Here is a 115,343-nt window from a genome sequence, read left to right as displayed (position 1 = left end):
CTGAATCGCTTTCCCCCGGCCTGATGTCCGACGCCAGTTCCTGTGTCAATGTTTCGACGCTTGGCAGACTTTCCTGCAACTCAGCCGGAAGTTCGGCAACGAATTGGTACTGGGCCACGCCGATAGGTTTGCCCATGCCGCGCAATGCATATTCGACCACCAGCCGATTGTGCTCCTGGCACAGCAGAAGACCAATGGTTGGATGGTCGTCGTCGGTTCTCATTTGCGCATCGACTGCCGATAGATAGAAGCTGATTTGACCAGCATACTCAGGCCTAAAAGCGCCCGTCTTCAGCTCAATGACGATATAGCAGCGTAGCTTGAGATGATAGAACAGCAGATCTAGATAGAAATCATCGCCTCCAACTTCGAGGTGAACTTGCCTGCCGACATAAGCGAAGCCGGCTCCCAGTTCGAGAAGGAAGCGAGTTATATGATCGACGAGGGCCGCTTCCAGGTCTCGTTCGCTCGCGTCGGCACGCAAACTCAAAAAATCGAAAACGTAAGGGTCCTTGAGCGTGGCGCGCGCCAGGTCCGATTGCAGGGAAGGCAACTGAGCAGCGAAGTTATTCGGTGCTTGCGCGGCACGGTCGATCAGCTTCGTCTCAATCTGCGCGAGCAGTACTGCCCGGGACCAGCCATGTGTTAGCGCCTGCCATGCATACCATTCACGCTGCTCGACCGACTTTAGTTTCTGCAACAGCACTTGGTTGTGTCCCCAGGGCAATTGTCCAACAAGCTGTTGGACAATTGCCCCATCCGGCCACGCCTCGGCAAAGGACCGCATCGCCATCAGGTTGGAGCGCGACAGCCCGCTCATGTCGGGGAACGCCTTTCGCAGATCTTGCGCCAGCCGTTCGATGACTTTGGCGCCCCACCCTTGCCTCGCCTGCCGCTCGAGAATCTCATTTCCGATCTCCCAGTAAAGGGCAATCAAGGCGTGATTGACGGCACTCGCCGCACGTTGCTGTGCGCGTCCGATACGAGACTTGAGCGAGGCTAGCCAATCGACGTAGTCGGGAGGCAGAGGTAACGAAGCCATGACGGGGCTATAAGGAAGCTGATCGAGCAGTATAGGGCACGTGCCCACAAGGCGCGGAAAGTAAGACAGTTTCGCTTCGGGCTGGCAGGTTGGCCCTTTGATACGTTCAGATTCCTGTCACGGCGGGCGACTCGCCCAACCCCTCAAACCACCCCCTCCACCCGCAACCGCTCCAACTCTTCCCCCCCAATCCCCACCTCCCCATAAACCTCCGCATTGTGCTCCCCCACCCCCGGCCCGGTCCGCGGTAACACCGGCGCATAACCCGAAAACCGCGGCACCACACAAGGCGCCGGCACCGTCCCCAGGTCCGCATCGGGTAGCCGCACGATGGCCTGGCGCGCCACCATCTGCGGGTCGTCGACGATATCGGCAATGCTGAACACCTTGCTGAAGGGCACCTGGCACTGCTCCAGCCGGGCCGCCACGGTGGCATAGGGCTGCGCGGCGAACCACTCCGCAATGCTGCCGTCCAGCGCTTCGATGTTGCGCACGCGCCCGGCGTTGGTGGCGTACTCGGGTGCCTGCGCCAGTTGCGGCGCATCCATGGCTTCGGCCAGCCGGCGGAAGGTGGCGTCGGACGAGGCCACCACCGTGACCCAGGTATCGTCCGCGGTGCGGTACATGTTGGACGGCGCGGCGTAGGTGGTGCGGTTGCCGGCGCGCTGGCGTACCTGGCCGAGCTGTTCGTACTCGATGGCGAGCGGGTCCAGCAGGCGGAACAACGCCTCGGTAGCGGCGAGGTCGATCTCGCGGCCGGGCTGGCCTGGTTTGGCGCGCTGCTCCGCCACCGCGGTGGCGATGGCGAAGGCGCCGAACAGGCCGGCGATCATGTCTCCGACGGGGTAGTTCATATGCATGGGTCCGCTCTGCGCCGTGCCGGCCAGGTTGGTGAAGCCGCTGCGGGCTTCGAAGATGCGGGCGAATCCCGGCCGCGCGGCATCGGGCCCGGTCTGGCCGAAGCCGGTCAGGCGCAGCACGATCAGCTTCGGATTGGCCGCGTGGAGCGTGTCGAGATCCAGCCCCCAGCGCGCCAGCGTGCCGGTGCGGAAGTTCTCCACCAGCACGTCGAAGCGCGGCAGCAGGCGCAGGAAGATCTCGCGGCCGCGCGGCGTGCGCACGTCGAGCGAGATGCCGCGCTTGCCGCGGTTGGTCACTTTCCAGTACAGGGCGTGGTCGGCGGTGACCGGCTCCAGGCCGCGCAGCGGATCGCTGCCGTCGGGCAGTTCCAGCTTGACCACTTCGGCGCCCATGTCGGCGCACAGCGTGGCGGAGAACGGCGCCGCCACCACGGTGGCCATGTCGAGGATGCGCAATCCGGCCAGCGGGCCGGCGCCGGGTGATTCGGCCGATACAGGCGATGCGGGGTGGGCGTGTTGGTCTGGCATACGGGTCTCCGGCGAGCAGGGTTGTCCGCTGCAAGGTGGCAGGCGGCCCGGCTGCGCGCAAGTACGGTTTCGCTCTGCGGAACGGTCGTGCTACAACGTTGACGCCCCCTTTTACGGATCCCAGCATGGAACCCAAGCAACCACCGCACAGCATGGACCGCAACCCGGAACTCCTGCCCCTGCCAGGCCTGGCCAGCGAGGACGCGCTGGCCACCGACCGCCAGTTCGCCACCAACCTGGCGCGCGGGCTGGAGGTGCTGCGCGCGTTCACGCCGTCCAGCCCGGTGCTGGGCAACCAGGACATCGTGGCGCGCACCGGGCTGCCCAAGGCGACGGTGTCGCGGCTGACCTACACGCTGGGGCTGCTCGGCTTCCTGAGCCGCGTGCCCGGCAACCAGAAGTACCGGCTGGGGGCCGGCGTGCTGGCGCTGGCCTACCCGATGCTGGCCGGGCTGGCGATCCGCCAGGTGGCCCGGCCCTACATGGAGGCGATCGCGCGGGAAACCGGCTGCACGGTGAACCTGGGCATGCGCGAGCGGTTGTCGGTGGTGTACGTCGACAGTTGCCGGCTGGACCCCGGCAACCTCTACCAGCCGGACATCGGCAGCACGCGCCCGCTGCTGGCCAGCGCGATCGGCCGCGCGGTGCTGCTGGCGTGCAGCGCGGACGAGCGCACGGCGCTGCTGAACCGGCTGCGCGTGGACGATCCGGAGCGCTTCAATGTTGAACGCCAGATGTGGGCGGACGACCAGAAACACTTCCGCGCGCACGGCTATTGCCTGAGCCGCGGCGAGTGGCGGCCAGAAATCCACGCGATCGCGGCACCGTTGCGCCAGTCGCTGCACGAAGATCCGTTCGCGCTGAACTGCACCATCGCCGCATCGCGCAACCGCGACAACGTGCTGGAGCGCGAGGTGGCGCCCAGGCTGCGCGAAGCGGTGCGGCAGATCGAACTGAGCTGCGCGCGCTGATGACAGCGCGGCGGCGCAGCCTGCCGGCGATGGCGTCGGCAGGGCCATGGCCAGCGGCCCGCAAGAGGCCTGCATGAGACCGACCTTGCGCCCGGCAACGCTCCGGCGCAGGCAACCAAGGAGACAAGATGGATGCCTACCAACCCCTGCGCCGGCTCGCTGCCGGCATGCTGGCCTGCGCCGCGCTGACGCCCGCGGCTGCGCTGGCGGGCGCCGGCGACGCGGCGCGCTTCCCCGACCGCCCGGTGCGGATCATCGTGCCGTTCTCGGCGGGCGGCGTGGTCGACTCGGTCACCCGCATCACCGCCGAGAACATGGCCAAGGTGCTGCAGCAGCCGGTCATCGTCGAAAACAAGACCGGCGCCGGCGGCGCCATCGGCGCGGATCTGGTCGCGCGCTCGCCTGCCGACGGCTATACGCTGCTGGCGGTCAGCCCCAGCTACGTGATCGGGCCGCTGCTCAACCCGTCGATCCAGGGCAAGAGCGGCAAGGACTTCCGCGCGGTGGCGGGCATCGGTGCCGTACCCAACGTGATCGTGGTGCCGGCGGCGTCGCCGCTGCGCACGCTGCCTGAATTGCTCGACGCCGCGCGCAGCAAGCCCGGCACGCTGACCTACGCCAGCGCGGGCGTCGGCACCTCGAACCATCTGTCGGGCGAACTGCTGGCGCAGATGACGCAGGTGAAGCTGACCCACGTGCCCTACAAGGGCCAGCCCGAGGCCATGAGCGACCTGCTGGGCGGGCGCGTGTCGATGATGGCGCTGACCTCGGCCATTGCCCGTCAGCAGGTGCAGAGCGGCAAGCTGCGCGCGCTGGCGGTGACTACGGCAAAGCGCTCGGCCGTGATGCCCGACGTGCCCACCGTGGCCGAGGCCGCGCGCCTGCCCGGCTATGAAGTGGGCGGCTGGTTCGGCCTGGTCGCGCCGCAGGGCACGCCGGACGCGGTGGTGCGCAAGCTGGCCGACGCCGCCGTGCGCGCCACCGCCGACCCGGCCACGGGGCGCCGCCTGGCCGAACTCGGCATGGAACTGGCGCCGCAACCCGCCGCCGCGTTCCAGCAATTCCTGGATACCGAAACCAAAAAATGGACCGGCGTGCTGAAGACCGCCGGCATCACGGCACAGTAAGCGCCGCGCACGCCCCGACCTCGTTCAAACCACCACCGGAACCCTTCCATGATCCGCGACTCCGCCCGCCAGCAAGCGCTGCTTGCCGAACTCCGCCGCTTCGTGCTGGAAACCTGCATTCCGCTCGAAGCGCAGATCGACCGCACCGATGTCATCCCCGAGCCCGTGGTCGAACAGATGCGCCGCCTCGGCCTGTTCGGCCACAGCATTCCGGAAGCCTATGGCGGCGCCGGGCTGACCACCGAAGAGCTGGCGCAGGTGAACATCGAAGTGTCGCAGGCGGCCACGGTGTTCCGCGCCCGCTTCGGCGGCAATACCGGCATCGCGTCCGAGTCGCTGGTGGCGGACGGTACCGAAGCGCAGCGCCAGCGCTACCTGCCGCTGCTGGCTTCCGGCAAGGTCACCGGCTGCTTCGCGCTGACCGAGCCGGAGGCCGGCTCCGATGCCACCGCGCTGCAGACCACGGCCAGGCAGGACGGCGACCACTACGTGCTGAACGGCAGCAAGTGCTTTATCACCAATGCGCCGATTGCCGACCTGTTCACCGTGTTCGCCCGCACCGATCCCGATACACCGGGCGCCCATGGCATCAGCGCCTTCCTGATAGAGCGCGGCACGCCGGGCCTGAGCACCAGCGAGCCGGAGCGCAAGATGGGCCAGCACGGCTCGCCGGTGGGCGATGTCTACCTGAAGGACTGCCGCGTGCCGGCCAGCGCCATCGTCGGCGGCAAACCCAATGTCGGCTTCAAGACGGCGATGAAGGCGCTGAACAAGCAGCGCATCAACCTGGCGGGACTGTGCGTGGGCCCGGCCATCCGGCTGGTCGACGAGATGGTCCGCTACGCGGCGCAGCGCCGGCAGTTCGGCAAGCCGATTGCCGACTACCAGCTGGTGCAGCAGATGATTGCCGACAGCAACACGGAACTGCACGCGGCCCGCGCGCTGGTGCTCGACACCGCGCGCAAGCGCGATGCCGGCGAGGACGTGACCATGGAAGCGTCGATGTGCAAGCTGTTCGCCTCCGAGATGGCCGGCCGCGTGGCGGACCGCGCGGTGCAGGTGTTCGGCGGCAGCGGGTATATGGCCCGCACCGTGGCGGAGCGCTTCTATCGCGATGTGCGGCTGTTCAGGCTGTATGAAGGCACCACGCAGATCCACCAGCTGAATATCGCCCGCCGCACGCTGGAAGCGCGCGGCACGGCGCTGGAGGGTGCCGGCGCGGGCTGATAGCCACAGCCTTGCACTACGGCGGGGCGGCATGTGCGTGGGCACGCCGCCGGTCGCACCATGCGGTCACCAGCGCCCTGCTGGCCACCCGCCATACCCTCCCTACGTTCGCGCCCCGGGCCATCCAGCGCCCGGCTTTCGCGCACCCTGGCACACGTGCTTTATCTAGCACAATTTTGTGCCAAATTCCCTCCTGAATACCGGCAACCCTGCGTTGCCCCTGATCTTCCTTTCCACACAACCTAGTCTCCAAGCAGACGTTGGGATTGGTGGAAGTCCCGTCACAATCGCCAGATAACACTGGCACAGTGGTCGCTACATGAATTGCGTACCACGGCATGCCGGCACACGGTGCGCCACGGGGAACGTTGCGCGCGGCACCCCCCACGCATGGGCGGCTGGCTTTGGCGCAAGCGCCATGCAAGCCTAGCCAGTTCCCTCCGATTTTCATCCGACCTGTTGAAGGACTACCGATGTTCTCCGAAGCCCCGCTTGCGCACGCCAGACACCATGCCCCACGCACCAAGGCCCCGACGCTACCGCCCTGGATCACCACGCGCATGGCACAGCATTTTGAAGAGCGCATGGGCAAGCTCTGGGGCGGGGACCACCTGCTGCACGGCCTCACGCCGGGGCCGGACGCGCTGCACCTGGGCAGCAACGACTATCTGTGCCTGCTGGGCGAAGCTTCGCTGGCGCAGGCGCAGGCGCGGGCTTTTCTCGATGACGCGCCGGAGTTGCTGATGTCGTCGGTGTTCATGCACGGCGATACCCCGCAGCGGCGGGTCGAGCGCAAGATCGCCGACCTGATGCAGGCCGAGGACGGGCTGATCGCCCAGTCCGGCTGGGCCGCCAACGTCGGGCTGGTGCAGTGCATCGCCGGACCCGGCATTCCGGTCTATATCGACATGAACGGGCATGCCTCGCTCTGGGAAGGCATCATCGCCGCCGGCGCGCAGGCGGTGCCGGTGCGCCATAACGATTGCGATCACGTGCGCCGCCAGCTGGAGCGCTTCGGCCCGGGCGTGATCATGGTGGATTCGGTCTACAGCACCACCGGCAGCGTGGCGCCGCTGGTGGACTATGTCGAACTGGCGGAAGCGTCAGGCTGCGTGCTGGTGGTGGACGAATCGCACTCGCTGGGCACGCATGGGCCGCGCGGCGGCGGCCTGGTGCCGGCGCTGGGGCTGTCGGAGCGCGTGCACTTTCGCACCGCGTCGCTGGCCAAGGCGTTTGCCGGACGCGCCGGCTATGTCGCCTGCTCCACGGCCTTCAAGGATTTCTTCGCGGTGGAATCGCGGCCGGCGATTTTCAGTTCCGGGCTGCTGCGCCACGAGATTGCCTGGTTCGACGCGGTGACGGACTTCATTGCCGCGGCGGACCAGCGCCGGGCGCGCCTGCATGCCATTACCCGCGAGACCCGCGCCGCGATCGCCGAACTGGGCTACAACATCAGCGAGGGCTCGGAGCAGATCATCGGGCTGGAGGCGGGCACCGAGCCGCAGGTGAAGGTGCTGCGCGATGCGCTGCAGCGGCGCGGCATCTTCGGCGCGGTATTCTGTGCGCCGGCGACGCCGAAGAACCGGGCATTGATGCGGCTTACGCTGCATGCGAAACTTGGCGCCACCGAAATCGACCGCCTGGTCGGCGTGCTCGCCAGCATCCGCGATGAAGTCCGGCTGCAAGAGTGGTCCTCGACGCGCCGGGCCCGGCGCAAGCACTGAAAATCCCACAAGCGGGCCGATCGCAGGCATCCGCGAGGAGTAGTCCTGGAGATGGATGCAAAGGTAGCGCAAGCGGAGGACGGCCGCGGCACCCTGGCCGGGCTTGCCCGCCAGGCGTGGCAAGCCGTGTTCGAGACCGCCGCGCGGGCCACGCTGCTGGACGAGGAGAGCGTCATCCGCCTGCGCCGGATCCAGATGGTGGGCGCGCTGGGCGTGGTGGGGCACCCGCTCTACTACGTGATCTGGTCCTATGTGTTCCCGCAGCCTTATGAAAACCTGTGGCTGCGCCTGGTCTGCACCGCGCTGTTCGTGCCGCTGCTGTTCGCTTCGGCGTTCTCGGACCGGCGCTGGCTGCCGCCGTATGCGCTCTTTGCCATCACGGTAGGGCTGCCATTCGCCTTTATCTTCTTCTACCTGGAGAACGGCGGTTCGATGGTGTGGGCGGAATCGGTGATCATCGCGGTGGTGATCCTGTATCACTTCAACACCGCCTTCGCCACCATTGCCCTGTTCGCGGGCGGCGCGGCCGCGATTGCCCTGTTCGTGCTGGCCGGCAATTCCATGGGCGGCATCCCGTGGCAGCCGGTGCTGCTGCAGCTGCCGGTGATCGGCTTCGTGATCGCGGTGCTGGTGGTCATCAAGATGGACCGCCAGCTGCTGGCCGAGCAGAAGCGGCGCGGCATGGCCGCCGCGCTGGCCACCGTCGCGCATGAGCTGCGCACGCCGCTGACCAGCCTGGCCATGACCGCCAGGGGACTGAAGGCGCGGCTGCCCGCGGCGCTGGACCAGGACACGCCGCAGCGCGACGGCCTGATGCAGGCGGTGGCGCGGATGGAATCCGACCTGGCCCATATCAGCAACAGCATCGAGCTGCTGGTGGCCAACTCCAAAAACCCGGAAAACGCCACGCAGGCGCTGTTCGACGTGGGCGCGGCGATCCGCGACGCGGTCGGCCGCTTTCCGTTCGAGCCCGGCGATAGCGAGCGCGTCACGCTCGACCTGCCCGGCCGCGCCTACGTGATGGGCAACGCGCAACTATTCGGCCTGGTCACGACCAACCTGCTGAAGAACGCGCTGGAAGCGATCCGACGCGCTGGCAAGGGCACCATCCATATCCGCTGCGAAGTCCGGCCCGACGCCGTCCACGTGATGTTCCGCGACACCGCCACCGGCGTGCCGCCGCAGGTGCTGGCGCGGATGTTCCAGCCCTTCTTCTCCTACCCTGCGCACCGCGGCACCGGCATCGGCCTGGCGTTCTGCCACAAAGTGCTCGACAGCTGGGGCGCGAGCATCAGCTGCCGCTCCGAGGAACACGTCTTCACCGAGTTCGACATGCGCTTTCCGCGCAAGGGGAAATGGCCGGAGCCGCAGCAGGCTGAGGCATCGTAGCCCGCGCCGGCCTGGCACCGGCGCGGCTTGCGCCGGTCCTTACACTACGCCGGCCGCCTTCAGCGCGGCCACCTGCGCGGCATCCATGCCGAGCAGGCCGCCCAGCACACGCTCCGTGTCCTGCGACAGCAGCGGCGGCGCGGCGCGCACCGGCAGGCGCTGGCCATCGAGCCGGTACGGCGGCGCCAGCACCTCGACGCGGCCGGTTTCCGGGTTGGGCAGCTCGGCCAGCAGGCCGGCTTCGGCAGAGCGCCTGGAGCGCAGCGCCTCGAACAGCCCCAGCACCTCGCCGCACGGGATGCCGGCGGCGCTCAGGCGCGCCAGCAGCAGCTCGCGCGGACGGCGCGCCAGTTCGGCGCGCAGTTCCGGCAGCAAGGCCTGGCGGTTGGCCGAGCGGCCGGTGTTGGTGGCGAAGCGCTCGTCGGCAGCCAGGTCCGGACGCTCGATCACCTCGGTGCAGAAGCGCTGGAACTGCGCGTTGTTGCCGACCGTGATCACCAGCGGGCCATCGGCCGCGTCGAACACGCCGTAAGGCACGATCGACGGATGGGCGTTGCCGTACTTGGGCGGGTCCTCGCCCATCAGCAGCGCCTCCAGCCCATAGTAAGCGGTGATCATCAGGCCGCAGTCATACAGCGCCATTTCCACGTGGCGGCCCTGGCCGGTGCGCTGGCGGTCGTACAACGCCGCCAGCACGGCCTGCGCCGAATACATGCCGGTGAACATGTCCACCACCGCCGTGCCGAACTTCAGCGGCCCCTGCCCTTCCTCGCCATTCAGCGCCATCAGGCCGGCCTCGCCCTGCACCACCAGGTCGTAGCCGGGGCGGGTCGCCTCCGGGCCATTGCTGCGGTAGCCGGTGATGGAGCAATACACCAGCCCCGGGTTGACCGCCTTCAGCGCCTCGTAGCCCAGCCCCATCTTGTCGATGCCGCCGAACTTGAAGTTCTGCACCAGCACGTCGCACTTCGCCGCCAGCTCGCGCACGATGCGCTGGCCCTCGGGCTGCTGCAGGTCGATGCCGATGGACTGCTTGTTGCGGTTGGCACTGTTGAAGTAGGCGGTGTTGCGCGTACCCACGCGCAGGCCCCAGTCGCGCGTATCGTCGCCGCGGCCGGGGTGCTCGACCTTGATCACCTCCGCACCCAGGTCGCCCAGCGCCTGCGTGCACATCGGTCCGGCCAGCACGCGGGACAGGTCCAGCACGCGCACGCCGGCCAGCGGCAGGCGTGGGGATTGGTTGGTATCAGGCATGCGGCGATCTCCTTGTGTGTTCGTTCGCGGGCGCGAAGGGTCGGCCCGGGCTTCGCCCGGATTTTGCACTGTCAAGGCTTGATCGACAATTCCATGGATCGTTGACACGGTGTCAATCGAAAGTTGACACGTCGGGATGAGCGAGGACGAGGCAGTCCACGTGCCGGTCCCTATAGTATCCTCGCGGCTTCCCCGAGACCCGTACCACGAGATTGATGCCACACACCGAAGACGCGCCGCCCGGGCACGATTCCCCTGCCATCCACGAACCCCGCCTGTGGCGCGACAAGGGCTGGACCGCCCGCGTCATCAAGAACGAGGATGGCGAAGGCTGGGCGGTCGAGATGATCCGCGACGGCAGCGCCGAGCCGGCGCTGGTCGGGCCCTGGACCATGGGGCGCAACAAGGTCGATCCCAAGCCGCTCGATGCCACGGCCCACCAGACCCTGGTCAAGACCGCGTCGGAAGTGATCCGGCGCCATGAGCAGCAGCTGCATGCGCAGTTGAACAAGCAGCTCAGCATCGAAGCCGAAGCGGGCAGCGTGACCGTGAAGCTGGCGATCACGCCCGATGAGTTCGAGCCCTTCGGCACGCTGAGCGCCGAAGATGCTTTCGGCGAGGTGCTGGCGACCATCAAGGTGCGGCCCGATTTTCGCCTGACGCGCGACAGCGCCGAGCGCTGGGCCGCGAGCGGCTTCGACCGGATCCGTTAGGCGCGCTTGCGCAGGCGCAGCAGTTCGGCGTAAGAGACCAGCTTGCTTTTCTCCTGCGCCAGCATTTTCCCTTTGGACGCCGGGCGCTTCGCCTGGCCGCGCTCGAACTTGGCGGCGGCGCGTTTGTCTTCGCGCGCGTGCGTGCGCGCGGACCTGGCTTCCGCCTTCAGGCGTTCGGCCTCCAGCCGCGCGGCGCTGCGCTCCTCGCGGGCAATATCCTGCGCGGCCGACAGGATCTCGGCGCGCAGCAGGTTGCGCCGTTGCCTGGCCGCGGCACGGGCCGCCTGCAATTCTTCCTTGCGCTGCCGCAGCCAGTCCCTGCGGTTGACCGGCGCGGGCCTGGCTTCCGCCGGCACGCTCAGCCGCAAGGCCCGGCTGGTGGAGACCTGATCGGTCCGCCGTGCGCGCCGCGGCGCTTCCTTGCCATTACTCACGCTGCTTTACTCTCCTGACACCGCATGGGCCGCTTGCGCCGCGCCCATGGCTGTCCCTGCAAACCATTCGTCCACCTTACCACAGCGATAAACGCCGCTTGCCCGGTTTCGATGTTTCGAATACAGTCGAACAATGGAAACCGATAACGCCCTGGCTGCGCTTGCCGCGCTGGCCCATTCGATCCGCCTTGCCGTGTTCAGGCTGCTGGTGCAGGCAGGCCCGGCCGGCTTGCCCGCGGGGCGGATCGCCGAAGTGATGGAGATTCCCGCGTCCTCGCTGTCGTTCCACCTGAAGGAACTGCATCGCGCCGGCTTGCTGACCAGCCGCCAGGACGGCCGCTCGATCATCTACATGGCGCATTTCGACACCATGAACGGCCTGCTGGCTTACCTGACGCAGAACTGCTGCGGCGGCAATCCGTGTTCGCCGGTGTCGCCCTGTCCTGCCGCCTCGGAATCCTGACGCTGCGCAATGCGGTCCGGCGCGCCGGCACGCGCAGGCGCGGCTTCCTCAGACTTCCCTCAATCTTGCCCCGGCTCCATGACCACCAACGTACTGATCCTATGTACCCATAACTCCGCGCGCAGCGTGCTGGGCGAAGGGATGCTGAACCACCTGGCCAGGCGCGCAGGCCGCGACGTGCGCGCCTATAGCGCGGGCAGCGCGCCCAGCGGAAGGGTCAACCCCTTCGCCATCGAAGCGCTCGGCAACGCCGGCGTCGATGTCAGCGATATCCGCAGCAAGAGCTGGGATGAATTCGCCGGCGAGGACGCCCCGCCCATGCGTATCGTGATCACCGTGTGCGACAGCGCGGCGCAGGAAGCCTGCCCGTACTGGCCCGGCAGCCCGGTGAAAGTGCACTGGGGCTATCCCGATCCGTCCCGCACGCAAGGCAGCGACGACGACAAGCGCCAGGCCTTCGAGCTGACCCGGCAGGCCATCGCCTACCGCATGCTGCAGCTGTTGCTGCTGCCGCTCGACGACATGAGCGACGCTGAACTTGAAACAGCGCTGCGGCGCCTGGCGCGGAGCTGAGCCATGACCAGCCAGAACGTCGCCGCATCGACCCCGCCCGCCGCCGCGCCAGCCATCAGCTTCTTCGAGCGCTACCTGACCGTCTGGGTGGCGCTGTGCATCGTCGCCGGCATCGCGCTGGGGCAGGTGCTGCCCGGCGCATTCCAGGCGATCGGGCGCATGGAGTACGCGCAGGTCAACCTGCCGGTCGGCTTGCTGATCTGGGTGATGATCATCCCGATGCTGGTCAAGATCGATTTCGGCGCGCTGGCGCAGGTGAAGTCGCACTGGCGCGGCATCGGCGTGACGCTGTTCATCAACTGGGCGGTCAAGCCGTTTTCGATGGCGCTGCTGGGCTGGATCTTCGTGCGCCATCTGTTCGCGCCGCTGCTGCCGGCGGAGCAGATCGACAGCTATGTGGCCGGCCTGATCCTGCTGGCCGCCGCGCCCTGCACGGCAATGGTGTTCGTCTGGAGCCAGCTGTGCAAGGGCGACCCGTACTTCACGCTGTCGCAGGTGGCGCTGAACGATGCCATCATGGTGGTCGCCTTCGCGCCGGTGGTGGCGCTGCTGCTGGGCCTGTCGGCGATCACGGTGCCGTGGGATACGCTGCTCACCTCGGTGGCGCTCTACATCGTGGTGCCGGTGATGCTTGCGCAAGCGCTGCGCAAGCTGATGCTGCGCCGCGGCGTGGCGCATTTCCAGCGCGTGGTGCGGCGCCTGGGCCCTTGCTCCATCGCCGCGCTGCTGCTGACGCTAGTCTTGCTGTTCGCGTTCCAGGGCCGGGCCATCCTCGAGCAGCCGCTGGTGATTGCGCTGCTGGCGGTGCCGATCCTGATCCAGGTCTTTTTCAACTCGGGGCTGGCGTACCTGCTGAACCGCAGGCTCGGCGTGGCGCATTGCGTCGCCGGTCCGTCCAGCCTGATCGGCGCCAGCAACTTCTTTGAACTGGCGGTGGCCACCGCCATCAGCCTGTTCGGCTTCGAGTCCGGCGCGGCGCTGGCCACCGTGGTGGGCGTGCTGATCGAGGTGCCGGTGATGCTGCTGGTCGTCGCCATCGTCAACCGCTCGCAGCATTGGTATGAGGCGGGGGCCCGATAAGCCTCAAATGGCGCGCCAGGCGCCCAATGCCGTTCAGTTAAGGTATCAAACACTACCGTCATTCCCGCGCAGGCGGGAATCCAGCGTCTTTCACGTCCCCTTCGGGGATAAAGTCACTGGGTTCCCGCCTGCGCGGGAACGACGGTCGTTAACTGAACGGCAGTAGCGCCAGACGCCGGCTTTTCCACACCAGTCTGCCGGTCATGCGTGCGATGACGCACAGACCAGAATCTGCCAGCGACTAATCTCGATCCCATGAACACGCCGTCAATTCGAACGGCGTGCACCGGTCTCTCAGGAGCATCGGATGGATAGATTTTATTTGTTGGACGCCTCGTTCTGCCCGAGCGTCAACCAGGGTCGCAATCCTATCTTCAGCAGCTCGCCCGAGCGCGCCGTGGCGTCGCAGATGACCGCGTTTACCGCGGCCCTGCAGACGTGCGCCGGACGATCCTTCCATCGCTACGACGCGCTGCATGATTTCTCGGTACGCGAGTACCGGACCTTCTGGCGCTGCTTCCTGCAGTGGTCGCAGGGGCTGGCGTGGTCGGGCAGCCCCGATCCCGTCTGCGTTGGCGACGATTGCGAGCATGCGCGCTTCTTCCCGAACCTGCTGCTGAACTACGCAGACAACCTGCTGGGGCTTGAGGTCGCCGGGCCCGACGCCCCTGCGCTGACCGCCTGCCACGCCGATGGCCGGCCTGAACACCTGACTCGCGGCGAACTGCGCGAGCGCGTGGCGCGCACGGCCCACGCCTTGTCGCAACTGGGGCTGCGCGAAGGGGACCGCGTGGTCGCCGTGATGCGCAACGATGCGGAGGCCATCGTCGCCGCGCTGGCCGTGACCGCGCTCGGCGCGACGCTGTCGACCGCCGCAGCCGAGATGAGCGTCGAAACGCTGCTCGACCGCTTCGCGCCGCTGGCGCCGCGGCTGCTGCTCGCGCACACCACGCAGCGCGCCTTCGACACCGGCATCCCGCTGGCGGACAACGTCGCAAAGCTGGCCGCCGCGCTGCCGTCGCTGCAGGGCATCATCCAGCTCGACGACGGCGGCTTGCCCGCCTCGGTCAGCCAGCCGGTCCATACGCTGGCGGACCTGATCGGCCGTGGCGATGCGCAGCAATTCTCTTTCCAGCGTTTTCCGTTCAACCATCCACTCTTCATCATGTTTTCGTCGGGCACCACCGGCAAGCCCAAGTGCATCGTGCACGGCGCCGGCGGCACCCTGCTGGAGCACCTGAAGGAGCACCGCCTGCACAGCGACCTGCGCCCCGGCGACCGCATGTATTTCCACACCACCTGCGCGTGGATGATGTGGAACTGGCAGCTGTCGGCGCTTGCGTCCGGGACCGAGATCGTGACCTATGACGGCCCGATCGCCACGGTCGACGCATTGTGGCGACTGGTCGCCGACGAGCGCGTCACGGTGTTCGGCACCAGCCCCGCCTACCTGAAGATGTGCGAAGACGCCGGCCTGGTGCCCGGGCAGCAGTTCGACCTGGGCGCACTGCGCGCGATGATGTCGACCGGATCGGTGCTGTTCGACGCGCAGTTCGAATGGGTGCGCGACCACGTCAAGGCGCTGCCGCTGCAGTCGATCTCCGGCGGCACCGACATCCTGGGCTGCTTCGTGCTGGGCAACCCCAACCTGCCGGTCTATGCGGGCGAAGCGCAGTGCAAGAGCCTGGCGCTCGGGGTGCAGGCGTGGGAACACGGCGCGCCGACCAGCGGCATCGGCGACCTGGTGTGCACGAATCCGTTCCCGTCGCGTCCGCTGGGCTTCTATGGCGACGCGAACGGCGAGGCGTTCCACAAGGCCTACTTTTCCGCCAACGCGGGGGTCTGGACCCACGGCGACCGCATCGAGTTTCCGCCCGAAGGCACGGCGCGGCTGCATGGCCGCTCCGACGGCGTGCTCAATGTGCGCGGCATCAATGTCGGTCCGGGCGAGATCTACCGCGTGCTGCGCGATATCCCCGAGATCCGCGAGGCGATGGTGGTCGAGCAGCGCGCGCGCACGGCACCGCCCGACCGCACCCATGCGGAACGGTACGAGCAGCGCATGGTGCTGCTGCTGGTGCTGCAGGACGGGGTCGCGCTCACTGGCGCGCTGGCCGCGCGCGTGCGCCGCGACCTGGCGCGGCGCGCCTCGCCCACGCATGTGCCGGACCGTATCCTCGCCGTGCCGGCGCTGCCGGCCACGCATAACGGCAAGCTCTCCGAAGCGGCGGCGCGCAATGCGGTCAACGGCCTGCCGGTGGGCAATGCCGCGGCGTTGCGCAACCCGGAATGCCTCGACGCCATCCGCAATCATCCGGCCCTGAACCTGGCCGCGCGCGAACTGCCGGCCCCCGGCTCGTCGCGCGAGCAGCTGGAGCGCCATTTGCAGGCGCTGTGGGAGCGATTGTTCGACTTCGCCCCGATCGGGCGCGACGACAACTTCTTCGACCTCGGCGGGCATTCGCTGCTGGCCGCGCGGCTGCTGGCCGACGTGCACCAGTCGACCGGACGCACGATTCCGCTCGCCACGCTGCTGTTCACACCGACCATTGCCGGCCTGGCCGCGGCGATCGACGAGGCTGCCTCGCCGCGGCTGGCGCCCAACCTGGTGCCCGTGCGCGGCGGCACCGGCGCGCCGCTGTTCCTGGTGCACGGGGCCAGCGGCTCGGTGATGGAGTGCTGGGGCATGGTCAACGCGCTGCGGACCACGCGCCCGGTCTACGGGCTGCAGGCGCGCGGCCTCGACGGCGAGCAGCCGACGCAGCGGCGCGTCGAGGATATGGCGGCCAGCTACATCGAACAGATACGCACCTTGCAGCCGGGCGGCCCGTACGCGCTGGCCGGCTACTCGTTCGGCGGGCTGGTCGTGTTCGAGATGGCGCAACAGCTGACCCGCGCCGGCGAGCAGGTCGAGCTGCTGTGCCTGCTCGACACCTATGTCGGCGAGCAGTTCCTGCCGTGGCGCACCTGGATGCACTATTGCTGGAACTATCCGGGCTGGCAGTGGCGCAAGCTGCGCGCGGTGCCGGCGGCACAGCGCCTGCGCTACCTAAGGTACGCGCTGAGCCGCGCCGCCGAAGGCGTCGGCATGCGCCGCGGCCGGCTCACGTGCCGGCCCGACGCGTTCACCGAATCGCTGCCGCCGGCGCTGCGGCAGGTGCGCGAAACCATCGGACGCGCCATGACGACCTATCACCCGCGGCCGTACCACGGCGGCCCGGTGCTCTATCTGCGCGCCGCGGTCAGGCAGCAGCGCGGCGACCCGCTGACGCTGTGGCGGCGCGTGGCACTGCGCGGCCTGACCATAGCCGAGGTGCCGTGCAGCCATTTCGACCTGGTGCAGGAACCGAACCTGCAGGCGGTGGCGGCGATCCTGGACGAAGGGCTCGCGGGCACGTGACGCCGTTCGTGCTGCCGGAACCGGCGCGCCTGGCCTTGCCGGACGGCACCGTCCAGCTATGGGTGCTGGACGACGGGCAGGTCGGCCCGGCCTGCGCGCAGCTGGGCCATACGCTGGCGCCAGGCGAGCGCGCGCGCGCGCTGGCCTACCGTCACGCCAGGCACTGCCAGGGCTATATCGCGCGGCGCGGGCTGCTGCGCTGGCTGATCGGCGGCTATCTGCACTGCCAGCCCGAAGCGCTGCGCCTTACCGCTTCGGCATTCGGCAAGCCGGTCCTGCAATGGCCGCAGGCAGCGCTGGCTTTCAGCGTGTCGCACACCGACGGCATGGCGCTGCTGGCCTTCGCCCGGGATTGCCGGCTCGGCGTGGACGTGGAGCGGCGTGCCGGCGGGCTGGACGTGCCGGGACTGGGTCGCGGCATATTTTCCGCGCGGGAGATGCAGGCGCTCGCGCACGCGCGGCACGGTTCGGCCGATACGCTGCTACGCCTCTGGACGCGCAAGGAAGCGCTGCTGAAGGCGCTCGGCACGGGCCTGTCGGGCGATCCCACCGTGTACACGACGGAAGACGACCGGCAGCGCGGCGCGGGTCACTGGCGGGCCTGGCACCATGGCACCGCCATGGCGGGCTGGACCTGCATCGACCTGGCCTTCGGGGAGGAGATACGGGGTGCGCTGGCGGTATCGCGCGCGGACGCCTGCATCAGCTGCCATCCCCTTGCCAAGCCCCCCGCCCGGCAACGTAACACGTTACGTGACACGTAACGCCCCCCAGCGCAGATACCAGCCCTCCGCGCAGGCCTGCAGGCGTGTGCCGCCCTGCCGAAACCCGCGCCCCGCCAAGCTCCGGCGCCCGCAGCACGGTGGCACGGCAGCGCATGCCCCAAGCTGGCATCCCCCTTGCTGATTCCGGCCAGAAGCATTGGTCATGGAGCCAATGCCGGACAAACGGAGGAAGGGATGAACTGGACTCACCATGGAGCGCCGGCCCCGGCGCAGGTTGCGGGGATCGGCCGCGAGGCACATGCCGTGGTCATCGACGACCTGCCGATGTACCGGCACGGCATCACGCGCCTGCTTGGCGAGATGCCGGGCATCGGCCGGGTGGAACCGGTGGAAACGGATGCCCTGGCGGCGCGCAACCTGCGCCTGCCCGCGCCGGCACTGCTGGTGTTCGGCATGCCCGCGGACCTTGCCCAGGGCTGGAACCAGCTGCGCCTGGCCAGCCTGGTGCTGCGGCCGCGGCGCCTGCTGCTGATCTCGGACAACATGTGGCTGCGCCTGCCGCCCGGCCTGGATGCACGCTTCGCCCGCACGCTGTGCCGGTCCGCCTCGGTCGCCACCATCGAACGCGACGTGCGCGCGCTGCTGGATCTGCCGCTCGCGGCGCAAACCCGGCCTGAGCCGGAGGCAGCAACGGACGGGTTCCGGCGGCCGTTTCACGCGTTTGCTTAGCAGCAATCCGACTTCGAACCACGACAGCTCCTAACGCCGCGCAGTTGCCGCACCCGCCGCAGCGCCAAAACACCGATTTTTCTAAGCTCGCCGCCAAAAAGTTTCACTTCCGCGATAAATCGCAAGCTGTAACCATGCACCCAACTCTGTCCCCGGCCCGCATGGATGGGGAGCGCGCGCGGCGGTGGCACTGCCGTTTCCCAACATGACGCGAGCGACGGATGACCATGGTGTACTTGCTGATGCGGCGGCTTTTCGCGCTGGCCGTCCTGCTGTGGCTCGGTGTCGCCGCGGTCCAGGCCGCGCCGGATCCCGATGCCGAAGCGCAGGCCGCGCCGGTCGAAGTCCGCCTGATGAACCGCCCGATCGTGGTGCTGCGCACAACGCTGGCCGGCGTCACGCCTGAAGCGCGCGCCCGCCGCGTGCGGGACCGTTTCGAAGCACTGACGCCGTCCGACCTGCTGCAACCCGTCCGAACCAGCCCCGGCGAGCTCGCCGGCCAGCATGGGGAAGCAATCTATGTCGGCGAGCGCCTGCTGATGGCCGTGGCCGAAGGCGACCGCGATCCCGAGGACAAGGCCCCGCTCGAGACACTGGTCCGGCAGACCGTTGCCAACGTCAGCCAGGCCGTGGCCGCCCGCCGCCAGCAGCAGCACTGGCCCACGCTGATTCGCGGCGCATTGCGCGCGGGGGGCACGCTGGTCGTCGCGGTATTGCTCTGCTGGGGGTTGACCAAGACCCGGCGCTTGCTGGGGCGCGTGGTGGACGTCTCATTGCAGCGGCACCTGAAGGCGCGCACCGCCAACGGCTTCGACTGGACCGCCGCGCTCTACCAGCTGACCGACCGCATCGTACGCATCCTGGCGGTGGCGCTGTTCGCGCTGGTCGCCTTTGTCTGGCTGGAATTCGCTCTGCTGCAGTTTCCGCTGACGCATCCGCTCGGCGAGCGCATGGGCGTGTACCTGTGGCGCCTGCTGGAAGGGATCGGCGCCGCCGTGGTCGGCGCGATCCCGGGCTTGCTGGTGGTCGGCATCATCGTGTTCATTACGCGCGGCGTGCAGGCCGTGGTCTCGAGCGTGTTCGCAGCCACCGAGCGCGGCAAGCTCACGGTGCCAGGACTGCATCCGGAGACGGTGCCGGCAACGCGGCGCCTGGCCACGGTGCTGGTGTGGGCGCTTGGCTTCACCTTTGCCTACCCCTACATCCCCGGCTCGCAGAGCGACGTGTTCAAGGGCGTCTCCGTGCTGCTCGGCTTCATGCTGACGCTGGGCTCGGCCAATGTCGTGAACCAGCTGATGAGCGGCATGGTGCTGGTGTACTCGCGCGCCTTGCGCGTGGGCGACATGGTCAGCATCGGCGATACCGTGGGATGGGTCGAAAGCCTGGGCCCGCTGTCGGTCAGGCTGGTCAACCTGCGCCAGGAGCAGGTCACGCTGCCGAACGCCGTGGTGGTCGGCAGCGCCGTGCACAACTATTCCCGCTCAGGCGACATCAACCAGGGCAGCGCGGCCCTGCTGTCGTCGGCGGTGACGATCGGCTATGACACGCCCTGGCGCCAGGTCCATGCGATGCTGCTCAATGCCGCGCGCCAGGTACCCGGACTGAACCAGGAGACGGCGCCCTTCGTGCTGCAGCGCGGGCTGTCGGACTTCTACGTCGAATACGAGCTGTTCTTCGCCATCGAAGACCCGCGGCGCCGCTTCTTCGCGCTGTCCACCCTGCACGCCGCGATCCAGGACGAGTTCAATCGCCACAACGTGCAGATCATGTCGCCGCATTTCGTGCTGCAGCCGAAAGAACCGGTGACGGTGCCGACCGAGCAATGGCATGCGCCGCCCGCCACGCCCCCCGCGCAGCAGCGCAGCGCCGGCTGAAGCGCCCGCGCGCCGCGGCGAACACGCATCGGTGCGGGCCATGCCCGCAATCACCAAGGAGCGGTCATGAACCGGGCATACCGCAATGCAGAGGATGCTGGCATCGGCCGCGAGACCCATGCCGAGGGCTTCTCGCTGGTGCGCGACGACGTGCTGTACCGGCTGCAACGGCGCCTCGGGCTGATCCCCGCCGGCGGCCTTGGCGTGGCCAGGCGCGCGCTGTGCTACAGCATGGTCGCGTGGCTGCCGCTGGTGGTCTGGGCCGTCGTCCATGGCCGCGTTACCGGGCAGGGGGGCGAATCCCTGTTCGGCCATTACGCCATCCATGTGCGCTGCCTCATCGGCATTCCGCTGCTGATCCTCGCCGAGGGCATCGCACACGGTGTGGTGCCGCTGTGCCTGCGGCAGTTCACGCGCAGCGGGCTGGTCGACGAGGCGCTGGCCCCGCGCTTCCGCGAAATCGTCGAGGGGGCCGCCAAGCTGCGCGATCGCACCTACCCGTGGGTCATCATCGGCGGGCTGGTGCTCGGCTGGACCCTGGCGGTATCGGTAGCGCCCAATCGCGACGAGATCGGCTGGGGCGACCTTGGCGGCGCCACGGGCTTTGCGACGTGGTGGTTCCTGCTGGTGTCGCGGCCGCTCTTCAACGTGCTGCTGCTGGCATGGCTGTGGCGGCTGCTGCTGACCGCCATCGTGCTGACGCGCATTGCCCGGCTGCCGCTGCGCCTGGTCCCCACCCATCCCGACCGGGTCGGCGGCCTGTCGTTCCTGAACCGGGTCCAGTTCATCTTCGCGCCGTTCTCGTTTGCGGTGTCCGCGGTGATGGCCGCGGCCTGGGCGCACGAGGTGATGTACCACGGCGTCGCCATTCCGTCGCTCTACCCGCAGATGGGCACGCTGGTGCTGGTGCTGACGCTGGTCACGCTGCTGCCCATGTTCGGCTTCGTGCCGCTGCTGGCCAGGACGCGCAAATGGGCCTTGCTGGACTACGGCGCGCTGCTGGCCGAGCACAACCGCAAGGTGGACCGCCGCTGGATCCACGGCGAACCCGGGCAGGCCGACGATCCGCTGCTGGATGCGCCGGAACTGGGGCCGGTCGCGGACACGCATGCCATCTACGCTGCCGTGGCCGGCATGCGCAGCTCGCTGGTCGACAAGCGCGCGCTACTGGCCACCGCGCTGCCCGCGGCGCTGCCGATGCTGATGCTGGCGTCGTCGCAACTGCCGCTGAAGTCCACGCTGGGCAAGCTGCTGATGACGTTGCTGTAGACGGGGACCCGCCATCATGACCCAACGGTTCCCGACGCTGCATCGCTGGTCCGGCCAGGCCTGGCGGCTGCTTGCCAGGCGGCCGCACCGCTTCGTGCTGGTGTCGTTCTCGCTGTCCGTCATGCTGCTGTTGCTGCTGCTCTGGCGCGGGCTTCAGCTGTCGCAGGGCCGCGAGATCGAATCGCTGCGGCATATGCAGGCGGTGCGCGCGCAAAGCATCGATGCGTTGCTGCAACGCGAGGCCGAGCGCCTGCTCGGCGTGCGAAACGTCGCCGAGCACCTGCTGCAAATCCAGGCGACGGCGCCTGGCAAGCCGGATGCAGGCCTGCGTGCCGCGCTGGCGCGCCGCGACGAGCCGGTGTGGCCGGTGCCCGCGCATGACGCGGCCGCGGTCTACGGCGTCAGCGCCGCGGCGCTGCGCGGCCTGGACGGCTTCGCCCGGAACCCAGCGCGGCTCGAGGCCGACGTGGTCGTGGCGCGCGCGCTCAGCCATCTGCTAAGCGCGGCGCCGCAGGATTCCGGGATACGGCGGCGCATGGCCTATGTCTCGCGCAACGGCGTGCTGGCGGCCTACCCTTCGATCCCGGAAGCGAACGTCGTGTCCGCCGTGCAGCGCCTGGCGGCCGCGCCCTACTTCCATGACAGCCTGCCCTCGCGCAATCCCGGCCGGCGCGTGCAATGGCGCATCGCCCCGGCCAGTGCCGAGCGCAACCAGGTCTCTCTGTTCCTGAGCGTGCCGGTCTATGCCGACGGGGATGTCCGGGGCGTAGCGATACTCGAGCTGCCCCAGCGCACGCTCGACGACCAGCTCAGCAGCGCGCCCTTCCACGAGGCCAGCAGCTACCTGGTCGATCGCGAAGGCCGGCTGATCGGCGCCAGCGCGCGCAACGTGCGTGCCGGCGAAACCATGCAGGCGGCGCTCTCCGGGCCCTGGCCCGCCGCCACGCTGGACGCGGTCTTCCACGCCGAAGCCGGCCTGCTGAACGACGCGGGCGGCAGCGACCTGATGTTCCGCCGCCTGCGCGAGGGCGGCCTCGCGATGGTCGACGAGATTCCGGTGAACCAGTTGTGGCTGGCCAGCGCGGCACGGCTGAGCGGGGTCATTGGCGCGGGCGCGGCGGCGCTGGGCATTCTGCTCTGTGCCACGCTTGCCGTGGTCCACAGCCTGTTCCGGCACTATCTGGCGCGTGGCGAGGCGCTGCGCACGCTCGCCGAGACCGACGCACTGACCGGCCTGGCCAACCGCCGCGTCTTTGCCGCGCGGTTCGCGGCGGAGTCCGCGCGCTGCACCGCGGAGCCACGGCCGATCGCCGTGGTCATGCTGGACATCGACCACTTCAAGTCCATCAACGATCGCTGGGGCCATGCCAGCGGCGACGTGGTGCTGCGCGCGGTGGCTGCCGCGCTGCGCAGCGGCGTGCGCAAGGACGACCTGCCCGCGCGGCTCGGCGGCGAGGAGTTCGCGGTATTGCTGCCTGGCACCGGCGTCGACGATGCCGCCGCGGTGGCCGAGCACCTGCGGCAGCGGCTGGAAACCCTGAGTTGCGAACCGGCGCCCGATGCGGGCAGTAACGAGCCGATTCGCTTTACCGCCTCGTTCGGCGTGGCCGGAATCGAACCAGGTGCTCCGGGCAACCTCGATGCATTGCTGAGGGCCGCTGACCAGCGCCTGTATGAAGCCAAAGCCAACGGCCGCAACCGGGTGGTGGCGCATCAGCAGGACAGCGCCGGCGCATCACGCGGGCAAGCTTAATGGGCTTATAAGCTGCACTAATCAATCAGGCACGGCAAACTTGACGACAATGATGGCCTTATGACCCGCGCCGCGAATGCGCGCGCATTGGCATGCGCCCCGTGCCATGGTCTTCACAAGGAGTCCCCCATGACAAAATTCCAGCTCAATGGCCAGCCCAGGGACGTCGACGTTCCCGACGAGATGCCGCTGCTGTGGGCATTGCGCGATGAACTCGGCATGACCGGCACCAAGTTCGGCTGCGGCATGGCGCTGTGCGGCGCCTGCACGGTACATGTCGACGGCACCGCGATCCGCGCCTGCGTGACACCGGTGTCCGCCGTCACGGGGCGCTCCGTCGCAACCATCGAAGGCATGGAAGCTGACCGCGTGGGCCAGGCGGTGCAGCAGGCGTGGATCCAGCATAACGTGGCCCAGTGCGGCTACTGCCAGGCCGGGCAGATCATGGCGGCGGTCAGCCTGCTCAAGACCACGCCGGCGCCGAGCGAGCGGCAGATCGATGAAGCCATGAGCGGCAACATCTGCCGCTGCGGCACCTATCCGCGCATCCGCGCCGCGATCCGGCAGGCGGCCAGCCGCCTGGCGCAGGGAGGCAAGTAAATGACCGGGATCGCTCAGCTTTCGCGCCGCGGCTTCCTGCGCGGCAGCCTTGGCCTGATGACACTGGCCGTGACCAGCGGTGGCCTGGTGACCATGGCCCGGGCCGCCGATCCGACGCCAAAAAAATTCGGCGCCGACTCCATGCCAGGCGGGACCGTCGACGATCCGCTGGCATTCGTCTCGATCGCCGCCGACGGTACCGTCACCATCGTCGCCCATCGCGCCGAGATGGGCACCGGCGTGCGCACCAGCCTGCCGATGGTGGTGGCCGACGAGATGGAGGCGCGCTGGGAGCGCGTCAAGGTGGTTCAGGCCGAGGCCGACGAGACCCGCTACGGCAACCAGAACGTCGACGGCTCGCGCAGCGTGCGGCATTTCCTGATGCCGATGCGGCGCGTCGGAGCGGCGGCCCGCCAGATGCTGGAGGCCGCTGCCGCGGCGCGCTGGTCGGTGCCCGTGTCCGAAGTCAGGGCCATCGATCACGCAGTGGTGCACCAGCCCAGCGGGCGCCGCCTGGGCTATGGCGAACTGGCGGCCGACGCGGCCCGGCAGCCGGTACCCAAGGGCGAAGCACTGAAGCTCAAGCCCCGCAGCGGCTTCCGCTATATCGGCAAGAACGCGGTGCGGCCGGTCGACCAGCAAGCCATCGGCACCGGCCGCGCCGTCTACGGCATGGACCTGCGCCTGCCGGGCATGGTCTACGCCGTGGTGGCGCGCCCGCCCGTGGTAGGCGGCAAGCTGCGCCGGCTGGACAGCCGCAAGGCGCTGGCGCTGCCGGGTGTTTTGAAGGTGGTGGAGATTCCCGCCTTCCAGGGCGCGCCGGCATTCCAGCCGCTGGGCGGCGTCGCGGTGGTCGCGCGCAATACCTGGGCGGCCATGCAGGGCCGCGCCGCGCTGGAGATCGAATGGGACGACGGCCCCAACGGCAGCTACGATTCCGCGGCGTATCGCCAAACGCTCGAGGCGGCTTCGCGCGTGCCGGGCAAAATGATGCGCAACCACGGTGATGCGCAGCAGGCCTGGGACAAGGCGCCGCCGGCCGAGCGCCTTGCCGCCGACTACTACGTGCCGCACCTGGCCCATGCATCGATGGAGCCGCCGGTGGCGACCGTGCGCATCCGTGGCGGCAGCGCCGAAGTCTGGACCTCGATCCAGAACCCGGTTGCCGCGCAGACCGCCGTGGCCAGGCGCCTGGAACTCAAACCCGGCAACGTCAGGGTCAACGTGCTGCTGCTCGGCGGCGGCTTTGGCCGCAAGTCCAAGCCGGACTTTGTCGACGAGGCCGCCATCGTCGCGCAGGCAATGCCCGAGGGCACGCCGGTCAAGCTGGTATGGACGCGCGACGACGACATTCACCACGACTACCTGCACACCGTCTCGGCCGAGCGGCTCGAGGCCGTCATCGACAAGCAGGGACAGGTCAGGTCCTGGCTGCACCGCAGCGCCGCGCCGACCATCGCCTCGCTGTTCACCGAGGGCGCGAAGGGCCAGCAGATGTTCGAGTCGGCCATGTCGGCAATCAACATGCCCTACCGCATCGACAACGTGCGCGTGGAAACCGCCGAAGTGCCGGCGCATGCGCGCATCGGCTGGTTCCGCTCGGTGGCCAATATCCCGCACGCGTTCGCGGCGCAGTGCTTTATCGCCGAGCTGGCGCACCGCGCCGGCAAGGACCACCGGCAGTTTGCGCTGGACCTGATCGGACCCGCGCGCAAGATCGACCCCGGCACGCTGGCCGATACCTGGAACTACACCGAATCGCCCGAACGCTATCCGTATGACACCGGCCGCCTGCGCGGCGTGATCGAGGCCGCCACGCGCGGCGCGGGCTGGGGCCGCAAACTGCCCAAGGGGCACGGGCTGGGGCTGGCGTTCTGCTACAGCTTCATGAGCTACACCGCCACGGTGGTCGAGGTGGCCGTCGATGCGAAGGGCGAGGTGCGCGTGGTGTCAGTGGACATGGCGATGGACTGCGGCCCGCAGATCCACCCCGACCGCATCCGCGCGCAGATGGAAGGCGGCGCCGTCATGGGCCTGAGCCTGGCGCTGGCGAGCGAGATCGCCTTCGACAAGGGCCGCGTGGTGCAGAGCAACTTCCACGACTACGAAGTGCTGCGCCACCATGCCTCACCGCGCGTGATCCGCACCCACCTGGTCAACGACAACCACGATTTGCCGCCGGGCGGCGTGGGCGAGCCGCCGGTGCCGCCCGTCGCACCCGCGTTGTGCAACGCGATCTTCGCCGCCACCGGCAAGCGCGTGCGCAGCCTGCCGGTGCGCAAGGTGGCATAGGGAAGGCGCCGCGGCCAGGGTCGCGGCGCCTTTGCGCACAGCGCGTCAGGGTGCCCGCGTCGCCGCGGCGCGCGCAGTGAGCCACGTCAGCCATGCCGCGATCGCCAGCAGCGCCGCGCTGGCGACGAAGGTGCTTTGGTAACCGCTGTGGTCGAACAGCAGGCCACCCACGGTAGAACCCAGCGCGATGGCAAGCTGGACCACCGCCACCAGCAGTCCGCCGCCGGCCTCGGCGTCATCCGGGAAGGTCCGGGCGATCCACGCCCACCAGCCCACGGGAGCGGCGGTGGCAACCAGGCCCCACATCCCCAGCAGCGCGACCGCCGCGGCAGCCTGGCCGCCGAAGGCAACCAGCGCCAGCGCAATCCCGGCCATCAACACCGGTATGGCGATCATGGTCGCGTAGAAACCGCGCCTGAGCGCCGCGCCGATGGCCATGGTGCCGATAAAGCCCGTGACCCCGATCAGCAGCAGGATCAGCGACAGCGCCGACACATCCACCCGCGTCACCGTCTCGAGAAACGGCCGCACATAGGTGAACAGCGTGAACTGCCCCATGAAGAACACGCTGGCACCCAGCATGCCCAGCACCACCAGCGGCTGGCGCAACAGCCGCAAGCCGTTGCCCGAACCGCTGCGGCGCGCAGCCACCGGCATCGCCGGCAGGCTGACCCACTGCCACGCGAAGGCGACCAGCGCCACCGGCACCAGGCAGAAGAACGCGCCGCGCCAGCCGATCACCGCGCCGAGATAACTGCCCAACGGTGCCGCCACCACCGTCGCCAGCGCGTTGCCGCCGTTGAAGATCGCCAGCGCGCGCGGCACCTGGCCGGCCGGCACCAGCCGCATCGCCGTTGCCGCCGACATCGACCAGAAGCCGCCGACCACCACGCCGATCAGCGCACGGCCCGCCATGTAGGTCAGGTAGTTGGGCGCCAGCGCGATCACCGCACCGGAGACCGCCATCAGCGCCGTCAGCGCCAGCAGCAGCGTCTTGCGGTTCATGCCGCCGGCCAGCGTGGCGACAAACAGGCTGGTCACCACGGCAAAGGCGCCGGAGATCGCGATGCCCTGGCCGGCCATGCCTTCTGATACATGCAGGTCGGCGGCCATGGGCGTCAGCAGGCTGACCGGCATGAATTCCGAGGCGATCAGCGCGAACACGCACAGCGTCATCGCAAAGACGCCGCCCCAGCGGGCGGGCTGGCGTTCGGCGTCGTGTGAAGGGATGGTCGCGCCCATGGGGGCGTCACAGAGTCGGGTTGTCATGCAGTGCGGGAAGGTCGGAATGCGCCAGCCACACCGCGCCGGTATCGTCCGGAGCGGCGTGTCGCAGGCGCAGTGAGCAATGAAAATGTGCCGGAGTCGGCGATGGCGAGGCCCGGTCCCGGCCTCTTCGTCCCTGCCATCATCGCGCGTGGCGGCGCGCGAGACTAGCTAATGAGTACTTAAAGAGGATATAAGTAGCGCTAATCAATGTGCCGATGGAGACCGACCCATGGTCCGACGCAATCTCAACGACCTGCTCGCCTTCGTGACGGTGGCGCGCGAAGGCAGCTTCACGCGCGCCGCCGCCTCGCTGGGCGTGACGCAGTCAGCGCTGAGCCAGGCCGTGCGCGGCCTCGAGGAACGGCTGCGGATCCGGCTGCTGACGCGCACCACGCGCAGCGTCTCGCCCACCGCGGCCGGCGAACGGCTGATGCAGGCCATCGGCCACCGCTTCGACGAAATCGAGGCCGAGCTCGATGCCCTGACCGCCTTGCGCGACAAACCCGCCGGCACGGTGCGCATCACCTGCGGCGACAACGTGCTGCACACCATCCTGCTGCCCAAGCTCGCACCGCTGCTGCACGAATATCCGGACATCAAGCTCGAGTTCGACGTCAACTACGGCTTCCGCGACATCGTCGCCGACCGCTTCGACGCCGGCGTGCGCCTGGGCAACACCATCGACAAGGACATGATCGCCGTGCCCATCGGCCCGCCGCTGCGCATGGCCGTGGTGGCATCGCCCACCTACTTCGCCGCCCACCCGCCGCCGAAGACCCCGCAAGACCTGATGGCGCACCGCTGCATCAACCAGCGCATGCCCACCTCGGGCGGGCTGTACGTGTGGAACTTCGAGCGGCGCGGCCGCCAGGTGAACGTGCGCGTGGACGGGCCGCTGATCTTCAACACCACGCAGCCGCAGGTGGACGCCGCACTGGCCGGGCTGGGCATCGCACTGCTGCCCGAGGATGAGCTGCTGCCGCATATCGAAGCCGGCCGGCTGGTGCGCGTGCTGGAGGACTGGTGCCCGAAGTTCAATGGCTACCATTTGTACTATCCGAGCAGGCGGCAGCCGTCGCCAGCGTTTGCGCTGGTGGTGCGGATGTTGCGGGGGTAGGGGTGGGGAGGAGGGATGGTTTGCTTGCGGGGGCACCGCCATGACCACGCCTGATCAAACGGCGAAGCGGGACATGGCGGTGCGTACTTGACGATCGTCATGCTTCGGCAAGGGTTCTTCCTGGTGCTGACTGGCTGTCGATGGCCACGAACCGCCCCAGGTGGAACGTCATGTCGCCGAGCAGGACATCGTTGGCGACCAGGCGACGCGCATAGTGGCTGATCGCGGTTTCATCCTGGAGACCCACCGCGCCATGCAACTGCAGGGCATCCAGCGCGATGGCGCGGCCCGCGCGGCCAGCCATCCACTTCGCGGCGCTGATGCGCTTGCCGCGCTCCGCCGGCGATGCCGTAAGCCAGCCAGCGGCAGCCTGCTGAACCAATGCGCGGGCATGGATCCAGTTGCGGAAATGCTCCACCACACGGTGCTGCAACGCCTGGTTGTCGGCCAGGCTACGTCCGAACTGCTTGCGGGTACGCATGTAGTCCACGGTAAGTGCCAGCGCCTTGCGCATCGCGCCCGTGCTTTCCGCGCACAGGCCGATCGTGACGCAGGCCAGCGCCTGCTCGATGATCGAGCTTGCCCGCTCCGGGCCAGCCACGCGCGCCGCGTGCGGCAGGCGCACATCCTGCAGCAACAGGTCCGCGGCACCGCGCCCGTCGTGCAGGCGATAGCGTTGCACGGTGACGCCTTGATCGCCGACGGCACAATCGAACAGGGCGATGCCGCCGGCCTCCAGACGCGCGCTCACCAGCGCGCGGTCGGCGCTGTCGCCGCCCAGCACAAGCATCTTGTTGCCGCGCAGGCGCCAGCCATCGCCGTCGCGGACCGCCGTTGCCGGTGCCCCGCGATCCGTGCCGGCAAAGGCAATGCGCGCCCCTTGCGCCAGCGCCTCGAGCGTGCGGGAGCGGCCTTCGAAGCCGGTGGCATCGAGCAGCAGCTGCATTGGCAGCACCGACGCCCACAACACCGGGTCCAGCACCAGCGCCTCGCCCAGCGCGCTCATTACCGGCAGCAGGTCATGCAGCGTGCCGCCGAAACCGCCATCGCGCTCGGGCAGCAGTAGCCGGCGCAACCCCATCTCGCCAAAGCCGCGCCAGAACGCGTCATCGGTGCCGCCAGGCGCGGCGAGGATCTCGCGGCGCCGCTCGAAGCCGTAGCATTGCGCGAGCAGCCGGCGCAGGCCATCGTCGAGCATGACCTGCTGCGCATCGAGGCACGCGGACTGCGGCAGTTCCAGCTCGGTCTGTCCGCCAAAGATGGCCTTGGCGACGATGCCACGCTGCACTTCCGAGGTGCCGCCGCCGAGCGTAATGCCCCGGTAGCGCCAGACTTGCATGGCAAGATTGCCGGCGTGCCCGGGCGCCAGTGGCGGGTCGCTGGGGATGCCTTGCACCGCTTGCGGGTCGAACACCAGCGCGTCGCTCCCCAACAGGTCCAGCTGCAGCTGGTGCAGGTCCTGCAGGACCTCATTGCCCTGGAGCTTCAGCAACGAGGACTCCAGCGCCGGCTCCTGTCCCTGCTCCACCGCATGCACGGCGGGCCACCACGCCGCTTCCAGCGCGCGGACGCGGATGTCGAGCTCGGCCAGCCGGCGAGCGTAGACGTCCTGCGTAGGCAACGACGTAACTGCCCGCTCCCTGCCGTCGACCATCTGGCGTGTCTGCTCCAGTTCGGCCCGGCATTCCGCCACGCGCGCCACGAACAGGCGCTCCGTGACGAGCAGGCCCTTGGCCACTGACCAGCCCGCGTTTTCCGCGCCCACCAGGTTGGCCACCGGCACCCACACCTCGTCGAAGAACATCTGCACGTGCAGCACGCCACCATGCATGAAGCGGATCGGCCGCACCGTGACGCCGGGCGATGCCAGCTCGACAAGCAGCACGGAAATGCCGTCCTGCTTGCGCTGGGTGTTCGATTCCGTGCGCGCCAGCACCAGCACCCAGTTGGCCCAATGGCCGTAGCTCTGCCAGATCTTGGTGCCGCTCAGCACGAAGCAGTCGCCGTCGCGGTACGCCGTGGTACGCAACGACGCGAGGTCCGAGCCGGCGTCCGGCTCGGAGTAGCCCTGGGCCCAGAAGTCGTCAAAGGACAGCATGCGCGGCAGGAAGCGGGCCTGCTGCTCGGCCGTGCCGTGGCGCATGATCGTCGGCCCGATGGTGTCGATGCCCAGGTTTTCGAAGCGCGGGGCATCGCACGCCGCGAGTTCTTCACGGAACACCGCCTGCTGCGCCAGAGTCCAGCCGGGGCCACCGTGCTCTCGCGGCCAGCCGGGTGCGGCCCAGCCCTGCTCGTGCAGGATGCGCTGCCAGCGCATGGCCTGTTCGCGCGTGACCAGGCAGTGGGCGCGCACCGCGGCCTGGATGTCTTCGGGCACGGCTCGTCCGAGGAACTGACGCACCTCGGCGCGAAAGGATTCGAGTTCGGTAGAGGAAAGATGTCTGGACATGGATGCGTTCCGAAATTCAGATCATTGGCCGCTGGCCGGCTTGCCCCAGTCGCAGGCGGGCGGCTCGCCCCTGGCAAAGCGCGCGGCGGCCTCGGTGTGACAGGGGGTCGAACCCGGCGACCGGCCCATCGATGCGCAGCGACGACTCGTCGAAATGGATGGCTTCAGCCACTATCGCCCTCCGGTCTTCAGCACGACCTTCAGTTCGCGCGCCAGCCGTTCCACGCGCTCGCGCTGCTGCGTGAAGTACGCCAGCGCCTCGGCCGCGGTACCGCCTTCGGTCTCGATGCCCAGTTCCAGCAGGGACTGCTTCACATCCGGCGCCTTCAGCGCTTCGTTGACCTGCTTGTTGAGCAGCGCAACCACCGCCGGCGGCGTCCCCGCCGGCGCCACCAGCATGAACCAGGGCGTCAGGCCGTCGATCTCGCGCGTCAGGCCCTGCTCCCCGCCGGTGGGTACGTCAGGCATCAGCGCCATGCGCTTTGGCTCGATCACCGCCAGCAAGCGCACATTGCCCCGCTCCACCAGCGGGCGGACCGAGGGGTATTCGAGCATCGCAAAATCGATCTCCCCGGCGGCCAATGCCACCGCCGTGGGCGCGTTGCCCTTGTAGGGCACGTCCACAGCCTGAACGCCAAGCGAGCGCATCAGGGCCAGCGCCGACAGGTGCGGATTGCTGCCGGTGCTGCCCTGGCCGAAACTCAGTTTGCCGCTGTTCGCCCTGGCATAAGCCACGAACTCCTGCACGTTCTTCACGGGAAGCGTGGCGCGCACCGCCAGATAGGAAGGCGCGCGCCCCAATACGGCGATCGGCACAAAGTCCTGGCCCGGCACGAATCCGAAGTTGTCGAACATCATTGGAAAGGCAGCCGTCACGGCGTTGGCGACGCCCAGCGTGTAGCCGTCGGCAGGCGCACGGATCACCGCTTCCATCGCGATCCGCGTGCCCGCACCAGGCCTGTTCTCGACGACGAAAGGCTTGCCCAGGCGCTCGCCCAGCCTGCTGGCGAGCTTTCGGGCCAGAATGTCAGTGCTGGCGCCGGCTTGCAAGCCAACCATCATCCTTACCGGACGCTCCGGATACCCGGCGAATGCAGGGGCGCTGGCCAGCGGCGCGAGCGCCAGCAACAAGGCGCAGGCGCGCATGGCGCAGGCGAGGGTCAAGCGGGGCAGGTTCATGGGCCGTCTCCTGGAGTTGTCCACGCATCCTGCACCCACCCGACCGTGCCGCCCCCAGGAACACTACGCGTGGCCAGCGCGCATTGCAGGTTCTGCGGGGCGTACTCCAGCAGCAATTGCAGGCCCTTCAGCACCCCAGCGCGCCAGAGATGATGCGCGTCATCCAGGATGATCACCATCTCCCTCGGGTGCGCGGCAAGCGCACGCACCAGGGAAATCACCAGCGCCTCGACCATCCCTTCCTGGCCGCTACGGCTGGCGAGCACAGCGGCGTCCTTCACCAGCACGGGATCCACCTTCTTCAGCGCGGTCAGCAGGACATCAAAGAAGTGCGTCGGATGGTCGTCCTCCGCGGCCAGCTGCAGCAAGCGCGGGCGCGCAACGACAGGCGCTGGGGTCTTCGCGCGGGCGCCAGGTCTGTCTTGCATCGATCGATCTGTCGCGGGATCAGACCTCACCGGAAGCGGACCGCTCAGGCGGCCTTGCTGCAAGCCCTGGCCAGCGACTCGATGACCATCGCCGTGTGCTCGCCGAGCGCCGGCAGCGCGCCGCCCGGCCTTGGCATCTGATCGATGCTGATCGGCAACGCGGGAAAGCACAGTTCGTGGCCGCCGGGCGTTGTCGCGGTGACGAGGCGCTCGGGCATATTGGTGCGGGCGTACTCCACCGCACCGTCGACGCTGCGCACCACGCCGCAAACCACGCCCGCGCTGGTCAGCTTCGCGCAAGCGGCGTCGGCACTCATGCCGGCGAGCGCCTCGGTCAGCGCCTCGCGCAGCGCCCCCCGGTTGGCCACGCGCGCGGCGTTGTCGCAAAAGCGCGGGTCGCTCGGCATGTCGGGGCGGTCCAGGCAATGGCAGAGCCGCGCAAAGTGGTCCTGGACATAGGCCGAGATGACGAGCTTGCCTTCGCCGGTATCGAGCACATCCGCGGCCGGTGCCATCGTGGCCTGCCCGTTGCCGCAGCGCGACGGCGCCTCTGCCGTGAGCTGGTATTCGGCCCAGGGGTGGGCGAGCATGTCCATGGCGACGTCGATCAGCGAGATGCGGATGTGCGCACCGTTGCCGCTGATCCCGCGCTGCACGAGCGCGGCAAGCACGGCCGTGGTCAGCGTGCGCGCCGCCATCAGATCGACCACCGTAAACCCGACCCGCGTCGGATCTGCGTGCGCGTCGCCGTTCAGTGCCATGATTCCGCTCTCGGCCTGCGCCGCGACGTCCAGCCCGGGGCGCGTGGCGTCCGCGCCGGCATCGCCGAATCCATTGACGGACGCATAGATCAGACGTGGCTGCACCGCGCGCAACTGCTCGGCGCCCAGGCCGAACTTCTCCATGACACCGGGACGCGCGTTCTGCAGCACGATGTCGGCCAACAGCGACAGTTCGCGCGCCGCGGCCAGGTCGGCCGGATTGCGCAGGTCGAGCACGACGGATTGCTTGCCGCGGTTGAACGCGCAGAACATCGGGCCGCAGTCGTCGGCAGACCAGCCCGCATGACGACTTGCGTCGCCGCCTGGCGGCTCGATCTTGACCACGCTGGCGCCCAGGTCGGCGAGCGTTTGGGCAGCCGCGGGAGCCGCGATGTACTGCCCGAACTCGATGACGCGCAATCCTTGCAGGGGGAGAGAGATGGACATGTTCACTGGAAGATGAGGTGTGCCGCGAAGAACGGCTGGCTCGAAATCGTCGTCATTCGGTCACTGACAAACCGGCCGTCTGCACCAGTTGCTTCTCCACCAGCGTGCGCGCCTGCGCCCACTGGCGGTAGTCCGCCGCTGACCTGTACAGTGCATACATCCCGAGACGGGTCGTCAGCGCGTCATACTCTGTGCTCTGCATCACCTTGCGGAAGGCGCTCTGGACGCGCTCGACTACTGCGGGGTCCATACCCTTTGGCCCGACGATGCCGATGTAGGACGGCGCGGTGACCTGGTATCCGGCCTCGATGGCGGTCGGCACGCCCGGATCGAGCTTCATGCGCTGCGCGCTGAGTACGCTCAGGATGCGCGCCTTGCCGTCGAGCTTGGCGACTTCCGAATACGGCAGGCAGGCAGCGTCGATGCCGCCCGTGTTGAGCAGGCTGACGGTAGCATCCGGCGCGCCCTTGAACGGCACGTGCACCATCCGCACGCCGGCCTGGCGGGTGAGTTCGGTCATCGCCAGATGCGGCGTGCCGCCCATTCCGGTCGTCCCGTACGACACCGTGCCCGGCCTGGCTCGCGCCGCGTCGATCATGTCCTTGAGCGAGTGCCATGGCGACCCGGCCGGCACCGCGACCACATGCTCCGCGTCCGCCAATCCGATCACGTAGGTGAAATCGCCCACCGGATCGATCTTGCCTTTCATCAGATACGGTACGCGCAACAGGTTCTGGCTCGCCTGGAGCAGGGTGTAGCCGTCCGGCGCAGCATTCGCCACCGCCCGCGCACCGATCATCGACATGCCGCCGGGCCGGTTGTCGATGACGACCGACTGCCCGAGTTCCTTCTCTGCCAGCCGCGCGGTGCCGCGCATGTGCGCGTCGAGCAAGCCGCCAGCCTGGAAGGTCACGACGATGGTGATGGGCCGCGACGGATACGCGGCCTCAGCCTGCGCACCAAGCGCCGCAAGGGCCAGCGTCATGCCGGCCGCGAGCTTTCCTGCCACGATTCCAAACATCCCTGGTCTCCTCCGTTGTGTTTTTTCTGCCGGGGGTCGTGCCCCGGCCAGAGCACGACGACTTGCGGGTGCCATCCAACAGTGGCTGCGTCGAACGCATCGGTCAACTTTGGTTTCGCACAGCGGAACCGCTTGGCGATGGCATTGACATTTCTGGCTGCCGGGCAATAGCGGCCATCAGGATCAGGAATGTGGCAATGCAGTCCTCCGGAATGCTTCGAAGCGCGAAAAAAAACCGCTCCAAGGAGCGGTCTCTGTTCACGCAAGCGGGCACGCAGCCCGCCCCCGGTCAGTCGTCCAGCAGCGACAGGTCACGCACCGCGCCCTTGTCCGCCGACATCACCAGCTTCGCATACGCCTTCAGCGCCGCCGACACCTTGCGCGGCCGCGGCTTCGCGGGCTTCCAGCCCTTGGCGTTCTGCAACTCGCGGCGGCGCGCCAGTTCTTCATCGGACACCAGCACATTGATCGTGCGGTTGGGAATGTCGATGCGGATCTTGTCGCCGTCCTGCACCAGGCCGATGGCGCCGCCGGCCGCGGCTTCGGGCGAGCAGTGGCCGATGGACAGGCCCGAGGTGCCGCCGGAGAAGCGGCCGTCGGTCAGCAGCGCGCAGGCCTTGCCCAGGCCCTTGGACTTGATGTAGCTGGTGGGGTAGAGCATTTCCTGCATGCCCGGGCCGCCCTTCGGGCCTTCGTAGCGCACGATCACCACGTCGCCGGCCTTGACCCTGTCGCTGAGGATGTTCTCGACCGCTTCGTCCTGCGATTCGGTGACGTGGGCGGTGCCCTCGAACACCAGGATGCTCTCGTCCACGCCGGCGGTCTTCACCACGCAGCCGTCGAGCGCGATGTTGCCGGTCAGCACCGCCAGGCCGCCTTCCTTGGAGAAGGCGTGCTCGTAGGAGCGGATGCAGCCCTCGGCGCGGTCCAGGTCCAGGCTGGGCCAGCGCGTGTTCTGGCTGAACGCGACCTGCGTGGGAACGCCGGCCGGGCCGGCCAGGTAGAACTGCTTGACGGCTTCGTCCTGGGTGCGGCTGATGTCCCACTGCTCCAGCGCGTCCTTGAGCGTGGGGGCATGCACCGTGGGCACGTCGGTGTGCAGCTTGCCGGCGCGCTCCAGCTCGCCCAGGATGGCCATGATGCCGCCGGCGCGGTGGACATCCTCGATGTGGTACTTGTTGGTGTTGGGCGCGACCTTGCACAGCTGCGGCACGACCCGCGACAGGCGGTCGATGTCGGTCATGTCGAAGTCGATCTCCGCCTCGCGCGCGATCGCCAGCAGGTGCAGGATGGTGTTGGTCGAGCCGCCCATGGCGATGTCCAGCGTCATGGCGTTCTCGAACGCCTTGAAGCCCACCGCGCGCGGCAGCACGCTGGCGTCTTCCTGCTCGTAGTACTGGCGCGCCAGTTCCACGATGCGGCGGCCGGCCCGCTTGAACAGCTGCTCGCGGTCCGCGTGCGTGGCCACCACGGTGCCGTTGCCCGGCAGCGACAGGCCCAGCGCCTCGGTCAGGCAGTTCATGGAATTGGCGGTGAACATGCCGGAGCACGAGCCGCAGGTCGGGCAGGCGGAACGCTCCACCTCGGCCACGTCGGCGTCGGAGTATGCGCTGTCGGCGGCAATCACCATGGCGTCGACCAGGTCCAGCTTCTTGAACTCCATGGCCTTGGTGACGGGGTTGGCCAGGCGCGTCTTGCCGGCTTCCATCGGCCCGCCCGAGACGAAGATCACCGGGATGTTCAGGCGCATCGCGGCCATCAGCATGCCCGGGGTGATCTTGTCGCAGTTGGAGATGCACACCATGGCGTCGGCGCAGTGCGCGTTGACCATGTATTCGACCGAGTCGGCGATGATGTCGCGGCTGGGCAGCGAATACAGCATGCCGTCATGGCCCATGGCGATGCCGTCGTCGACCGCGATGGTGTTGAACTCCTTGGCCACGCCGCCCGCGGCCTCGATCTCGCGCGCGACCAGCTGGCCCAGGTCCTTCAGGTGCACGTGCCCCGGCACGAACTGCGTGAAGGAATTGACCACGGCAATGATGGGCTTGGAGAAATCTTCGTCTTTCATGCCGGTGGCGCGCCACAGCGAGCGCGCCCCCGCCATGTTGCGGCCGGCGGTGGAGGTTTTGGAACGGTATGTGGGCATGGTCTTGCTTTAGAAGTATCGCGGTAGGAAGCGGGCCGCGGGAATAAGGGCCCTGGCATGCCCGTGCGAACAACCTCTTGAGCTGCGCCGTGGGCAAAGCCGCAATTATCCCACACCCGGACGGACGGGATCTTCCCCCGGCGCGGCGCCCGCGCAGGCCGCCGCAATGTTCGGGCGGCCACCATGCGCGCGCGCCGCCGGCCCCCGATGCCCTTGCGCGATTGCCGATTCGGGGAAATGCTTGCGCTTATGTCACCTGCGCGGAGCTACGTCATGGACACATCAAGCGAACTGCAAGCCACCGTGGACGCCCTGGCACAGCCGGGCAAGGGCCTGTTGGCCGCCGACGAGAGCGGCCCGACCATCGCCAAGCGCTTCGAGCGCATCGGCGTGGAATCGAGCGAAGAAAACCGACGCGCGTGGCGCAACCTGCTCTTGAGTACGCCGGGCCTGGGCGACTACATCAGCGGCGTGATCCTTTACGAAGAAACCCTGGGGCAGCGCGCAGACGACGGCACGCCCCTGCCGGAACTGGCCGCGCGCCAGGGCATCGTGCCGGGGATCAAGGTCGACAAGGGCAAGCTTGCGCTGGCGCTCGCCCCCGGCGATGAAATCACAGAGGGCCTCGACGGGCTGGCCAAGCGGCTGGCCGGTTACCGGCAACAGGGCGCGCGCTTTGCCAAGTGGCGTGCGGTCTACAACGTGTCGGACACGCTGCCCGGACGCGCCGCCGTGCAGGCCAATGCCGAAGCGCTGGCCCGCTACGCGGCCATCTGCCAGCAGGCCGGCGTGGTGCCCATCGTCGAGCCCGAAGTGCTGATGGACGGCGCCCACACCATGGCCCGCTGCGCCCAGGTGACCGAAGCCGTGCTGCATGAAGTCTTCCACGCCCTGCACCGCCACGCGGTGGTGCTGGAACACATGCTGCTCAAGCCCAGCATGGTGCTGCCCGGCAAGGATGCCGGCCACGCGCCGCCGTCGGAAGTCGCCATGCAGACCGTGCAGGTGCTCAGGCGCACCGTGCCGGCGGCGGTGCCGGGCATCTTCTTCCTGTCCGGCGGACAAACCCCGGCCGAGGCCACCGCCAACCTCGACGCCATGAACCGCCTGGCGCCGCTGCCGTGGCGGCTGTCCTTCTCGTACGGGCGCGCGCTGCAGGAGCCGCCGCTGCTGGCCTGGCGCGGCGAGCCAGGCAACACCGCGGCGGCGCAGCAGGCGCTGCTGCTGCGGTCGCGGCTGAACGGGCTGGCTTGCCTGGGGGAATATGACGCGGCGCTGGAGAGTGGCGCGGGCTAGGCCATCACTGGATTGGCGGCACGGCGCCCAGTTTCTCGGCCAGCATCCGCTCGTAAACGCCGAAGTGCCGGTCGACGTCGTACTGACTGACCACGACGACATCCATGCGGACCTGCTCGGGCGCCAGGCCGAACATCGTGGCCAATGCCACTTCCAGGTGGGGGGCGGCCGCCTTGTCCTTCTCGAAGGTCGTGCCGACGCTGATCACATAGGCTTTTTCGCCTTGCGCCGTGACCTCGACCAGGCGCGCGCCCGCGCTGAGGTTGTTCTCAATGGCAATCCTGGACAGCTCCGCGACACTGCGGGTGCGTTCGGTGGGAAAACCGCGCGCGCACTTCAGCTTTACCCGGTGTTTTCCCAGCGTCAACCACTCAGAATCGAACTCCATCGATGCCTCCATTCCGGCTTACGTTGCCGCGAAAATAGGGGCCGCGTCCGGGGATTTCAAGAAGGCCTTGCGCAACCGATTTGCCGCGGCATGCGCGTGTGCTGGCACGTGCGCGGACTGGTTTTTTATTGCTAACCGCGCGGCACCGGCGTCGATTTCAACGTCGCGACTGCCGGAGCAAAAATAAAATAGTATGCGGGCACGCGGATTTCAAGGGGGGTCCGGCGCCGGTCAAAGGCAGCTTTGCGCCCAGTGTGTGCGTCCACCCCGATCGCGATTAGCATGCGCCAATATCCACGCCATCGCTGCGCTGGCAGAACCAGGACCTATTGATGATCACCGCACACGTTTTCATTGCCACCAGCCTTGACGGCTTCATCGCCCGGCCCGATGGCGACATCGGCTGGCTGCTGGAGCGCGATGACCCCGCAGAAGACCATGGCTACACGGACTTCATCGCCGACAAGGATGCGATCGTGATGGGCCGTGGCAGCTATGAAAAAGTCGTCACGATGGGCGATTGGCCCTACGACCGTCCGGTGCTGGTGCTGTCCCGGCAACTGGCCGGCACGCCGGTGCCCGACATATTGCGGGGCAAGGTGCGCTTCTCCGACGCCACGCCACAGGACGCGCTGGCGCAACTAGAGGCGGAAGGCGTGCGGCGCGTTTATGTCGATGGCGGGCAGGTGGTGCAGTCGTTCCTTCGCGAAGGATGGATTGCCGACATGGTGGTCACGACGGTGCCGGTGCTGATTGGTGCGGGCCGTCCTCTGTTCGGTGCGCTCCCGCGCGACGTGAGCCTGAAGCTTGAATCCAGCCGGCACTTTCCGTCGGGGCTGGTGCAGTCGGCTTATCGGGTGCTGCGCTGAGCGGGGCCGGGCTTGGTCGAGATCGGGCGGCAATCAGGCCGCCTGGCAGATGCTGTTCGCGGGAGCGCCCGTAAGCCGAAGAATCAGTCCCCGGCTTCCGCCCTCACCCCCCTTACAGATACTTAAACAGATTCATCCCCTGAATCTGCATAAACGACTGCTGCGCCCCCTGCAGCGCCATCTGCCGCTGGTAATACTCGGTGATCGCCTTCGCGTAATCCAGGTCCTGCAGCCCCGACAACGTCTGCGAATACGTCAGGTCCCGGTTCGTCCCCACGTCATCCAGCGCATCCAGCTCATTCATGCGCGAACCCACCGACGCGCGCACGGTCAGCACGTTGTCGAGCGAGTTGGAGAACTGGCGCACCGCGGTCGACAGCACGTTGCCCAGGTTGGCGCGGTCGTTCTCGGTCGCGGCGGGCTTGCGCAGCGTGTCGATCACGGTCTGCAGGTTGGCGAACATGTCGGTGCCGGCCTCGCTGGCGGGCTGCATGGTCAGGGTGTCGCCGGCCTTGGGGGCGCCGGTGACGTTGAAGGTGATGCCCGCGACTTCGATCTGCGCCGGCGAGGTGTAGGGCAACGGGCCGGTCACCACCGGTGCGGGGGTGACCGAGGTGTCGGTGATGGTGTATTCGATCTGGCCGCCGGCGTTGGCGGTGAACGACATCTGCAGCGCGTGGCCGAACAGCGGGTCGCTCGGGTCGGTGGTGGAGACCGTGCCGAAGGTGGCGGTGCCGGTATTGGCGGGGTTGCCCTTGATCACATAGCCGGCGCCGCCGGTCACGCTCATGAAGACCTCGCGGCCGGTGTTGCCGGCGGGCATCTGGCGCGCCACGTCGACCTGCAGCAGTTGCTGGCCGTTGTCGCCGATGTAGTTGCCGGCGCCGGCGCTCTGCGTGAACGGGGCGCTGCCCGAGCGGGTGCCGCCGAACAGGAACTGGCCGTTGCCGTCGTCGGAGTTGGCCAGGCTCAGCAGCTGGTTGTACAGGCCTTCCAGCGCGGTTGCCAGCGAGCCGCGGTCGGCGTCGCTCATGGTGCCGTTGCCGGCCTGCACCAGCATGGTCTGGATGTTCTGCGTGATGGTGGTGACTGACTGCAGCGCGTTCTCTTCCGCGGCCAGCGCGATATTGGCCTGGTTGCGGGAGGTGGCGTACTGCCCGTTGACGGCCTGCGCCTGGCTCACGCCCAGCGCGCGGGTGGCGCCGACGGGGTCGTCCGACGGGGTCAGGATGGAGCGGCCGGTGCCGAGCTGCTGCTGGATATGCATCAGCGCGCCCTGCTGGTAGTTCATCGAAGCCAGGCCTTGCTGGTACAGGGTGGAGCTTGCAACGCGCATATTGGTTTACCTCTTCTGACGCGGTTGGCTGCGGCGCTTAGCGGCCGATGCCGATGATGGTGTCGAACAGCGTGCCGGCGGTCTGGATCACGCGCGCATTGGCCTGGTACAGCTGCTGGAAGCGCAGCATCGACACGGTTTCCTCGTCCATGTTGACGCCGGACACCGACTGCTGCGCGGTCTTGATCTGCGTGGTGATGCTGTCCTGCGACGCCGACGCGATCTTGACCGACTTGGCGCGCGTGCCGACATCGTTGACCAGCTGTGCGTAGGCTTCGCTGAAGCTGGACACGCCACCGATGGTCTTGGCGTTCTGCAGCTTGGCCAGCGCCAGCATGTTGCCGTTGTCCTTGACCGCGCCGGCGTTGCTGCCCAGCGTGAAGCTGTCGCCGGCAGCGGGCGTGCCGCCGAAGCTGAAGGTCAGGCCGTTCAGGGTGAAGTCGGTGTTGCTGCCGTTGGGCACGCCCACCGGCGGCGGCGCCATGGCCACGCCGCCGACCTTGAAGACGTAGCTGGTGCCGTCGAACTCTGCGGTGATCTTGCCGGCCGGCGGCGAGAACCCGGGCGCGACCTTGCTCAGCGACGCGGTGGCGCTGCCCTTGTTGCCGGTGCTCGCCTCGACGTAGGCCGGCGATGCCGCCGCGATCTTCGCGGGATCGCTGATCGCCATGTCGAAGCCGGTGGCGGCGTTGCGGGTGGGCTGGATCGTGAACGAATCGTTGGTGCCCATCGCCGCGTTGATCTCGACGGTGAAGCCGTCGGCGCTGAATTGCAGCGGATAGGTGGCGCCGCCGGCGGGCACGGGCGCGGCCACCTGCTGGTTGTCGGACAGGCGCGTCAGCGTGTAGTTGGTGCCGTCGAAATGCAGCGTGTAGTCGCTGGTGGTCAGCGCCGAGGCATTGTCGATGGTGGCGGTGGCCACCGTGGTCTTGATGGTGTTGTTGGCGTTGGGCAGGGTGGTGGCGCCGCCCAGCTTGAACATGTCGGTGCCGGGGGCGCCGTTCAGGTCGATGCCGAGCTGGTGCTGCGCATTGAAGCTCGCGCCGATCGCCAGCGACAGGCGGCCGATCGCGCTTTGCGCCGGGTCCAGGGTTTCGGTGCGGAACTGCAGCAGGCCGCCCAGCGAGCCGCCGGTGATCGCGCCCGGCTCGCTTTCGATCACGGCGCCGGTGGGCAGCGTGTACGCCACCACGGTGCGGTTGGGATCGGCCGCCGACGCCACCGCCTTCAGTTCATAGGCGTCATTGCCCATCACCAGCGGCTGGCCGTTGCCGACGAAGACGTTGTAGGTGCCGCTGTCTTGCACCACCACTTTGGCGCCGACCAGCTTGGTCAGCTCGGCCACGGCCTGGTCGCGCTGGTCCAGCAGGTCGTTGGGCGGCTGGCCGCCGGAGGCTGCCTTCAGGCGCGTGATCTCCTGGTTCAGGTTGGCAATCTGTTTGGTGTACGCGTTGACCTGCGTGACGGCGGTGCCGACCTGTTCGTTGACGCCGGACTGCAGCTGCTTGAAGTAGTTGCTGGCCGAGCGCACCTGGCCCACCAGTGCCTGGCCCGCCGACAGCATGCCCTGGCGCGCGGCCGGATCGGCCGGGGTATCGGCCACGGCCTGCACCGCGGCAAAGAACTTCTGCATCAGCGGCGCCAGGCCGCCCTTCTGGTCGGCCAGCAGGTTGTCGATCTGGCTGATCTGGTCGGAGTACATCGCCAGCGACGCGCTGGTCGAGGTGGCGCCGCGCAGCTGGCCGGTCAGGAACTCGTCATAGACGCGGATCACCGTGGTGGTGTTCGAGCCGAAGCCGTAGAAGCCCTGGCTGGTGTACTGGCCGCCGGCAGACGCGACGATGGTGTTCTGGCGCGAGTAGCCTTCGGTTGCCGAGTTGGCAAAGTTATGGCCCGTCGTCGTCAGCGCGTTCTGCGCGGTGTTCAGGCCGGAGAGGCCAATACTGAAGAGAGACATGGTGCTCTGATCCCGGAATTTTTGGACTGCCGCGCGGGGCGGCGGTGTGGTATGTGGGAGTTATCGGCTGTTGGGCGGCGGGACTTTAGGCTGGGAGGGGTTGAAACGCACTGTCCTCGATTGCGGCGCTGGTTTGCACCCCTCTCCCGCTTGCGGGAGAGGGGCAGGGGGAGAGGGCCGGCGCTGGCCATTGCGATGGCCTTCACTTCGTTGATGCTCCCCGCCCTCACCCCGACCCTCTCCCGCAAGCGGGAGAGGGAGTACACAAGCGGGAATTGGATAGTTCGAGGCAATGATCTCGCTGCTGGTTTGCTCCCCTCTCCCGCTTGCGGGAGAGGGGCCGGGGGTGAGGGCCGGCGCTTGCCATTGCGATGGCCTTCGCTTCGTTGACGCTCCCCGCCCTCACCCCGACCCTCTCCCGCAAGCGGGAGAGGGAGTACACAAGCGGGAATTGGAAGGCCTGAGGCGCTGATGACGCCGCTGTGCTGCAACTAGCGCCCGCGCCCTACGCCGCCACCTTCTTCATGATCTTCACCAGCTTGTGCCCATACGCCGGATCCGTGGCATACCCAGCGCGCTGCAAGCCGTGCGCCGCGTCTTCGGCCGATGCCGCGCTGACCACGCCCGCGTAGCGCGGGTTGTTTGTCAGCAGGCGCGCGTAGTCAGCGCAGGCTTCGTCGTACGAGCCGTAGGCGCGGAACTTCGCGCGCACCTTCTGCGGCTGGCCGTCGATATATTCCGTGGTGGTGATTTCCGCGACGCGGCCCTTCCAGCTCGGGCCGGCCTTGATGCCGAACACGTTGAACGTGGTCGAGCCGTCGGCGTGCGTGATTTCGCGCTGGCCCCAGCCGGATTCCAGCGCGGCCTGGCCGACGATCAGACGTGCCGGCACGCCGCTGGCGCGCGAAGCGGCTTCGGCGGGGCCGGCCATGCGGGCGACGAAGGCGCTGACGTGGACCGGGGCGTCGTCGGGCAGGCGGCCCAGCCGGTCCTCGCCCTGGCTGCGATCCGCGTAGGACTGGGGCTGGTACTGGCGCAGGCCCGCGGTGGGGTTCCAGTGCTGCCCAGCGACAGTAGTGCCGATGGCGGGCAAGTCAGCCTGTTCGCCCGCGTCGGCGGGCATGGCGCCGGCGCCCCGGCTGTCGAGCAGCCGGGCCAGCTCGGCATCGGCGGCCTTGCCGGCCTCGGCCGGCGTCAGTGCGTTCATGCCGGAGGGCATCGCGGTGCCGGTGGCGCGCGCCAGCTGGCGCACCATCACGTCGGCCAGGCCGATCCCGCGCGACGACATCTGCTGCGCCAGCTGCTGGTCCATCATCGACATATAGAGCTTGCTCTGCTCGTTGTCGAACAGGCCGTCCTGCGGCGTGGCATCGCGCATGCTCTTGAGCACCATCTGCGTGAACACCGCCTCGAACTGCTTCGCGACGGCGTGCAGCGTATTGGCGTCGGCGCCGCCGCGCGCGCTGTGCTTGAGCGCCTCGAAGCCCTGCGTGTCCAGCGCGAAGCGCTGGGTCAGGTCCGCGCCCTGCGGCGGCAGCGCGCCGCCGTTGATCCCGCTGCTCATGGTCAGATCACTTCCAGCTCGGCGCGCAGCGCACCGGCTGCGCGCATCGCTTCCAGGATGGTCTGCAGGTCGGCCGGGGTCGCGCCCAGCGCGTTCAGCCCCTTGACCACGGCGGCCAGCGAGGCGCCCGCCTTGACGATCTGCAGCGAGCCGCCCTGCTGCTTCATGTCGATCTGCGACACCGGCGCCACCACGGTCTGGCCGCCGCTGAACGGTGCGGGCTGGCTGATCACCGGCTGCGTGTTGATCACCACCGACAGGTTGCCGTGCGCCACCGCGCAGTCATCCACGGTGACGGCCTGGTTCATCACGATGGAACCGGTGCGGGCGTTCAGGATCACCTTGGCGGCGGCCCTGGCCGGGGTCACGTCGATATTCTCGATGCGGGCCAGGAAGCCCACGCGCGCCGCCGGCGAGGCCGGCGCGCGCACCTGCACCACGCGCCCGTCCAGCGCCGCGGCGACGCCGCCGCCCATGTTGCGGTTGATGGCTTCGACCACGCGCTCGGCGGTGCCGAAGTCCGTATCCTTCAGTTCCAGGTTGAGCACGCCGCCGTCGGGCTGGAACGGCGCGACCGCGCGCTCGACGATGGCGCCGTTGGCGATGCGCCCCACCGCCAGCTGGTTGATCTGCACCTTGCTGCCGTTGGCCGACGCGCCCGCGCCGCCCACCAGCATATTGCCCTGCGCGATGGCATAGACCTGGCCGTCGGCGCCCTTCAGCGGGGTCATCAGCAGCGTGCCGCCGCGCAGGCTCTTGGCATTGCCCATCGACGACACCACCACGTCGAGCTGGCTGCCGGGCTGCGCGAACGCGGGCAGCGACGCGGTCACCATCACCGCCGCGACGTTCTTGAGCTGCATGTTCTTGCCGGCCGGCAGCGTGATCCCCAGCTGCGACAGCATGTTGGTCAGGCTCTGCGTGGTGAACGGAGTCTGCATGGTCTGGTCGCCGGTGTTGTCCAGCCCCACCACCAGGCCGTAGCCGACCAGCGGGTTCTCGCGCACGCCCTGGAAGGTGGCCAGGTTTTTCAGGCGTTCGGCCTTGGCGCTGGTGGCAAAGGCACCGAAGGCCACGCCCAGCGCCAGGCTGACCATGGTCAGCCGCAGCAGGCGGGACAGGAAACGAGCGAGCATCTGGGCAGACATGGCGCGGTCAGAACGGAGAAACATTGAGGAAGAAGCGCTGCAGCCAGCCCATGTTCTGCGCTTCGTCGATCACGCCCTTGGCGGTGTATTCGATGCGCGCATCGGCGACCTGCGTCGACAGCACGGCGTTGTCGCCGGTGATGGTGCGGGGGTTGACCACGCCCGAGAAGCGGATGAACTCGGCGCCCTGGTTGATCGCCATCTGCTTTTCGCCGGAGACCACCAGGTTGCCGTTGGCCAGCACTTCCAGCACGGTCACGGTGATGGTGCCGTTGAAGGTGTTGGCCGCGCTGGCGCCGCCGCTCGCCTTCATGGTGTTGGCACCGTTCATATTGGCGTTCTGGCTGCTGCCGAACAGGCCGCCCAGCGCGCGCGGCACCGCGTCGAACGCCAGCGCGGCGTTGCCGGTGCGGCTGGTATTGGTGCCGGAGTTCTTGCTGGCGTTGACGTTCTCGGTGATCAGGATCGTCAGGATGTCGCCCACGTTGCGCGGGCGGCGGTCCTCGAACAGCGGATTGCCGGCGTACGACGACTGGTAGATCGATCCGGAAGCCGGCCCCATCGGGCGCGGCTCGGCGCGTGCCGTCGTGGGCATCTGCACCAGCGGCTCGCGCGGCATCAGCGCGCAGCCGCTCGTGGCCAGCATTGCCGCGCCGGCCAGGCAAACCAGCGCGCGCGCGCCCAGGCGGGAAAGCAAGGTGGCCATGTTCACACCAATCAACCCAGCTGCGCCAGGCGCTGCAGCATCTGGTCCGATGCCTGCACCGCCTTGCTGTTGATCTCGTACGCGCGCTGGGTCTGGATCATGCTGACCAGTTCCTCGACCACGTTCACGTTGGAGGCCTCGACATAGTTCTGCTGCACCACGCCCGCGCCGTTCAGGCCCGGCACGGTGGTGTTGGGCGCGCCCGAGGCATCGGTCTGCACGTACAGGTTTTCGCCCATGCTTTCCAGGCCGGCCGGGTTCATGAAGGTGGCCAGCTGCAGCTGCCCCACCTGCACGTTGGCGCTGGAGCCAGGCTGCGTCACCGACACCGTGCCGTCGCGACCGACCGTCAGCGACAGCGTGTTGGCCGGGATGGTGATGGCGGGCTGGATCACGAAGCCGCTGGAAGTCACCAGCTGGCCGTTCTGGTCCACCTGGAACGAGCCGTCGCGGGTGTAGGCGGTGGTGCCGTCGGGCAGCGCCACCTGGAAGAAGCCCTGGCCCAGGATGGCCACGTCCTTGGCATTGCCGGTCTGCTGCGGATTGCCTTGCGTGTGGATGCGCTCGGTGGCCACGGGGCGCACGCCGGTGCCCAGCTGCATGCCGGAAGGCAGCGTGGTCTGGTCCGACGACAACGCGCCGGGCTGGCGGATGGTCTGGTACATCAGTTCCTCGAACACCGCGCGGCCGCGCTTGAAGCCGTTGGTCGAGACGTTGGCCAGGTTGTTCGAGATCACGTCCATCTGCGTCTGCTGCGCATCGAGGCCGGTCTTGGCAATCCAGAGAGAGCGGATCATGTGGGTCCTTGCGTGGGTGCGGGGCCGGCACGGTCACGCCGTGCCGGCCGGTCATTCAGTTCAGTTGGTCGACAGCAGCTGGTTGGCGCGCTGCTCGTTGCCGTCGGCGCCCTGGATCATCTTCATCTGCATCTCGAAGCGGCGCGCATTGGCGATCATCTCGACCATGGCTTCGGTCGGGTTGACGTTGCTTCCCTCCAGCGCGCCGGAAATCACGCGCACGGTGGGATCGGCCTCGAGCGGCTGCGCGCCGGGGCGCAGGCGGAACAGGCCGTCATCGCCGCGGGCGATGGCGTCGTTGGGCGGATTGACCACGCGCAGCCGGCCCACCTGCGCCAGGCCGGCCGAGGCTTCGCCGGGGCCGCGCGCGGTGATGGTGCCGTCGGTGCCGATGGTCACCTGCGAGCCCGGCGGCACCGCCAGCGGACCGCCGTCGCCCATCACCGGCAGGCCGGAGAGGGTCTGCACCTGGCCGTCCTGCGCCACCTGCAGCGCGCCGGCGCGGGTGTAGGCCTCGGTGCCGTCGGGCGCCTGCACTACCAGCCAACCATTGCCCTGCAGCGCTACGTCGAGCGTGCGGCCGGTGTAGGTCAGCGGGCCGGCGCGCATGTCGGCACCGGGGGTCGAGGCCAGCGCGAAGGTGCGCGTGCCCGCTTCCGGCCCGACCACCGGCACCGCGCGGTACAGGTTGACCTGCGCGCGGAAGGCCGGCGTCGACACGTTGGCCAGGTTGTTCGATACCGCCGCTTGCTGGTCGAGTATCTGCTTGGCGCCCGACAGGGCGGTGTAGATCATGCGGTCCATGGCGGCGGCTCAGCTCAGCGTGGCGGTCACAGGTTGACCAGGGTCTGCATGACCGTGTCCTGCGCCTTGATGGTCTGCGCGTTGGCCTGGTAGTTGCGCTGCGCCACGATCAGGTTCACCAGCTGGCCGGACAGGTCCACGTTGGAGGCTTCCACCGCGTTCGAGCGCAGCGTGCCCATGCTGCCGCCGGCCACGCCGACCAGCGGCTGGCCGGAAGCGCCGGTGGCGGACCACACGTTGTCGCCCTCCGGCTTCAGGCCTTCGACATTGCCGAACGCGGCCATCACGATCTGCCCCAGCGGCTTGGTCTGCTCGTTGGAGTAGTTGCCGGTGATGGTGCCGTCGCCATTGACCGAGAAGCCCAGCAGGCTGCCCGAGGTGTAGCCGTTCTGGCTGAGCTGCTTGACGTCGTTGTCGGCGCCGAACTGGGTGGTGCCGGTCAGGTCCAGGCGCATGGCCATGGCCTGCGCACCGTTGGCCGCCGGCTGGGTCAGCGTGACCGCGCCCGCACCCGGCGCCTGCATTGCGCCGGCGTTGTCGAACGACAGCGTGACCGGCGCACCGCCAACCGCGTTGCCGTTGACATCGGTCACGTACATCTGCCAGTCGGTGCCGCCCGCGACGGTCGGCGCACCAGCCGACTTGGCGAAGTACGCCATCAGCTGCTGCTTGTTGCCCAGCGAGTCATAGACGTTGATCGCCGTGCTGTAGTTGAACATATTGCTGGTCGGCGGCACGCCGGCCGAGCTGGCAAACGCCTGCGTCGGCACGGTGGCGCGCGAATCCAGCTGGAACTGGGCGGTGATGCTGCTGGTGGCGCGCGGCTCCATCTGCGCGTTGCTGATCACCAGCGGCTGCGGCTGCACGCCCGCGCCGCCGGCCACGCCCGCCGGATAGCCCGTCACCTGCAGGCCCTGCATATTGGTGATGCGGCCGTCTTCCTGGCGCTGGAACTGGCCGTTGCGCGAGTAGTAGACCGCGCCTTCCGGGCTGGTCAGGCGGAAGAAGCCGTTGCCGTTGGTGATGGCCACGTCCAGCGAGCGGCCCGAGGCCTCGATATTGCCCTGGTTGAACGACTGCACCACCGAGTTCACGCGCACGCCCAGGCCGATTTTGGTGCCGGCGTAGACATCGGCGAACTGCGCGGCCGATTGCTTGTAGCCAACCGTGTTGGCGTTGGCGATGTTGTTGCCGATCACGTCCAGGTTGGACGCGGCGGCGTTCAGGCCGCTTACCCCTTGACCGAAACCCATGATTGCTTCCTTTTGACTAGGCTGTGGTTGAAGCCGGCCCGCGCGTGCGCGCTGCCGGCACCTGCGTATCTGCGTATTAGAGAATGCGGCGCACGTCGTCGACGTTGGCGGTCTGGCCGTCGCCCAGGTCCACCAGCACGCCGCTGGCGTCGCCGCTGATGCTCTGCACCTTGCCGTAGACCAGCGCCACCGGCTGCACCGAGGTGCCGTTGGCGGTGGCGGTGACCTTGAAGGTGTAGTCGCCATCGGCCACGACCACGCCGGCGTTGTTCTTGCCGTCCCATTCGACGTTGTGCACGCCCGCGGTCTGGCCCTTCATGTCGATGGTGCGCACCACGTTGCCGTCCTTGTCGAGCACGTCGACGGTGACCGCCTCCGCGGTCGACGGCAGGTCCACGCCGATCTTGCCCGGCACGCCGCCTTCGACCGACACCAGCTTGCCCGGCACCATCACGGTACGGCCGATCAGCGCGGCCGAATCCATCGCGCGGCTGGCGCTGACCTGCGACAGCAGCTGCGACAACGTGGCGTTCATGGTCTGCATGCCGCTGACCGTGCTGATCTGCGCCAGCTGCGAGGTCAGCTGCGCGTTGTCCATCGGGTTGAGCGGATCCTGGTTGTTCATCTGCGTGACGAGCATGGTCAGGAAGTTGTTCTGCAGCTCGGACGCGCTGGCGCTGCCGCTTTTCAGGGCGTCGTTGATGCCTTGCGTGTTGCTGCCTACCGCGGAGGTGGTGGTCATGTCTTGTGTTGGTCTGCGTGCGGGTGGAGGCGTTGCCGGTGTGGGCCGGGGCGTGTCACTGGCCGATCGTCAGCGTCTTGAGCATCATGTTCTTGGCGGTGTTGAGCACTTCCACGTTGGCCTGGTAGGAGCGCGAGGCCGAGATCATGTTGACCATCTCCTCCACCGGGTTGACGTTGGGCATCACCACGTAGCCCTGCGCATTGGCCATCGGATGCGTGGGGTTGTGCACCATGCGCGGGGGCGACGGGTCTTCGCTGACGCCCCGCACCTGCACGCCGCCGATATCGGTCTGGCCCGGCGTGGGCGCCATGCCGAACACCACCTGCTTGGCGCGGTAGGCTTGCCCGTCGGGGCTGACCACGCTGTCGGCGTTGGCCAGGTTGGACGCGGTCACGTTCATGCGTTGCGACTGCGCGGCCATTGCCGAGCCCGCGACGTCGAAGATGTTCATTGCCGGCATGGGTTCGCTCTTGCGGTTACTGCTGGATCGCGGCCAGCATGGTCTTGATCTTGGAATTCATCACCGTCAGCCCGGACTCGAAGTGCACGGCGTTGTCGGCGAAGGCCACGCGTTCGGTGTCCATTTCCACGGTGTTGCCGTCGACGCTGGACTGCAGCGGGATGCGGTAGGCCAGGTCGAATTCCTCGCGTCCCGGCGCCTGCGCGGGCAGGTGGCGCACCGACGTGGTCGACAGCGACATGCCCTCGTTGCGGTGGCCGCGCTCGACGGTCTGCGCCAGCGTGCTGGAAAAATCAAAGTCGCGCGCCTTGTAGCCGGGCGTATCCGCGTGCGCGATGTTCGAGGCAATCACCGACTGCCGCTGGTTGCGCAGGCTCAGCGCTTCCTGCTGGAAGCGTAGCGCCGCGTCGAGTCTGTCAATCATCTGGGATCTCCCTGCTGACCATGCGCTCCCGAGAACGGAGCGAACCTGCCTTCTTCAGGGTTGGCATCTTAGGCGGGGAGCTGTCACGCCAATCGGATGAATAAGGACGGGAAATCCGCGCATTTCGGCCCGCCCGCGCGCGAGGCGCTGCCTACAATGGGCCCCGATACCAGATGTATACGGCGCGCGCGGCCAGTCACGGGGCGGCGCACCGTCCTTGCCGGGAAGTCCAGATGAAACCGAATTGCCGTAATGCCCGCTGCCTGGCCCGCCGCCTGGCCCGCGCCCTGCTGGCCGCCTGCGCGGCCGGCCCTGCCGCCGCCGGCGCCGCGCCGGCGCAGGTCACGCCGGTGGCCATGCAGGCGCACGGCGCCGGCACCGCTGCCCACGCCGCGGCCAGCCCGTTCACCGAGGACCCCGCGCGCGTGGCGGTCGAGCGCTTCCTGCAGCAGCAGACCGCCGGCCTGCCGGGCAAGGTCAGCGTGCAGGTGGCGCCGCCGTCAGGCGGGCGCGCACCCGAATGCATCGCGCCCGACCCGTTCCTGCCCGCCGGCGCTTCGCCCTGGGGGCGCGTCTCGGTGGGCGTGCGCTGCGGCGGCGAGCGGCCCTGGGTGCGCTACATGCAGGCGCGCGTCTCGGTGCTGACCGACTATTACGTCGCCGCGCGCGCGCTGGGCGCGGGCGAGCCGGTCAGCCAGGCCGATATCGAAATCCGCCAGGGCGACCTGGGCGCGCTGCCGCGCGCGGTGATCACCGACCCGGCGCAGCTTGCCGGCGCCGTCACCGCCAACCGCATCGCCGCCGGCTCGCCGCTGCGCACCGACCTGCTGCGCAAGGCCATCGCCGTGCGCCAGGGCCAGACCGTCACCGTGGCGGTGGAGGGCGAGGCCTTCCAGATCACCAGCGAAGGCAAGGTACTGGCCGACGCCGCCACCGGCAACACGGTGCAGGTGCGCCTGCGCAGCGGCCAGGTGGTCAACGGCCTGGTGCGCAGCGGCGACACCGTGGTGCTGCAGTGACCGTGCCTCAAGTGCTGTAACCGTGGCTGAAAAGGCTGGCAATCCGGGGCAGGCCGCGTGCGAAAATGCCGCCGCAGCCGCCGCGCAGCGAATCCGGGCCAGGCGCCCTAAAGAATTCGCCGGCGCGTCCGTAATGCCATAGGAAACCAGCAAGGAACGCCCCGTGAAGATCAACCACTCCACCTCGTCCCGGCCCGCCGACGCCGCCGCTGGCGACGCCGCCCGGCCCCAGGCCCCGGCGGCCGCCGCGGACGCGGCCGCGCCCTCCGCCGGCCTGAGCGTCAGCCCGCTGGCCGCGCAGGTGCGCGACATCAGCGCCCGCCTGGCCCAGCCGGCCGACGACGATATCGATACCGCCAAGGTCGAAGAGATCCGCCAGGCCATCGCCGAAGGCCGGATCAAGATCGACCCGGGCAAGATTGCCGACGGCCTGCTCGCCACCCTGCGCGAGCTCGGCCAGGCCGACGCCAAATAGACATCATGAGCCAGAGCCTGATCCAGTCCCTGCAGCGCGAAACCGAAGGCATCCAGGCCTTCGGCCAACTCCTCGCCGAAGAGCGCGACGCCCTCAAGCGGGGCGACTTCCAGTCCCTGAGCGGACTGCTGACGCGCAAGGTCGAACTGGGCCAGGCCCTGTCCCGCCAACTCAAGGCCCGCGAAGTGCAGATGGGCGCGCTGGGGCTGCGCGCCGGCGCCGAAGGCCAGCTGCTGGGGCGCCAGGTCGACCCGGCCGTGGCCGATGCCTGGCGCGGGCTGATCTTTGCCGCCCGCACTGCGCGCGATGCCAATGCGTTGAACGGCGCCGTCGTCGACGCCCATCTCGACTTCACTCGCGAAGCCATTCAGGCGCTGCGCCAGCATAGTGGCGGGGATGCGAGGTTGTATGGGAAGGATGGGAAGGCGGCGGCTGGGGTGGGTGGGGTGAGTTTGGCGGCCGGTTAAGGCACATCTGGGAACGACCGGCCTCTGCGGGGAAGCGGCGCTTTCACCATGCCGCGACGTATCTCGTGAGAATGTTCCGTTTTTTCGTCACTTACTTGAAACCAACGAAAAAACGGAACATACTGTGGCCGTCATGCCGCACAACCGACAAACCCAACGCGTCCTTGACCTGGCCTCCAGGAAAGGACTGCTGCGCCCCGCCGATCTCGACAGCATCGAAGTCCCGCGCGTCATCCTGACCCGCATGGTTGGCGCTGGCCTGCTCGAAAAAGTCGATCGCGGCATCTACCGTCTGTCAGAGGATCCACGCTCCGAGCATGAGAGCCTGGCCGCCATTGCCACCAGGGTGCCGCAAGCGGTCTTCTGCCTGCTGACAGCGCTCCAGTTCCATGGCCTGACCACGCAGCTTCCGCGCGAAGTCTGGATTGCAATGCCGCGAGGCAGTCATGCGCCAAGAATCGATTTCCCACCGATCAAGATGATCCAGGTTGCCGACGATATCTTCTCGGCAGGCATCGACGTGGTCGAGCGCGACGGGATTCCGCTGCGGGTCTATAGCGCCGCGCGGACGGTGGCGGATTGCTTCAAGCACCGCAACAAGATTGGGCTCGACGTGGCACTGGAAGCCCTTAGGGACGCGCGGGCACAGCAGAAGGCATCGGCTGACGACCTCTGGCGCTATGCCAAGCTTTGCCGCGTCGCCAACGTCATGCGCCCGTATCTCGAGGTTGTCGAATGACCGGCGACCTCGCCGAGTCGGTGCGCGCGCGGCTGTTAGGTCAGCGGGCCTGACCCGGAAGCTTTCCGCTCGCGCTCTGTTTGCTCCCCTCGCCCGCTTGCGGGAGGGGGGCCGGGGGTGAGGGCCGGCGGTGGCAATTGCGACGGCCTTCACTTCGTTGATGCTCACGCCCTCACCCCGGCCCTCTTCCGCGAGCGGGAGAGGGAGTACACAAGCGGCAATTTGGAAGGCTCGAGGCAATGATGCCGCTGCGGGTTTTCTCCCCTCTCCCGCTTGCGGGAGAGGGGCCGGGGGTGAGGGCCGGGCGCGGGCAATAGCGAAAGGCCTTCACTTCGTGGAAGCTCCTGCCCTCACCCCAACCCTCTCCCGCACGCGGGAGAGGGAGCACACAATCGCGACTTCAGAGTCCCGTGGTCTGCAAACGCCAAGGCGCCTACCGAAACCCCACCACCACCTCATTACTCCGCCCCTGCAACACCGGCACCAGACTCCCCTGCCCCGGCACCCGGAACGCGAACACAAACCCCTTCGTGGCATCGTCGCCAAAGAACGCGTCGGTCTTGCCCTCAGCCTGCGGCAACAGCACGCAGCGTTGCGCATTGCACAGGTAGGCTTGCAGCTCCATCGGCGGCGTCTTGGCGAAGCTGTAGCGCCAGCGCACCGAGGTAATCACCCCTTCCGATTGCGGCAACACGCCGGTGGGCAGGATCGGCGGCGACACCGCGCGTTGGCCGCGGCCGTGCAGGGCCGGGCCGTTGACCGAGCCGGTCCAGGCGTGGCGGGTGCCGGCATCGAATGCGGCCCATGCGCACGCCGATACGGCCGCGAGCAACCAGCAGGCCCCGCGCGCGGCGCGCGCCTTCCCCGGCATCACAGCAAGCCGCGCAACTGGTTGCGCAGCCGGTTGATGGCCTGGCCGCGGATCTGGCATACGCGCGACTCCGTCACGTCGAGCACCGCGCCGATCTCGCGCAGGTTCAGTTCCTGGTCGTAGCACAGCGACAGCACCAGCTTCTCGCGCTCGGGCAGGCGTTCGATGGCGCGGATCAGCGCCTCGCGCATGCCGCTTTCCATCAGCACGGTGAGCGGGTTGCCGTCGTCGCTGCCGCCGAGGTGGCGGTCGAGGAAGTCTTCTTCGCCGGAGCGCTCGAAGTCTTCATAGTGCAGCAGCTGGCAGCCATAGACCTCGTTGAGCAGCAGCTGGTATTCGTCCAGCGGCATCTCCATGGCCTCGGCCACCTCGGAGTCGATCGGCGTGCGGCCGAGCTTCTGTTCCAGGTTGCGCTGGGTGCGTTCGATGCGCCGGGTGAACTGGCGCAGGCTGCGCGATTGCCAGTCGTTGGCGCGCACTTCGTCGAGCATGGCGCCACGGATGCGCTGGCTGGCGTAGGTTTCGAAGCGCGCGCCGTGCGTGTCTTCATAGCGCTTGGCGGCGTCGAGCAGGCCGATCATGCCGGCCTGGATCAGGTCGTCGATCTGCACGCTGGCGGGCAGCCTGGCAGCGAGCTGCAGCGCGATGCGGCGCACCAGCTGGGCGTGCGCCTTGACCACATCGGCCTGTTCGAGCTTTCCCTGGATCGTGTACATGGTGCAATTCTCGTGAATGCTGGATTGCTGGACCGTCGCAACGTGCGGCGGGGGCTGGCTCAGGGTCTGGTTCGGTTGGATGGCATGGCTGGCAGGCTCAGGCCATTGCGGCTGCGGGCGCGGGGGCGGACATTTCCGCGCGCAGTGGCCAGGCGCCGATGCCGCCGGCGCTGCGGCGCAGTGCCGCGGTGGCCGGCGCCGCCGGGAAGGCCTCGACCACGCAGCGGCCCAGCTGCACGGCGCGTGCCACCAGCGGGTCGGATGGCAACCAGCCCGCGCACAGCACTTCGACGCCGAGGTACTGGCTGGCGGTGCGCGCCAGGTTGCGCAGGATGGCCTGCACCGTGGCTTCGCTTGCCGCGAGGTTGACGACCAGGTGGAACTGGCGCCAGGCATACAGGTGGTGCAGCCGCTTGATGCAGGCGTAGGCGGCGGTGATCGACGCCAGCTCCGGGCGCATCACCACCAGCACGTTGTGCGCATCGCCCGCAAGCGGCGACAGCGCGCCGTCGGCATCGATCGCGGCATCCACCAGCACGCTGCGGAAATCCTGCGTCGCCGCCGGCGGCAAGGCAGCGCCCGGCGCCGGCCGGCCCGCCGGCAGCACCGACAGCACGCCCTGCGGGCTCACGCCCGCCGCAGCGTCCAGCGACAGCCGGCCCGCGTAAACGTCAGCCAGCGTGCCCGCCGGCCTTGCGCCGGACAGTTGCGTGGCCCGGGCGGCGGCGTCTTCGTCGACCAGCAGCACACGTTCGCCCTGCATCGCCAGCGCATGCGACAAACCCAGCGCCACGGTAGTAGCACCGGCGCCGCGTTCGCTGGCCAGCACGGCGATGCGGCGCGTGGTGCGCGGCGCCAGCATCCGGCGCAGGCTTTCGGCCTGGTCCATGGCGAGGGTGCTCACTGCAGGGCCTCCGCGGCGGCGGGCGCAGCGGTGGCGCGGCCCGGATAGTTTTCCAGCACGTCGAGCAAGGCCAGCATGCGGCCCATGCCTTCATTGAGCACGGTGCCCGGCACCGGTGCGCCCGGGCGCACTGCACGGCCGGCCAGGCGCGCCAGGAATGCAGGCGCGGCGGCGGTTGGCGCGTGTTCCAGGCGCAGCACCGACAGGCCCAGTTGCAGCGCGGCTACGGTAGCACCCGCGGCATCCTGCGCATCCTGCGCAAAGTGGTCGATGGCATGGCGCAGCGTGCGCAGGCCGGGCTCGGCCGCGTCGGTCCACAGCGCCCAGCGCGCCACCTGCGCGACATCCTGCGCCAGCGCCGGATCGCACAGCAGGTAACGCGTGTCGAGCAGCTCGCCGGTGGCGCGGTCAGCCAGGCGGGCCACCACCAGGCAGGCGTCGATGCCGCCTTCGGGCGTGCCCTTGCCGCGCACCGGGCTGTCCGGCACGCGCACGTCGGCGGTTGCCAGCCAGCGCACGGCGTCGCGCTCGCGCACGGTGTCTTCGCCGACGGCGTGGAAGGTCAGCGTGTCGGCCAGTGCATCCAGCTTCCACGCAGTGCCGGCGCTGACCACGCGCGCGGTCTTGCGCGCGCTGGCAACCCAGCGCTCGCCGGCCTGCTGCCAGCGCGCCAGCGTGGCGGCGGACGGCAGCGCGTCGACCAGGTTGACGACCTTGCGCGCGGCGCTCATCGCGGCGCGCAGGTTGGCGGCGTCGGCTTCGGCTTCGCCCAGCGGCTGGCCGGCACGGCCGGTCGGCGTGACGGCGGCGGCCAGCGGCATGCCGTTGCGGTCGGCCAGCCACAGCGTGTGCTGCATCGGCTGGGGCGAGCGGCGGCCGGGCACGGCCACCTGCAGCGTGGCGGCGATGGCCAGCACGTATTGCTCGCACTGGCGCGTCACGTCGCGGCACACCGCTTCGCGCACCTGCTGCGACATCGCTCGCAGGGCCGGCGCACCGGCGCCGCGCTGCTGCCACAGCGAGCGCGCCAGGTCGAAGCCCAGGCCCGCGCCGTTGAGTTCGGCCACGCATTGGCCGAGCGCGTCGGCGCTATCGGTCAGCGAGCGCAGCACGTCGGTGGCACCGCCACGCGCGGGGGTTTCTTCACCAGCCCCGGCGGCGGCACGACGCGCCGCATCGGCATCCGCAAACACCGAGCCGCGGCGCGGCGTGAGGAACGCGCGCTCGACCAGCGCGGTGCTGCTGGCCAGTTCCAGGTGCTCGGGCACGCGCTGCCCGGTGGAGGCGTAGAACACCGGCAGCCGGTGGCGGATCACCACGTCCAGCACCGAGCCCAGGTGCGTGGCTTCATCCAGCTTGCTGATGATGCAGCCATCGATGCCGCCGCCATCCGGCGCGGCGTCATGACGGTAGGCGTGCACCACTTCATTGAGGGTATCGCCATGGCTGGCGCCGTTGAGCAGCAGCACGCGCTGCACCGGCGCGGGCACGCCGGCCAGCATGGCGATCTGCTCCGACAGGCTGCGGTCGCGCTGGCTCATGCCGACGGTGTCGATGATCACCAGGTGCTTGTCCTTCATCGCCGCCAGCGCGAAGCGCAGGTCGGCGGCATCCTTTACCGCATGCACCGGCACGCCCAGGATATCGCCGTAGATGCGCAGCTGTTCATGGGCGCCGATACGGAAGCTGTCGGTGGTCAGCAGCGCCAGCTTGTCGGCGCCGTGGCGCAGCACGAAGCGCGCCGCCAGCTTGGCCGTGGTGGTGGTCTTGCCCACACCGGTGGGGCCGATCAGCGCCAGCACGCCGCCTTGCGCGAACAGGCTGTCCTCGTCGCCCAGCACCGGCACCTTGCTGGCCAGCTCCTTGCGGATCCAGCCCATCGCCGCGGGCCGGTCATAGCCCAGCGGCAGCCGCGCCAGCAGCGTGCGCGCCAGTTGCCCGGAGAAGCCCGCGCCCACCATCCATTCGAACAGCGATTCGCGCAGCGGGTCGCTCGCGGCCACGCCGTGGGCCGCCGCGCTGGGGGCGACGCCCGGCGCCGCACTGATGCCGGCCAGCTGGCGCTCCAGCATCGCCCGCATCGATTGCAGCTCGCCGCGCAGGTCGCCGATGGCCGCGGGCTCCGGCGCCGATGCCGGTGCCGGCGGCACATACACCTGCGCCGTGGCCTGCACGCTGCCCAGGTCCGTATCGCGCATGGCGACGATCTCCACGCCGCCCTCGACGGTGCGGTTGGACAGCACCACGGCGTCCGGCCCCATGGCTTCGCGCACCTGGCGCATGGCTTCGCGGCCGTTGGCCGCGACAAACTTGGCTACGCTCATCGTTGACTCCTCACGCGCCGATCATGGCGGTGATGCGGATATTGCGGTTGTCCGGCACCTCGGCGTGCGACAGCACCCGCAGCTGCGGCATGGTGCGGCGCAGGAAGCGCGCCATCAGCGGCCGCAACTGCGACGGCACCAGCAGCACCGGGTCCATGCCCATCTGCTCCTGGCGCGTGACCGCGCCCTGGGTCTGCTGCAGCAGCGCGTCGGCCAGGCCCGGCTCGATGCCGCCGCCGTTGGTCAGCGCCTGCGACAGCACGCGCTCCAGGCCGGCATCGAGGCCGATCACCTGCAGGTCGGCATTGTTCGGGAACAGCTGCTGCGTGATGGCGCGGCCAAGGGCCACGCGGACCATCGCGGTCAGTTCGTTCGGATCGCTGATCTTGGGCGCATGCTCGGCCACCACATCCAGGATGGTGCGCATGTCGCGGATCGGCACGCCTTCGTCCAGCAGGTTCTGCAGGATCTTCTGCAGCGCGGTCAGCGAAATCGTCTTCGGCACCAGATCTTCGGTCAGCTTGGGCGAATCCTTGGCGATGCGGTCCAGCAGCGCCTGCACTTCCTGGCGGCCCAGCAGTTCGGCCGCGTGCATGTGGATCAGGTGGTTCAGGTGCGTGGCCACCACGGTGCTGGCATCGACCACGGTATAGCCGTAGGCCTGCGCCTGCTCCTTGATGCCGGCATCGATCCACACCGCAGGCAGGCCGAAGGCCGGATCGCGCGTGGCCGCGCCGGGCAGCGTGCCGCTGACCTGGCCGGGGTTGATCGCCATCCACTGGCCCGGCATGGCTTCGCCACGGCCGATCTCCACGCCCTTGAGCGTGATGCGGTAGGCGTTGGGCTTGAGTTCCAGGTTGTCGCGGATATGCACCACCGGCACCAGGAAACCAATCTCCTGCGCCACCTTCTTGCGGATGCTCTTGATGCGGCCCAGCAGCTCCCCATCCTGCGCGCGGTCCACCAGCGTGATCAGGCGGTAGCCCACTTCCATGCCGAGCGGGTCCACCAGCGTGACGTCGTCCCAGCTGGCTTCGGTCGATTCCTGTGCCACCGCCGGGGTGCGCTCCTCGCGCTGTCTGGTCTGCGCCTGGGTGGCCGCGCGGCGCGCGACATAGCGGCCCATCCACACCAGCGCGCCCGCCAGCAGCAGGAAGGCAAAGTGCGGCATGCCCGGGATGATGCCCATCAGGCCGATGATGCCCGCGGTCAGGTACAGCACGCGCGGGTTGGCAAAGAGCTGGCCGGTGAGCTGCTCGCCCACGTCCTGCTCGTTCGACACGCGCGACACGATCACGCCGGCCGCGGTGGAGATCACCAGCGCCGGAATCTGCGCCACCAGGCCATCGCCGATGGTCAGCAGCGTGTAGTTGTGCACGGCGGTACCAAAGTCCAGGTCATGCTGGACCATGCCCACCACCATGCCCGCGGCCACGTTGATAAACATGATCAGCAGGCCCGCCACCGCATCGCCGCGCACGAACTTGCTGGCGCCGTCCATGGCGCCGTAGAAGTCCGACTCCTGCGCCACTTCGGCGCGGCGCTTCTTGGCGGCGGCTTCGTCGATCAGGCCGGCGTTCAGGTCGGCATCGATCGACATCTGCTTGCCCGGCATCGAATCCAGCATGAAGCGCGCGCCGACTTCAGCGATACGCCCCGCGCCCTTGGTGATCACCATGAAGTTGATCACCACCAGGATCGCGAACACCACGATGCCAACCGCGAAGTTGCCGCCCACCAGGAAGTGGCCGAAGGCCTCCACCACCTTGCCGGCGGCGTCCGGACCGGTATGGCCCTCCAGCAGCACCACGCGCGTCGACGCCACGTTCAGCGACAGCCGCAGCAGCGTGGTGAACAGCAGCACCGCCGGGAACGCGGCAAAGTCCAGCGGTTTCTGCGTGTACATGCTGACCAGCAGCACCATGATCGCCAGCGCGATATTGAAGGTGAACAGCAGGTCCAGCACAAAGGCCGGCAGCGGCAGGATCATCATCCCCAGGATCATGATGATCAGCAGCGGCCCCGTCATGGCCTTGAACTGGCCGGCGGAGCGCAGGCCGGGAAGATTGAACAGGTTGCTCAGAGCGTTCATTCGCGCATTTCCGGTACGGCGAGTTCATCGGGCACCGGCAGGTCCGCGGGCGCCTGCGGCTGCGGGCCCTGCGAGTAGTGCCAGTGCTTCAGTTGATAGACCCAGGCCAGCACTTCGGCCACGGCGGTATAGAGGCCGGCCGGGATTTCCTGGCCCAGTTCCACATGACGGTGCAGCGCACGCGCCAGCGGCGGTGCCGACATCAGCGGCACGCGGTGCTCCGCCGCCAGCGCGCGGATGCGCGCGGCAACATCACCGGTGCCCTTGGCCACCACGCGTGGCGCGCCCATGCGCCCTTCCTCATAGCGCAGCGCCACGGCAAAGTGCGTGGGGTTGGTCACCACCACATCGGCCTTGGGCACCTCCGTCATCATGCGGCGGCGCGCCATGGCGCGCTGCTGCTGGCGGATGCGGTTCTTGATATGCGGGTCGCCCTCGCTCTCCTTGAACTCCTGCTTGACCTCTTCCTTGGTCATGCGCAGCTTCTTGAAGAACTCCCAGTACTGCCACGGCACGTCGATGGCCGCCACCACCAGCAGCGACAGCGACACCACCAGGCAGCAGAACATCACCAGGTCGACCATGTGCAGCAGCGCCTCCTGCACCGGCGCATTCATCAGCGCGATGGCCTCGGGCAAACGCCGCCACAGCACCCAGGCGCCGACCGCGCCGACCAGCAGCGACTTGGCCACGGCCTTGAGCAGTTCCACCAGCGAGTGCGCGGAGAACATCCGCCCCAGCCCCGCAATCGGCGACAGCCGCGAGAGCTGCGGCGCAAACGACTTGGCCGAGAACACCCAGCCGCCCAGCAGCAGCGGCGCGGCCAGCGCGGCCACGCCGAACAGCAGCAGCAACGGCAGGAAGGCCAGCAGGCTGTCCCACACCATCAGCGCAAAGCGCGACAGCATGCGCGACGGATCGAACGCCGTGGCCGGCTCAAAGCGCAGCGCGCCCTGCATCACCTGGTTCAGGCTGCGGCCCAGGTGGCCGCCCAGCGTCCACAGGCCGGTCACGCCGGCAATCAGCATTACGAACGTGGCCAGCTCGCGCGAACGCACCACCTGCCCCTCCTCGCGCGCCTTTTCCAGGCGCCGGGGTGAGGCGGGTTCGGTTTTCTCGAGATCGCTTTCTTCGGACATCCACGCTCCGTGCGAAGCGGCCAGCCGCTATTCGTCAGCGGGGATTATCGAAGCGTGGGGGTGTTCCCATTCGCGCGAAAAGGCGGGGGAATTGGGTGCTGTTTGGGAAATGGGGGAACGGTTGGGATTAACGGCGGCGGGTCGGGAGTCTTTAGGGGGAAAGTGGCGAAGCCGCCAACTTGCGGCGATTTGAAGCAGCCGTTGCCCGCTCACTGAAAGCCCGTTTCACATCGTGGGATTTCAGTGTTGCGCAGCGCAGCGCCGGCTTTCGTTCTGCGAAAAGGCGTTCCGTATCGTGAAAATTTGCACCTATCCCATTGAAAGATAAGGAAAAACAAAGTCTTATGTCTTATATAAGACATAGCCGCAGCGGCGCCGGATCCCCCTACAATGAGGTCACGCTGTTTGCTTCGACCCCGGTCGGCACGCCAAACGATTTTTCTCAAACGCGCCTTATCTTAGGAAACTGACATGGCCCAGTATCAAGACGACATCAAGGCAGTGGCTGCTTTGAAAGAGAACCACGGCAGCGCCTGGAATGCCATCAACCCCGAGTACGCCGCCCGCATGCGCGCGCAGAACAAGTTCAAGACGGGGCTGGACATCGCCAGGTACACCGCCAGGATCATGCGCGCCGACATGGCCGCCTACGATGCGGACCCGTCGAAGTACACCCAGTCGCTGGGCTGCTGGCACGGCTTTATCGGCCAGCAGAAGATGATTTCCATCAAGAAGCACTTCAACAGCACCGAGCGCCGCTACCTGTACCTGTCCGGCTGGATGGTCGCCGCGCTGCGCTCCGAGTTCGGCCCGCTGCCGGACCAGTCGATGCACGAGAAGACCTCGGTCAGCGCGCTGATCCGCGAGCTGTACACCTTCCTGCGCCAGGCCGACGCCCGTGAACTGGGCGGCCTGTTCCGCGAACTGGACGCCGCCACCGGCGCCGCCAAGGCCGCGATCCAGCAAAAGATCGACAACCACGTCACCCACGTCGTGCCCATCATCGCGGACATCGACGCCGGTTTCGGCAACGCCGAAGCCACCTACCTGCTGGCCAAGCAATTCATCGAAGCCGGCGCCTGCTGCATCCAGATCGAAAACCAGGTCTCCGACGAGAAGCAGTGCGGCCACCAGGACGGCAAGGTCACTGTGCCGCACGAAGACTTCCTGGCCAAGATCCGCGCCATCCGCTACGCCTTCCTGGAACTGGGCGTTGACGACGGCATCATCGTCGCCCGCACCGACTCGCTGGGTGCCGGCCTGACCAAGCAGATCGCCGTGACCGCCAAGCCGGGCGACCTGGGCGACCAATACAACTCGTTCCTCGATTGCGAAGAACTGTCGGCCGACCAGCTGGGCAATGGCGACGTCATCATCAAGCGCGACGGCAAGCTGCTGCGCCCGAAGCGCCTGCCCAGCAACCTGTTCCAGTTCCGCGCCGGCACGGGCGAAGCGCGTTGCGTGCTGGACTGCGTGACCGCGCTGCAAAACGGCGCCGACCTGCTGTGGATCGAAACCGAAAAGCCGCACATCGCCCAGATCGCCGGCATGGTCAACGAAATCCGCAAGGTCATCCCGAACGCCAAGCTGGTGTACAACAACAGCCCGTCGTTCAACTGGACCCTGAATTTCCGCCAGCAAGCGTATGACGCGATGAAGGCCGAGGGCAAGGATGTGTCGGGCTACGACCGCGCGCAGCTGATGAGCGTGGAATATGACGACAGCGAACTGGCGAAGCTGGCGGACGAGAAGATTCGTACCTTCCAGGCTGATGCGTCGCGTGAAGCTGGGATCTTCCATCACCTGATTACGCTGCCGACGTATCACACTGCTGCGCTGTCGACGGACAATCTGGCCAAGGAGTACTTTGGTGACCAGGGCATGCTGGGTTATGTGGCTGGTGTGCAGCGGAAGGAAATTCGCCAGGGTATCGCTTGTGTCAAGCACCAGAATATGTCTGGGTCGGATATTGGGGATGATCACAAGGAGTACTTCAGCGGGGAAGCGGCGCTGAAGGCGGCGGGGAAGGACAATACTATGAATCAGTTTTGATTCTGGTGGGGGATTGAAGGAGAACGCCAACCCGGAGGGTTGGCGTTTTTTTTATGCAGCGAACCTCCTCGCCAATGTTCTTTGAGGGGGCCCAAGCAGGCCGCCAGCGCACGCGCCAGAAGCTGAAATCGAGGCTTCTCAGAATCCGCGAGAGATCGTGATACAAGTCGCTCAACGACGCGAAAAGAGTCGGGCGTAGGCTTTGTCCGCTAAGCGGATTGCGGGCGAGGATCCTGCCTGCGCCTCTGGGCGCAACATTGGATGTATATTATTGAAACTGCATCAACAGCTCGGAATACCGTTGTGGCAAACCAAAGATACGACGGGATAACGGCTCGCTATCTGGCGGACATGGGGCAGGTCTTCAAACAGCATCCGTCCGTTGTCGGCCAGAAGCTGCCGCTCGCGGCGCCCCCCCCGATTGCACACAATCCGACGCAGTCTTCGCGATTGAAAAGATGATGCCGAAAGTCGCAAGCCTCCTGGGAAGTTGTCCGGAGTTGTGCTCACTGTGGCAACTGTGGATGGAACCCTCCGTTTGGGGCATGCGAGGATCCAGCCCTCTCGCCATAATCTCCGGTCAGGCCGCCGGGCACTAATACCAAAAATTATCGCGATGCAGAGGAGCGAGAACATCAAGGGGACATATGAAAGCACCATTCCTCTTGGCGTTCATCCTGAAACACGCGCTTAGGTGCGACGAGAGCGAAGCGCGACAGGGGAGGCCTTCGCAACGGTATCAGTTTACTCGCAAGGCGCCTTTCCTGCGCGACGACGAAATTCATCTCTACGAACGCTTAGTCATTGCCTTGCGAAACGCGCATGTTTTTTCCGACAGTATTGGAGCAGATGAGGCCGGCGTTTCCCAGTCTTGGCTAGCTTGGTGGAGCGATAGTCGATAGCGACAAGCAGTGATGAAGGGTTTATGTTTTACGTTGGGGGATCGAAATGCGAATAGTCAGGGCAAAGATTGAGAATTTCCGTCTCTTGCGAAGTATCGAAATTGGGTTCGAGGATTGCACGACGATCATCGTCGGACGCAACAACAGCGGGAAAACCTCTATTGCCGAACTTTTCCGGCGCCTTCTGTCTGGAAACGGACCAACCTTTCGGCTCGAGGATTTCTCACTTGGTTGCCACGAGAGCTTTTGGCTGGCCCTCCAGGCTTATCGTGCCGACCCACAATCCCGCGATGTCTTAGGGCAACTGCCATCGATCAGGCTTATTCTCGACATCGGATACGACACTGCTGCTCCGGATCTTGGGCCCTTGGGCGACTGCATTATCGATCTCAATGAAGAATGCCACCAGGTGCGGCTCGAATTTCGGTTCGGACCGAAGGCGACGGCGCCTGACACGCTTTTCGAGGACCATGTGATCCCGATCGATAACGCCGACGGTGATCGATCACGCTTCTTCCGCAACTTGAGCCAACGGCTGCCGACCGCCTATGCGGCGTCCCTCGAGGCCGTCGACCCCAACGACTCCACCAACCGCAAGGTACTTGAGACAAAGCTGCTGACGACTCTGATCGGAGGCGGGTTCATCAACGCACAGCGCGGTCTCGATGACGACACGATGCGTGAGCGCGACGTCCTCGGCAAAGTCGTGGAGGTGCTATTCGAGTCCGCTCTGACGGACGACATCGATGCCGGCAGACGTATGACGGCTGAACAGCTCAGGGAAGTGGTTGAGGGTATTCAGGGAAACGTCCACGACAGCTTCAATTCCGGTCTAACTTCTCTTCTCCCGACCTTTGACCTTTTTGGATACCCAGGTCTCTCGGATCCCGGTCTCGTGACCGAGACGAGCTTCGATGTGAACAAGCTTCTCAAGGACCATACCAAGGTCAGATATCGTGGCGTGAATGGGTTGACGCTGCCTGAAACATATAACGGCTTGGGGACGAGAAATCTAGTATTTATGCTCCTGCAGTTGCTGCGCTTCTTCCGGGAGTACCAAGCGACGCCCACTTCCGTTGGCGTCCACCTCATTTTCATTGAGGAGCCCGAAGCGCATCTCCATCCGCAGATGCAAGAGGTCTTTATTCGGCAGCTCGAGCGCGTGGCCGCAGCTTTTGTCGCGCAGTTGAATGCCAACCGGCCGTGGCCGGTGCAATTTGTCGTGACAACCCACTCGCCGCATATGGCGAACGAGGCAAGATTCGAGTGCCTCCGCTACTTTTTGTCGGTTCCCGACGGCGATGGCTTACGGCGATCGCTTGTCAAGGACCTCCGTGATGGGATGATCGGTGCCCAACCCGCTGTACGCGAGTTCCTCCACCAGTACCTTACGCTTTCACGCTGCGATCTTTTTTTCGCTGATAAGGCAATTCTTATCGAGGGCACGTCGGAACGTCTCCTGCTGCCATCAATGATTCGCAAGACCGACGCGGTGGCCAGGGGACAACCGCAGCTCAGCAGCCAATACCTCACCATATTGGAGGTAGGCGGCGCCTACGCGCACCGCTTCTTTGATCTTCTCGACTTCCTCGAACTCCGGACGCTGATAATTACTGATATCGACTCTGTCACGCCGAACGCGAACAAAAAGCGCGTGGCAGTCCCGGTGGCGCAGGGGAGCTACACTAGCAACGCTTGCATCAAGGAATGGTTCGCGCCTGACGTGTCCCCGGCACAGCTCCTGGGTAAGACAGCGGAGGAGAAGATCAGCGCCGGCAGGCGGCTGGCCTACCAAATACCGGAGCAGGATGGAGGACCGTCCGCGCGGAGCTTCGAGGACGCATTCATTCTCGCCAATCCGGCGCTGTTCAATCTCGGCGAAGGCGACCAAGCTGAGCAGGCTTACGAGCATGCGGCGGAACAGAAGAAGTCGAGCTTCGCGCTCGAACACGCGATCGAAAATACGGAGTGGGAGACACCAAGATACATCGTCGAGGGCTTGCGGTGGCTTGCCGAAGGTAATCCTGCGCCCCTCCTGCCCCCCGAGGCGGCTGCGGCGGAGTTGGTCGCCGAAGTGACCGGGGTAGACATTCCCGATGCTACGCAACCGAATCATGAATAATCCGGAGAGCCCGGCAGATGCCGCCGGCCGTATGGCGCTGGAGCGCGTGTTTGAATGCTTAGACAACCGTCGCAGCTTTCGCCTCGAGGCGGGGGCAGGTGCAGGGAAAACATATTCCCTCGAGAAGGTGCTTCGTAGGCTGGTTACACTTCACGGAGCCGAACTGTTGCGCAATCGGCAGCAGATCGGCTGTATTACCTTTACCAACGTTGCAAAGGAGGAGATAACGTCTCGTCTCCAAGCCCATCCGGCTGTGCGGCCGGAAACAATTCATAGCTTCTGCTGGTCGCTGCTGAGGGATTTTCAGCCCGAAATTCGCGCACTAGTTCCGACACTCCCGGGCTGGGACGAACGGCTGGCAGACGCGGAGGTGATCGATCTCGGCGTACGGGCTATCCAATACGAACTCGGCTACCCCAGAGTGACCGAAACCGAAGTCTCATTACGGCACGAGGACGTCCTCGTGCTCATGTCGGAGCTTCTTGCGCGACCCAAATTCCGATCGGTGATGACGGCGCGCTATCCCGTTCTTCTAATCGATGAGTATCAGGATACCGATGCGGGATTCGTGAACGCCCTGAAGCAGCATTTCCTGGATACGGGGACCGGCCCTGTGATCGGCCTATTCGGCGATCATTGGCAGAAGATTTACGGCGAGGGATGCGGTGCAGTCGAGCACGCTGCGCTTGAGGTAGTGAATAAGAACGCCAATTTCCGGTCGGCTAGCCCCATTGTCTCGATGCTTAACCGCATGAGGCCAGGATTGCCCCAGACCCCTAGCGACGCCGATGCCCCCGGTGAGGCCAGATTGTTCCACACCAACGAGTGGCCGGGGCAGCGCCTCTCGGGCCGAGGGGGGGGCCATTGGACCGGTGACACTAGTCTGGAGGCAGCTCGCGCCTATTTCGACCATCTTAAGGCTCGGCTAACCGATGAAGGCTGGGACTTCGCTGTCGAGCGCACGAAGATCCTGATGCTCAGTCATAGCGTTCTCGCGCGAGAACAGGGCTATCCGACTATCCAACAGATTTACGGTCAGTTCAACGACGCGTGGCTGAAGAAGGAGGATCCCCATATCAAGTTCTTGGCAGATCAGGTAGAACCTGCATGTGCAGCCTTTCAGGCGCAACGCTACGGCGAGATGCTCGGATATCTTGACTCCGGTAGGCCGAACATCCGCCGACACCAAGACAAGGCGGCTTGGTCCCAGTCATTCCAGCAACTCATCCAGCTTCAGCAGACCGGAACGATTGGCGAAGTCATCGACTTCCTCAGAATGCAGGCACACATCTTCGTCCCCGATGCCGTGATCGTCCGTGAGGATCGGCTGGCCGCGGCGGGTCCTGAACCGGTCGAGGGAGAGTCGCGCCGAGTAACCCAATTGCGGAAGCTAAGAGACGTGTCGTATCGCGAGTTGAAAGCGGTCGACGCTTTCGTTGACGGCCACACACCCTTCGCGACGAAGCACGGCGTCAAGGGCGCCGAGTTTGAGAACGTGCTGGTCATTATTGGCCGCGGCTGGAACAAATACAACTTCGCTCAGATGCTGGAATGGATTGATGCCGGCCCACCGGCCGATAAAACGGATTTCTTCGAGAGCAATCGTAATCTTTTCTACGTCGCGTGTTCACGCCCGAAACGAAGACTGGCACTATTGTTCACGCAGCTGCTAAGCGATGTGTCGCTCGCGAAGGCCACCGAGCTATTTGGCAACGACAATGTAATCGCCCTTCCCGCGAACCCTGCTGCCGCGTGACTATGCGAGGTGGCATCGCACCGGGGGATCATTGGGAACGAGGCTGCTCGGCGCGCGGAAACGAGGTTAGATCGGTAGCCATTCCGGGATCCGTTTCTAAATTCTGGCTGGAAATATGCAACTGCGATCCTTTGAAATATTCGCTCAAAAAAGCACGCGCGGCTACCACAAATTTTCTGGCGCGTTACACCTGGCGTCAGCCCGAAAGGTTTGGATTAAACGACCGCTTTTGCGCTGCAACGACGGGCCGCCTCAGGTCCGCATCTGCCTGCGGCCGCCGTCGGGCACTGGCCGATCATGAGCGGTCAATCGACATGGTCACTGAGATCGTCGACAATTCGTTGATCGCCTTCACTGTTACTATTGAATTTTTATTAAATTAGCGCATAACTTCTGTGAAGCTGCCCACTCGCATTAAGCAACATAAGGCGGAATCCGATTCTTACGCGATTCTGGTCTACAAGCTTCGGCATATCGGAATTTTCCGAAACGTGACGGAAAGCGACTACGGAGTAGATTTTGAGGTCGAGATCGTGCACGAAGATCAAGTGACTGGCCGGTATTTTAAAGCTCAGGTGAAGTCATCCGAGAATCTTAAGGTTCGTAAGAAGGATCGGATTCCCGTCGTTGGCGGCATTAAGGAGAGCACCCTCTACTACTGGACCGAACTTAGCTACAAGACCCACGTGATCTTGTACGCAGTTGACTTGAATACAGAAGAGATCCATGTGTCACGCCCGATCTTCTGGCAGGCGGCTTCCCTAATCAACGGCGACGACAAGTCCAAAACTATAGAGTTCTTGCCTGAGATTGCGAAGACGGAGGAGCACAAGGTTCGGGAGATGATGCCGGCCGTCTTCACTCTCTGGTTTGCGCATTCTCCATCACTCCCCGACTTGATCTACTCCCATAAGACGGCACTCCGTTACTTGAAGCTATTCCTCGGCTTGTACGTCGACGTTTACCATTACGATGCTCATGTTGAGATCCACGAGCCGGACGTACTGAAGACGCTGCTGGACACGTGTCGAGTTCTGCTTTGGGATAAGGATTTTAAGGCTACTAGTCGGTCTGAGACGGAGCGAAAGCATCTGTACTCTTTCGATTACTGGGTCAAAAATTCAGGTGAGTGGGCGACCGACGAGGTGACTAATTTCAGTGCGCAAACGCCAGTTCGCGTGCTTATTCCATCCCTTGTTGAAGAGCTCAAGGTTTTGCGACGCAAGGTATTCGCAAGCAAGTACTACTGGCGTCTCAAAGACAGGCCCTATCTGCGTCTAGTCTATGAAACCGTTCTCCCGGGCGACACGTCTAACGAGACTCTCAGGAAGTGGGGCTATGATTTCGACAGGCATCAGGGACAAGTAATCAGTTTTAGCCTTTTTGAGACAATCAAGTTCTCTGAGTTGAAAGAAAAAACAGGCATAGAAATTTGAAGGGTATGACAATCGTCCATAACTCCACCCGTGAATGACCGGCTGTTGATAGCCCAACTGTCGCTTCAGGGCCGGCAATTGCCTCTAGCTCCCTTCAGCCTCCGCTCACGTGGATTGAGGACCGCGACCAGCTAGAGCAAATCGATCACGCGCAGGCCGATTACCAGAGTGGCGGCCCTCGACGCGCCAGCTCCAAAACATCCTCCTGCATCACCGCCGGGTATTAACGACCGTCTTCAAGGATGGTGATGGCGGAATGTTACCTTGGATCCAGGGCTGCCTCAGGCGGTCAAGTCACAATCGCACTTCTTGAATTTTTGGCCCGATCCACAAGGACACGGGTCGTTGCGCCCAACCTTCTCGACCTGACGCGGGCGAATGGGCATGGCTTTGACGGCGGGGGGTGGCATCCCAAATCGGCGCTGAGGGATGGGCCTGCGTTTGATCCGCCCTATCAGGTCGAACTGGCTCTGGAGCTCGGTACGCTCTCGGTCGTCCAGCCCATCGACATAAGGCTGCAGCCGTGCCATCTCTCGCTCAGCCGCAGCATAGTCGCCGCAGTAGGCCAAAACGACGGCGTATTGACCGCGCGCCCCAATATTTTTTGTCAGGAGCTTGTTGCCTGTGACGACCGGTATGACGTGCTGCTCGAGCACCTCGCGAGCCCCAACGAAGTCGTGTCGGAAAACGAACTCGTCGGCCAGATCCTGCCCGACGCGAACTACCGACTCGACGGCGCCGGCAATGCCGTAGAACTTCATCGCCTGGATTAGCAGGAACGGGTCGATCAGGTGAAGGGCTTTACTCACCTTCGCCTTCAAGTCCAGCGCGTCGGCCAACCGCTTGACGTCAGCGTGATCGATCACCGACCAGTTGATCATCTGCCGGATCGCTGGCGCCTGCTGCAGGTGGACCTGCTTGGCCGTGATGCCAAGCGCGCGAAAGTTTGCGTCGACCACGTCGCTGGCCAGCGCAAGCGCCTGCTCCAGTTGCCCGAGTTCAAGCATGGAGGCCGCTGCGTTGTACAAGTAAACGCGCTGGTGAACATCGTTCTCAGGTACAAGTCTCCTGAGCTTTGCGATCGCGGCCGTGACGCTTTTTGTGTCCTTTAGATAGGCGTCATAGAACATCCGCTTCATCGTGAACGACACGAGCGCGTCGTTGCCGAGTCCGCCCTCATCGATCAGGTGTTGCATTTTTGCGAACCGAGGCGGCAGCAGCTCATACCGGCCACGCTTGATGTCGGAGAAAACCAAGCCGTCCAACGCCCAGTAGTGCTGTTCTGCATCAACCCCTTCGCGAGAAACGAGCTCCTCGAGGTGGTGCCACATCTCCGTGGCGACGCCCATCTCGTGAAACATCTCCTCCCCGATCAAGTCGACCAGAATCTTCACGTCGTCTGCCGCCAACAGTACGCGCGTCAGCAGCGAGAACCGCGAGGTGTCACGCTCGCGGTACAGAGAAAGCAGCAACAGCTCTTTGAGCCCCGTCAGCGATGCCTTCCGGGTCTCCGGCGGCAGCATCGCCAAGTGCTGACCTCCCAGAAGGCGAAGAGCGTCATGGAGCTTCACCTGCTTGGCGCCGAAAACTTCTACGACACCCCAGGAGCGGAGCGTCCTCAGCGCCGCCGCAACGGCTTGTTCCGTGACACCAAGAGCGCGCTGTAACCAGCTTTGGACTTCTTGATGCTCCAGGCCAATGTCAGACAGGCCGAGAACGGCAACGCAACGCTGAACCGGTTCAGGCAGCGCGCTGAACACCTTCGCCAAGATGATTTCTTGGGCGGTCTCAGCAGTGCTCGTTAGTGCTTCCAGGGCGTTGCACAGCTCGGGCACCGATCCTTGGTATTCCTCCCGGGCGATGGCCGCCGCACTCTGGACAAACAGGGGCATGCCGCCAGTCACGCTTCGGAGCCGCCCCATTGCCGTCGCATCACCACGGCAACCCCAGGACGCCGACGCCGCAGCTACCTCATCGACGCTCCAGCCATTGAGCGTCTCACGCTTGATTCCCAGCAGGGCTTCGATCTCTGGCAGCGAGCCCACCGGCTGGGACAGCAGCACCATGCGCAGGTGCGCACTCGCATTGACCAGGCGCTGGATGCTTTCGGCCGGGACGCGGTGGACGTTGTCGAGAACGACCGTCGAGGTCAGGCCTATCTGTCCCAAGTGGACGTCGAGCGCGCGGAACGACTCGATCCCAGTGGCTCCGGGCATTAGGATGCGCCGTACCGCTTCTGGGCTGGCCCCCACGAGCTTCGCGGTAAGCTCCCGCACGAGCGACGGCGCGATCGCCTCTCCTGGTGTCTCGGCGCAATCGTAGTAGGCACAGTTGTGACGGCTGTAGGTGGCTGCCTGTGAGGCCCAGGAGGTCTTGCCGGCGCCGGAAAAGCCCGAAATGATCCTGACCCTAGCTCCGCTGTCGATCTCGGGCTCGTCGGCCTGGGGACGATATCGGAGAGGCGGAGACGGAAAGTCCTGGAGCTGCACTAGAAGTTGCTCGAACAGGAACGGCAGATCAGAGGCTGCGAAGGCATGGTCGGCGTGCGGTGCCGTGCCTGCCGCGGCGGACAGGACACGGCCCGCGAGCTTCCAGACCAGCGAGTCCGGCGCCAACATCGCGAGCGGAACAGTCGACGCCGCCTGAACACACCATGCCAGGGCATCATCAATCGATGACCAAGCCGGCGGGAAGCCCGCAAACACGGAGTTTGGCGGACGGCCGGGCCACATCACCTCGACGTCCGGCGAAATCGCCCCAGACGCCACGTCGGAGGCCAACTCAGGCCCCAGCAGTTGATTGACCACAATCGCGAAAGTCGCCGCGCCCGCTCGGCGCCCTTGGCGGTGCTCTTCCCGAAGCACCTCGAACCTGTTGAACGCGGACTGGATGTCGCTGCGGATGATCGGTCGATTGCGCTTCTTGACCTGAATGTAAGTGCGGCCTTGCCCTGTTTCGACCTCGATATCCTCGTCGCGCTCGATGACGATCTGCGTCGCGTTCAGGCGAGCGGCGGCGAGGAGACAGCCGACGGCATACAGATGCTGGTACAGAAATCCGCCATGTACGGCCTCGATGCGAACCTCTTGGGCAGGGTCGAGGGTGGGAGGCGCGGAGTCAGCCATTCTTAAGGTCCTAATCAAAGCGCGAGCGACGAGTGGCCGCGTGATGCGTGGGCATTAGCGGCCTTCAGCTGGCGATTGGTGCCTTCGTCTCGACCAACGCTGCCCCCGGCTCTTAAAAGGTATTGAAAACAGAGCACCCGACAAGAGGCTGAAAATAATAATAGCTTCGTTGAGTACCCGGGACCCAAATTAATAACCGCAGGTCTCCCGTCGTTGAAAAACAACGAACAGCAGCTTCGCAGCTGCGATCAATTATTGGATGATCACCGATATCTGACGCAATGCGAAGTGATCTCTCCATCGACTTCAGTGACTGAGGTGCCATGACAATGACGCGTCTAACGGGGCAAGAAGCAGAGCGACAGGCCGCCCAATGGATTACAGAATGGAGTAATGCGCTGGCGAACGAGCTTGCTCCTTATGAGGCCATTCAAGCTTTCGAAGTTGCGTTCGATGCCCTTCAGCGTGCCGAAGAACTGCTAAATCTTCCCCTGGAGTTAAAAGACAAGCAATTGATGCAGGAAATCGCCGGCCTCCCGTTCCTCGACATCATCGCTGTCAGCAGGAGCTTGAAGCCGATCGCAGATGGCTTAGCGCAGCAGTTTGATGCACCCGTGGTGGGCCGGCTCACCATGGCACTGAGGGAGATGTGTGCGCTGGCTACCACGCTGGCCGCCAGAGGAATACCGGCTGCGGAAATGCTGTCTTCGGGCGGTGGCGCCTTGGCATACATTCAATCGCGAAGGCGCCTTCTGCTAGCTGTGGTGCACTCCATTCCGACGATGTGTAGGGGTACACAACCCTTGCCCGCACACGGCGCGCTCGGCAGGCTGCTCGAGATCGTGGAGCACATGGGAGTGGGTATCATCAACATGCACCACAACGTAATGCTAGCTCGTGTTTTCCCCGACTTTGAGCTTGCCTTTGACACGCAGTCACGCGGAGTCCTGGCCAATCGTTGTTTCGAGGCCCTCGATCAAGCGTTTCTCGAGCCTGAGCGTGTTGGCATCATGGAAATGCCCACCGATCGCATAGACCATTCGAAGTTCCTTCCGGTGAGCAGCAAGGTCATCTTCTCGGCGGCCGAGCTCAACAACGACCTGATCAAGATTGCAGGCGCCTATGCGGAGTTCAACCTCCAAGACACGTCATACGGCGCTCTGTCGGCATTCATCATGAAAATACTGCCCGATGTGACGGGACACTACTTGATCAAGCTATCCCGTGCGCGCCTGCTCGAATTGATGGAGGAGCTCGACCTTCCGAGCGCGCTGCGCATGAGATTGGTCGTCGACTGCGGCGACTTCGTTCAGAACACCTGTACGCACGCGCCGTTTACTGCTGTGGGGGAAACGGTTGTGACTTCGGTTGTGCTTTTGAGCAGGTTCGCCTATCACTGGAAGAACGTCTGCCTCAATCGAGTTCGGCGCTACCAGATTCGCTCGGGCTTCATTTTCGAGGGTACCTTGAAGAAGGCTTTGGAAGCTCAGGGCTTCAAGATTCAGGACATCAAGCGGGTGAACCGGGCGGAATTTGACGTGGTCGCTGTCCTAGAAGGCGTCATCTACAACCTTCAGTGCAAGAACAATCTCGTTGACCTTGATCGAATCGAGACGGACGTCAAAAAATTCGCTCGCTACAACCGCACCCTTGACAAGGCTTATGCTGCAGCGTTGGACAAGGAACGTGGCCGCGAGCAGGTACTCATGACCAAGCTTGGCCTGAACAAAGTCAAGCACTACGTCATCAGTCGCTTCCCCGTAGCCACCGACAACCCTAACGTGTTCGCCTTCGGCGAAATCCAACGATTCCGTGTTCTCGCTGAGGCGGCCTGAGCGCCCTACTTCAAAGTTCCGGAGGAACCAACATGAAGCCTGCTCAAACGATGCCTGCCCCCTACGAAGGCCGCCAGCACCCCGCGTCGCGCAGACTACGTGAGCGCGACCAATTGGGCTTATGAATGTTTCAACGTCCAGACGGTACTGACCGCAGGCTTACGATCTTCGCTTCGAGAGAGCCAGTAGGACTCTCAGTCTTCCCCCTCAGATACAGCATTGGAGTGTCCGTAGCACGCCTGACTGGCAGGTCGGGGGCGTTCTGCGACCCTCAGAACCAGTACTTTTAAGATGAGGCGGCAGCCAACTGCACGACTGCACGCCCCACCCAACATCACTCAACCTCCACCCCCTGCCCCTCCACCACCGCCAACTCACTCAACACCTGCGTCTCATGCGCCAGCCAAGCCGCAAGAGAAAGCAAACTCTCCCAAACCCCCTGCTCCAAATCCACCGCCTCCAAACCAGCCGCCCCATGCTCACTAGCCATAAGCAAAAGCCCATGAAGCTGCGCCGCCCGTTGCACCGCAAGACTCAATGGATTCTCCCCCGGACTGTGGGCGGTGACGAGCATATCGACACCATTGTGTTCCGCCGTAATACCGTGATGACTATGGCTATACATGGCGCACCTCCACATACGCGGCACGCGCGCGCTGCTGCATTGTGAAGGTACTGGAGGTTGCCAATGGCCCAGAATGGGCAAGTAAGAAATGAAGCATGGGAATGCCCCCTTATCCATACAGGTTCAGTCCCGCTCCCCGGGTGCTGATTGGGGTGGGCGGGCGCAAGGCAGGGTTAGCAGACCGGGAAAGAGCCGAAAGCCGGCGAGCCCGAAGGCTCCCCTGCCAGGGCCCGCCCAAAGAAGGGGCGTGCGCAGGCACAGCGGACGTAAGTGTACCGCCAGAAGACGAACGTTCGGCTCTCTCTCCGGGCTGCTAAACCCGGTCGCCACGACGCAGCGACGAGCCCAGTATGAAGAGGCGCAGCAAGCGCGAGTATGGGCAAACTCTTAAAAGACGTTCATCGCCGGATTGCCGGGATGAAGCGGTGCGCGGGTGTTGATGTGGTTCACTTCGTGGATGCGCCGGGCCCTCACCCCCGCCCCTCTCCCGCAGGCGGGAGAGGGGAGCAAACATGCGGGAGGACACAAGCTGTTGGGCTCGCGCGCGACAACGCTGTGCGAGAGCAGCGATGCATTCCGTGCCAACTCTCAAGACCTGAGATTGGGGCGCGCAGCGCAGCCGAAGGCTTCCCACCCCCAGCCCAGCCAAACCCTCAGAACCCCAAACTAGCCAACAAATCATCCACCTGCGCCTGGTCCGACACCACATCCGGCTTCCCTTCCGGATTCACCTGCGGACCATTCATCAGCGTCGACGGCGCCTGCACTTCCACGCGCCGCTCGGACGGCACGTTGTCGATCAGCACCTGCAGCAGTTCCTGCTCCAGTGCGCGGATCATGTCCATCATCTTCTTGATGACCTGGCCGGTCAGGTCCTGGAAGTCCTGCGCCATCATGATGTCGAGCAGGTGGCTGTTGGTGGCGCGGGCTTGGCCGGGCACCTCGGACAGGAAGGCGCGGGTGTCCAGCACCAGCGAGCGGGCGTCGGCCAGTTCCACCGGTTGTTCGAACCATGCGGCCCAGCGCTGGTCGAGCGTTTCGGCCTGCTGTTCGATGTCGGACTGGATCGGCTGCGCCAGTTCGACCGCGTTGAGCGTGCGTTCGGCGGCCTGCTCGGTCATCGCGGCGATGTAGTTGAGGCGGTCGCGCGCGTCGGGGATGGCTTGCGCGGCGCGCTCGATTTCCTTGTCCAGGCCGAGCTCGCGCATGTTGTCGCGCAGCATGCGCGTCAGGTTGCCGATGCGCAGGATCAGTTGTTCGGCGGAATCGTTGCTCAGGGTGGGGGTCATGACAAACGCGCCTCCGCCTCAGCCGCCAAGTTTTTCGAAGATCTTGGTGATCTTCTCGTCCAGCGTGGCGGCCGTGAAGGGCTTGACCACGTAGCCGTTGGCGCCGGCCTGGGCCGCGGCGATGATGTTTTCCTTCTTGGCTTCGGCGGTGACCATCAGCACCGGGATCTTGCCGATGTTGGCGTCGGCGCGGATGGCCTGCAGCATGGTCAGGCCGTCCATGTTGGGCATGTTCCAGTCCGAGATCACGAACTGGAAGCTGCCGTCCCTGGCTTTTTCCAGGCCGGCGGCGCCGTCTTCGGCTTCCTCGACGTTGACGAAACCCAGTTCCTTGAGCAGGTTGCGGATGATCCGGCGCATGGTCGGGAAATCATCCACGACCAGGATCTTGATGTTCTTGTCCACTTTATAGACTCCAGTAAATGCAGTGATGGCTGGTGGGTCCGGCTTTGTTGTTTCGGCTTGCCGGCGCGATCAGACTCGTTGCGCGCGCGTGCCGTAGGTGGCCAGTCGCGCCATGACGCGCTGGGTCATCGCCGGCAAGGGCACGACTTCATGCACGCCGCCGGCGGCAATCGCCTCCTTCGGCATGCCAAACACGATGCAGGTGTGCTCGTCCTGCGCCAGGTTGTAGGCGCCGGCCTCGCGCATGCGCAGCATGCCGCGGGCGCCGTCGCGGCCCATGCCGGTCAGGATCACGCCGATCACGTTCTTGCCGCCGTGCTGCGCGGCGGAATCGAACAGCACGTCCACCGACGGGCGATGGCGGTTGACCGGCGCCTCCTGCGACAGGTGCGCGACGTAGTTGGCGCCGCTGCGTGCCAGCAGCAGGTGCGAGTCGCCCGGCGCGATATAGGCATGGCCCGGCAGCACGCGCTCGCCATGCACGGCTTCCTTGACCGTGATGCGGCACAGGCCGTCCAGCCGCTGCGCGAACGAGCGCGTGAAACCAGCCGGCATATGCTGCACGATCATTACCGCGGGACTGTCGGGCGGCAGCGGCATCAGGAATTCCTTGATGGCCTCGGTGCCGCCGGTGGAGGCGCCCAGGATGATCAGCTTCTCGGTCGACAGCAGCGGGCTGCGCAGCATCGGCACCGGCGCCGTGCCGGTGGCGGAGGGCGTGGCCGGTTGCGCGGCCGCGCGCACGCGCGCGCGTGATGCGGCGCGCAGCTTGTCGGCGATGGTGTCGGTGTATTCGAGCAGCCCGTCGCGGATGCCCAGCTTGGGCTTGGTGACGAAGTCCACCGCGCCCAGTTCCAGCGCGCGCATGGTGATCTCCGATCCGCGCTCGGTCAGCGACGACACCATCAGCACCGGCATCGGCCGCAGCCGCATCAGCCGCTCCAGGAAGTCGAGTCCGTCCATGCGCGGCATTTCGACGTCGAGCGTCAGCACGTCAGGGTTCAGGCGCTTGATCAGGTCGCGCGCGACCAGCGGGTCGGGCGCGGTGCCGACCACTTCCATGTCGGGCTGGCTGTTGATGATCTCCGTCATCAGGCTGCGGATCAGCGCGGAGTCATCCACGCAGAGCACCTTGATCTTGGCGGCAGTCATGATTGGTCGTGCTTGTAGGGTTTCAGGGAAGCGGGCGCGGGTACGCCTGCCGCGCAAACAGTTCTGGCGAGCGCGAAGGTTCGCGCGCCGAAGTGGCAATGGCCCGCGCCAGCGCGCGTTCGTCGCGCGCCACCGAAACCTGGTCGTCCTGCCGCGTCAGGCGGCGCACCAGCGCCAGCCCGCCGATCGGGAAATAGCTGACGCGGCGCGCATGCGGGCCGCGCAGGTCTTGCGCCGCCACGCGGACTTCTTCGGTCTTCAGGTAGCGCAGCACGAAGTCCGCGTTGCGGTCGCCGATGTTCAGCGTGGTCATGTTGGCCAGCACCGCGCCGCCGCCGAAGACCTTGGCCTCCAGCCGCTCGCGGCGCGCGCCCATCTTGAGCAGTTCGTTGATCAGCACTTCCAGCGCATAGCTGCCGTAGCGCATCGATGCGGACAGCATGCGGTCGGCGCTGCCGTCGTCGTCCGGCAGCATGAAGTGGTTCATGCCGCCGACGCCGGCGACTTCGTCGCGGATGCAGGCGGCCACGCATGAGCCCAGCACGGTGGTCAGCACCACGTCGTCGCGCGTCACGTAGTACTCGTTGGGCAGCAGCTTGATGGCCTGCTTGCCGAACTCGCGGTCGAAATACGTGCGCGTGGCCAGCGCTTCAGGCAGGTGGGGCGTGCGCATTACGGTCTGCCCCGGCTGGCGGCGGCCTGCGCGGCTGGCGCCAGTTCATAGACGGTCTGCCCGCGCAGCTGGAACGCGCGCGTAACGTAGGAGAAGTTCTCCGAATGGCCGGCGAACAGCAGCCCGTGCGGCTTGAGCAGCGGCACGAAGCGCTCCAGGATGCGGCCCTGGGTCGGCTTGTCGAAGTAGATCATCACGTTGCGGCAGAAGATGGCGTCGAACTGCTCGCGCATGCCCCAGTCGGGCGCGAGCAGGTTCAGCGGCTCGAACGCGATGGTGGCGGCCAGCTCCGGCTTGACCTTGACCGAGCCGGTGCGCGGGCCGGTGCCCTTCAGGAAGAAGCGCTTGAGCCGTTCCGGCGACAGCCGCGCCACCTGCTCGGCCGAATAGACGCCGCTGCGGGCCTTGGCCAGTACCTGGGTGTCGATGTCGGTGGCCAGCACGGTGCCGGCGCGGTCGCCCAGCGCCTCGGCCAGGGTGATGGCGATCGAATACGGTTCTTCGCCGGTGGACGCGGCCGAGCACCAGACGCTGTAGGGGCGGCCGACCTTCTTGGCGTGTTCGGCCAGCAGCGGGAAGTGGTGCGCCTCGCGGAAGAACGAGGTCAGGTTGGTGGTCAGCGCGTTGGTGAAGAACTCCCACTCCGGCGACCGGTCATCCGCTTCCAGCAGTGCCAGGTACGAGGCAAAGTCGGTCAGCTGCAGCGTGCGCAGCCGGCGCGCGAGGCGGCTGTAGACCATCTCGCGCTTGTGGCTGCCCAGAGAGATCCCGGCGCGCCGGTGGATCAGCGCGCGGATCTGCTCGAAGTCGCGCTCGGTCAGCAGGAAGTCGCGCGCGTCGTCGCGCCGCAGCAGGGCGGCCGGCGCGGAGGCCGGGCCGGTGTGCGCGGATACGCTGGCAGCGTTGCGGAACGGCGTCATGGGTTGTGCTTCGGCAATGCAAAAATCAGGCGTACTCGGCTTCGACCAGCGCCATCTCTGGGCTGGTCATCAGCTTCTCGATATCGATCAGCACCAGCATGCGGCCGTCGATGGTGCCCAGGCCGGTCAGGTGCTCGGTCGAGATCGACACGCCGAACTCCGGCGCGGGCTTGATCGCATCGCCGGTCAGCGTGAGCACGTCCGACACGCCATCGACCACGATCCCCACCACGCGGCCGGCCACGTTGAGGATGATGACCACGGTCTGGTGGTCGTAGCGCACGTTGCCCAGGCGGAACTTCAAACGCAGGTCGACGATCGGCACGATCACGCCGCGCAGGTTGGTCACACCCTTGATGAAGTCGGGCGCGCTGGAGATGCGCGTGACGGTCTCGTAGCTGCGGATCTCCTGCACCTTGAGGATGTCGATGCCGTATTCCTCCGACCCCAGCGTGAAGACCAGGAACTCCTGGCCCGAAGCGTCGCTTCCGGGGGTATCGATGTGTCCGATGCCGGCCATGATGTCTTGTTCTCCTGTGATTGGACGATTACTGCTGCAGCGCCGGTTCCTGCCGGCGCACGCCGGTGCGCTGCAGCGCGCCGACATCGACGATCAGCGCCACGCTGCCGTCGCCAAGGATGGTCGCCGCGGAAATGCACGGCACCTTGCGGTAGTTGGTTTCCAGGTTCTTCAGCACCACCTGGTGCTGGCCGATCAGCTGGTCCACCAGCAGCGCGAAGCGCTTGCCTTCGGCCTGCAGGATCACGGCGATGCCCTGCGTGGGCTCCTGCAGCGCGCCGGACACGTTGAACACGCGGTGCATCTCCAGCAGCGGCAGGTACTCGCCGCGCACGTGCATGACGCGATCGGAGTTGGCGGCTGTGTGCACGTCTTCGGCCTTGGGCTGCAGCGACTCCATCACGCAGTTCAGCGGCAGGATGAAGGTCTCTTCGCCCACCTTGACCGACATGCCGTCCAGGATCGCCAGCGTCAGCGGCAGCACGATGCGGATGGTGGTGCCCAGGCCCGGGCGCGAGCTGATCTGCACATGGCCGCCCATCTCCTGGATGTTGCGCTTGACCACGTCCATGCCCACGCCGCGGCCGGAGACGTCGGTGACGACCTCGGCGGTGGAGAAGCCCGGCGCGAAGATCAGTTGCCAGACTTCTTCGTCGGTGATGGTCTCGGACACCGGCAGGCCGTTCTGGATGGCCTTGGCCAGGATGCGCTCGCGGTTCAGGCCGCCGCCGTCGTCACTGACTTCGATGACGATATTGCCGCCATGGTGCTGCGCCGACAGGATCAGCTGGCCGGTCGGATCCTTGCCGGCGGCGACGCGCTTGTCGGGGGTTTCGATGCCGTGATCCAGGCTGTTGCGCACCAGGTGCGTCAGCGGATCGATGATGCGTTCGATCAGGCTCTTGTCCAGCTCGGTCGCCTTGCCGAAGGTGACAAGGTCGATCTGCTTGCCGAGCTTGCTGGCCAGGTCGCGCACCAGCCGCGGGAAGCGCGAGAACACGTAGTCCATCGGCATCATGCGGATCGACATCACCGCTTCCTGCAGGTCGCGCGCATTGCGCTCCAACTGGCCCATGCCGGAGAACAGGCGGTCGAACAGCACCGGGTCCAGCGACGAGGCGGTCTGCGCCAGCATCGACTGCGTGATCACCAGCTCGCCCACCAGGTTAATGATCTGGTCGACCTTCTCGGTCGGCACGCGGATCGAGCCTTCGCCGTGTGCGGGCGCGGGGGCCGGCGCGGCCTTGGCTTTCTCGCGCGTGGCGGTGGCGGCCGGGGCCGGTGCGGGGGCGGCAGCCACTGGTGCGGGCGCGGGCGCGGCAGGCGCGGCCGGGGCCGGCGCGGCGGCCGCGGCTTCGATCACGATCTGGTCGACGTCGATCACGAAGCAGCACACCGCGATGATGTCGTCGGCGCTGCATTGGGTGTTGAGCCACACCACCAGTTCGCCGCTGGTTTCCTCCTGCCCGGTGATCTCGCCCAGGTTGGCGAGTTCTTCGCGCAGCAGCGCCTGGTCGGATGCCGACACCTTGATCAGCCGGATCTTCAGGGCGCCGCCGGCGGGCGCGGCTGCGGGTGCTGCGGCAGCGACCAGCGCGGGCGCTGCAACGGGTGCCGGGGCTGCGTCATGGCCGGCGGCTTCCTGCGCCAGCTGCTGCAGCACGGCGCAGATGCGCGCCAGCGTTTCCGGATCGGGTTCGGTGCCGTTGCGGTAGGCGTTGAGCTGGTCTTGCAACACGTCCTTGGTTTCCAGAAAGGTGTCGATGATGGTCCTGGTCAACGCCAGTTCCTGCCGGCGCGTGCGGTCCAGCAGGTTCTCGAAGATATGGGTGGTCTCGGTCAGCGCGGCGAAGCCGAAGGTCGCCGCGCCGCCCTTGATCGAGTGCGCGGCCCGGAAGATCGCGTTCAGGTGCTCGGCATCGGGCGCCTCGATGTCCAGGCCGAGCAGCAGCTGCTCCATTTCAACGAGCAGCTCTTCCGCTTCCTCGAAGAAGGTCTGGTAAAACTGAGTGATATCGATATCGACAGACATGGCGTCCTGAGTCACTTGGTTACGGCGCAGGGCACGCTGCGGCAGCGGTCCTGCGTCATGGTTTGCTGCCCGATGCCGGCGCTGCTGCGGGTGCCGCGGCCGGTCCCGACGCTGCCGCCAGTCCTGCCTGCATCTCCTGCGCGGCCTTGCCGGCCTGCGCCGCCACCGTGACCGCGGCGGCGCTGGCGTTCTCGGCTTCGAAGCGCGCCTGCGCCTTCTGGTTCAGCACCACGATGCTGATGCGGCGGTTGATAGGCGCGAGCAGGTCTTGCTTGTCGAGCGGCATGGTCGCGGCCAGGCCCAGCACGCGCAGCACCTTGCCCTCCTGCATGCCGCCCGCGATCAGCTCGCGGCGCGAGGCGTTGGCGCGGTCGCCGGACAGCTCCCAGTTGCTGTAGGTGCGCTCGCCGTTGGAATAGTTGGCGGCATCGGTATGGCCGGACAGGCTGACCTTGTTGGGCAGCTCGTTCAGCACCGGGCCGATCTCGCGCAGGATGGTGCGCATATAGCTTTCGACGGTGGCGCTGCCGGTGCGGAACATGGGCCGGTTCTGCGTATCCAGGATCTGGATGCGCAGGCCTTCGCTGGTGATGTCCAGCAGCAGCTGCGGGCGGAACTGGCGCAGCACCGGGTTGTTCTCGATGATCTGTTCCAGGCGCTGCTTGAGCGCGCGCAGGCGCTGCGCTTCCTGCTGCTCGTTGCGGCGCTGTTCGTCGCTGGGATCGTTGTCGCGGGCGCGCATGACTTCGCCGTCCTTGCGCATCGCGTCCAGCCCGCCGCCCGGGATCACGCTGGGCGACTGGCTGCTTTTCTCGCCGCCGACGATGGCCACCTTGAGCGGCATGCGGAAGTATTCGGCGATGCCTTCCAGCGTTTTCTTGTTGGCGCTGGACAGCAGCCACAGCACCAGGAACAGCGCCATCATCGCCGTCATGAAGTCGGCGTAGGCAATCTTCCAGCTGTGGTTGCCGTGCGGCCTGGCGTGCGATTTCGCCCGGCGGACGATGATCGGACGCATATCGTGTGCGCTGCTCATGTGGTGCCCCTTGCTGCGTGCGTTGCCGGCTGCTTAGTTCAGGCTCTTCACTTCACGCACGTGGTCGTCGAGCTCGAGGAACGACGGACGCACCGTGGAGTACAGCACCTTGCGGCCGAACTCCACCGCCACCAGCGGCGCGTAGCCGTTGAGCGAAGCCAGCAGCACCACCTTGATGCACTCGTAGACCTTGACGTTCTCGGACACCTGCAGCTCGATGCGCGCGGCCAGCGGCGAGATAAAGCCGTAGGCTAGCAGGATGCCGAGGAAGGTGCCGACCATGGCGTGCGCGATCAGCGCACCCAGTTCCGCGGGCGGCAGGTCGGCCGAGCCCAGCGCATGCACCACGCCCATCACCGCGGCGACGATGCCGAACGCCGGCAGGCCATCGCCGACGCGCGACAGCGCATGGGCGGGGATCTCGGCTTCATGGCGGAAGGTCTCGATCTCGTGGTCCATCAGGGCCTCGATCTCGAATGCGTTCATGTTGCCGTTGACCATCATGCGCAGGTAGTCGGTGAGGAATTCCATCACCACCGGATCGGACAGGATGCGCGGGTACTGGCTGAACACGCTGCTGGCGGCGGGATCGGCGATTTCCTTTTCCAGGAACAGGATGCCCTCGCGCCGTGCCTTGGACAGCAGCACGTACAGCAGCGACATGACGTCCAGGTACAGCTCTTTCTTGTACTTGGAACTCTTGAACAGGCCCGGCAGCGCACGCGCGGTGGCCTTGATGGCCTTGCCGGTATTGGTGGCGATGAAGGCGCCGATGGCGGCGCCGGCGATGATCACCACTTCCGCAGGTTGATATAGCGCGCCCATATGGCCGCCGGTCATGGCGTAACCGCCAAGCACCGCCGCTACCACGACGACATAGCCAAGAACTACTAGCACGATCGGATCCCCGTCTAAAAACGCGCGTCAGCCACGCTCATTGGCCCGCGGCACGGGCGCACGGAGAGAATCCGTCCGCCAGCGCAGCAAGCTTGCCAGCCGGCGGACCTTGACCAGGATCAGGCGTTGGTCTGCACGGCGGCGGCGTCTTTCGAGAGCTTCTTCACTTTCCCTGCGCGCGACGGCGGACGGCACAGGCTGCACACAAAGTTCGCGTGCGGCTCATACGCGTGCGTGACAAACTGTCCGCCGCAACACGTGCACCGGGACAGCTGCAGCATGTTGCTCTCGAAGAACCGTACTAACGTCCAGGCCCGCGTGAAACTTAAGACAATTTCACCGCCGAGCAGCGAAACGTGCTCGAGGTACAGGCGGTACGCCGCCACCACCGCGCGGATGCCCACGGTCTCGCCTTCCTGCACCATGAACTGGTAGGCAGAGAAGAACAGAGACGAGTGGATATTCGGCAGCCAGGTGGTGAACCAGTCCGTCGAGAAGGGGAGCATGCCCTTGGGGGGCGAGACGCCGCGCAGCTCCTTGTACAGGCGGATCAGCCGGTCACGCGACAGCGTGGTCTCGGCCTCAAGCACCTGCAGGCGCGCACCCAGGCCGATCAGCTCGATCGCGAGCTGGGTCTGGTTGGCATCCTGGAGCACGCTCTTGCGGCTGGGAACGGAGGTGGCCGTATAACTCCGGGTAGGCTCGGCCTGCAGGAGCGCGGTCAATTGAGCGACTCCACAGGCTGACGCGCAAGCAGGATCGCGGCGTGGATCTGCTGCATGTCATGGCTCTTGGCCGTGTGGGTGAGAGTAGACAGAAGCGCATGGTCGTCGAAGCGGAACCTGCACAGCACCATGTTGGATGCCGCCAGCTTGACGAGTTGCGCTGAGGTCAGCTTGGCAAGGATATCCGCAATTTCCTTGCTGACCCCGAGCCGGAACATGGCTTCGACCTGGTTTTCGCGCACGAGTCGTTGCGCGAGCAGCAGATAGGCGAGGTTAACCTCCCTGATCTCCTGGAGAACTTCACTGCTTTCCAATTTATCCCCGCTACCAAAAACCCACCGTAGCCGCTTGTCCGGCGCTTACCGTTGCCCTTGGGGGCACGGCGACCAGATCGTTTGTATGCGGCCGGGCGGGTACAACGTACGACTAAGGAACTACGCCCGTGTCTAACTGTAATCAACTCCGTTACAAGTGTTACAGAGTGTAAGCAAGACTGTTACGTTTATATCGGCAATCGCCCCGCAATGCCAATCCCTACTTACGCGGGGGGGAACCAAATGTCGCATGAAACATACATTGGCGCCGCACATTTTGTAACAAGTCACACGCTTGACGTTTGATTTGACTCAAGGCAGTTCAGCAAACGTCATACGCATCAAACGCGCTGCCATGCGCGTCGGTAGCCTGCTGGATTCCTCTATTGACGAAGGCCGCGCGGAGTGTATCGCCGCTGCATGGTGTTCGTAATACTGTCCAGAATTTCGGCGTCGCATTGCATCGATGCGGCGGTACCCGTCTCACTGTCCGAACAGGCGGCGCAGCCATGCCGCCAGGCGCGCGAACACATCGTCGGGCGCTTCGCGGAACAGCGCGGGGCGCACGCGCTCCACTTGCTCCAGCACGCGCGAGGCTTCTTCGGGCTGCACCGATCCGTACTCCAGCGCCAGCCCCAGCATGCCGCGCAACTCGCCCACGCGCGCGCGGCCGGCGGCCTCGTTGTCTTCGGTCTGCAGCGCGTACATCAGGTCATAGGCGCGCTGCCGCAGGCTTTCGGCCAGGCGCCATGCCGGCGTGCGCATGCGCTCTTCCAGCGCGCGCAGGTCTTCCGCCGACGCCGCCACCTGGGTGGCCAGCGCTTCGGTATAGGCGCTGTCGGCGCCGCACTCGGCCAGCACCTGCGCGGCCCATTCGCGCGCATGCGCCAGGCGCTGTTCGCCGCTCCAGCCAGGCTGCACCGCCAGGCCGAAGCCGAAGCGCTGCGCGTCGCGCATCAGCGCCGCGAGCGCATTGGGCAGCTGCTTGTCGAACACGCGACGGGCCCAGCCGTACTCACCCCCGGACAGCAGCCGCGAGACCGCGCGCTCGGTCAGCGGGCCGTCATGCTGCAGCAGCCGTGCGCGCAGGAAGTCATTGAACTCGGGCGGCAGGAACTCGCGGTCCAGCCCGGTCGAGACCCCGATGAACTGGTCGAATTCCTTGCGCAGCCTGGCCGCGTCTTCTTGCGGCAGGGCCAGGGTGATATCGGTCGTCATGGCAACACTCAGAACGCGCTCCAGTCGCCGTTGTCGGCGGCGGCAAGCGCCGGGCGCGGCGTCACGGCGGCGGCGCGCGGTGCCGGCTTTGCCGGCGCCGGTTCGGCCGCGTCGCGCGCGGCTTCATCGCCGGTGGCAGCTTCTGCCTTGGCCATGGGCAGCTTGGCCGCACGCTTGGCAGTGGCGATGGCACGCGCTGCCCCCGCGGCGCGCTGGGTCTTCGCGGGCACCGTCGCGGCCGCCGGCAATACCTCGAAGCGATCCGCGCGCTCGTCTTCCGCGGCCAGACGGAACGTCGCCACCGCGGACTGCAGGCGGCTGGCCTGTTCTTCCAGCGCGCCCGCGGCGGCGGCGGCTTCTTCGACCAGCGCCGCGTTCTGCTGCGTGACCTCGTCCATCTGCGCCACGGCCTGGTTCACCTGCTCGATGCCCGAGCTCTGTTCGGCCGATGCCGCGCTGATCTCGCCCATGATGTCGGTCACGCGCTTGACCGCCTGCACGATCTCATCCATGGTCTTGCCGGCCTGGCCGACCAGCGCCGAGCCGTTGTCGACGCGCTCGACCGTATCGCCGATCAGCCCCTTGATCTCCTTGGCCGCGTTGGCGCTGCGCTGCGCCAGGCTGCGCACCTCGCCCGCCACCACCGCGAAGCCGCGGCCCTGCTCGCCCGCGCGCGCGGCTTCCACCGCCGCGTTCAGCGCCAGGATGTTGGTCTGGAACGCAATGCCCTCGATCACGCCGATGATGTCGACGATCTTCTTCGACGCATCGTTGATCTCGTCCATGGTCTGCACCACGCGGCCCACCACTTCGCCGCCGCGCAATGCCGTGTCCGAAGCGTTGGCCGCCAGCCCGCTGGCCTGGCGCGCGTTGTCCGCGTTCTGGCGCACCGTGCTGGTCAGCTCTTCCATGCTCGACGCGGTCTGCTCCAGCGACGCCGCCTGCTGCTCGGTGCGCTGCGACAAATCGTTGTTGCCCGCGGCAATCTCGCGCGAGGCGCTGCCGATCGATTCGGCCGAGGCCTTGAAATCCCGCACCATGCGCGACAGCTGCTGCTGCATCTGCTGCATCGCGTAGACCAGGCTGCTCTTGTCGCCGGCGCGCGTGGTCACCGGCGACGAGAAATCGCCCTCGGCAATGCGCGCGGCGATGGCCGCGGCATAGCCCGGCTCGCCGCCCAGCTGGCGCGACAGCGCGCGCGCCAGCAGCACGCCCAGCAGCACCGACAGCGCCAGCCCGCCCAGCACCAGGCCCAGCATCCACAGGCGCGTGGCGTCGTAGACGCTGCGCGCTTCTTCCATGTTGTTGCGGGCGCGGTCGTCGCGGCGCTTGACCATCTGCAGCATCACCGCTTCCAGCGCGTGGCTGTCCTTGAGCAGGTCAGCGCTTTCGGAGAACACCTGGCTTTCGAACTGCGAGGTATCCAGCGGCTGCTTGCTGACCAGCTCGACATACTTCTCCATGCGCGCGCGGAATGCCGGCGACAGGTCCTGGTACTGCTTGACCAGCGCCTTGCCCTCCGGCTTCTCGAAGGCGCCCGCCACCTGGCGGATGCGCTCGTCCATCGCGGCCAGCGATTTGCCGATCTGCTCCTTCTCGATCGAGCGCTCGCCCATGGTCGATGCCGACAGCAGCGCAATCTGCGAGCGGCTGGCGTAGACCAGGTTGATGTTGGCGTCCTGCACCGCCTTCAGCGCGCGCAGGTCGTCGTGGTAGATCTTGCCGGTCCAGTCCGCCATGCGTCCCATGTTGACGACGCCCAGCAGCCCCATCACGGCGCCGATCACGGCAACGACCAGGAATCCGGCAACCAGCCTGGTCGTGACGCGCAATTGATTGAACCAATGCATAGCAACTCCCCCTTGTAACTGAAGCCTCGGGCACGGCCTGCCGCACCCTGTGTACGCTGGCAGCCGCGGTACCGCGGCTGCCTTCACTTCGATCCAAACCGTGCCAGTACCGACCCAGCCCTCAGGCCGGTGCCAGCACCGCATCGCCGCGCGCAGCCGCGGGCTGGCGCTGCGGCCGCACCTCTGCCTGCATGCTGACGCGGAAGGTGGCGACGGCATCGCGCAGCCGCAGCGCCTGCTCTTCGAGCGCGCCCGCCGCGGCGGCGGCTTCTTCGACCAGTGCCGCGTTCTGCTGCGTGCCCTCGTCCATCTGCGCCACCGCCTGGTTCACCTGCTCGATGCCCGAGCTCTGTTCGGCCGATGCCGCGCTGATCTCGCCCATGATGTCGGTCACGCGCTTGACCGCCTGCACGATCTCATCCATGGTCTTGCCGGCCTGGCCCACCAGCGCCGAGCCGTTGTCGACGCGCTCGACCGTATCGCCGATCAGTCCCTTGATCTCCTTGGCCGCATTGGCGCTGCGCTGCGCCAGGCTGCGCACCTCGCCCGCCACCACCGCGAAGCCGCGGCCCTGCTCGCCCGCGCGCGCGGCTTCCACCGCCGCGTTCAGCGCCAGGATATTGGTCTGGAACGCAATGCCCTCGATCACGCCGATGATGTCGACGATCTTCTTCGACGCATCGTTGATCTCGTCCATGGTCTGCACCACGCGGCCCACCACTTCGCCGCCGCGCAATGCGGTATCCGAAGCATTTGCCGCCAGCCCGCTGGCCTGGCGCGCGTTGTCCGCGTTCTGGCGCACCGTGCTGGTCAGCTCTTCCATGCTCGACGCGGTCTGCTCCAGCGACGCCGCCTGCTGCTCGGTGCGCTGCGACAAATCGTTGTTGCCCGCGGCCACCTGGCGCGTCGCGGTCGAGATGCTGGCCATGCCTTCCTGGATCTCATGCACCACCGACAGCAGGCTGCGCTGCATGGTCTGCATCGCCTGCGCCAGCGCGCCGATCTCGTCGGTGCTGCGGTGCTCGAAGCGCGTGGTCAGGTCGCCCGCGCCCATGCGCAGCGCGAAGTCCAGCATGTCGCGCACCGGCCGGTTCACGCGCGCCAGCAGCATGGTGCCGGCGGCGAACGACGATGCCAGCGCCAGCGCAAAGCCGCCCCACAGCCACGGGCGCAACGCGGCAGTGCCGGCGCCGCCCAGCGCTTCCACCGCGACCAGCGCGGCCAGGAACCACACCAGGCCGCCGGCCTGCGCCCACAGGATGCGGCGCTTCAGGTTCAGCCGCAGCAGCCCCTGCACCAGGCCGCGCACGCCGGTGCGCACCACCGCGCCGTGGCGGATCGCCAAGCCGTCGGCACGGCCGGCGCGAAAGCGCGCATAGGCGGCGCCCGCGGCCTGCACCTGCTCGCGCGTCGCCATCGAGCGCACCGAGGTGTAGCCCACCACGCGGCCATCGACGCGCGTGGGCGTCACGGTCGCGTTGACCCAGTAGAAGTCGCCGTCCTTGCGGCGGTTCTTGACCACGCCCATCCAGGTGCGGCCGGCCTGCAGGTCTTGCCACAGGTCGGCAAACGCCTCGGGCGGCATGTCGGGGTGGCGCACCAGGTTGTGCGGCGCGCCCAGCAATTCTTCCGCCGTAAAGCCGCTGGCCTCGATAAAGGTGCGGTTGGCAAAGGTGATACGGCCCTTGAGGTCGGTGCGCGAGATCAGGTAGTCGGCGGGAGACAGCTGGTACTCGCGCTGCGTGACGGGTTGGTTGTTTCGCATCAATGTCAGTACTGCGTGCCGGTGGCGCGCCGCATGGGTCCATGCGGCCGCACCGCGGGGCGGGTTCGGTCCGGCGGGCGGGTTGCGCCTGCCGGACGGCGGGGGGCGCTGCGGCAGGATCAGGACACCGCTTCCAGCGCGGCGAGTTCTTCGGTGTCGAGCAGCTTCTCGATATCGACCAGGATCAGCATGCGTTGCTCGACCGAGCCCAGCCCGCGGATGTAGTCGGTGGCCAGTTCGCCGGAAAAGTGCGGCGTGGGCTTGATCTGCGCGGGGCTCAGCGTGAGCACGTCGGAGACGCCGTCGACCACGATGCCGGTGGTGCGTTCGTTGAGGTCGACGATGATGACGACTGTGTACTGGTCGTAGCTGACGTTGGGCTGGCGGAACTTGATGCGCAGGTCGATGATCGGCACGATGATGCCGCGCAGGTTGATCACGCCCTTGATGTAGTCGGGCGCATTGGCGATCTGGGTGACCGACTCGTAGCCGCGGATCTCCTGCACCTTCAGGATATCGACGCCGTATTCCTCGCGGCCCAGGGTAAAGGCCAGGAATTCCTCGCCCGCGCCGTCTGCCTTGTCGATGTGCTGCATCGTCTAGCCCCCCAAATTTGGCTCATGCTGGTTTCTCTGGCGCCGCAGCGGCCGGGCCGCTGGCTGCGCCGGGGCGTGACTTCGCCCACCAGTGTTTACGGCAGGATCCGGGGTGACTGAAGGGCGACGCCGGCGCTTTCCTTACCCTTCCGACGTAGGGGGTGCGGCGTCCAGCAGCGCGGCGACGGCCTGCATCAGCCCGTCCGGGTCGAACGGCTTGGGCAGGAAGCCCGATGCGCCGGCGGCGCGGGCCTGTTCGCGGATGCTGCCGTCCTGCTCGGTGGTCAGCATCAGGATGGGCAGGCGCGCATAGCGCTCGGTCGCGCGCAGGCTGCGGATCAGCGTGAGGCCGTCCATGCCGGGCATGACCTGGTCGGTGACCAGCATGCCGAAGTTGCCCGCGAGCGCCAGCGCATGCGCCTGGTCGCCGTCCGCGGCCTCGGTCACGTCAAACCCTCCGGTGCGCAGGCAGGCGCCGATCATGCGGCGTAGCGAGGGAGAATCGTCGACGACGAGGATGCTGGGCAAAGACATGGGCGCCTCCGGAGGTGCAGGAACGGGGTGGGTCCGCCAGGAAGATCGATGGCACGGGCAACGCAGCCGGCGACGGACGGGCCGGCGCAGGGCTGGCACAACGCGCCGCCAGCCTGCCACACCGGTTATCGGCGGCGTTGCGGCCGGGCTTTAGCCATCACAACGCTTCAGGCCGCGGACTGCGCGCGCAGGGCCTCGCTGAAGCCGGTGGCGTCCAGCGGCAGCGACAGCAGGTAGCCCTGCACCTCGTCGCAGCCCATCTCGTTGAGGATTTCCAGCTGCGAGGCCGACTCCACGCCTTCGGCCACCACCTTCATGCGCAGCTCGTGCGCCAGCGCCACCATCGAGCCGACGATGGCGCGGCCCTGCGCATCGGTATCGAGCCCGCCGATCAGCGTGCGGTCGATCTTGAGCGTGCCCACGCGCAGCCGCTTGAGATAGCCCAGGCTCGAATAACCGCTGCCGAAATCGTCCAGCGCCACCTGGATGCCGAGCGACTGCAGCTCGGCCAGCGTTTCCAGCGACTTGCCGATGTCCTTCATCGCCGCGGTCTCGGTGATCTCCAGCGTGATCGCCGACGGCGGGATGTCGTGCTGGTGGATCTGCTCGAGCAGGTACTGCGGGAAGTTGCGGCTGGCAAAGCGCAGCCCCGAGACATTGATCGCCACCGGCACGGTCGGCACGCCGGCGTCGCGCCACTGGCGTACCTGGCGGCACACGCTGGTCAGCACCCAGTCGTCGAGCTTGTCGATCTGGCCCGACTGCTCGGCCACGGCGATGAACTCGGCGGGGCTGACCTGGCCCAGCGCGGGATGGCGCCAGCGGCACAGCGCCTCGGCGCCGACCACGGTGCGGCGGCGCGCGTCGTACTTGGGCTGGAACTGCAGCGACAGCGTGTCGTCCTGGATCGCCACCCACAGGTCGCGCCGGATCACGCGGGTGCGGCGCGCGCGTTCGCCGGCGGCGCTGTTGAACAGGCGCACCTGGTTCGAGCCGCTCTGGCGGGCTTCGGCCAGGCTGACGCGGGCCGCCTGCATCAACGCTTCGGAAGTCTGCGCGTCGCGCGGGTAGATGGCGATGCCGATATTCACGCCGATCTGCATCTGCAGCCCGCGTGCGGCGATGAACTCCGCCAGCGAGCCCAGCATGCGCGAGCCCAGTTCCTGCGCGCGGCCATGGTGGACCAGCTCGGGCACGCCCACGGCAAATTCGTCGCGCGCCAGCCGCGCCAGGAAGTCGTGCGGCTCCAGCACGGCCTGCGCCAGCGCGCCGGCGTCCTGCGCCAGGATATCGTCGGCGCGGACCTCGAAGACTTCGTCGACCTCGCGGTAATCGGCGATATGGATCAGCAAGACGGCGCATCCCGTCTCGGCCAGCCGGGCCTGGCTGATGGCCTGGTCCAGCCAGCGGCCGAACGCGACGCGATCGGGCATCACCGTCGCCACGCTGTATTCGCCGACGGTCTCCTGCCCGCGTGCACCGGTGCGCACGGTCAGGCGGCCCGGGCGCCCGGGGATGCGCGCGCCGCGCCGCGCCAGCCGCGGCTCCGCGCCGCGGTACAGGCCGGGCAGGTCATCGGCCAGTTCATCGGCCAGCGCGGATTCGGCGCGCACCGGCGCCGGCAGCCAGCCGCGCGACTGGGCCCGGTGCACCGCGAACAGCAGCGCGCACAGCGCGGTCAGCCCGCCCGCCAGCCAGGCCGGGTGCGGCAGGCCGGCAGCGTCGAGGCAATCGCGCGCGCTTACGTGGCCGGCGCCGCAGGAGCGGCCCAGGTGCGTGCCGGCGGCCGCCACCAGCCCGGCCCCGGCCACCACCGCCATCAGCGCCGCGCCGCGCCACAGGCGCGCGCCCTGGCGCAGCCACTGCACCAGCAGCTTGACCGCCGTGGTGGCCGCCGCCGCGGCGGCAAAGCTGGCCGCCATCTGCGCCGTGTCGTTGACCGCCGGCACGCTGCCCGACAGGCCCACCACCAGCACCGGCATGCCGATGCTCAGCTGCGACAGCAACGCCGCCGACCAGGTCAGCACGCGCAGCGACCGGCTGCCGGCCGGCTGGTCCGCGCGCCCGGCGCGAACGCCAAGGGCGGCGGCTACGCCCAGCAGGGCAGCCAGCAGCAACAGGACGGAACTCAGGGCAATCATTGGGCTGCGCGATGATGAAGAAAATGCGCGAAGACGGTCAGGACGCGGGGAAAACCCCGCATCATGTCATCTTGCAGTCGCCGTGTGAACAAGACAATGACTCGAACGCAGGGTTAGAACGCGCTCCAGTCGTCATCGCCGCCGGCCGCGGCCAATGCCGGCCGCGCTGCGGGCTTCGTTGCAGGCCGGGCTGCCGGACTGCGCGCCGGCTTGATGGCCGGCGCCGCTGCGGCCGGCCGCGCCGTGGCGGGTGCTGCGCGGCTTGCACCAGCGGCGGTGAGCGTGGCATTTGCCACGGTCCTTGCCCCCGTGCTTGTCGGCGCGCTTGCCGCCATCGCCGGTGCCGCTGCGGCGCCGACCGTGAACACCGAGACCACGTTCTTCAGCTTCTGCGCCTGCTCTTCCAGCGCGCCGGCAGCCGCGGCAGCTTCTTCCACCAGCGCCGCGTTCTGCTGCGTCACCTGGTCCATCTGCGTCACCGCCTGGCTGACCTGCTCGATGCCGCTGGTCTGCTCCTGCGACGCCGCGCCGATCTCGTTCATGATGTCCGTGACCCGGCGCACCGCCTGCACGATCTCGCCCATGGTCTGGCCGGCCTCGGCCACCAGCCGGGTGCCACTCTCCACGCGCTGGCCCGATTCGCTGATCAGCGCCTCGATCTCCTTGGCGGCGGAGGCCGAGCGCTGCGCCAGGCTGCGCACCTCGCCCGCCACCACGGCAAAGCCGCGTCCCTGCTCGCCGGCGCGGGCGGCTTCCACCGCGGCATTGAGCGCCAGGATGTTGGTCTGGAAGGCAATGCCCTCGATCACGCTGATGATCTCGACCACCTTGCGCGAGGCACCGTTGATCTCGTTCATGGTGTCGACCACGCGGCCCACCACCTCGCCGCCCTTGAGCGCGATCTGCGAGGCCTCGCCCGCCAGCACGCCGGCCTGGCGCGCATTGTCGGCGTTCTGGCGCACCACCGTGGTCAGCTCTTCCATGCTCGCGGCGGTCTGTTCCAGCGACGAGGCCTGTTCCTCGGTGCGCTGCGACAGGTCCAGGTTGCCGGTGGAAATCTGCTGCGTGGCCGACGCCATCGAATCCGCGCCGGTGCGCACTTCGGCGACGATGCCCGACAGGCTCGACTGCATCGCGGCCAGCGCCTGCATCATGCGCCCGATCTCGTTCTTCGAGATGCTGGTGATGCGCGCGGTCAGGTCGCCGCGGGCGATGCGCTCGAACACGGCCAGCGCCTCCTGCACCGGCGCGACGATGGCGCGGTTCAGCGTGACCGTGCACAGCGCGGCCACGGCCAGGCCCAGCACGATCATGACGATCGACAGCATGCGGATGCTCGCAAAGCTTGCCTGCGCCGCACCGAAATTGGCCTCGCCCGCCGCCATCTGGAACTTCTGCAGCTTTTCATGCGCGCTCGACATGCTGCGTTGCAGGTCGGGCAGCACCTTCTTCGCCAGCCGCACGGCTTCGTCCTGGTTGCCGGCCAGCGACGCCGCCTGCAGCGGCAGCACGCCCTGCTCCATGAAGGCCTGGCGCTGCTTGCCCAGTTCCGCCGCCAGGGCCTTTTCGTCGGCATTCTGCGGCAGGCTCATATAGCGTTTCCAGGCCGCGTCCGACGCCTCCACGAACACGCGGGAACGATCCACGTTGACCTTGGGGTCGTCCTGCTCGCCCTGCATCACGTTGCGGTCCAGCGCCAGGCGCATGCGCGTGGTGGCCAGCATCGCATCGCTGAGCGCGACGGTGGAGCCAAGCTGGTTGGCATAGGTTTCCCTGAGCGCGTCATTGCTCTGCGAGATGCCGTACAGGCCGGCGCCGCCGACCAGCAACAGCAGCAGCGACAGCATTCCCATGGCGCCCCGTAGCAGGGTCTTGATCTGAATATTGTTGTGGAAGGACATGATGAAATAAGACTCAGGCAATCTGCGGGACACACCCCTTGCCCCGGTCCGGCAGGATCGTTACCGCGTTGACCCGCCCTGCCCGGATAACGGCGCGCCCCCCTCATCCTTGAGTCGCGGCCCCGGCCACCGCGGTTATGGGATTCGGCCATAAACGCCATGTCGGATATCAGCCACGTGGATTCCCGGCGCTGGCGGCAACGGCGGGAATCCTGGCGGCGGTGCTGTCCGTAAAAGCCGGCCGATAATACGGACCGGTATCCGCGGCCGGCGCCAAACCGGTCTGGTTGCCTTCGAATACCGTTGCCATTTCCCGTGCGCTTGCCCATCGCGGTGCCCGCGACGCAGAAAAATCCGCCGCGACCCGAGCTGACACTGAAAGTTCACACAATTATCAGGCTCAAGAATTTTCGCAAAAACCGCTCCGGATAACGCGACCAGGATTTGCAGCACGCAGCAGGCCCGTTATAATTGTTTTCAGCATTTTCCCGCCCACCCAGCGCACCCCAGCGCAATTCAATCACCGGAAACCGAGGACGCAATGGCGACGTATCAGGAAATCGTTCAGAAAATCAGTGAGCTGCAGAAGCAGGCCGAGGAAATCAAGGCGCGCGAACAATCCACGGTGATCGCGGATATTCGCGAGAAAATCGAGCAATATGGCCTGACCGCCGAAGACCTGGGTTTTGGCGCGAAGGCCCCGGCCGGCAAGAAGGCGGCCAACCGCAAGGTGCCGGTGCGTTATCGCGACAGCGCCGGCAATACCTGGACCGGCCGCGGCAAGCGCCCGGGCTGGCTGACCCAGGCCCTGGCCCAGGGCAAATCGGTCGAGGACTTCCTGATCCGCTGAAACGCGCGATCCGGCAGACGGCAAAACGCCACGGAAGGTATCCGTGGCGTTTTTGTTTGTGGCGTCCCGAAGGCGCTGGCGGGCGCTCAGGCGTCGAAGCCGTGCGGGTTCATCGACTGCCAGCGCCACGAGTCCTGGCACATGCGGTCCAGGTCATGCTGCGCGCGCCAGCCCAGCAGCTGGTGGGCCAGCGCCGGGTCGGCGTAGCAGGCGGCAATATCGCCGGGGCGCCGGTCCACGATCTGGTACGGCACCGGCTTGCCGCTGGCGCGCTGGTAGGCCTGCACCACCTCCAGCACGCTGTAGCCGCGCCCGGTGCCCAGGTTCACGGTCATGCCGCGGCCCTGCTGGCGCAGATAATTGAGCGCGGCCAGGTGGCCGTCGGCCAGGTCGCAGACGTGGATATAGTCGCGCACGCCGGTGCCGTCCACGGTGGGGTAATCGCCGCCGAATACCATCAGCTGGTCGCGGCGCCCGCCCGCCACCTGCGCCACATAAGGCATCAGGTTGTTGGGAATGCCGCGCGGATCTTCGCCGATCAGGCCGCTTTCATGCGCGCCGACCGGATTGAAATAACGCAGGTAGGCAATGCGCCATGCGGGATCAGATTTTTCCAGGTCGCGCAGGATTTGCTCGCCCATCAGCTTGGTCTGGCCATAGGGATTGGTCGCCGACAGCGGGAAATCCTCCAGGATCGGCACGGCGTGGGGATTGCCATAAACCGTGGCCGAGGAACTGAACACCAGCTGTTTCACCCCGGCCGCGCCCATGGCGGCACAGACCGTCAGCAGGCCATCGAGGTTGTTGCTGTAATAGGCCAGCGGCTGGCTGACCGATTCGCCCACTGCCTTGAGCGCGGCAAAATGAATCACCGCGCTGATGCGGTGTTCGGCAAAGAGCCGGTCCAGCAGCGCGCGGTCGCGCACGTCGCCCTGCACAAAATGCGGCGCCTGGCCGGTAATGGTGGCAAGCCGGTCGATCACGGCCGGGCTGCTGTTGCACAGATTATCCAGGCCGATCACGTGGTAGCCGGCATTGAGCAGCGCGACCCAGGTATGCGAGGCGATATAGCCGGTGGCACCGGTCAGCAGCAGGGTTTCAGGCATTGGCAGTGGCATCGGAGAATTCGGTTCAGCAGTTTGCGAAGGGCCGGCCGGCGCATCATGTGCGCGGTAAATAACCTGGAGGGCGGCGCCCGGCGCGGGAAGCCATCTATTATCCACGATGCGCCACGGCGCCCCGGCCTCAGCCGGATGCGGCGGCGGCCGGCGCCACCAGCCCGGCCCGCGCCTGCCAGGCCTCATACGCGGCGCGCAGCCGCCAGCCGGATTCCAGGTCGCGCATGCCCAGGCACTGCGCCACCTCGGCCGGCGCCGTGCCGGCGTCGAAATGCATGGCCGCGCAGGTATTGCGCAAAGTCTGCGGCGACGCGCGTTCGCTGCGTCCGGCGAGCACGCCGGCTTCATCCAGCAGGATCTCGACGCGCCGGTAGACCGACGCCGCATGCATCGGCCGCCCGGTCGGCATGGCCGGGAACACCAGGCTGCCGAGCGTGCCGGAAGCCTCGCGCAGCGCCAGCCAGGCGCGCAGCGGCGCATGCGCCAGCGGGAACAGCGGCACGGTATAGGCGCGGCCGTTGTCGGCGCGCACCATGCGCAGCGCCATGCGCCCAGGCGCGCCGTCCTCGATCACGTCGGTGCGCAGGGCGCGCGCCTCGGCCACTTTCAATCCGCCACCGAGCAGCACCGCCAGCAGCGCCGCGTCGCGCGCGCGCTTCCATTGCGTGGGCGATGCCGCGGCGCCGGTGTCGGCGGGCGCGCCGGCCGGGCCGAGGATGCGCGCCACCAGCAGGTCGCGCTCGCCGGGCAGCAGGAACGCCGTGGGGTCGTTCTCGCCCTCGGCCAGATGGGCGCGTACCGCCTGGCTGCCCGGGTTGTGCAGGCCCTCGCGCAAGCGCGCCAGGTGATGGAACACCCGTTCGATCAGCCGCGCATAACGGTAGCGGTGCGACTTGTGCAGCTGCTGCGCGTCCAGGAACTCGCCGATCTGCTCGGCGGACCAGCTCAGCGGCGGCAGGCCGCGTTCGGCCGACCAGCGCAGCAGCTTGCCCCACATGGCGCGGTACACCACGCTGGTGCCATGGCGAAAGCCGTGGTGCGCCAGCCAGCCGTCGAACGCGCGCTCGGGATGGTCGCGCCAGGCGGCCAGGTCGGCATCGAACAAGGCCGCCTGCTCGAGTTGGGCGGTGCTGGGCTTGGTGGTCACGGGCTCTCCTGCTCTGATTCGCGGGCCGGCGGCCGGGGCGATCCGCCTATTGTAGACAACGCGTCACTGCGCGCCGCCGCGCGCCCTGCCGGGCTTGCAGCGCGCGGCGGTGCGTGCTACCTTTCGATCCACTATGCAACTGGTTGCATAGAACCAGAACGAGATCGCAGTTTCTACCGCGCCCGCCAGGAGACCCCCTTGACCACTGCCCTGCTCCCCGCCGCCCAGGCCTCGCTCGACGCCTGGCACCAGATGATCGCCACCCATTCGATGGCCGGGCTCGATGCCATCGTCGCCGATGACGTGGTGTTCCGCTCGCCGGTCGCGCACACGCCGTATCCGGGCCGCGCCGCGATCGCGCTGGTGCTGACCACGGTGAACCAGGTGTTCCAGGACTTCCGTTACCACCGCAGCTTTGTCAGCGGCGACGGCCACAGCGTGGTGCTGGAGTTCAGCGCCAACGTCGACGGCAAGGCGCTCAAGGGCATCGACATGATCCGTTTCGACGACGCCGGCCGCATTGCCGAATTCGAAGTCATGGTGCGCCCGCGCTCCGGCCTGGAGGCGCTGGCCGCCGCCATGGCGGCGCGCCTGGCCAGCCAGAAGCACGTGCTGACCGGCGCCGCCTGAGGCACGCCCGCTGGCAGCGCTTCGCCCTTTTACGTTTCGCTTCCCCGAATTGCCGGGACTTACCCAGGAGACTTCCCCCATGGCCCTTCCCGTCCAGCTTCAGAACCGGCTTTCGCTGCCGGTGGTGTGCTCGCCGCTGTTTATCATCTCCAACCCCGACCTGGTCATCGCCCAGTGCAAGGCCGGCGTGGTGGGCTCGTTCCCCGCGCTGAACGCACGCCCCGCGCCCAAGCTGGAGGAATGGCTGGACCGCATCACCACCGAACTGGCCGAACACGACGCGAAGCACCCCGAGCGCCCGTCGGCGCCGTTCGCGGTCAACCAGATCGTGCACAAGTCCAACGACCGGCTCGAGCATGACCTGGAACTGTGCGTGCGCTACAAGGTGCCGATCGTGATCACTTCGCTGGGGGCGCGCAAGGAAGTCAACGACGCGGTGCACTCGTACGGCGGCATCGTGCTGCATGACGTGATCAACAACACCTTCGCGCGCAAGGCGATCGAAAAAGGCGCGGACGGCCTGGTGGCGGTGGCTGCCGGTGCCGGCGGCCATGCCGGCACGCTGTCGCCGTTCGCGCTGCTGCACGAGATCCGCGAATGGTTCGACGGCCCGCTGCTGCTGTCCGGCGCGATCTCCAGCGGCGACGCCATCCTGGCCGCACAGGCCGCCGGCGCCGACCTGGCCTATATCGGCTCGGCCTTTATCGCGACGCAGGAAGCCAACGCGCAGGACGGCTACAAGCAGATGATCGTCGACAGCACGGCCAACGACATCGTGTATTCCAACCTGTTCACCGGCGTGCACGGCAACTACCTGCGCGGCAGCATCGAGCGCGCCGGGCTGGACCCGAACGCGCTGCCGGAATCGGACCCGTCGAAGATGAACTTCGGCTCGACCAGCGTGAAGGCGTGGAAGGACATCTGGGGCGCCGGCCAGGGCGTGGGCGCGATCAAGCGCGTGGTGCCGGCGGCCGAGCTGGTGCGCCGCTTTGCCGAGGAATACGCGCTGGCGCGCCGCCGCCTGGGCCTGGGCGAAGCCAGCCCTGCGGGCACGCGGGCCGTCGACCTGGCCTGAGCGAGTCCCCTGCTGGCCGCTACAGCAGCGGCAGCAGGGCCTCGCCCCAGGCCACCCAGTCGGACTCGAAGCGGATGCCGCGCTGCAGCAGCGCATAACGCAGTTGCTGCGCGCGGTCCATGTCCGGCGCCGAGAAATCGCGCCGCTCGATGGCCAGGTAGGTCTCGAGGCGGGCGCGGTGCAGCGCGATCAGCCGCCGCATCTCGTCGCCCAGGCCGAGCGGGCCGATCACCGCATCGGCGCGCAGCTTGACCAGGATTTCCTCGCGCTGGTCCAGGCCCGCGCCCGGCGCCAGCACCCAGCGCGCCAGTTCGTCGCGGCCCGCGGGCAACACCCGGTAAACCTTCTTGCGGTTGCGGCGATCCGCCCCGGCCTCGCCTTCCGCCGCCTCGCTTTCATCGGCGGCAATCCAGCCGCTGTCCGCCATGCGGCCCAGTTCGCGATAGATCTGCTGGTGCGTGGCATGCCAGAAATAACCGATGGAGCGGTCGAAGCGCCGCGCCAGGTCGTAGCCGGACGAGGGCTTTTCGATCAGGGAGATCAACAGGGCGTGCTGGGTCGACATGCGTCTGGGCTGGGCGCGGGTTATCGGAATGGGTTTGGCAAGCACCGCGTGCCGGCAGGCGCGCCGGTCACCGCACTTTCAAAAGCTGGCGCTATGGTAGCGCAATGCCGGCCCGGCGCCGCTATGCATGGCAAGGCACCGGGATATGACGTCGACCGATATATTCGTCGATTTTGTCAGTTAAGAAATTTCTCGCCAGACAGAATTAAAAAATGCTGAATGGCATTTCCGTCCTCCATGCCATACATTCCATACATTGAAACTGTGCGAGCGAAAACGATCCGCCCCCGGCCGCACCATGCAGCAACTTTGGAGTGTGTCCATGACCGGAAGAATCCTGCTTGCCGAAGACCGCGATGTGGCCTGGGAAGCCGACCCGCGCCCGCTCGGCCTGGTGGCGCCCGTGCACGACAGTGCCCCAGTCTATTACCGGCTGCCCGATACGCCTGACGGGCACCATATCAAGGAATATCCCAGCGGCCTGCGCCAGCTGGTGCGTTTTGTCGGCGTCGAGGAACAGGTCGTCAAATACAACCTGAGCTGATCCCGCGCCACGTTTTCCTGTGGTTGTCTCCTCCGAGCCCGATCCTGCGGGCAGGGACTTGAACCCGCGATCTTCGCGGGTTTTTTCTTGCCGTGTCGATATCGAAGCGCCTCGCCTCAGAGTTGCGGCGCACGGCAGGCGGCACCGCCGGCATTGGCCGCCTCCGCCATGCCGAACACCGCCCTCGCCCCGCACTGCGAACCGAACATGCGCGCCTGGTCGTGCCCCACGCCCACCACTTCGTACGCCTGGTGGCGCATGACCAGGCCCGGGCGGGCCAGGTAGCGCTCGTAGCGCAGGTAGCCGCGCGCGCGCTGCAGCCGCGTCGGGCCCTCGGCCTCGGCGCCGCACGATTTATCGAGCACGCGGTGGTTGGGATCGTTGTCCTCGGTGCCGGCCAGGTAGGTCACCTGGCGACCGGCATAGCGCCGGTACAGCGCCATGCCGTCGGTGCCTTTGGCATACGACACCATGTGCTGCATGCCGTAGCGGTATTTGTCGTAGTCCGGGCAGCGGGCCGTGTCATACGGCGCGAATGACTTGCCGTCGGCGCCAGCCGGCCGCTCCGGCGTGAAATACAGGTACGACGACGGATTGGCCACGACGTAGCGCAGGTCGATGCCGCCCGCGCGGATGCGCTCGTCGACGTTGTTGAGCACCGCATAGCGGTGCACGATCTGCGCCCCGCCGGAGTGGCCGGCCACCGTCACCTTGCGCACCTGCGGCAGGCGCGCCTTGTCGGTGACGAAGGCAAGCAGGTCATCCAGGACCTGCAATGAGCTGACGCGAACCGTGCCTTCGACCGCATCCTCGCCACTGAGCCAGCCCTGCACCGACCAGTGCGGCATGTCGGTAAAGCCCTTGTTCCGGTCAGGCGTGCCGGGAAAATTGGGCGCGACCAGCAGCACCTCGTCCGGACTGCGGCCGCTGGCTTTCAGCAACGCCGCGCCGGCGGCATAGTAATCGTCGCCGTTGCGCTGCAGGCCATGCTGCACGAACACCACCTCGCGGATGCGCGACAGGTCGGCATCGAGCCGATGGTTGGCGTAGACCGGAAAGTCATAGCCCGCGCCAGTGCCCAGGTGTACACGCTGCCATTGCGCCGGGGCCGCCGTCCTTACCGCCTGGCCGCCCGCGGCGGCCGGGTCCGGCGTGCTGGCGCAACCCGCCAGCACGGCAAGGGCAATGGCGGCGCCGGCAAGAGGCCGGCATGATGGGCGTGACATCACGAGCGCAAGGCATGGCAGCATGGGCAGCGTCTCCACGGAGCAGGTGTGCCGCAACCGGCAGCGCGGGGCAATCCACGCAGCATCGGGCAGGACGGGTGCAGCAAAGCTGCCATTGTGCCGCTGCCGGCCCGTGCCGGCAAAGCGCGGCGCCGCGCCGGTGCTTGTGACACAAGCGGGAACGAAGGTTGCAAGCCCTTGCCCAACGACGCCCCGCAACGAAGAGGAGCCCTATGTACATGGTCTATTGGTCGCAGGCGGACGGCGCCGGTCTCAGTCCGCACGCGCAGTCCTTCCCCAGCGACGCGATGCGCGAGGCGCTGCGCTTTACCGAAGCGCTGCGCCAGCGCCAGCACGCGGGCGAGCCGGTCAGCTTTGTCACGCTGTGCTCGGAAAACCCCGACTCGGTCGGCCGCGCCGGCGCTGCCGATCCGCCGCCCGACTATGAATGGAAGAAGCGGCGGCCCTGATCCATTGCGCTGCGGCCCGGTCAGGCACGCGCTGGCGCCGGGCGCAGCGCTGCGCGCACGACGAAGGCCATCAGCACCGCGAACAGCAGCATCGCCGCCAGGAAGTACAGCCCGGCCGCGAGGCTGCCGGTGGCATCCTTGATCACGCCGATGCCATACGGCCCGAAATAGCCGCCGAGGTTGGCCAGCGAGTTGATGGTGGCGATGCCCACCGCGGCGCTGGCGCCGGTCAGGAATTCGCCGGGCAGCGCCCACACCACCGCCTGGATCGAATAGATCGAGAACGCGGTCAGGCAGATAAACAGGAACTGCAGCGCCGGCGACTGCACCCATGCGCTCAGCGCCATGGTGATCGCCGCCATGCCCGACACCACCACGATATGGCCGTAGCGCTCGCGCTTGCGGTCGGAATGGCGCGGCACCAGCCAGAGCCCGACCACGGCGAACAGGTAGGGCACCGCCGACAGCAGGCCGGTCATCGCATCGGTGACGCCGAACTGCTTGATGATGGTCGGCAGCCACAGCGACAGCCCGTAGATGCTGAGCGGGAACGGCAGGAACAGCAGCGACAGCAGCAGCACGCGCTTGTCCCTGAGCGCCTGCAGCGGATTGCCGTGCGCTTTCAGCGCATAGGCGGCCTGGTCGGCGGCGAGCTCGCGCTCGATCCACGCGCGGTCCGCCGGCGCCAGCCACTTGGCGCTGGCCGGCGATTCCGGCAGCAGCTTCAGCGTCGGCAGGCACAGCAGCACCGCGGGCAGGCCGCTCAGCACGAACAGCGTCTGCCAGTTGCTCATGCCGAACAGGCCGTGCGTCGACAGCACCAGCCCGGCCAGCGGTCCGGTGATGATCAGCGCGATCGGCTGCGCCAGCACCAGCAGGCCGATGATGCGCGCGCGATGCCGCATCGGGAACCACTTGGTCAGGAAGTACAGGATGCCCGGATACAGCCCGGCCTCGGCCGCGCCCAGCAGGAAGCGCAGCACATAGAAGCTGTGCGCGCCCTGCGTGAACGCCATCGCCATGGTGATCACGCCCCAGGTGAACAGGATGCGCGCAAACCAGCGGCGCGCGCCGAAGCGTTCCAGCGCCAGGTTGCTCGGCACTTCGCACAGGAAGTAGCCGACGAAGAACAGGCCCGCGCCGAGCCCGTACGCGGCATCGCTGATGCCGATGGCCGCGTTCATGTGCAGCTTGGCGAAGCCGACCACCGAGCGGTCGATATACGCCACCACGTAGATCAGTGCGAGGAACGGGATCAGCCGGCGCACCAGCATGCCGATGATGCGGCCTTCTTCTATCGCTTGTGAATCTTCACCCTGTGTCGGGGCAGCGCGCTCCATCGGTGCGGTCTGGGTGCCATGCATGGCAAGTCTCCTCTTATTGTGGCGGGCAGGATCGCGCCGGCTGCGCGGCGGCAGCCGGCGCCGTGGTTCAGTGCGAGTGGCGCGGCACCTCGCGGCCGCGGCAGCCCACCAGGAAGTCGAGGTCGCAGCCCTCGTCCGCCTGCAGTACGTGGTTGACGTAGAGCTTGCGATAGCCGCCGTCGGCGGGTGCCTGCAGCGGCTGCACGTCGGCCATGCGGCGCGCGAACTCGGCTTCGTCGATATCCAGGTGCAGGCGCCCCGCCTCGCAGTCGAGCTCGATCCAGTCGCCGTCGCGCACGATTGCCAGCGGGCCGCCGGCGGCGGCTTCCGGCGCCACGTGCAGCACCACGGTGCCGTAGGCGGTGCCGCTCATGCGCGCATCGGAAATCCGCACCATGTCCTTGACGCCCTGGCGCAGCAGCTTGGGCGGCAGGCCCATGTTGCCGACCTCGGCCATGCCCGGGTAGCCGCGCGGCCCGCAGCGCTTGAGCACCAGCACCGAGTTCTCGTCGACGTCGAGCGCTTCATCGACGATGCGCTCCTTGTAATGCTCCAGGTTCTCGAACACCACCGCGCGGCCGCGGTGGCGCAGCAGCTTCGGCGTCGCCGCCGAAGGCTTGAGCACCGCGCCGCGCGGCGACAGGTTGCCGCGCAGGATGCGGATGCTGCCGTCGCGGATCAGCGGCTGGTCCAGCGGGCGGATGACTTCATCGTTGGTGATCGGCGCGTCCCTCACGTTGTCCCAGATCGCCTTGCCGTTGACGGTCAGCGCGCCGGGGTGCGGCAGCAGCCCGGCCTCGCCCAGGCGGCGCAGCACCGCCGGCAGGCCGCCCGCGTAATAGAACTCCTCCATCAGGAAGCGGCCCGACGGCATCAGGTCGACGATGGTCGGCGTGTCGCGCCCCACCTTGCTCCAGTCTTCCAGCTCCAGCGGCACACCGATGCGGCCCGCGATCGCCTTCAGGTGGATCACCGCGTTGGTCGAGCCGCCGATCGCGGCATTGACGCGGATCGCGTTCTCGAACGCCTGGCGCGTCAGGATCTTCGCCAGCGTCAGGTCCTCGCGCGCCATCTCGACGATGCGGATGCCGGACATGTGGGCCAGCACGTAGCGGCGCGAGTCGACCGCGGGAATCGCGGCATTGTGCGGCAGCGAGGTGCCGAGCGCCTCGGCCATGCAGGCCATGGTCGAAGCCGTGCCCATGGTGTTGCAGGTGCCGGCCGAGCGCGACATGCCGGCCTCTGCCGACAGGAACTGGTGCAGGTTGATCTCGCCCGCCTTGAGCGATTCATGCAGCTGCCACACCGCGGTGCCCGAGCCGATGTCCTTGCCGTCGAGCTTGCCGTTGAGCATCGGCCCGCCGGTGACGACGATGGCCGGCACATCGCAGCTGGCCGCGCCCATCAGCAGCGCGGGCGTGGTCTTGTCGCAGCCGGTCAGCAGCACCACCGCGTCGATAGGGTTGCCGCGGATCGCCTCCTCGACATCCATCGCCGCCAGGTTGCGCGTCAGCATCGCGGTCGGGCGCAGGTTGGATTCGCCGTTGGAAAACACCGGGAATTCGACCGGGAAGCCGCCGGCTTCATACACGCCGCGCTTGACGTGCTCGGCCAGCTTGCGGAAATGCGCGTTGCACGGGGTCAGCTCCGACCACGTATTGCAGATGCCGATCACCGGGCGCCCGTCGAAGGCATGGTCGGGGATGCCCTGGTTCTTCATCCAGCTGCGGTACATGAAGCCGTTCTTGTCGGCGGTGCCGAACCACGCGGTCGAGCGCAGCGGCTTGCGTTGCTTGTCGTTGGAATCCGACATGTTGTTCCTGGTGCAGGGCCGCCCGGGCGGGCGGCGGAATGGCAGGGACGACGGATCCAGCGGCGTTGCGTCATGGCGGCGCGGCGCCACGCTGTCTCCGGTCGTTTTTGTTTTGTCGGACGCAGTGTATGCAGCTTGCCGATATGCTACTAATGAAGAGTTCGGCCATTGCCATATCGATTCTGGCATTGGTATTAACCCTAGTTTTTTATGCAAACCCCCACCCCTGTCCCTGTCGTTGACGCCGCGCCGCTCTGGCAAAGCCACACCCGCCTCAAGACCCGGCAATTGTTGCTGCTGCTGGCGGTCGCCGATGAAGGCAGCATCCATCGCGCCGCCGAACGGCTGGCGATGACGCAGCCGGCCGCGTCGAAACTGCTGCGGGAACTGGAAGAGATGTTGTCGGTGCCGCTGTTCGAGCGCCTGCCGCGCGGCATGGCGCCGACCGACTACGGACGGGCGATGATCCGGCATGCGCGCGCGGTGATCGGCAGCCTGAACCAGGCGCGTGAAGAGGTATTGGCGCTGAAGGCCGGCCGGCTCGGCCATGTGGCGATCGGGGCGATCACCTCGCCCGGCGTGCGGCTGCTGCCCGCGGCGATCGCGCAGGTGAAGGCGCGCTATCCGGGCCTGCGGGTGTCGGTCGAGATCGACAACAGCAATGTGCTGCTCGACCGGCTGGGGCAGGAAAAGCTGGACATGGTCGTGGCGCGGCTGTTTCCGGAGCACGACAAGGGGCGGCTGCGCTATGCGCCGATGTCGGAAGAGCCGGTGTGCGCAGTGGTCAGGCCGGGCCACCCGATGCTGTCGGCGCAGGGCCTGTCGCTGGCCGACACCACCGAGGCCGCGTGGCTGATCCCGCCGGCGGGCACCGTGCTGCGCCACCGCTTCGAACTGATGTTCCAGCGCGCCAGCCTGGCGCCGCCGGTCAACGTAGTGGAGACCGCCGCGCTGCTGTTCCTGACGCGCATGGTGACGCAATCGGACATGATCGCGGTGCTGACCGCCGACGTGGCGCAGTATTACGCCGCGTTCGGCATGGTGGAGATTTTGCCGATGGCGATGCCCTGCCATATGGACGACTTCGGCCTGATCACGCCGACCGACCGGTTGATGTCGCCCGGCGCATTGCTGGTGGCCGACGCGCTGCGCGAGACCGCGCAGTCCATCTATGGCGGGCAGGCGCCGGCCTGAACCGGCGCCTTTGCTTGCCTCAGCCGATGATGTCGAACTGGTTGAAGTACGCCTCGTTCAGTTCCAGCCCCAGCCCCGGCAGGTTGTCGTCAAGCTGCAGGTAGCCGTTGTCCGGCGCGGGATCGCCCTTGAAGATGTAATAGAACAGTTCGTTGCCGACTTCGACGTCGTGCACCGGGAAGTACTCTGCCATCGGCGACGCGGTCGACGCCATGGTCAGGTGGTAGTTGTGCATCTGCCCGGCGTGCGGGATCACCGGCACCGACCACGCCTCCGCCATCGCATTGATCTTCTGCGCCGCGGTGATGCCGCCCACGCGGTTGGTGTCGTACTGGATCACGTCCACCGCGCGGCGCTCCAGCAGGTCCTTGAAGCCGTACGAGGTGAACTCGTGCTCGCCGCCGGAAATCGGGAACGGGCTGGCCTTCTTCAGTTCGACATAGCCTTCGATATCGTCGGCGATCACCGGCTCTTCCAGCCAGCGCGGGTTGAACCCGGCCAGGCGCGGCAGCATGCGGCGCGCGTACTCCAGGGTCCAGCCCATGTAGCACTCCAGCATGATGTCGACGCCGTCGCCGACCAGTTCGCGCAGCAGGCGCACCTGCTCGATGTTCTTCTGCATGCCGGCGGGGCCGTCCTTGGGGCCGTAGCCGAAGCGCATCTTCATCGCGGTGAAGCCCTGGTCGAGATAGCGCTGCGCCTCGGCCAGGAACGCATCACGGTCGTCATTGTTGTAGAGCTTGGACGCGTAGCACCAGATCTTCTCCTTGGTGCGCCCGCCCAGCAGCTTGAACACCGGCTTGCCGACCGCCTTGCCCATCAGGTCCCAAAGCGCGATGTCGACCGCCGAGATCGCCGCCATGCCGATGCCCTTGCGACCCCACGCATGGGTGCGGCGGTACATCTTCTGCCACAGGTATTCGTTGTCGAACGGATCCTGGCCGATCACCACCGGTGCCAGGTACTGGTCGACGATCTGCTTGGCCACGCGCGGCGCCAGCGCGCAGTTGCCGATGCCGACCAGGCCGGTGTCGGTTTCCACTTCCACCACCAGCCAGCCATGGAAGCGGAACGAGCCCATGGCGTCGCCGCGCTCGAACAGGATGTCGGTGGCGTTGGTGCAGAAATGCGCCTGCGGCGGCACGGTCTTGCCCTTCCATTCAAAGACGCGGGCGCGGACGTTGGTGATCTTCATGTTCAGCTCCTGATGGCGATGCGTTGGCGCGAACGCTCCCCGGCCGCGCCGGGGGCGGTCTTGCTGGATTTGGTGTGGCGAAGGTGGTGGCTAGGCTGTGGCGCGCCGTTGCGCACCCATGCGGCAGGCGATCTGGAATGCCTGCAGCGTGGCGCCCGGATCGGCGCGGCCCTGCTGCGTAATGTCGAACGCGGTGCCGTGCGCGGGCGTGGTGATGGGCACCGGCAGCCCGCCCTGCACCGTCACGCCGCGCGAGAAGCCCATCAGCTTGATGCCGATCTGGCCCTGGTCGTGGTACATGGTGACGATGGCATCGAACTGCCGCTGCAACGGCCCGCCCTGCACCTTCAGGAAGATGGTGTCGGCCGGGAACGGGCCCTGCGCATTGACGCCGCGCTCGCGCGCCGCGGCCACGGCCGGGGCGATCACGTCGATCTCTTCGCGGCCGAAGGCGCCGTTGTCGCCGTTGTGCGGGTTCAGGCCGCACACGGCGATGCGCGGGCTGGCCATGCCGGCGCGGCGCAGCGCCTGGTCGATCAGGTCGATCGCGCCGCCGACGCGCTCCGGCGTGACCAGCGCCGGCACGTCCTTGAGCGCGACGTGCGAGGTCACGCGCGAGGTCCACAGTCCGTCGAGCACATTGAACTCGCAGAAATCGCCGTGGTAGCCGAGTTGTTCGGCGAACCAGTGCAGCTCGTCGCTATGGGCCATGCCGGCGGCGTGCAGCGAGCTCTTGTTGAGCGGCCCGAACAGGATCGCGTCGGCCTGCCCGCCCTGCGCCAACTGCAGCGCCAGCTTCAGCGTGCCCAGGCTGTAGCGCCCGCCCTCGGCACTGGCCTGGCCGCGCGCATACGCCGGGCGCTCCGGCAGCTGCCAGTGGTACAGGCGCGGCTGGCCGTCATCGGCGAACGCGGGCGCATCGGTCTCGGCCAGCGCCAGCTCGACGCCTGCGATGCGCATGCCGTGGCGCCATTCGTCGCGGTCGGCGATCAGCAGGATCTCGGCCTGCGCGGCGGTCGCGGGATCGGCCAGCAGCCGGGCGATCAGTTCAGGGCCGATGCCGGCTGGGTCGCCCAGCACCATGGCGATTCTTGGACGGGAATTCATGAGGCTTCCGGAGGATTATTGGTCGAGCTTGACGCCCAGTTCTGCGATCAGCTTGCCGTAGCGCACATACTCGGCGCGCGAGAACGCATCGAACTGCGCCGCGGTCAGCGCGCCGGGCACCGCGCCCACGTCGGCCAGCCGGCGCACCGTGTCAGGGTCCCTGATCACCGTGGCGAGCGCGCTGCCCAGCTTCTGCAGCGTCGCGGGCGGCGTGCCGGCCGGCGCATAGACACCGTACCACGCACTCATCTGGATGCCGGGAACGCCGGCTTCGGCCAGCGTGGGGACGTCGGGCAGCAGCGCCGAACGCTGGTCCGCGGTGACCGCCAGCGCGCGCAGCTTGCCGGCCTTGATATGGCTGATGACCGACGGCATGGTTTCGAAGCTCATGTCCACCTGCCCGCCCATCAGGTCCACCAGCGCGCTGCTGCTGCTCTTGTACGGCACATGCAGCAGCTTGCCCTTGATCTGCCGCGCGAAAGACGCGCCGGCCAGGTGCTGGGTGCTGCCGACGCCGGACGAGCTGTAGCGAAACTTGTCCGGACTGGCCTGGATCTGCGCCACCAGCGCCTTGACGTCGCGCGCCGGCACCTGGTTGTTGACCACCAGCACATTGGGCACGGTCGACACCAGTGCCACCGGCACCAGGTCCTTGAGCGGATCGAACTGCAGCTTGAGCAGGTGCGGCGCGATCGCCTGCGAGGTGACCACGCCCATCAGCAGCGTATTGCCGTCCGCCGGCGCCTTGGCGGTCAGGTCCGCGGCAATGGTGTTGGACGCGCCGGGGCGGTTGTCCACCACCACCGGCTGCTTCAGCTGCGCGGCGAGCTTGTCGGAGACGATGCGCGCCATCACGTCGGTGCCGCCGCCGGGGGCGGCGCCCACCATCAGCCGCACTGGCCGCGTGTCCTGCGCCCAGGCATTGCCGGTTAATGCCGCCACCGTGGCGAGGCCGGCGAGTGCGCCGGCGATCCGTGTCTTCATTGCTGTCTCCGTGGTTTTGCGGTCCGGCTCTGCGGCGCGGATGGCCAGACTATAGGAGCAGCAGCGATTCGCTACTACTGACGTTTTTTGAACTGGCGATCACCTGGGGTTATACCTTGGCATCGGCCGCAGCGGACTCGCGCGGAGCCGCTTTCAGGATAGCCACCAGCTGCCGCGCCGCGGCGGACAGGCCGCCCCCGCGCCGCGTCACGATGCCGAAGGTTTGCTGGCGCGACTGCAGCCGCACCGGCAGGATGCGCAGCATCTTTTGCCGCACGAACATCGCGGCCACGCCCGCCGGCAGCAGCGATACCAGGCCGGGATCGCCCTGCAGCATCGCCACCGTGACGAACGCCGACGAGGTCGACACCGCATTGGCCGGCAAGCTCATGCCGGCCAGGTCCAGTTCGCGCTGCAGCAGCGCATGCATCGGCATATGGCCGGCATACGTGATCCAGCGATATCCCGCGAGGTCGGCAAACCCCATTGCGGCCGTGCGCGGCGCGGGATGCGCGCGGCCGACCACCACCGCCACCTGCTCGTCGCCGAGCGGGTGGTAGTGGTAGCGCGCCGGCTCGTCGCTGACCAGCGAGCGGCCGATCACCAGGTCCAGGTGGCCGTCATCGAGCAGTTCGAGCAGGCGGCGGCTGGTGTCTTCGATGACCTCCAGCGCCAGCTCCGGGTGCGCCTGGCGCAACTGGGCCAGCGCCGGCACCAGCACGTCGGGCACCGCGCCCATGATGGTGCCGACCGCGACCCGCCCGCCGCTGCCGGCGCGGATGCCGGCGACCTCGTCGCACATCGCGCCCAGGTCCGCCACCAGCTGGCGCGCGTGCCGGATCACGCAGTGGCCGAAGGCATTGGGCCGCATGCCACGCCGGGAGCGCTCGAACAACGGGGCTTCCAGCATGCTTTCCAGTTCCTGCAGCGACTTGCTGGCCGCGGACTGCGTCATCGCCATGGCCGCGGCCGCCTGGTGCAGCGAAGCGTGTTCGTCGAGCGCGATCAGCAGTTGCAGCTGCTTGATGCGCAGGCGGCCCATCAGGGTGTCGAGGGTGGATTTCATGACCGGGCGGTGAGTCGCAAAAGCGATCACCAGATGGAAAGGTTTCAATATACAGCCCGCCAGGCGGCTCGTATATTGGCCCGACCCTTTGACCGACAGCCGGAGCGAGACCATGACCCGCAGCCCCACTTCCACCGTCTACCGCGGCGTATTCCCGGTGGCGCCCACCATCTTCGACGCGCAAGGCGGGCTCGACCTGGACGGCCAGCGCCGCTGCATCGACTTCATGATCGATGCCGGCTCGCACGGCCTGTGCATCCTGGCCAATTTCTCCGAGCAGTTCGTACTGAGCGACGACGAGCGCAACGTGCTGATGCAGACCGTGCTGGAACACGTGGACGGCCGCGTGCCGGTGATCGTCACCACCACGCACTTCAGCTCGCGCCTGTGCGCCGAGCGCAGCCGCGCGGCGCAGGACGCGGGCGCGGCCATGGTGATGGTGATGCCGCCCTACCACGGGGCCACCATCCGCGTGCCGGAGCGCAGCATCTATGAGTTCTTCGCCACGGTCTCGGACGCGATCGACATCCCCATCATGATCCAGGACGCACCGGTCAGCGGCACCACGCTGAGCGCACCGTTCCTGGCGCGCATGGCGCGCGAGATCGGCAATGTGTCGTACTTCAAGATCGAGGTGCCGCAGGCCGCGGCCAAGCTGCGCGAGCTGATCGAACTGGGCGGCGACGCCATCGTCGGCCCGTGGGACGGCGAAGAGGCGATCACGCTGATGGCCGACCTGGAAGCGGGCGCCACCGGTGCGATGACCGGCGCAGGCTTTCCCGACGGCATCCGCCAGATCCTCGATGCCTGGCAGGCCGGCGACGCCGAACTGGCCGCGCAGCGCTACCAGCAATGGCTGCCGCTGATCAACTACGAAAACCGCCAGGGCTGGCTGGCCACCAGCAAGGTGCTGATGCAGGAAGGCGGCGTGATCGCGTCGGACGCGGTGCGTCATCCGCTGCAGCCGATGCACCCGGCCACACGCGCAGGGCTGATGCGGATCGCGCGGCGGCTGGATCCGATGGTGTTGCGGTGGGGGCGGTGAGCGTTCGGCAATGACGGGCCGGCGCTCGCATCGAGAAGCGCAGGCCCTCACCCCAACCCTCTCCCGCAAGCGGGAGAGGGCGTACCCAAGCGGGATTTGCAAAGCCCGTGGCACTTCGCCATGCCGCCGGGTTGCTCCCCTCTCCCGCCTGCGGGAGAGGGGCCGGGGGTGAGGGCCGGCGCGTCCACGAAGCGCTATCCCTTTCGATGCCTCCGCCAGTTGCAGAGGCCAACCCCAGAAAATCTCTCACACAGCCAACCATGACCCTCACCGGCAACCTCCTGATCGGCCGCCAATCCCCACGCGGCACCCACGGCGCCCTCCACGCCATCAACGCCGCCACCGGCACCCCCATGGAACCCGCCTTCGGCGGCGCCACGCCGCACCAGCTCGACCAGGCCTGCGCCCTCGCCTGGCAAGCCTTCGACCCCTATCGCGAAACCGCGCCCGAGCGCCGTGCCGATTTCCTCGAAGCCATCGCCGCCAACATCCTGGCGCTGGGCGATACGCTGGTCGACCGCTGCGTCGCCGAATCCGGCCTGCCGCGCGCCCGCATCGAAGGCGAGCGCGGCCGTACCGTCGGCCAGCTGCGGCTGTTCGCCAGCCTGCTGCGCCAGGGCGATTTCCTCGAGCTGCGCGTCGATCCCGCACAGCCAGAGCGCCAGCCCCTGCCGCGCCCCGACCTGCGCCTGCGCCATATCCCGCTGGGCCCGGTGGCGGTATTCGGCGCCAGCAATTTCCCGCTGGCCTTTTCGGTCGCCGGCGGCGATACCGCATCGGCGCTCGCCGCGGGCTGCCCCGTCATCGTCAAGGCGCATCCCGCGCACCCCGGCACCTCCGAGCTGGTCGGCCGCGCGATCCAGCAGGCCGTGGCCGCCATGGACCTGCCCGCAGGCACGTTCTCGCTGCTGTTCGACGCCGGCCTGGAAATCGGCCAGGGCCTGGTGCGCGATGCACGCATCAAGGCGGTGGGCTTCACCGGCTCGCGCGCGGGCGGCATGGCGCTGATGGCGATCGCGGCGGCGCGTGCCGAACCGATCCCGGTCTATGCCGAGATGAGCAGCATCAACCCGGTGCTGCTGTTCCCGCATGCGCTGGCCCGGCGCGCCGAAGCCATCGGCACCGCCTTCGCCGATTCGCTGACGCTGGGCGCGGGGCAGTTCTGCACCAATCCTGGCCTGTTGCTCGCGGTTGAAGGGGACGACCTGAATCGTTTCCTGCAGGCCGCTTCGGCACGGCTGGCCACGCTGCCCGCGGCGACGATGCTGACCCCCGGCATCCATCGCGCCTATTGCGCCGGCGTCGACACGCTCGCCAGCCATCCGCGCGTACAGACCGTCGCGCGCGGCCCGGCCGGATCGGCCACGCAGGGACAAGCCGCGTTGTTCGCCACCGACGCCGCGGCATTCCTCGCCAACCCTGCGCTGCGCCACGAAGTCTTCGGCGCCGCCGCGCTGGTGGTGCGCTGCCGCGACCTGGCCGAGATGCGCGCCGTCATCGACGCACTGGAAGGCCAGCTGACCGCCGCGCTGCATCTGGACGACGCCGACCACGACGCCGCGCGCCCGTTCCTGCCCGCGCTGGAACGGCTGGCGGGACGCATCCTGGTCAACGGCTTCGGCACCGGCGTGGAGGTCGGCCATGCGATGGTGCATGGCGGGCCGTGGCCCGCCACCTCCGACGGCCGCAGCACCTCGGTCGGCAGCCTGGCGATCGCGCGCTTCCTGCGCCCGGTCAGCTACCAGGACATGCCGGCCGGGCTGCTGCCCGCGTCGCTGCGCCCGGACAGCCCGCAGCGCCATACTTGGCGCGTCGACGGCAAGCTGCCCGGCACCGCCGGATAAGCGCTAGCGCGACAGCGCCCGCAGCGCATCGATCAGCAGGCTCATCGATGCGGTCGGCGGGCGGCCCCGCCGCGTGACGATGCCATACGGGCCCAGCTTGCGCGGCAGCGGCAAGGGCAACACCGTGAGCGCGCCAAGCCGGCCATAGTAGGCCGCGACCGACTCCGGCAACACCGCGATCAGCTCGCTGTCCGCCAGCAGCGAAGTGGTCATCAGCACCGCCGCGGTCTCGATGGTCGACGGCGGCGCCGGCACGCCGGCATCCTCGAACGAACGGTCGATCAGCGCGCGCATCGGGCTGGGGCGCGGCTGCATGATCCACGGGTAGCGTGTCAGCTCCGCGAACGACAGCTTGCGGCGCCGCGCCAGCGGATGCTGCGGCCCGACCACGATGGCCAGCCCCTCGTCACCCAGCTGCTCGAACTCCAGCCCGCTGCTGTCCCAGCCATCCGGCACCCGGCCCAGCACAAGATCCAGCTGGTCGCGCTCCAGCTGCGGCATCAGCACATCGCTGGTCTCCACATGCACCGCCACCTCCAGCCGCGGGTGATCGCGGTTCAGTTGCCGGATCACATCGGCCAGCAGCCCCGGCGTCGGCGCCATCACCGCGCCGACGCGCACGCGCCCGATCTTGCCGGATTCCAATGCCACCAGCTCGTCGCGCAGGCCATCCATATCGGCAAACACCAGCCGCGCGTAGCGCGTCGCCGCCAGGCCAAAGCGCGTCGGCCGCAGCCCGCGCGCATGGCGCTCGAACAACGGCACGCCGAGCAGGTCTTCCATGTCCTGCAGCATCTTGCTGACCGCGGGCTGCGTCAGCGTCAGCGCCTCGGCCGCCTGGCGCAGCGAGCCGCGCTCTTCCACGGCCAGCAGCAGGCGCAGGTGCTGCATTTTTAGGCGGCCGTGGAGGGTGCTGACGGGAGGGATCATGGGTGGGAGCGACAA

At 67.0% G+C, this 115,343-nt stretch carries 98 protein-coding genes (1 of these 98 running past the window's edge); 38 read left to right on the top strand and 60 right to left on the bottom strand.

Annotated elements, in window-relative coordinates; all coding sequences use genetic code 11:
- Together CBM2594_RS16635 and CBM2594_RS16630 are read right to left on the bottom strand one after the other, a co-directional pair.
- Positions 1–1,042, bottom strand: the 5' portion of a protein-coding gene (locus CBM2594_RS16635; RefSeq protein WP_116357940.1) for a PDDEXK nuclease domain-containing protein. The gene continues 5 nt to the left of window position 1, outside the view; the window shows 1,042 of its 1,047 coding nt (coding positions 1–1,042); it begins with the start codon at positions 1,040–1,042; the stop codon falls past the left edge of the window.
- Positions 1,043–1,185: 143 nt separating this feature from the next.
- Positions 1,186–2,430 (bottom strand): CaiB/BaiF CoA transferase family protein, encoded by a 1,245-nt coding sequence (locus tag CBM2594_RS16630; protein WP_116357939.1) that lies wholly within the window; start codon positions 2,428–2,430, stop codon positions 1,186–1,188.
- Positions 2,431–2,555: 125 nt separating this feature from the next.
- On the opposite strand from CBM2594_RS16630, the gene CBM2594_RS16625 reads away from it, so the two are divergent.
- The 5 genes from CBM2594_RS16625 to CBM2594_RS16605 all read left to right on the top strand — a co-directional run bounded on the left by CBM2594_RS16625 (position 2,556) and on the right by CBM2594_RS16605 (position 8,868).
- Positions 2,556–3,401 (top strand): IclR family transcriptional regulator, encoded by an 846-nt coding sequence (locus CBM2594_RS16625; protein WP_373457593.1) that lies wholly within the window; start codon positions 2,556–2,558, stop codon positions 3,399–3,401.
- 128 nt (positions 3,402–3,529) lie between these two features.
- Complete coding sequence (locus tag CBM2594_RS16620) at positions 3,530–4,528, top strand: tripartite tricarboxylate transporter substrate binding protein (protein ID WP_116357937.1); 999 nt, start codon at positions 3,530–3,532, stop codon at positions 4,526–4,528.
- A gap of 48 nt (positions 4,529–4,576) precedes the next feature.
- On the top strand, positions 4,577–5,755 hold the full coding sequence (locus CBM2594_RS16615; protein WP_116357936.1) for an acyl-CoA dehydrogenase family protein: 1,179 nt from the start codon (positions 4,577–4,579) through the stop codon (positions 5,753–5,755).
- 473 nt (positions 5,756–6,228) lie between these two features.
- The gene (gene cqsA / locus CBM2594_RS16610; RefSeq protein ID WP_116357935.1) at positions 6,229–7,479 is read left to right on the top strand and encodes an alpha-hydroxyketone-type quorum-sensing autoinducer synthase; all 1,251 of its coding nucleotides are present in this window, start codon (positions 6,229–6,231) and stop codon (positions 7,477–7,479) included.
- Positions 7,480–7,530: 51 nt separating this feature from the next.
- Complete coding sequence (locus CBM2594_RS16605) at positions 7,531–8,868, top strand: sensor histidine kinase (protein WP_116357934.1); 1,338 nt, start codon at positions 7,531–7,533, stop codon at positions 8,866–8,868.
- 39 nt (positions 8,869–8,907) lie between these two features.
- On the opposite strand, the gene CBM2594_RS16600 is transcribed toward CBM2594_RS16605, so the two are convergent.
- Positions 8,908–10,122: a CaiB/BaiF CoA transferase family protein gene (locus CBM2594_RS16600; protein WP_116357933.1), complete on the bottom strand. Its 1,215-nt coding sequence runs from the start codon at positions 10,120–10,122 to the stop codon at positions 8,908–8,910.
- 215 nt (positions 10,123–10,337) lie between these two features.
- Between CBM2594_RS16600 and CBM2594_RS16595 the strand changes: the two genes are divergently transcribed.
- The gene (locus CBM2594_RS16595; protein ID WP_116357932.1) at positions 10,338–10,835 is read left to right on the top strand and encodes a hypothetical protein; all 498 of its coding nucleotides are present in this window, start codon (positions 10,338–10,340) and stop codon (positions 10,833–10,835) included.
- On the opposite strand, the gene CBM2594_RS16590 is transcribed toward CBM2594_RS16595, so the two are convergent.
- A complete protein-coding gene (locus CBM2594_RS16590) occupies positions 10,832–11,269 on the bottom strand; it encodes a hypothetical protein (protein ID WP_116357931.1) in 438 nt (145 codons plus the stop codon). The genes CBM2594_RS16595 and CBM2594_RS16590 overlap by 4 nt on opposite strands.
- A 133-nt stretch (positions 11,270–11,402) precedes the next feature.
- Here CBM2594_RS16590 and CBM2594_RS16585 point away from each other — a divergent pair, with 133 nt between their 5' ends.
- The 11 genes from CBM2594_RS16585 to CBM2594_RS16535 all read left to right on the top strand — a co-directional run bounded on the left by CBM2594_RS16585 (position 11,403) and on the right by CBM2594_RS16535 (position 26,027).
- Entirely contained in the window at positions 11,403–11,732 is a 330-nt protein-coding gene (locus tag CBM2594_RS16585; RefSeq protein WP_116357930.1) for an ArsR/SmtB family transcription factor, read from the top strand.
- A 78-nt stretch (positions 11,733–11,810) separates the two neighbouring features.
- The gene (locus CBM2594_RS16580) at positions 11,811–12,305 is read left to right on the top strand and encodes an arsenate reductase ArsC (protein WP_116357929.1); all 495 of its coding nucleotides are present in this window, start codon (positions 11,811–11,813) and stop codon (positions 12,303–12,305) included.
- Positions 12,306–12,308: 3 nt separating this feature from the next.
- Entirely contained in the window at positions 12,309–13,385 is a 1,077-nt protein-coding gene (arsB, locus tag CBM2594_RS16575; RefSeq protein WP_116357928.1) for an ACR3 family arsenite efflux transporter, read from the top strand.
- 307 nt (positions 13,386–13,692) lie between these two features.
- On the top strand, positions 13,693–16,785 hold the full coding sequence (locus CBM2594_RS16570; protein ID WP_116357927.1) for an acetoacetate--CoA ligase: 3,093 nt from the start codon (positions 13,693–13,695) through the stop codon (positions 16,783–16,785).
- Positions 16,782–17,549: a 4'-phosphopantetheinyl transferase family protein gene (locus tag CBM2594_RS16565; RefSeq protein WP_116357926.1), complete on the top strand. Its 768-nt coding sequence runs from the start codon at positions 16,782–16,784 to the stop codon at positions 17,547–17,549. Before CBM2594_RS16570 ends, CBM2594_RS16565 begins: the two co-directional genes overlap by 4 nt.
- A 264-nt stretch (positions 17,550–17,813) precedes the next feature.
- Positions 17,814–18,239, top strand: a complete 426-nt coding sequence (locus tag CBM2594_RS16560) for a DNA-binding response regulator (RefSeq protein ID WP_232346643.1) — start codon at positions 17,814–17,816, stop codon at positions 18,237–18,239.
- A gap of 221 nt (positions 18,240–18,460) precedes the next feature.
- Positions 18,461–20,113 carry a mechanosensitive ion channel family protein gene (locus CBM2594_RS16555; RefSeq protein WP_232346642.1) on the top strand — a complete coding sequence of 551 codons (1,653 nt, stop codon included), beginning with the start codon at positions 18,461–18,463 and terminating at the stop codon, positions 20,111–20,113.
- A 66-nt stretch (positions 20,114–20,179) separates the two neighbouring features.
- Positions 20,180–21,382, top strand: coding sequence for a hypothetical protein (locus tag CBM2594_RS16550; RefSeq protein ID WP_116357924.1), 1,203 nt, complete (start codon positions 20,180–20,182; stop codon positions 21,380–21,382).
- Positions 21,383–21,398: 16 nt separating this feature from the next.
- Positions 21,399–23,135: a diguanylate cyclase gene (locus CBM2594_RS16545; RefSeq protein WP_116357923.1), complete on the top strand. Its 1,737-nt coding sequence runs from the start codon at positions 21,399–21,401 to the stop codon at positions 23,133–23,135.
- A 129-nt stretch (positions 23,136–23,264) separates the two neighbouring features.
- Entirely contained in the window at positions 23,265–23,735 is a 471-nt protein-coding gene (locus CBM2594_RS16540) for a (2Fe-2S)-binding protein (protein WP_116357922.1), read from the top strand.
- A complete protein-coding gene (locus tag CBM2594_RS16535; protein WP_116357921.1) occupies positions 23,736–26,027 on the top strand; it encodes a xanthine dehydrogenase family protein molybdopterin-binding subunit in 2,292 nt (763 codons plus the stop codon).
- Positions 26,028–26,072: 45 nt separating this feature from the next.
- Here CBM2594_RS16535 and CBM2594_RS16530 read toward each other — a convergent pair whose 3' ends face one another.
- Positions 26,073–27,296: an MFS transporter gene (locus CBM2594_RS16530; RefSeq protein WP_116357920.1), complete on the bottom strand. Its 1,224-nt coding sequence runs from the start codon at positions 27,294–27,296 to the stop codon at positions 26,073–26,075.
- Positions 27,297–27,525: 229 nt separating this feature from the next.
- On the opposite strand from CBM2594_RS16530, the gene CBM2594_RS16525 reads away from it, so the two are divergent.
- Entirely contained in the window at positions 27,526–28,413 is an 888-nt protein-coding gene (locus tag CBM2594_RS16525; protein WP_116357919.1) for a LysR family transcriptional regulator, read from the top strand.
- 97 nt (positions 28,414–28,510) lie between these two features.
- On the opposite strand, the gene CBM2594_RS16520 is transcribed toward CBM2594_RS16525, so the two are convergent.
- The 6 genes from CBM2594_RS16520 to ilvD all read right to left on the bottom strand — a co-directional run bounded on the left by CBM2594_RS16520 (position 28,511) and on the right by ilvD (position 36,847).
- Positions 28,511–30,862 (bottom strand): acyl-CoA dehydrogenase family protein, encoded by a 2,352-nt coding sequence (locus CBM2594_RS16520; RefSeq protein ID WP_116357918.1) that lies wholly within the window; start codon positions 30,860–30,862, stop codon positions 28,511–28,513.
- 171 nt (positions 30,863–31,033) lie between these two features.
- Positions 31,034–32,041, bottom strand: coding sequence for a Bug family tripartite tricarboxylate transporter substrate binding protein (locus CBM2594_RS16515; RefSeq protein WP_116357917.1), 1,008 nt, complete (start codon positions 32,039–32,041; stop codon positions 31,034–31,036).
- Positions 32,038–32,409, bottom strand: a complete 372-nt coding sequence (locus CBM2594_RS16510; RefSeq protein WP_116357916.1) for a hypothetical protein — start codon at positions 32,407–32,409, stop codon at positions 32,038–32,040. The genes CBM2594_RS16515 and CBM2594_RS16510 overlap by 4 nt, the downstream gene beginning before the upstream one ends.
- Before the next feature lie 104 nt (positions 32,410–32,513).
- The gene (locus CBM2594_RS16505) at positions 32,514–33,677 is read right to left on the bottom strand and encodes a CaiB/BaiF CoA transferase family protein (protein WP_116357915.1); all 1,164 of its coding nucleotides are present in this window, start codon (positions 33,675–33,677) and stop codon (positions 32,514–32,516) included.
- Between the two features lie 52 nt (positions 33,678–33,729).
- Positions 33,730–34,698 (bottom strand): tripartite tricarboxylate transporter substrate binding protein, encoded by a 969-nt coding sequence (locus tag CBM2594_RS16500; protein ID WP_198048159.1) that lies wholly within the window; start codon positions 34,696–34,698, stop codon positions 33,730–33,732.
- Positions 34,699–34,987: 289 nt separating this feature from the next.
- Positions 34,988–36,847 (bottom strand): dihydroxy-acid dehydratase, encoded by a 1,860-nt coding sequence (gene ilvD, locus CBM2594_RS16495; RefSeq protein WP_116357913.1) that lies wholly within the window; start codon positions 36,845–36,847, stop codon positions 34,988–34,990.
- 273 nt (positions 36,848–37,120) lie between these two features.
- Between ilvD and CBM2594_RS16490 the strand changes: the two genes are divergently transcribed.
- A complete protein-coding gene (locus tag CBM2594_RS16490; protein WP_116357912.1) occupies positions 37,121–38,143 on the top strand; it encodes a class I fructose-bisphosphate aldolase in 1,023 nt (340 codons plus the stop codon).
- A 4-nt stretch (positions 38,144–38,147) separates the two neighbouring features.
- Here the strand turns inward: CBM2594_RS16490 and CBM2594_RS16485 are convergent, their stop codons facing one another.
- Positions 38,148–38,531 carry a hypothetical protein gene (locus CBM2594_RS16485; protein WP_116359647.1) on the bottom strand — a complete coding sequence of 128 codons (384 nt, stop codon included), beginning with the start codon at positions 38,529–38,531 and terminating at the stop codon, positions 38,148–38,150.
- A gap of 332 nt (positions 38,532–38,863) precedes the next feature.
- Between CBM2594_RS16485 and CBM2594_RS16480 the strand changes: the two genes are divergently transcribed.
- Positions 38,864–39,400, top strand: coding sequence for a dihydrofolate reductase family protein (locus CBM2594_RS16480; protein ID WP_116357911.1), 537 nt, complete (start codon positions 38,864–38,866; stop codon positions 39,398–39,400).
- 112 nt (positions 39,401–39,512) lie between these two features.
- On the opposite strand, the gene flgL is transcribed toward CBM2594_RS16480, so the two are convergent.
- The 11 genes from flgL to flgB all read right to left on the bottom strand — a co-directional run bounded on the left by flgL (position 39,513) and on the right by flgB (position 50,594).
- Positions 39,513–40,736: a flagellar hook-associated protein FlgL gene (gene flgL, locus CBM2594_RS16475; RefSeq protein WP_116357910.1), complete on the bottom strand. Its 1,224-nt coding sequence runs from the start codon at positions 40,734–40,736 to the stop codon at positions 39,513–39,515.
- A gap of 37 nt (positions 40,737–40,773) precedes the next feature.
- Complete coding sequence (gene flgK, locus CBM2594_RS16470; protein WP_116357909.1) at positions 40,774–42,693, bottom strand: flagellar hook-associated protein FlgK; 1,920 nt, start codon at positions 42,691–42,693, stop codon at positions 40,774–40,776.
- Positions 42,694–43,198: 505 nt separating this feature from the next.
- Positions 43,199–44,257: a flagellar assembly peptidoglycan hydrolase FlgJ gene (flgJ, locus tag CBM2594_RS16465; RefSeq protein ID WP_116357908.1), complete on the bottom strand. Its 1,059-nt coding sequence runs from the start codon at positions 44,255–44,257 to the stop codon at positions 43,199–43,201.
- A gap of 2 nt (positions 44,258–44,259) precedes the next feature.
- Positions 44,260–45,405: a flagellar basal body P-ring protein FlgI gene (locus CBM2594_RS16460; protein WP_284497076.1), complete on the bottom strand. Its 1,146-nt coding sequence runs from the start codon at positions 45,403–45,405 to the stop codon at positions 44,260–44,262.
- Positions 45,406–45,412: 7 nt separating this feature from the next.
- Positions 45,413–46,111, bottom strand: a complete 699-nt coding sequence (gene flgH / locus CBM2594_RS16455; protein ID WP_116357906.1) for a flagellar basal body L-ring protein FlgH — start codon at positions 46,109–46,111, stop codon at positions 45,413–45,415.
- Positions 46,112–46,122: 11 nt separating this feature from the next.
- Positions 46,123–46,908, bottom strand: coding sequence for a flagellar basal-body rod protein FlgG (gene flgG, locus CBM2594_RS16450; RefSeq protein ID WP_062802353.1), 786 nt, complete (start codon positions 46,906–46,908; stop codon positions 46,123–46,125).
- Between the two features lie 60 nt (positions 46,909–46,968).
- Positions 46,969–47,712: a flagellar basal body rod protein FlgF gene (locus CBM2594_RS16445; protein ID WP_116357905.1), complete on the bottom strand. Its 744-nt coding sequence runs from the start codon at positions 47,710–47,712 to the stop codon at positions 46,969–46,971.
- Positions 47,713–47,738: 26 nt separating this feature from the next.
- Positions 47,739–48,965 carry a flagellar hook protein FlgE gene (gene flgE, locus CBM2594_RS16440; RefSeq protein WP_116357904.1) on the bottom strand — a complete coding sequence of 409 codons (1,227 nt, stop codon included), beginning with the start codon at positions 48,963–48,965 and terminating at the stop codon, positions 47,739–47,741.
- Positions 48,966–49,041: 76 nt separating this feature from the next.
- The gene (locus CBM2594_RS16435) at positions 49,042–49,707 is read right to left on the bottom strand and encodes a flagellar hook assembly protein FlgD (RefSeq protein ID WP_116357903.1); all 666 of its coding nucleotides are present in this window, start codon (positions 49,705–49,707) and stop codon (positions 49,042–49,044) included.
- Positions 49,708–49,762: 55 nt separating this feature from the next.
- Positions 49,763–50,170, bottom strand: a complete 408-nt coding sequence (flgC, locus tag CBM2594_RS16430; RefSeq protein WP_010812667.1) for a flagellar basal body rod protein FlgC — start codon at positions 50,168–50,170, stop codon at positions 49,763–49,765.
- Positions 50,171–50,186: 16 nt separating this feature from the next.
- Complete coding sequence (flgB, locus tag CBM2594_RS16425) at positions 50,187–50,594, bottom strand: flagellar basal body rod protein FlgB (protein ID WP_012355129.1); 408 nt, start codon at positions 50,592–50,594, stop codon at positions 50,187–50,189.
- Positions 50,595–50,827: 233 nt separating this feature from the next.
- On the opposite strand from flgB, the gene flgA reads away from it, so the two are divergent.
- From flgA to CBM2594_RS16405, 4 genes are all read left to right on the top strand, one after another.
- Positions 50,828–51,613, top strand: coding sequence for a flagellar basal body P-ring formation chaperone FlgA (gene flgA, locus CBM2594_RS16420; protein ID WP_116357902.1), 786 nt, complete (start codon positions 50,828–50,830; stop codon positions 51,611–51,613).
- 163 nt (positions 51,614–51,776) lie between these two features.
- Positions 51,777–52,088 carry a flagellar biosynthesis anti-sigma factor FlgM gene (gene flgM / locus CBM2594_RS16415; RefSeq protein ID WP_116357901.1) on the top strand — a complete coding sequence of 104 codons (312 nt, stop codon included), beginning with the start codon at positions 51,777–51,779 and terminating at the stop codon, positions 52,086–52,088.
- Between the two features lie 5 nt (positions 52,089–52,093).
- On the top strand, positions 52,094–52,555 hold the full coding sequence (locus CBM2594_RS16410; protein WP_116357900.1) for a flagellar protein FlgN: 462 nt from the start codon (positions 52,094–52,096) through the stop codon (positions 52,553–52,555).
- A gap of 133 nt (positions 52,556–52,688) precedes the next feature.
- Positions 52,689–53,294: a type IV toxin-antitoxin system AbiEi family antitoxin domain-containing protein gene (locus CBM2594_RS16405; protein ID WP_116357899.1), complete on the top strand. Its 606-nt coding sequence runs from the start codon at positions 52,689–52,691 to the stop codon at positions 53,292–53,294.
- A 433-nt stretch (positions 53,295–53,727) separates the two neighbouring features.
- Here the strand turns inward: CBM2594_RS16405 and CBM2594_RS16400 are convergent, their stop codons facing one another.
- The 6 genes from CBM2594_RS16400 to flhB all read right to left on the bottom strand — a co-directional run bounded on the left by CBM2594_RS16400 (position 53,728) and on the right by flhB (position 61,340).
- Positions 53,728–54,165 carry a flagellar protein FlhE gene (locus CBM2594_RS16400; protein WP_116357898.1) on the bottom strand — a complete coding sequence of 146 codons (438 nt, stop codon included), beginning with the start codon at positions 54,163–54,165 and terminating at the stop codon, positions 53,728–53,730.
- Positions 54,165–54,881, bottom strand: a complete 717-nt coding sequence (locus CBM2594_RS16395) for an RNA polymerase sigma factor FliA (RefSeq protein WP_116357897.1) — start codon at positions 54,879–54,881, stop codon at positions 54,165–54,167. Before CBM2594_RS16395 ends, CBM2594_RS16400 begins: the two co-directional genes overlap by 1 nt.
- Positions 54,882–54,978: 97 nt before the next feature.
- A complete protein-coding gene (locus CBM2594_RS16390; protein ID WP_116357896.1) occupies positions 54,979–55,770 on the bottom strand; it encodes a MinD/ParA family ATP-binding protein in 792 nt (263 codons plus the stop codon).
- 11 nt (positions 55,771–55,781) lie between these two features.
- Complete coding sequence (flhF, locus tag CBM2594_RS16385) at positions 55,782–58,109, bottom strand: flagellar biosynthesis protein FlhF (protein WP_116357895.1); 2,328 nt, start codon at positions 58,107–58,109, stop codon at positions 55,782–55,784.
- A gap of 10 nt (positions 58,110–58,119) precedes the next feature.
- Positions 58,120–60,201, bottom strand: coding sequence for a flagellar biosynthesis protein FlhA (gene flhA / locus CBM2594_RS16380; RefSeq protein WP_116357894.1), 2,082 nt, complete (start codon positions 60,199–60,201; stop codon positions 58,120–58,122).
- A complete protein-coding gene (flhB, locus tag CBM2594_RS16375; RefSeq protein WP_116357893.1) occupies positions 60,198–61,340 on the bottom strand; it encodes a flagellar biosynthesis protein FlhB in 1,143 nt (380 codons plus the stop codon). Before flhB ends, flhA begins: the two co-directional genes overlap by 4 nt.
- 471 nt (positions 61,341–61,811) lie before the next feature.
- Between flhB and CBM2594_RS16370 the strand changes: the two genes are divergently transcribed.
- From CBM2594_RS16370 to CBM2594_RS16350, 5 genes are all read left to right on the top strand, one after another.
- Positions 61,812–63,392, top strand: a complete 1,581-nt coding sequence (locus CBM2594_RS16370) for an isocitrate lyase (RefSeq protein ID WP_116357892.1) — start codon at positions 61,812–61,814, stop codon at positions 63,390–63,392.
- A gap of 948 nt (positions 63,393–64,340) precedes the next feature.
- The gene (locus CBM2594_RS16365; protein WP_116357891.1) at positions 64,341–66,416 is read left to right on the top strand and encodes an ATP-dependent nuclease; all 2,076 of its coding nucleotides are present in this window, start codon (positions 64,341–64,343) and stop codon (positions 66,414–66,416) included.
- Complete coding sequence (locus CBM2594_RS16360) at positions 66,409–68,172, top strand: UvrD-helicase domain-containing protein (RefSeq protein WP_116357890.1); 1,764 nt, start codon at positions 66,409–66,411, stop codon at positions 68,170–68,172. The genes CBM2594_RS16365 and CBM2594_RS16360 overlap by 8 nt, the downstream gene beginning before the upstream one ends.
- Positions 68,173–68,303: 131 nt before the next feature.
- A complete protein-coding gene (locus tag CBM2594_RS16355) occupies positions 68,304–68,555 on the top strand; it encodes a hypothetical protein (RefSeq protein WP_147310425.1) in 252 nt (83 codons plus the stop codon).
- Positions 68,556–68,567: 12 nt separating this feature from the next.
- On the top strand, positions 68,568–69,608 hold the full coding sequence (locus CBM2594_RS16350; protein ID WP_198048157.1) for a DUF4365 domain-containing protein: 1,041 nt from the start codon (positions 68,568–68,570) through the stop codon (positions 69,606–69,608).
- A gap of 281 nt (positions 69,609–69,889) precedes the next feature.
- Here CBM2594_RS16350 and CBM2594_RS16345 read toward each other — a convergent pair whose 3' ends face one another.
- Entirely contained in the window at positions 69,890–72,733 is a 2,844-nt protein-coding gene (locus CBM2594_RS16345; protein WP_198048156.1) for an ATP-binding protein, read from the bottom strand.
- A gap of 323 nt (positions 72,734–73,056) precedes the next feature.
- Between CBM2594_RS16345 and CBM2594_RS16340 the strand changes: the two genes are divergently transcribed.
- A complete protein-coding gene (locus tag CBM2594_RS16340; protein WP_116357888.1) occupies positions 73,057–74,568 on the top strand; it encodes a hypothetical protein in 1,512 nt (503 codons plus the stop codon).
- A gap of 334 nt (positions 74,569–74,902) precedes the next feature.
- Here CBM2594_RS16340 and CBM2594_RS16335 read toward each other — a convergent pair whose 3' ends face one another.
- From CBM2594_RS16335 to CBM2594_RS16245, 19 genes are all read right to left on the bottom strand, one after another.
- Positions 74,903–75,193, bottom strand: a complete 291-nt coding sequence (locus CBM2594_RS16335) for a hypothetical protein (RefSeq protein WP_116357887.1) — start codon at positions 75,191–75,193, stop codon at positions 74,903–74,905.
- A 653-nt stretch (positions 75,194–75,846) separates the two neighbouring features.
- The gene (cheZ, locus tag CBM2594_RS16330) at positions 75,847–76,482 is read right to left on the bottom strand and encodes a protein phosphatase CheZ (RefSeq protein WP_116357886.1); all 636 of its coding nucleotides are present in this window, start codon (positions 76,480–76,482) and stop codon (positions 75,847–75,849) included.
- Positions 76,483–76,500: 18 nt separating this feature from the next.
- Positions 76,501–76,887, bottom strand: coding sequence for a chemotaxis response regulator CheY (gene cheY, locus CBM2594_RS16325; protein WP_116357885.1), 387 nt, complete (start codon positions 76,885–76,887; stop codon positions 76,501–76,503).
- Positions 76,888–76,956: 69 nt separating this feature from the next.
- Positions 76,957–78,039, bottom strand: a complete 1,083-nt coding sequence (locus tag CBM2594_RS16320; RefSeq protein WP_116357884.1) for a protein-glutamate methylesterase/protein-glutamine glutaminase — start codon at positions 78,037–78,039, stop codon at positions 76,957–76,959.
- Between the two features lie 22 nt (positions 78,040–78,061).
- A complete protein-coding gene (cheD, locus tag CBM2594_RS16315) occupies positions 78,062–78,712 on the bottom strand; it encodes a chemoreceptor glutamine deamidase CheD (RefSeq protein ID WP_116357883.1) in 651 nt (216 codons plus the stop codon).
- Positions 78,712–79,632, bottom strand: a complete 921-nt coding sequence (locus CBM2594_RS16310; RefSeq protein ID WP_198048155.1) for a CheR family methyltransferase — start codon at positions 79,630–79,632, stop codon at positions 78,712–78,714. The genes cheD and CBM2594_RS16310 overlap by 1 nt, the downstream gene beginning before the upstream one ends.
- 25 nt (positions 79,633–79,657) lie before the next feature.
- Complete coding sequence (locus tag CBM2594_RS16305; protein ID WP_111521529.1) at positions 79,658–80,152, bottom strand: chemotaxis protein CheW; 495 nt, start codon at positions 80,150–80,152, stop codon at positions 79,658–79,660.
- A 28-nt stretch (positions 80,153–80,180) separates the two neighbouring features.
- Positions 80,181–82,184 (bottom strand): chemotaxis protein CheA, encoded by a 2,004-nt coding sequence (gene cheA / locus CBM2594_RS16300; protein ID WP_116357882.1) that lies wholly within the window; start codon positions 82,182–82,184, stop codon positions 80,181–80,183.
- Between the two features lie 55 nt (positions 82,185–82,239).
- Positions 82,240–83,220 carry a flagellar motor protein MotB gene (gene motB / locus CBM2594_RS16295; RefSeq protein ID WP_116357881.1) on the bottom strand — a complete coding sequence of 327 codons (981 nt, stop codon included), beginning with the start codon at positions 83,218–83,220 and terminating at the stop codon, positions 82,240–82,242.
- Between the two features lie 33 nt (positions 83,221–83,253).
- Positions 83,254–84,117, bottom strand: a complete 864-nt coding sequence (motA, locus tag CBM2594_RS16290; RefSeq protein WP_012355101.1) for a flagellar motor stator protein MotA — start codon at positions 84,115–84,117, stop codon at positions 83,254–83,256.
- 119 nt (positions 84,118–84,236) lie between these two features.
- Entirely contained in the window at positions 84,237–84,842 is a 606-nt protein-coding gene (flhC, locus tag CBM2594_RS16285; RefSeq protein WP_011616430.1) for a flagellar transcriptional regulator FlhC, read from the bottom strand.
- Complete coding sequence (flhD, locus tag CBM2594_RS16280; RefSeq protein ID WP_010812713.1) at positions 84,839–85,156, bottom strand: flagellar transcriptional regulator FlhD; 318 nt, start codon at positions 85,154–85,156, stop codon at positions 84,839–84,841. The genes flhC and flhD overlap by 4 nt, the downstream gene beginning before the upstream one ends.
- Positions 85,157–85,639: 483 nt before the next feature.
- Positions 85,640–86,374, bottom strand: coding sequence for a DUF4088 family protein (locus CBM2594_RS16275; RefSeq protein WP_116357880.1), 735 nt, complete (start codon positions 86,372–86,374; stop codon positions 85,640–85,642).
- A gap of 8 nt (positions 86,375–86,382) precedes the next feature.
- The gene (locus tag CBM2594_RS16270; RefSeq protein ID WP_116357879.1) at positions 86,383–88,224 is read right to left on the bottom strand and encodes a methyl-accepting chemotaxis protein; all 1,842 of its coding nucleotides are present in this window, start codon (positions 88,222–88,224) and stop codon (positions 86,383–86,385) included.
- Positions 88,225–88,345: 121 nt separating this feature from the next.
- Entirely contained in the window at positions 88,346–89,989 is a 1,644-nt protein-coding gene (locus CBM2594_RS16265) for a methyl-accepting chemotaxis protein (protein WP_116357878.1), read from the bottom strand.
- A 119-nt stretch (positions 89,990–90,108) separates the two neighbouring features.
- Entirely contained in the window at positions 90,109–90,585 is a 477-nt protein-coding gene (locus tag CBM2594_RS16260; RefSeq protein WP_116357877.1) for a chemotaxis protein CheW, read from the bottom strand.
- 141 nt (positions 90,586–90,726) lie between these two features.
- Positions 90,727–91,119: a response regulator gene (locus tag CBM2594_RS16255; RefSeq protein WP_116357876.1), complete on the bottom strand. Its 393-nt coding sequence runs from the start codon at positions 91,117–91,119 to the stop codon at positions 90,727–90,729.
- Between the two features lie 167 nt (positions 91,120–91,286).
- Positions 91,287–93,260, bottom strand: coding sequence for a putative bifunctional diguanylate cyclase/phosphodiesterase (locus CBM2594_RS16250; protein ID WP_116357875.1), 1,974 nt, complete (start codon positions 93,258–93,260; stop codon positions 91,287–91,289).
- Positions 93,261–93,373: 113 nt separating this feature from the next.
- Complete coding sequence (locus CBM2594_RS16245; protein ID WP_116357874.1) at positions 93,374–95,161, bottom strand: methyl-accepting chemotaxis protein; 1,788 nt, start codon at positions 95,159–95,161, stop codon at positions 93,374–93,376.
- A 541-nt stretch (positions 95,162–95,702) separates the two neighbouring features.
- Between CBM2594_RS16245 and CBM2594_RS16240 the strand changes: the two genes are divergently transcribed.
- The gene (locus tag CBM2594_RS16240; RefSeq protein WP_115699493.1) at positions 95,703–96,011 is read left to right on the top strand and encodes an H-NS histone family protein; all 309 of its coding nucleotides are present in this window, start codon (positions 95,703–95,705) and stop codon (positions 96,009–96,011) included.
- A gap of 86 nt (positions 96,012–96,097) precedes the next feature.
- Here CBM2594_RS16240 and galE read toward each other — a convergent pair whose 3' ends face one another.
- Both galE and CBM2594_RS16230 read right to left on the bottom strand, forming a co-directional pair.
- A complete protein-coding gene (gene galE, locus CBM2594_RS16235; protein ID WP_116357873.1) occupies positions 96,098–97,117 on the bottom strand; it encodes a UDP-glucose 4-epimerase GalE in 1,020 nt (339 codons plus the stop codon).
- Between the two features lie 139 nt (positions 97,118–97,256).
- The gene (locus CBM2594_RS16230; protein WP_116357872.1) at positions 97,257–98,276 is read right to left on the bottom strand and encodes a tyrosine-type recombinase/integrase; all 1,020 of its coding nucleotides are present in this window, start codon (positions 98,274–98,276) and stop codon (positions 97,257–97,259) included.
- A 198-nt stretch (positions 98,277–98,474) separates the two neighbouring features.
- Here CBM2594_RS16230 and CBM2594_RS16225 point away from each other — a divergent pair, with 198 nt between their 5' ends.
- Entirely contained in the window at positions 98,475–98,906 is a 432-nt protein-coding gene (locus CBM2594_RS16225) for a nuclear transport factor 2 family protein (protein ID WP_116357871.1), read from the top strand.
- A gap of 79 nt (positions 98,907–98,985) precedes the next feature.
- A complete protein-coding gene (locus CBM2594_RS16220; RefSeq protein WP_116357870.1) occupies positions 98,986–99,981 on the top strand; it encodes an NAD(P)H-dependent flavin oxidoreductase in 996 nt (331 codons plus the stop codon).
- 19 nt (positions 99,982–100,000) lie between these two features.
- Here CBM2594_RS16220 and CBM2594_RS16215 read toward each other — a convergent pair whose 3' ends face one another.
- A complete protein-coding gene (locus CBM2594_RS16215) occupies positions 100,001–100,546 on the bottom strand; it encodes a PadR family transcriptional regulator (RefSeq protein WP_116357869.1) in 546 nt (181 codons plus the stop codon).
- Between the two features lie 322 nt (positions 100,547–100,868).
- On the opposite strand from CBM2594_RS16215, the gene CBM2594_RS16210 reads away from it, so the two are divergent.
- Positions 100,869–101,090, top strand: a complete 222-nt coding sequence (locus tag CBM2594_RS16210) for a hypothetical protein (RefSeq protein WP_116357868.1) — start codon at positions 100,869–100,871, stop codon at positions 101,088–101,090.
- Between the two features lie 116 nt (positions 101,091–101,206).
- Here the strand turns inward: CBM2594_RS16210 and CBM2594_RS16205 are convergent, their stop codons facing one another.
- Complete coding sequence (locus CBM2594_RS16205) at positions 101,207–102,340, bottom strand: hypothetical protein (protein ID WP_116357867.1); 1,134 nt, start codon at positions 102,338–102,340, stop codon at positions 101,207–101,209.
- A gap of 209 nt (positions 102,341–102,549) precedes the next feature.
- Between CBM2594_RS16205 and CBM2594_RS16200 the strand changes: the two genes are divergently transcribed.
- Positions 102,550–102,786, top strand: coding sequence for a hypothetical protein (locus CBM2594_RS16200; RefSeq protein ID WP_116357866.1), 237 nt, complete (start codon positions 102,550–102,552; stop codon positions 102,784–102,786).
- A 20-nt stretch (positions 102,787–102,806) separates the two neighbouring features.
- Here the strand turns inward: CBM2594_RS16200 and CBM2594_RS16195 are convergent, their stop codons facing one another.
- The gene (locus CBM2594_RS16195; protein WP_373457592.1) at positions 102,807–104,150 is read right to left on the bottom strand and encodes an MFS transporter; all 1,344 of its coding nucleotides are present in this window, start codon (positions 104,148–104,150) and stop codon (positions 102,807–102,809) included.
- Between the two features lie 67 nt (positions 104,151–104,217).
- Entirely contained in the window at positions 104,218–105,963 is a 1,746-nt protein-coding gene (locus tag CBM2594_RS16190; RefSeq protein ID WP_116357865.1) for a dihydroxy-acid dehydratase, read from the bottom strand.
- Positions 105,964–106,173: 210 nt separating this feature from the next.
- On the opposite strand from CBM2594_RS16190, the gene CBM2594_RS16185 reads away from it, so the two are divergent.
- Complete coding sequence (locus tag CBM2594_RS16185) at positions 106,174–107,157, top strand: LysR substrate-binding domain-containing protein (RefSeq protein ID WP_116357864.1); 984 nt, start codon at positions 106,174–106,176, stop codon at positions 107,155–107,157.
- A gap of 19 nt (positions 107,158–107,176) precedes the next feature.
- Here CBM2594_RS16185 and CBM2594_RS16180 read toward each other — a convergent pair whose 3' ends face one another.
- The 4 genes from CBM2594_RS16180 to CBM2594_RS16165 form a co-directional block, all read right to left on the bottom strand.
- Positions 107,177–108,352 (bottom strand): L-rhamnonate dehydratase, encoded by a 1,176-nt coding sequence (locus CBM2594_RS16180; RefSeq protein WP_116357863.1) that lies wholly within the window; start codon positions 108,350–108,352, stop codon positions 107,177–107,179.
- A gap of 90 nt (positions 108,353–108,442) precedes the next feature.
- On the bottom strand, positions 108,443–109,459 hold the full coding sequence (locus CBM2594_RS16175; protein WP_116357862.1) for a 4-hydroxythreonine-4-phosphate dehydrogenase PdxA: 1,017 nt from the start codon (positions 109,457–109,459) through the stop codon (positions 108,443–108,445).
- Positions 109,460–109,474: 15 nt separating this feature from the next.
- Positions 109,475–110,443: a Bug family tripartite tricarboxylate transporter substrate binding protein gene (locus CBM2594_RS16170; protein WP_116357861.1), complete on the bottom strand. Its 969-nt coding sequence runs from the start codon at positions 110,441–110,443 to the stop codon at positions 109,475–109,477.
- A gap of 109 nt (positions 110,444–110,552) precedes the next feature.
- Positions 110,553–111,509: a LysR family transcriptional regulator gene (locus tag CBM2594_RS16165; RefSeq protein ID WP_116357860.1), complete on the bottom strand. Its 957-nt coding sequence runs from the start codon at positions 111,507–111,509 to the stop codon at positions 110,553–110,555.
- Between the two features lie 112 nt (positions 111,510–111,621).
- Between CBM2594_RS16165 and CBM2594_RS16160 the strand changes: the two genes are divergently transcribed.
- Positions 111,622–112,554: a dihydrodipicolinate synthase family protein gene (locus CBM2594_RS16160; protein WP_116357859.1), complete on the top strand. Its 933-nt coding sequence runs from the start codon at positions 111,622–111,624 to the stop codon at positions 112,552–112,554.
- Between the two features lie 260 nt (positions 112,555–112,814).
- Entirely contained in the window at positions 112,815–114,398 is a 1,584-nt protein-coding gene (locus CBM2594_RS16155) for an aldehyde dehydrogenase (NADP(+)) (RefSeq protein ID WP_116357858.1), read from the top strand.
- A 3-nt stretch (positions 114,399–114,401) separates the two neighbouring features.
- On the opposite strand, the gene CBM2594_RS16150 is transcribed toward CBM2594_RS16155, so the two are convergent.
- Complete coding sequence (locus CBM2594_RS16150; protein ID WP_116357857.1) at positions 114,402–115,328, bottom strand: LysR family transcriptional regulator; 927 nt, start codon at positions 115,326–115,328, stop codon at positions 114,402–114,404.
- Positions 115,329–115,343: the final 15 nt, after the last annotated feature.

It is taken from the genome of Cupriavidus taiwanensis, from assembly GCF_900249755.1.
GTDB lineage: Bacteria > Pseudomonadota > Gammaproteobacteria > Burkholderiales > Burkholderiaceae > Cupriavidus > Cupriavidus taiwanensis_D.
Note: the sequence above shows the minus strand (reverse complement) of the source record. Positions and strands in the feature narration are given on the sequence as shown.

Excerpts from the sequence above, each read along its gene's own strand:
- CBM2594_RS16630 (WP_116357939.1), bottom strand. The coding sequence starts at position 2,430 with ATGCCAGACCAACACGCCCACCCCGCATCGCCTGTATCGGCCGAATCA.
- CBM2594_RS16625 (WP_373457593.1), top strand. The coding sequence starts at position 2,556 with ATGGAACCCAAGCAACCACCGCACAGCATGGACCGCAACCCGGAACTC.
- CBM2594_RS16620 (WP_116357937.1), top strand. The coding sequence starts at position 3,530 with ATGGATGCCTACCAACCCCTGCGCCGGCTCGCTGCCGGCATGCTGGCC.
- CBM2594_RS16615 (WP_116357936.1), top strand. The coding sequence starts at position 4,577 with ATGATCCGCGACTCCGCCCGCCAGCAAGCGCTGCTTGCCGAACTCCGC.
- cqsA (WP_116357935.1), top strand. The coding sequence starts at position 6,229 with ATGTTCTCCGAAGCCCCGCTTGCGCACGCCAGACACCATGCCCCACGC.
- CBM2594_RS16605 (WP_116357934.1), top strand. The coding sequence starts at position 7,531 with ATGGATGCAAAGGTAGCGCAAGCGGAGGACGGCCGCGGCACCCTGGCC.
- CBM2594_RS16600 (WP_116357933.1), bottom strand. The coding sequence starts at position 10,122 with ATGCCTGATACCAACCAATCCCCACGCCTGCCGCTGGCCGGCGTGCGC.
- CBM2594_RS16595 (WP_116357932.1), top strand. The coding sequence starts at position 10,338 with ATGCCACACACCGAAGACGCGCCGCCCGGGCACGATTCCCCTGCCATC.
- CBM2594_RS16585 (WP_116357930.1), top strand. The coding sequence starts at position 11,403 with ATGGAAACCGATAACGCCCTGGCTGCGCTTGCCGCGCTGGCCCATTCG.
- CBM2594_RS16580 (WP_116357929.1), top strand. The coding sequence starts at position 11,811 with ATGACCACCAACGTACTGATCCTATGTACCCATAACTCCGCGCGCAGC.
- arsB (WP_116357928.1), top strand. The coding sequence starts at position 12,309 with ATGACCAGCCAGAACGTCGCCGCATCGACCCCGCCCGCCGCCGCGCCA.
- CBM2594_RS16570 (WP_116357927.1), top strand. The coding sequence starts at position 13,693 with ATGGATAGATTTTATTTGTTGGACGCCTCGTTCTGCCCGAGCGTCAAC.
- CBM2594_RS16555 (WP_232346642.1), top strand. The coding sequence starts at position 18,461 with ATGACCATGGTGTACTTGCTGATGCGGCGGCTTTTCGCGCTGGCCGTC.
- CBM2594_RS16550 (WP_116357924.1), top strand. The coding sequence starts at position 20,180 with ATGAACCGGGCATACCGCAATGCAGAGGATGCTGGCATCGGCCGCGAG.
- CBM2594_RS16545 (WP_116357923.1), top strand. The coding sequence starts at position 21,399 with ATGACCCAACGGTTCCCGACGCTGCATCGCTGGTCCGGCCAGGCCTGG.
- CBM2594_RS16540 (WP_116357922.1), top strand. The coding sequence starts at position 23,265 with ATGACAAAATTCCAGCTCAATGGCCAGCCCAGGGACGTCGACGTTCCC.
- CBM2594_RS16535 (WP_116357921.1), top strand. The coding sequence starts at position 23,736 with ATGACCGGGATCGCTCAGCTTTCGCGCCGCGGCTTCCTGCGCGGCAGC.
- CBM2594_RS16530 (WP_116357920.1), bottom strand. The coding sequence starts at position 27,296 with ATGACAACCCGACTCTGTGACGCCCCCATGGGCGCGACCATCCCTTCA.
- CBM2594_RS16525 (WP_116357919.1), top strand. The coding sequence starts at position 27,526 with ATGGTCCGACGCAATCTCAACGACCTGCTCGCCTTCGTGACGGTGGCG.
- CBM2594_RS16520 (WP_116357918.1), bottom strand. The coding sequence starts at position 30,862 with ATGTCCAGACATCTTTCCTCTACCGAACTCGAATCCTTTCGCGCCGAG.
- CBM2594_RS16515 (WP_116357917.1), bottom strand. The coding sequence starts at position 32,041 with ATGAACCTGCCCCGCTTGACCCTCGCCTGCGCCATGCGCGCCTGCGCC.
- CBM2594_RS16505 (WP_116357915.1), bottom strand. The coding sequence starts at position 33,677 with ATGTCCATCTCTCTCCCCCTGCAAGGATTGCGCGTCATCGAGTTCGGG.
- CBM2594_RS16500 (WP_198048159.1), bottom strand. The coding sequence starts at position 34,698 with ATGTTTGGAATCGTGGCAGGAAAGCTCGCGGCCGGCATGACGCTGGCC.
- ilvD (WP_116357913.1), bottom strand. The coding sequence starts at position 36,847 with ATGCCCACATACCGTTCCAAAACCTCCACCGCCGGCCGCAACATGGCG.
- CBM2594_RS16490 (WP_116357912.1), top strand. The coding sequence starts at position 37,121 with ATGGACACATCAAGCGAACTGCAAGCCACCGTGGACGCCCTGGCACAG.
- CBM2594_RS16485 (WP_116359647.1), bottom strand. The coding sequence starts at position 38,531 with ATGGAGTTCGATTCTGAGTGGTTGACGCTGGGAAAACACCGGGTAAAG.
- CBM2594_RS16480 (WP_116357911.1), top strand. The coding sequence starts at position 38,864 with ATGATCACCGCACACGTTTTCATTGCCACCAGCCTTGACGGCTTCATC.
- flgL (WP_116357910.1), bottom strand. The coding sequence starts at position 40,736 with ATGCGCGTTGCAAGCTCCACCCTGTACCAGCAAGGCCTGGCTTCGATG.
- flgK (WP_116357909.1), bottom strand. The coding sequence starts at position 42,693 with ATGTCTCTCTTCAGTATTGGCCTCTCCGGCCTGAACACCGCGCAGAAC.
- flgJ (WP_116357908.1), bottom strand. The coding sequence starts at position 44,257 with ATGAGCAGCGGGATCAACGGCGGCGCGCTGCCGCCGCAGGGCGCGGAC.
- CBM2594_RS16460 (WP_284497076.1), bottom strand. The coding sequence starts at position 45,405 with ATGTCTGCCCAGATGCTCGCTCGTTTCCTGTCCCGCCTGCTGCGGCTG.
- flgH (WP_116357906.1), bottom strand. The coding sequence starts at position 46,111 with ATGGCCACCTTGCTTTCCCGCCTGGGCGCGCGCGCGCTGGTTTGCCTG.
- flgG (WP_062802353.1), bottom strand. The coding sequence starts at position 46,908 with ATGATCCGCTCTCTCTGGATTGCCAAGACCGGCCTCGATGCGCAGCAG.
- CBM2594_RS16445 (WP_116357905.1), bottom strand. The coding sequence starts at position 47,712 with ATGGACCGCATGATCTACACCGCCCTGTCGGGCGCCAAGCAGATACTC.
- flgE (WP_116357904.1), bottom strand. The coding sequence starts at position 48,965 with ATGGGTTTCGGTCAAGGGGTAAGCGGCCTGAACGCCGCCGCGTCCAAC.
- CBM2594_RS16435 (WP_116357903.1), bottom strand. The coding sequence starts at position 49,707 with ATGACCACCACCTCCGCGGTAGGCAGCAACACGCAAGGCATCAACGAC.
- flgC (WP_010812667.1), bottom strand. The coding sequence starts at position 50,170 with ATGCCGGCAATGAACATCTTCGACGTCGCGGGCTCGGCAATGGCCGCG.
- flgB (WP_012355129.1), bottom strand. The coding sequence starts at position 50,594 with ATGATTGACAGACTCGACGCGGCGCTACGCTTCCAGCAGGAAGCGCTG.
- flgA (WP_116357902.1), top strand. The coding sequence starts at position 50,828 with ATGAAACCGAATTGCCGTAATGCCCGCTGCCTGGCCCGCCGCCTGGCC.
- CBM2594_RS16410 (WP_116357900.1), top strand. The coding sequence starts at position 52,094 with ATGAGCCAGAGCCTGATCCAGTCCCTGCAGCGCGAAACCGAAGGCATC.
- CBM2594_RS16405 (WP_116357899.1), top strand. The coding sequence starts at position 52,689 with ATGCCGCACAACCGACAAACCCAACGCGTCCTTGACCTGGCCTCCAGG.
- CBM2594_RS16400 (WP_116357898.1), bottom strand. The coding sequence starts at position 54,165 with ATGCCGGGGAAGGCGCGCGCCGCGCGCGGGGCCTGCTGGTTGCTCGCG.
- CBM2594_RS16395 (WP_116357897.1), bottom strand. The coding sequence starts at position 54,881 with ATGTACACGATCCAGGGAAAGCTCGAACAGGCCGATGTGGTCAAGGCG.
- CBM2594_RS16390 (WP_116357896.1), bottom strand. The coding sequence starts at position 55,770 with ATGGACCAGGCCGAAAGCCTGCGCCGGATGCTGGCGCCGCGCACCACG.
- flhF (WP_116357895.1), bottom strand. The coding sequence starts at position 58,109 with ATGAGCGTAGCCAAGTTTGTCGCGGCCAACGGCCGCGAAGCCATGCGC.
- flhA (WP_116357894.1), bottom strand. The coding sequence starts at position 60,201 with ATGAACGCTCTGAGCAACCTGTTCAATCTTCCCGGCCTGCGCTCCGCC.
- flhB (WP_116357893.1), bottom strand. The coding sequence starts at position 61,340 with ATGTCCGAAGAAAGCGATCTCGAGAAAACCGAACCCGCCTCACCCCGG.
- CBM2594_RS16370 (WP_116357892.1), top strand. The coding sequence starts at position 61,812 with ATGGCCCAGTATCAAGACGACATCAAGGCAGTGGCTGCTTTGAAAGAG.
- CBM2594_RS16365 (WP_116357891.1), top strand. The coding sequence starts at position 64,341 with ATGCGAATAGTCAGGGCAAAGATTGAGAATTTCCGTCTCTTGCGAAGT.
- CBM2594_RS16360 (WP_116357890.1), top strand. The coding sequence starts at position 66,409 with ATGAATAATCCGGAGAGCCCGGCAGATGCCGCCGGCCGTATGGCGCTG.
- CBM2594_RS16345 (WP_198048156.1), bottom strand. The coding sequence starts at position 72,733 with ATGGCTGACTCCGCGCCTCCCACCCTCGACCCTGCCCAAGAGGTTCGC.
- CBM2594_RS16340 (WP_116357888.1), top strand. The coding sequence starts at position 73,057 with ATGACAATGACGCGTCTAACGGGGCAAGAAGCAGAGCGACAGGCCGCC.
- CBM2594_RS16335 (WP_116357887.1), bottom strand. The coding sequence starts at position 75,193 with ATGTATAGCCATAGTCATCACGGTATTACGGCGGAACACAATGGTGTC.
- cheZ (WP_116357886.1), bottom strand. The coding sequence starts at position 76,482 with ATGACCCCCACCCTGAGCAACGATTCCGCCGAACAACTGATCCTGCGC.
- CBM2594_RS16320 (WP_116357884.1), bottom strand. The coding sequence starts at position 78,039 with ATGACTGCCGCCAAGATCAAGGTGCTCTGCGTGGATGACTCCGCGCTG.
- cheD (WP_116357883.1), bottom strand. The coding sequence starts at position 78,712 with ATGCGCACGCCCCACCTGCCTGAAGCGCTGGCCACGCGCACGTATTTC.
- CBM2594_RS16310 (WP_198048155.1), bottom strand. The coding sequence starts at position 79,632 with ATGACGCCGTTCCGCAACGCTGCCAGCGTATCCGCGCACACCGGCCCG.
- CBM2594_RS16305 (WP_111521529.1), bottom strand. The coding sequence starts at position 80,152 with ATGGCCGGCATCGGACACATCGATACCCCCGGAAGCGACGCTTCGGGC.
- cheA (WP_116357882.1), bottom strand. The coding sequence starts at position 82,184 with ATGTCTGTCGATATCGATATCACTCAGTTTTACCAGACCTTCTTCGAG.
- motB (WP_116357881.1), bottom strand. The coding sequence starts at position 83,220 with ATGAGCAGCGCACACGATATGCGTCCGATCATCGTCCGCCGGGCGAAA.
- CBM2594_RS16275 (WP_116357880.1), bottom strand. The coding sequence starts at position 86,374 with ATGACGACCGATATCACCCTGGCCCTGCCGCAAGAAGACGCGGCCAGG.
- CBM2594_RS16270 (WP_116357879.1), bottom strand. The coding sequence starts at position 88,224 with ATGCATTGGTTCAATCAATTGCGCGTCACGACCAGGCTGGTTGCCGGA.
- CBM2594_RS16265 (WP_116357878.1), bottom strand. The coding sequence starts at position 89,989 with ATGCGAAACAACCAACCCGTCACGCAGCGCGAGTACCAGCTGTCTCCC.
- CBM2594_RS16260 (WP_116357877.1), bottom strand. The coding sequence starts at position 90,585 with ATGCAGCACATCGACAAGGCAGACGGCGCGGGCGAGGAATTCCTGGCC.
- CBM2594_RS16255 (WP_116357876.1), bottom strand. The coding sequence starts at position 91,119 with ATGTCTTTGCCCAGCATCCTCGTCGTCGACGATTCTCCCTCGCTACGC.
- CBM2594_RS16250 (WP_116357875.1), bottom strand. The coding sequence starts at position 93,260 with ATGATTGCCCTGAGTTCCGTCCTGTTGCTGCTGGCTGCCCTGCTGGGC.
- CBM2594_RS16245 (WP_116357874.1), bottom strand. The coding sequence starts at position 95,161 with ATGTCCTTCCACAACAATATTCAGATCAAGACCCTGCTACGGGGCGCC.
- CBM2594_RS16240 (WP_115699493.1), top strand. The coding sequence starts at position 95,703 with ATGGCGACGTATCAGGAAATCGTTCAGAAAATCAGTGAGCTGCAGAAG.
- galE (WP_116357873.1), bottom strand. The coding sequence starts at position 97,117 with ATGCCTGAAACCCTGCTGCTGACCGGTGCCACCGGCTATATCGCCTCG.
- CBM2594_RS16220 (WP_116357870.1), top strand. The coding sequence starts at position 98,986 with ATGGCCCTTCCCGTCCAGCTTCAGAACCGGCTTTCGCTGCCGGTGGTG.
- CBM2594_RS16215 (WP_116357869.1), bottom strand. The coding sequence starts at position 100,546 with ATGTCGACCCAGCACGCCCTGTTGATCTCCCTGATCGAAAAGCCCTCG.
- CBM2594_RS16210 (WP_116357868.1), top strand. The coding sequence starts at position 100,869 with ATGACCGGAAGAATCCTGCTTGCCGAAGACCGCGATGTGGCCTGGGAA.
- CBM2594_RS16205 (WP_116357867.1), bottom strand. The coding sequence starts at position 102,340 with ATGCTGCCATGCCTTGCGCTCGTGATGTCACGCCCATCATGCCGGCCT.
- CBM2594_RS16200 (WP_116357866.1), top strand. The coding sequence starts at position 102,550 with ATGTACATGGTCTATTGGTCGCAGGCGGACGGCGCCGGTCTCAGTCCG.
- CBM2594_RS16195 (WP_373457592.1), bottom strand. The coding sequence starts at position 104,150 with ATGCATGGCACCCAGACCGCACCGATGGAGCGCGCTGCCCCGACACAG.
- CBM2594_RS16190 (WP_116357865.1), bottom strand. The coding sequence starts at position 105,963 with ATGTCGGATTCCAACGACAAGCAACGCAAGCCGCTGCGCTCGACCGCG.
- CBM2594_RS16185 (WP_116357864.1), top strand. The coding sequence starts at position 106,174 with ATGCAAACCCCCACCCCTGTCCCTGTCGTTGACGCCGCGCCGCTCTGG.
- CBM2594_RS16180 (WP_116357863.1), bottom strand. The coding sequence starts at position 108,352 with ATGAAGATCACCAACGTCCGCGCCCGCGTCTTTGAATGGAAGGGCAAG.
- CBM2594_RS16175 (WP_116357862.1), bottom strand. The coding sequence starts at position 109,459 with ATGAATTCCCGTCCAAGAATCGCCATGGTGCTGGGCGACCCAGCCGGC.
- CBM2594_RS16170 (WP_116357861.1), bottom strand. The coding sequence starts at position 110,443 with ATGAAGACACGGATCGCCGGCGCACTCGCCGGCCTCGCCACGGTGGCG.
- CBM2594_RS16165 (WP_116357860.1), bottom strand. The coding sequence starts at position 111,509 with ATGAAATCCACCCTCGACACCCTGATGGGCCGCCTGCGCATCAAGCAG.
- CBM2594_RS16160 (WP_116357859.1), top strand. The coding sequence starts at position 111,622 with ATGACCCGCAGCCCCACTTCCACCGTCTACCGCGGCGTATTCCCGGTG.
- CBM2594_RS16155 (WP_116357858.1), top strand. The coding sequence starts at position 112,815 with ATGACCCTCACCGGCAACCTCCTGATCGGCCGCCAATCCCCACGCGGC.
- CBM2594_RS16150 (WP_116357857.1), bottom strand. The coding sequence starts at position 115,328 with ATGATCCCTCCCGTCAGCACCCTCCACGGCCGCCTAAAAATGCAGCAC.